Annotated in this window: 104 protein-coding genes, 2 pseudogenes and 2 riboswitches (2 of these 108 only partly in view); of the genes and pseudogenes, 69 read left to right on the top strand and 37 right to left on the bottom strand. The window is 66.6% G+C overall.

Going from position 1 to position 110,451, the window contains the following annotated elements; genetic code table 11:
- The 5 genes from ACSQ3Y_RS23470 to ACSQ3Y_RS23450 all read right to left on the bottom strand — a co-directional run.
- Positions 1-883 carry the 5' portion of an amino acid ABC transporter substrate-binding protein gene (locus tag ACSQ3Y_RS23470; protein WP_436179056.1) on the bottom strand. 26 nt of this gene lie to the left of the window's left edge, so only the first 883 of its 909 coding nucleotides appear in the window; its start codon is at positions 881-883; the stop codon falls past the left edge of the window.
- A 9-nt stretch (positions 884-892) separates the two neighbouring features.
- Entirely contained in the window at positions 893-1,279 is a 387-nt protein-coding gene (locus tag ACSQ3Y_RS23465; protein WP_369819443.1) for a VOC family protein, read from the bottom strand.
- A gap of 221 nt (positions 1,280-1,500) precedes the next feature.
- The gene (locus ACSQ3Y_RS23460; protein ID WP_436179055.1) at positions 1,501-2,598 is read right to left on the bottom strand and encodes a M48 family metalloprotease; all 1,098 of its coding nucleotides are present in this window, start codon (positions 2,596-2,598) and stop codon (positions 1,501-1,503) included.
- Between the two features lie 31 nt (positions 2,599-2,629).
- Complete coding sequence (locus tag ACSQ3Y_RS23455; protein WP_057201099.1) at positions 2,630-3,223, bottom strand: LemA family protein; 594 nt, start codon at positions 3,221-3,223, stop codon at positions 2,630-2,632.
- Between the two features lie 130 nt (positions 3,224-3,353).
- Positions 3,354-4,307, bottom strand: coding sequence for a LysR family transcriptional regulator (locus tag ACSQ3Y_RS23450; protein WP_436179054.1), 954 nt, complete (start codon positions 4,305-4,307; stop codon positions 3,354-3,356).
- 301 nt (positions 4,308-4,608) lie between these two features.
- Between ACSQ3Y_RS23450 and ACSQ3Y_RS23445 the strand changes: the two genes are divergently transcribed.
- Both ACSQ3Y_RS23445 and ACSQ3Y_RS23440 read left to right on the top strand, forming a co-directional pair.
- Positions 4,609-6,216, top strand: coding sequence for a lyase family protein (locus ACSQ3Y_RS23445; protein WP_436179053.1), 1,608 nt, complete (start codon positions 4,609-4,611; stop codon positions 6,214-6,216).
- Positions 6,217-6,294: 78 nt separating this feature from the next.
- Positions 6,295-6,648, top strand: coding sequence for a DUF6172 family protein (locus tag ACSQ3Y_RS23440; RefSeq protein WP_428001654.1), 354 nt, complete (start codon positions 6,295-6,297; stop codon positions 6,646-6,648).
- Positions 6,649-6,744: 96 nt separating this feature from the next.
- On the opposite strand, the gene ACSQ3Y_RS23435 is transcribed toward ACSQ3Y_RS23440, so the two are convergent.
- On the bottom strand, positions 6,745-8,058 hold the full coding sequence (locus tag ACSQ3Y_RS23435; protein ID WP_436179052.1) for a DEAD/DEAH box helicase: 1,314 nt from the start codon (positions 8,056-8,058) through the stop codon (positions 6,745-6,747).
- A 200-nt stretch (positions 8,059-8,258) separates the two neighbouring features.
- On the opposite strand from ACSQ3Y_RS23435, the gene ACSQ3Y_RS23430 reads away from it, so the two are divergent.
- The 3 genes from ACSQ3Y_RS23430 to ACSQ3Y_RS23420 are packed head-to-tail and all read left to right on the top strand — an operon-like array spanning position 8,259 to position 9,380.
- Positions 8,259-8,759: a DUF2721 domain-containing protein gene (locus tag ACSQ3Y_RS23430; RefSeq protein ID WP_057201092.1), complete on the top strand. Its 501-nt coding sequence runs from the start codon at positions 8,259-8,261 to the stop codon at positions 8,757-8,759.
- On the top strand, positions 8,759-9,154 hold the full coding sequence (locus ACSQ3Y_RS23425; protein WP_436179051.1) for a translation initiation factor Sui1: 396 nt from the start codon (positions 8,759-8,761) through the stop codon (positions 9,152-9,154). The genes ACSQ3Y_RS23430 and ACSQ3Y_RS23425 overlap by 1 nt, the downstream gene beginning before the upstream one ends.
- 13 nt (positions 9,155-9,167) lie before the next feature.
- Positions 9,168-9,380, top strand: a complete 213-nt coding sequence (locus ACSQ3Y_RS23420; protein ID WP_057201089.1) for a DUF3820 family protein — start codon at positions 9,168-9,170, stop codon at positions 9,378-9,380.
- 58 nt (positions 9,381-9,438) lie between these two features.
- Here ACSQ3Y_RS23420 and ACSQ3Y_RS23415 read toward each other — a convergent pair whose 3' ends face one another.
- From ACSQ3Y_RS23415 to ACSQ3Y_RS23390, 6 genes are all read right to left on the bottom strand, one after another.
- A complete protein-coding gene (locus ACSQ3Y_RS23415; RefSeq protein WP_428001651.1) occupies positions 9,439-10,161 on the bottom strand; it encodes a hypothetical protein in 723 nt (240 codons plus the stop codon).
- Between the two features lie 107 nt (positions 10,162-10,268).
- Positions 10,269-11,501: a sensor histidine kinase gene (locus ACSQ3Y_RS23410; protein ID WP_436179050.1), complete on the bottom strand. Its 1,233-nt coding sequence runs from the start codon at positions 11,499-11,501 to the stop codon at positions 10,269-10,271.
- 88 nt (positions 11,502-11,589) lie between these two features.
- Complete coding sequence (locus ACSQ3Y_RS23405; protein WP_436179049.1) at positions 11,590-12,255, bottom strand: winged helix-turn-helix domain-containing protein; 666 nt, start codon at positions 12,253-12,255, stop codon at positions 11,590-11,592.
- 15 nt (positions 12,256-12,270) lie between these two features.
- Positions 12,271-12,816, bottom strand: a complete 546-nt coding sequence (locus ACSQ3Y_RS23400) for a cytochrome b/b6 domain-containing protein (RefSeq protein ID WP_436179048.1) — start codon at positions 12,814-12,816, stop codon at positions 12,271-12,273.
- Positions 12,817-12,869: 53 nt separating this feature from the next.
- Positions 12,870-13,127, bottom strand: coding sequence for a PepSY domain-containing protein (locus tag ACSQ3Y_RS23395; RefSeq protein ID WP_436179047.1), 258 nt, complete (start codon positions 13,125-13,127; stop codon positions 12,870-12,872).
- 502 nt (positions 13,128-13,629) lie between these two features.
- Positions 13,630-14,472, bottom strand: coding sequence for a phytanoyl-CoA dioxygenase family protein (locus ACSQ3Y_RS23390; RefSeq protein ID WP_436179046.1), 843 nt, complete (start codon positions 14,470-14,472; stop codon positions 13,630-13,632).
- A 100-nt stretch (positions 14,473-14,572) separates the two neighbouring features.
- Here ACSQ3Y_RS23390 and ACSQ3Y_RS23385 point away from each other — a divergent pair, with 100 nt between their 5' ends.
- A complete protein-coding gene (locus ACSQ3Y_RS23385; protein ID WP_436179045.1) occupies positions 14,573-15,355 on the top strand; it encodes an AraC family transcriptional regulator in 783 nt (260 codons plus the stop codon).
- 10 nt (positions 15,356-15,365) lie between these two features.
- Here the strand turns inward: ACSQ3Y_RS23385 and ACSQ3Y_RS23380 are convergent, their stop codons facing one another.
- Positions 15,366-16,337: a DMT family transporter gene (locus ACSQ3Y_RS23380; RefSeq protein WP_436179044.1), complete on the bottom strand. Its 972-nt coding sequence runs from the start codon at positions 16,335-16,337 to the stop codon at positions 15,366-15,368.
- Between the two features lie 432 nt (positions 16,338-16,769).
- Between ACSQ3Y_RS23380 and ACSQ3Y_RS23375 the strand changes: the two genes are divergently transcribed.
- The 10 genes and pseudogenes from ACSQ3Y_RS23375 to ACSQ3Y_RS23330 all read left to right on the top strand — a co-directional run.
- Complete coding sequence (locus ACSQ3Y_RS23375) at positions 16,770-17,870, top strand: IS5 family transposase (RefSeq protein WP_436179043.1); 1,101 nt, start codon at positions 16,770-16,772, stop codon at positions 17,868-17,870.
- A 217-nt stretch (positions 17,871-18,087) separates the two neighbouring features.
- Complete coding sequence (locus ACSQ3Y_RS23370) at positions 18,088-18,507, top strand: transposase (RefSeq protein ID WP_436179042.1); 420 nt, start codon at positions 18,088-18,090, stop codon at positions 18,505-18,507.
- A complete protein-coding gene (tnpB, locus tag ACSQ3Y_RS23365; RefSeq protein ID WP_055392902.1) occupies positions 18,504-18,842 on the top strand; it encodes an IS66 family insertion sequence element accessory protein TnpB in 339 nt (112 codons plus the stop codon). Before ACSQ3Y_RS23370 ends, tnpB begins: the two co-directional genes overlap by 4 nt.
- 102 nt (positions 18,843-18,944) lie before the next feature.
- A complete protein-coding gene (tnpC, locus tag ACSQ3Y_RS23360; protein ID WP_436179041.1) occupies positions 18,945-20,450 on the top strand; it encodes an IS66 family transposase in 1,506 nt (501 codons plus the stop codon).
- 66 nt (positions 20,451-20,516) lie between these two features.
- The gene (locus ACSQ3Y_RS23355; RefSeq protein ID WP_436179040.1) at positions 20,517-21,746 is read left to right on the top strand and encodes a tyrosine-type recombinase/integrase; all 1,230 of its coding nucleotides are present in this window, start codon (positions 20,517-20,519) and stop codon (positions 21,744-21,746) included.
- Positions 21,743-22,696: a tyrosine-type recombinase/integrase gene (locus tag ACSQ3Y_RS23350; protein ID WP_436179039.1), complete on the top strand. Its 954-nt coding sequence runs from the start codon at positions 21,743-21,745 to the stop codon at positions 22,694-22,696. Before ACSQ3Y_RS23355 ends, ACSQ3Y_RS23350 begins: the two co-directional genes overlap by 4 nt.
- Positions 22,693-23,697: a tyrosine-type recombinase/integrase gene (locus tag ACSQ3Y_RS23345; RefSeq protein ID WP_436179038.1), complete on the top strand. Its 1,005-nt coding sequence runs from the start codon at positions 22,693-22,695 to the stop codon at positions 23,695-23,697. Before ACSQ3Y_RS23350 ends, ACSQ3Y_RS23345 begins: the two co-directional genes overlap by 4 nt.
- Before the next feature lie 123 nt (positions 23,698-23,820).
- Positions 23,821-24,045 (top strand): annotated as a pseudogene (locus ACSQ3Y_RS23340) (transposase domain-containing protein); the annotation flags it as partial.
- Positions 24,032-24,253 carry a hypothetical protein gene (locus ACSQ3Y_RS23335; RefSeq protein ID WP_436176463.1) on the top strand — a complete coding sequence of 74 codons (222 nt, stop codon included), beginning with the start codon at positions 24,032-24,034 and terminating at the stop codon, positions 24,251-24,253. The pseudogene ACSQ3Y_RS23340 and the gene ACSQ3Y_RS23335, both read left to right, overlap by 14 nt.
- Before the next feature lie 40 nt (positions 24,254-24,293).
- Positions 24,294-24,737 (top strand): annotated as a pseudogene (locus ACSQ3Y_RS23330) (IS3 family transposase); the annotation flags it as partial.
- Here the strand turns inward: ACSQ3Y_RS23330 and ACSQ3Y_RS23325 are convergent.
- The 7 genes from ACSQ3Y_RS23325 to ACSQ3Y_RS23295 form a co-directional block, all read right to left on the bottom strand.
- Positions 24,731-24,976 carry a helix-turn-helix domain-containing protein gene (locus ACSQ3Y_RS23325; protein WP_436179037.1) on the bottom strand — a complete coding sequence of 82 codons (246 nt, stop codon included), beginning with the start codon at positions 24,974-24,976 and terminating at the stop codon, positions 24,731-24,733. The pseudogene ACSQ3Y_RS23330 and the gene ACSQ3Y_RS23325 overlap by 7 nt on opposite strands.
- 209 nt (positions 24,977-25,185) lie before the next feature.
- Positions 25,186-28,074, bottom strand: coding sequence for an aminomethyl-transferring glycine dehydrogenase (gcvP, locus tag ACSQ3Y_RS23320; protein ID WP_436179036.1), 2,889 nt, complete (start codon positions 28,072-28,074; stop codon positions 25,186-25,188).
- 30 nt (positions 28,075-28,104) lie between these two features.
- Positions 28,105-28,479, bottom strand: a complete 375-nt coding sequence (gene gcvH / locus ACSQ3Y_RS23315; RefSeq protein ID WP_057269794.1) for a glycine cleavage system protein GcvH — start codon at positions 28,477-28,479, stop codon at positions 28,105-28,107.
- Positions 28,480-28,565: 86 nt separating this feature from the next.
- Positions 28,566-29,708 (bottom strand): glycine cleavage system aminomethyltransferase GcvT, encoded by a 1,143-nt coding sequence (gene gcvT, locus ACSQ3Y_RS23310; protein WP_057269793.1) that lies wholly within the window; start codon positions 29,706-29,708, stop codon positions 28,566-28,568.
- 50 nt (positions 29,709-29,758) lie between these two features.
- Positions 29,759-29,885, bottom strand: a riboswitch (glycine riboswitch).
- A gap of 13 nt (positions 29,886-29,898) precedes the next feature.
- A riboswitch (glycine riboswitch) is annotated at positions 29,899-29,990 on the bottom strand.
- A 6-nt stretch (positions 29,991-29,996) separates the two neighbouring features.
- Entirely contained in the window at positions 29,997-31,274 is a 1,278-nt protein-coding gene (locus ACSQ3Y_RS23305; RefSeq protein WP_057269792.1) for a TRAP transporter large permease, read from the bottom strand.
- Positions 31,271-31,765, bottom strand: a complete 495-nt coding sequence (locus ACSQ3Y_RS23300) for a TRAP transporter small permease (RefSeq protein ID WP_436179035.1) — start codon at positions 31,763-31,765, stop codon at positions 31,271-31,273. Before ACSQ3Y_RS23300 ends, ACSQ3Y_RS23305 begins: the two co-directional genes overlap by 4 nt.
- Positions 31,766-31,873: 108 nt before the next feature.
- Positions 31,874-32,845 (bottom strand): TRAP transporter substrate-binding protein, encoded by a 972-nt coding sequence (locus tag ACSQ3Y_RS23295; RefSeq protein ID WP_436179034.1) that lies wholly within the window; start codon positions 32,843-32,845, stop codon positions 31,874-31,876.
- Positions 32,846-33,277: 432 nt separating this feature from the next.
- Between ACSQ3Y_RS23295 and ACSQ3Y_RS23290 the strand changes: the two genes are divergently transcribed.
- From ACSQ3Y_RS23290 to ACSQ3Y_RS23245, 10 genes are all read left to right on the top strand, one after another.
- A complete protein-coding gene (locus tag ACSQ3Y_RS23290) occupies positions 33,278-33,736 on the top strand; it encodes an Lrp/AsnC family transcriptional regulator (protein WP_007860247.1) in 459 nt (152 codons plus the stop codon).
- Between the two features lie 88 nt (positions 33,737-33,824).
- Entirely contained in the window at positions 33,825-34,733 is a 909-nt protein-coding gene (locus tag ACSQ3Y_RS23285) for a LysR family transcriptional regulator (protein WP_057206101.1), read from the top strand.
- Positions 34,734-35,197: 464 nt separating this feature from the next.
- A complete protein-coding gene (locus ACSQ3Y_RS23280; RefSeq protein WP_436179033.1) occupies positions 35,198-36,022 on the top strand; it encodes a putative hydro-lyase in 825 nt (274 codons plus the stop codon).
- Positions 36,023-36,040: 18 nt separating this feature from the next.
- The gene (locus tag ACSQ3Y_RS23275; RefSeq protein ID WP_057269788.1) at positions 36,041-37,006 is read left to right on the top strand and encodes a TRAP transporter substrate-binding protein; all 966 of its coding nucleotides are present in this window, start codon (positions 36,041-36,043) and stop codon (positions 37,004-37,006) included.
- A 122-nt stretch (positions 37,007-37,128) separates the two neighbouring features.
- Positions 37,129-37,638, top strand: coding sequence for a TRAP transporter small permease (locus ACSQ3Y_RS23270; protein ID WP_082608326.1), 510 nt, complete (start codon positions 37,129-37,131; stop codon positions 37,636-37,638).
- Positions 37,639-37,656: 18 nt separating this feature from the next.
- Positions 37,657-38,955, top strand: coding sequence for a TRAP transporter large permease (locus ACSQ3Y_RS23265; RefSeq protein WP_200964011.1), 1,299 nt, complete (start codon positions 37,657-37,659; stop codon positions 38,953-38,955).
- Between the two features lie 51 nt (positions 38,956-39,006).
- Positions 39,007-39,972 carry a TRAP transporter substrate-binding protein gene (locus tag ACSQ3Y_RS23260; protein WP_436179032.1) on the top strand — a complete coding sequence of 322 codons (966 nt, stop codon included), beginning with the start codon at positions 39,007-39,009 and terminating at the stop codon, positions 39,970-39,972.
- A 31-nt stretch (positions 39,973-40,003) separates the two neighbouring features.
- Complete coding sequence (locus ACSQ3Y_RS23255; protein WP_436179031.1) at positions 40,004-40,552, top strand: hypothetical protein; 549 nt, start codon at positions 40,004-40,006, stop codon at positions 40,550-40,552.
- Positions 40,553-40,590: 38 nt separating this feature from the next.
- Positions 40,591-44,247, top strand: coding sequence for a hydantoinase B/oxoprolinase family protein (locus ACSQ3Y_RS23250; RefSeq protein ID WP_436179030.1), 3,657 nt, complete (start codon positions 40,591-40,593; stop codon positions 44,245-44,247).
- Positions 44,248-44,365: 118 nt separating this feature from the next.
- On the top strand, positions 44,366-46,033 hold the full coding sequence (locus tag ACSQ3Y_RS23245) for a methyl-accepting chemotaxis protein (protein ID WP_436179029.1): 1,668 nt from the start codon (positions 44,366-44,368) through the stop codon (positions 46,031-46,033).
- Positions 46,034-46,199: 166 nt separating this feature from the next.
- Here ACSQ3Y_RS23245 and ACSQ3Y_RS23240 read toward each other — a convergent pair whose 3' ends face one another.
- Positions 46,200-47,897 carry an electron transfer flavoprotein-ubiquinone oxidoreductase gene (locus tag ACSQ3Y_RS23240; RefSeq protein WP_436179028.1) on the bottom strand — a complete coding sequence of 566 codons (1,698 nt, stop codon included), beginning with the start codon at positions 47,895-47,897 and terminating at the stop codon, positions 46,200-46,202.
- A gap of 140 nt (positions 47,898-48,037) precedes the next feature.
- Between ACSQ3Y_RS23240 and ACSQ3Y_RS23235 the strand changes: the two genes are divergently transcribed.
- The 4 genes from ACSQ3Y_RS23235 to ACSQ3Y_RS23220 all read left to right on the top strand — a co-directional run bounded on the left by ACSQ3Y_RS23235 (position 48,038) and on the right by ACSQ3Y_RS23220 (position 53,386).
- Complete coding sequence (locus ACSQ3Y_RS23235) at positions 48,038-48,820, top strand: SDR family oxidoreductase (RefSeq protein WP_057206117.1); 783 nt, start codon at positions 48,038-48,040, stop codon at positions 48,818-48,820.
- A gap of 18 nt (positions 48,821-48,838) precedes the next feature.
- On the top strand, positions 48,839-49,735 hold the full coding sequence (locus ACSQ3Y_RS23230; protein ID WP_436179027.1) for a DMT family transporter: 897 nt from the start codon (positions 48,839-48,841) through the stop codon (positions 49,733-49,735).
- Complete coding sequence (locus ACSQ3Y_RS23225) at positions 49,732-50,154, top strand: acyl-CoA thioesterase (protein ID WP_057269780.1); 423 nt, start codon at positions 49,732-49,734, stop codon at positions 50,152-50,154. The genes ACSQ3Y_RS23230 and ACSQ3Y_RS23225 overlap by 4 nt, the downstream gene beginning before the upstream one ends.
- A gap of 157 nt (positions 50,155-50,311) precedes the next feature.
- Positions 50,312-53,386 (top strand): bifunctional diguanylate cyclase/phosphodiesterase, encoded by a 3,075-nt coding sequence (locus ACSQ3Y_RS23220; protein ID WP_436179026.1) that lies wholly within the window; start codon positions 50,312-50,314, stop codon positions 53,384-53,386.
- Between the two features lie 18 nt (positions 53,387-53,404).
- Here the strand turns inward: ACSQ3Y_RS23220 and ACSQ3Y_RS23215 are convergent, their stop codons facing one another.
- Genes ACSQ3Y_RS23215 through ACSQ3Y_RS23205 form a run of 3 tightly spaced genes read right to left on the bottom strand, consistent with a single transcriptional unit; the run spans position 53,405 to position 55,564 of the window.
- Positions 53,405-54,136 (bottom strand): hypothetical protein, encoded by a 732-nt coding sequence (locus ACSQ3Y_RS23215; RefSeq protein WP_436179025.1) that lies wholly within the window; start codon positions 54,134-54,136, stop codon positions 53,405-53,407.
- Between the two features lie 20 nt (positions 54,137-54,156).
- Positions 54,157-54,738 (bottom strand): peroxidase-related enzyme, encoded by a 582-nt coding sequence (locus tag ACSQ3Y_RS23210; protein ID WP_057206256.1) that lies wholly within the window; start codon positions 54,736-54,738, stop codon positions 54,157-54,159.
- 43 nt (positions 54,739-54,781) lie between these two features.
- Positions 54,782-55,564 carry an IclR family transcriptional regulator gene (locus ACSQ3Y_RS23205; protein WP_428000065.1) on the bottom strand — a complete coding sequence of 261 codons (783 nt, stop codon included), beginning with the start codon at positions 55,562-55,564 and terminating at the stop codon, positions 54,782-54,784.
- Between the two features lie 122 nt (positions 55,565-55,686).
- On the opposite strand from ACSQ3Y_RS23205, the gene ACSQ3Y_RS23200 reads away from it, so the two are divergent.
- From ACSQ3Y_RS23200 to ACSQ3Y_RS23150, 11 genes are all read left to right on the top strand, one after another.
- A complete protein-coding gene (locus ACSQ3Y_RS23200; protein WP_436179024.1) occupies positions 55,687-56,694 on the top strand; it encodes a Bug family tripartite tricarboxylate transporter substrate binding protein in 1,008 nt (335 codons plus the stop codon).
- 44 nt (positions 56,695-56,738) lie between these two features.
- Complete coding sequence (locus ACSQ3Y_RS23195; RefSeq protein ID WP_436179023.1) at positions 56,739-57,692, top strand: amidohydrolase family protein; 954 nt, start codon at positions 56,739-56,741, stop codon at positions 57,690-57,692.
- Complete coding sequence (locus tag ACSQ3Y_RS23190) at positions 57,689-58,672, top strand: Bug family tripartite tricarboxylate transporter substrate binding protein (RefSeq protein ID WP_428000067.1); 984 nt, start codon at positions 57,689-57,691, stop codon at positions 58,670-58,672. Before ACSQ3Y_RS23195 ends, ACSQ3Y_RS23190 begins: the two co-directional genes overlap by 4 nt.
- Before the next feature lie 65 nt (positions 58,673-58,737).
- Positions 58,738-59,424, top strand: a complete 687-nt coding sequence (locus ACSQ3Y_RS23185; RefSeq protein WP_057269776.1) for an RraA family protein — start codon at positions 58,738-58,740, stop codon at positions 59,422-59,424.
- On the top strand, positions 59,421-60,359 hold the full coding sequence (locus ACSQ3Y_RS23180) for an NAD(P)-dependent oxidoreductase (RefSeq protein WP_436179022.1): 939 nt from the start codon (positions 59,421-59,423) through the stop codon (positions 60,357-60,359). Before ACSQ3Y_RS23185 ends, ACSQ3Y_RS23180 begins: the two co-directional genes overlap by 4 nt.
- 109 nt (positions 60,360-60,468) lie before the next feature.
- Positions 60,469-61,401, top strand: coding sequence for a Bug family tripartite tricarboxylate transporter substrate binding protein (locus ACSQ3Y_RS23175; RefSeq protein WP_436180161.1), 933 nt, complete (start codon positions 60,469-60,471; stop codon positions 61,399-61,401).
- Between the two features lie 17 nt (positions 61,402-61,418).
- Positions 61,419-62,375 carry a tripartite tricarboxylate transporter substrate binding protein gene (locus ACSQ3Y_RS23170; protein WP_436179021.1) on the top strand — a complete coding sequence of 319 codons (957 nt, stop codon included), beginning with the start codon at positions 61,419-61,421 and terminating at the stop codon, positions 62,373-62,375.
- Between the two features lie 6 nt (positions 62,376-62,381).
- On the top strand, positions 62,382-63,281 hold the full coding sequence (locus ACSQ3Y_RS23165; protein WP_436179020.1) for an amidohydrolase family protein: 900 nt from the start codon (positions 62,382-62,384) through the stop codon (positions 63,279-63,281).
- A 26-nt stretch (positions 63,282-63,307) separates the two neighbouring features.
- Positions 63,308-64,225 carry an SMP-30/gluconolactonase/LRE family protein gene (locus ACSQ3Y_RS23160; RefSeq protein ID WP_436179019.1) on the top strand — a complete coding sequence of 306 codons (918 nt, stop codon included), beginning with the start codon at positions 63,308-63,310 and terminating at the stop codon, positions 64,223-64,225.
- A 143-nt stretch (positions 64,226-64,368) separates the two neighbouring features.
- The gene (gene katG, locus ACSQ3Y_RS23155) at positions 64,369-66,573 is read left to right on the top strand and encodes a catalase/peroxidase HPI (protein WP_436179018.1); all 2,205 of its coding nucleotides are present in this window, start codon (positions 64,369-64,371) and stop codon (positions 66,571-66,573) included.
- Between the two features lie 114 nt (positions 66,574-66,687).
- Complete coding sequence (locus tag ACSQ3Y_RS23150) at positions 66,688-67,077, top strand: carboxymuconolactone decarboxylase family protein (protein ID WP_436179017.1); 390 nt, start codon at positions 66,688-66,690, stop codon at positions 67,075-67,077.
- Between the two features lie 5 nt (positions 67,078-67,082).
- Here the strand turns inward: ACSQ3Y_RS23150 and ACSQ3Y_RS23145 are convergent, their stop codons facing one another.
- A complete protein-coding gene (locus ACSQ3Y_RS23145) occupies positions 67,083-67,625 on the bottom strand; it encodes a LuxR C-terminal-related transcriptional regulator (RefSeq protein ID WP_436179016.1) in 543 nt (180 codons plus the stop codon).
- Between the two features lie 90 nt (positions 67,626-67,715).
- Here ACSQ3Y_RS23145 and ACSQ3Y_RS23140 point away from each other — a divergent pair, with 90 nt between their 5' ends.
- Positions 67,716-68,423 carry a CoA transferase subunit A gene (locus tag ACSQ3Y_RS23140; RefSeq protein WP_436179015.1) on the top strand — a complete coding sequence of 236 codons (708 nt, stop codon included), beginning with the start codon at positions 67,716-67,718 and terminating at the stop codon, positions 68,421-68,423.
- Between the two features lie 2 nt (positions 68,424-68,425).
- Complete coding sequence (locus ACSQ3Y_RS23135; protein ID WP_428000074.1) at positions 68,426-69,064, top strand: 3-oxoacid CoA-transferase subunit B; 639 nt, start codon at positions 68,426-68,428, stop codon at positions 69,062-69,064.
- 119 nt (positions 69,065-69,183) lie between these two features.
- On the opposite strand, the gene ACSQ3Y_RS23130 is transcribed toward ACSQ3Y_RS23135, so the two are convergent.
- From ACSQ3Y_RS23130 to ACSQ3Y_RS23095, 8 genes are all read right to left on the bottom strand, one after another.
- Positions 69,184-69,477 (bottom strand): hypothetical protein, encoded by a 294-nt coding sequence (locus ACSQ3Y_RS23130; protein ID WP_057206153.1) that lies wholly within the window; start codon positions 69,475-69,477, stop codon positions 69,184-69,186.
- Positions 69,478-69,529: 52 nt separating this feature from the next.
- Positions 69,530-69,823, bottom strand: coding sequence for a DUF4148 domain-containing protein (locus ACSQ3Y_RS23125; protein WP_436179014.1), 294 nt, complete (start codon positions 69,821-69,823; stop codon positions 69,530-69,532).
- A gap of 265 nt (positions 69,824-70,088) precedes the next feature.
- The gene (locus ACSQ3Y_RS23120; protein WP_436179013.1) at positions 70,089-74,768 is read right to left on the bottom strand and encodes an Ig-like domain-containing protein; all 4,680 of its coding nucleotides are present in this window, start codon (positions 74,766-74,768) and stop codon (positions 70,089-70,091) included.
- A 172-nt stretch (positions 74,769-74,940) separates the two neighbouring features.
- Positions 74,941-75,795, bottom strand: coding sequence for a class I fructose-bisphosphate aldolase (locus ACSQ3Y_RS23115; protein WP_436179012.1), 855 nt, complete (start codon positions 75,793-75,795; stop codon positions 74,941-74,943).
- 43 nt (positions 75,796-75,838) lie between these two features.
- Entirely contained in the window at positions 75,839-76,819 is a 981-nt protein-coding gene (locus ACSQ3Y_RS23110; protein ID WP_436179011.1) for an aldo/keto reductase, read from the bottom strand.
- A 20-nt stretch (positions 76,820-76,839) separates the two neighbouring features.
- Positions 76,840-77,874, bottom strand: a complete 1,035-nt coding sequence (locus tag ACSQ3Y_RS23105) for an ABC transporter permease (RefSeq protein WP_436179010.1) — start codon at positions 77,872-77,874, stop codon at positions 76,840-76,842.
- Positions 77,871-79,391 (bottom strand): sugar ABC transporter ATP-binding protein, encoded by a 1,521-nt coding sequence (locus ACSQ3Y_RS23100; RefSeq protein WP_436179009.1) that lies wholly within the window; start codon positions 79,389-79,391, stop codon positions 77,871-77,873. The genes ACSQ3Y_RS23105 and ACSQ3Y_RS23100 overlap by 4 nt, the downstream gene beginning before the upstream one ends.
- Before the next feature lie 11 nt (positions 79,392-79,402).
- Positions 79,403-80,449 carry a substrate-binding domain-containing protein gene (locus tag ACSQ3Y_RS23095; RefSeq protein WP_057206162.1) on the bottom strand — a complete coding sequence of 349 codons (1,047 nt, stop codon included), beginning with the start codon at positions 80,447-80,449 and terminating at the stop codon, positions 79,403-79,405.
- A gap of 181 nt (positions 80,450-80,630) precedes the next feature.
- On the opposite strand from ACSQ3Y_RS23095, the gene ACSQ3Y_RS23090 reads away from it, so the two are divergent.
- From ACSQ3Y_RS23090 to ACSQ3Y_RS23080, 3 genes are read left to right on the top strand one after another with little or no spacing between them, the layout of a single operon-like run.
- Positions 80,631-82,181: an FGGY family carbohydrate kinase gene (locus ACSQ3Y_RS23090; RefSeq protein ID WP_436179008.1), complete on the top strand. Its 1,551-nt coding sequence runs from the start codon at positions 80,631-80,633 to the stop codon at positions 82,179-82,181.
- Complete coding sequence (locus ACSQ3Y_RS23085) at positions 82,178-83,953, top strand: glycerol-3-phosphate dehydrogenase/oxidase (protein WP_436179007.1); 1,776 nt, start codon at positions 82,178-82,180, stop codon at positions 83,951-83,953. The genes ACSQ3Y_RS23090 and ACSQ3Y_RS23085 overlap by 4 nt, the downstream gene beginning before the upstream one ends.
- A gap of 1 nt (position 83,954) precedes the next feature.
- Positions 83,955-84,710 (top strand): GntR family transcriptional regulator, encoded by a 756-nt coding sequence (locus ACSQ3Y_RS23080; protein WP_057206168.1) that lies wholly within the window; start codon positions 83,955-83,957, stop codon positions 84,708-84,710.
- A gap of 152 nt (positions 84,711-84,862) precedes the next feature.
- Here ACSQ3Y_RS23080 and ACSQ3Y_RS23075 read toward each other — a convergent pair whose 3' ends face one another.
- Positions 84,863-85,156 (bottom strand): DUF4148 domain-containing protein, encoded by a 294-nt coding sequence (locus ACSQ3Y_RS23075; protein ID WP_436179006.1) that lies wholly within the window; start codon positions 85,154-85,156, stop codon positions 84,863-84,865.
- A 60-nt stretch (positions 85,157-85,216) separates the two neighbouring features.
- On the bottom strand, positions 85,217-85,510 hold the full coding sequence (locus ACSQ3Y_RS23070) for a DUF4148 domain-containing protein (protein WP_305743727.1): 294 nt from the start codon (positions 85,508-85,510) through the stop codon (positions 85,217-85,219).
- Between the two features lie 423 nt (positions 85,511-85,933).
- On the opposite strand from ACSQ3Y_RS23070, the gene ACSQ3Y_RS23065 reads away from it, so the two are divergent.
- The 5 genes from ACSQ3Y_RS23065 (at position 85,934) to ACSQ3Y_RS23045 (ending at position 89,517) form a co-directional block, all read left to right on the top strand.
- On the top strand, positions 85,934-87,418 hold the full coding sequence (locus ACSQ3Y_RS23065) for a protein adenylyltransferase SelO (RefSeq protein ID WP_436179005.1): 1,485 nt from the start codon (positions 85,934-85,936) through the stop codon (positions 87,416-87,418).
- Positions 87,415-87,828 (top strand): peptide-methionine (R)-S-oxide reductase MsrB, encoded by a 414-nt coding sequence (gene msrB / locus ACSQ3Y_RS23060; protein ID WP_057206171.1) that lies wholly within the window; start codon positions 87,415-87,417, stop codon positions 87,826-87,828. The genes ACSQ3Y_RS23065 and msrB overlap by 4 nt, the downstream gene beginning before the upstream one ends.
- A gap of 9 nt (positions 87,829-87,837) precedes the next feature.
- Positions 87,838-88,377 carry a septation protein A gene (locus ACSQ3Y_RS23055; RefSeq protein ID WP_057206173.1) on the top strand — a complete coding sequence of 180 codons (540 nt, stop codon included), beginning with the start codon at positions 87,838-87,840 and terminating at the stop codon, positions 88,375-88,377.
- 2 nt (positions 88,378-88,379) lie between these two features.
- Complete coding sequence (locus tag ACSQ3Y_RS23050) at positions 88,380-88,664, top strand: BolA family protein (RefSeq protein ID WP_057206263.1); 285 nt, start codon at positions 88,380-88,382, stop codon at positions 88,662-88,664.
- 67 nt (positions 88,665-88,731) lie between these two features.
- Positions 88,732-89,517 carry a peptidylprolyl isomerase gene (locus ACSQ3Y_RS23045; RefSeq protein WP_057206175.1) on the top strand — a complete coding sequence of 262 codons (786 nt, stop codon included), beginning with the start codon at positions 88,732-88,734 and terminating at the stop codon, positions 89,515-89,517.
- A gap of 87 nt (positions 89,518-89,604) precedes the next feature.
- On the opposite strand, the gene ACSQ3Y_RS23040 is transcribed toward ACSQ3Y_RS23045, so the two are convergent.
- Positions 89,605-90,378: a DUF1624 domain-containing protein gene (locus ACSQ3Y_RS23040; RefSeq protein ID WP_436179004.1), complete on the bottom strand. Its 774-nt coding sequence runs from the start codon at positions 90,376-90,378 to the stop codon at positions 89,605-89,607.
- Between the two features lie 986 nt (positions 90,379-91,364).
- Between ACSQ3Y_RS23040 and ACSQ3Y_RS23035 the strand changes: the two genes are divergently transcribed.
- From ACSQ3Y_RS23035 to ACSQ3Y_RS23020, 4 genes are read left to right on the top strand one after another with little or no spacing between them, the layout of a single operon-like run.
- The gene (locus ACSQ3Y_RS23035) at positions 91,365-91,841 is read left to right on the top strand and encodes a Spy/CpxP family protein refolding chaperone (RefSeq protein WP_057269682.1); all 477 of its coding nucleotides are present in this window, start codon (positions 91,365-91,367) and stop codon (positions 91,839-91,841) included.
- Positions 91,842-91,857: 16 nt separating this feature from the next.
- Positions 91,858-92,157, top strand: a complete 300-nt coding sequence (locus tag ACSQ3Y_RS23030) for a hypothetical protein (protein WP_057203830.1) — start codon at positions 91,858-91,860, stop codon at positions 92,155-92,157.
- A gap of 11 nt (positions 92,158-92,168) precedes the next feature.
- The gene (locus ACSQ3Y_RS23025; RefSeq protein WP_428000088.1) at positions 92,169-92,861 is read left to right on the top strand and encodes a response regulator transcription factor; all 693 of its coding nucleotides are present in this window, start codon (positions 92,169-92,171) and stop codon (positions 92,859-92,861) included.
- Positions 92,858-94,357, top strand: a complete 1,500-nt coding sequence (locus ACSQ3Y_RS23020; RefSeq protein WP_436179003.1) for a HAMP domain-containing sensor histidine kinase — start codon at positions 92,858-92,860, stop codon at positions 94,355-94,357. The genes ACSQ3Y_RS23025 and ACSQ3Y_RS23020 overlap by 4 nt, the downstream gene beginning before the upstream one ends.
- A gap of 8 nt (positions 94,358-94,365) precedes the next feature.
- Here ACSQ3Y_RS23020 and ACSQ3Y_RS23015 read toward each other — a convergent pair whose 3' ends face one another.
- Entirely contained in the window at positions 94,366-95,298 is a 933-nt protein-coding gene (locus tag ACSQ3Y_RS23015) for a LysR substrate-binding domain-containing protein (RefSeq protein WP_436179002.1), read from the bottom strand.
- Positions 95,299-95,393: 95 nt separating this feature from the next.
- On the opposite strand from ACSQ3Y_RS23015, the gene ACSQ3Y_RS23010 reads away from it, so the two are divergent.
- The 14 genes from ACSQ3Y_RS23010 to ACSQ3Y_RS22945 form a co-directional block, all read left to right on the top strand.
- Positions 95,394-96,617 (top strand): CaiB/BaiF CoA transferase family protein, encoded by a 1,224-nt coding sequence (locus ACSQ3Y_RS23010; protein ID WP_436179001.1) that lies wholly within the window; start codon positions 95,394-95,396, stop codon positions 96,615-96,617.
- Positions 96,618-96,635: 18 nt separating this feature from the next.
- Positions 96,636-97,784 (top strand): acyl-CoA dehydrogenase family protein, encoded by a 1,149-nt coding sequence (locus ACSQ3Y_RS23005; RefSeq protein ID WP_436179000.1) that lies wholly within the window; start codon positions 96,636-96,638, stop codon positions 97,782-97,784.
- Positions 97,785-98,083: 299 nt separating this feature from the next.
- Positions 98,084-99,049 (top strand): ABC transporter substrate-binding protein, encoded by a 966-nt coding sequence (locus tag ACSQ3Y_RS23000; protein WP_007856930.1) that lies wholly within the window; start codon positions 98,084-98,086, stop codon positions 99,047-99,049.
- Between the two features lie 22 nt (positions 99,050-99,071).
- On the top strand, positions 99,072-99,908 hold the full coding sequence (locus ACSQ3Y_RS22995; RefSeq protein WP_436178999.1) for an ABC transporter permease: 837 nt from the start codon (positions 99,072-99,074) through the stop codon (positions 99,906-99,908).
- Complete coding sequence (locus ACSQ3Y_RS22990; RefSeq protein WP_305743517.1) at positions 99,905-100,687, top strand: ABC transporter ATP-binding protein; 783 nt, start codon at positions 99,905-99,907, stop codon at positions 100,685-100,687. Before ACSQ3Y_RS22995 ends, ACSQ3Y_RS22990 begins: the two co-directional genes overlap by 4 nt.
- 23 nt (positions 100,688-100,710) lie before the next feature.
- Positions 100,711-101,505: a histidine utilization repressor gene (gene hutC / locus ACSQ3Y_RS22985; RefSeq protein WP_436178998.1), complete on the top strand. Its 795-nt coding sequence runs from the start codon at positions 100,711-100,713 to the stop codon at positions 101,503-101,505.
- A gap of 72 nt (positions 101,506-101,577) precedes the next feature.
- The gene (hutH, locus tag ACSQ3Y_RS22980; RefSeq protein ID WP_436178997.1) at positions 101,578-103,161 is read left to right on the top strand and encodes a histidine ammonia-lyase; all 1,584 of its coding nucleotides are present in this window, start codon (positions 101,578-101,580) and stop codon (positions 103,159-103,161) included.
- Positions 103,162-103,211: 50 nt separating this feature from the next.
- The gene (hutU, locus tag ACSQ3Y_RS22975; protein ID WP_436178996.1) at positions 103,212-104,933 is read left to right on the top strand and encodes a urocanate hydratase; all 1,722 of its coding nucleotides are present in this window, start codon (positions 103,212-103,214) and stop codon (positions 104,931-104,933) included.
- A gap of 56 nt (positions 104,934-104,989) precedes the next feature.
- Positions 104,990-105,724 (top strand): IclR family transcriptional regulator, encoded by a 735-nt coding sequence (locus ACSQ3Y_RS22970; protein ID WP_369819478.1) that lies wholly within the window; start codon positions 104,990-104,992, stop codon positions 105,722-105,724.
- 87 nt (positions 105,725-105,811) lie between these two features.
- Positions 105,812-106,387, top strand: a complete 576-nt coding sequence (locus tag ACSQ3Y_RS22965) for a HutD/Ves family protein (protein ID WP_436178995.1) — start codon at positions 105,812-105,814, stop codon at positions 106,385-106,387.
- Between the two features lie 9 nt (positions 106,388-106,396).
- Positions 106,397-107,659 (top strand): imidazolonepropionase, encoded by a 1,263-nt coding sequence (hutI, locus tag ACSQ3Y_RS22960; RefSeq protein WP_436178994.1) that lies wholly within the window; start codon positions 106,397-106,399, stop codon positions 107,657-107,659.
- Positions 107,660-107,663: 4 nt separating this feature from the next.
- A complete protein-coding gene (locus ACSQ3Y_RS22955) occupies positions 107,664-109,055 on the top strand; it encodes an FAD-binding oxidoreductase (RefSeq protein WP_436178993.1) in 1,392 nt (463 codons plus the stop codon).
- Positions 109,052-110,185, top strand: coding sequence for a histidinol-phosphate transaminase (locus tag ACSQ3Y_RS22950; RefSeq protein WP_057203815.1), 1,134 nt, complete (start codon positions 109,052-109,054; stop codon positions 110,183-110,185). Before ACSQ3Y_RS22955 ends, ACSQ3Y_RS22950 begins: the two co-directional genes overlap by 4 nt.
- On the top strand, positions 110,182-110,451 hold the start of the coding sequence (locus ACSQ3Y_RS22945) for a formimidoylglutamate deiminase (RefSeq protein WP_436178992.1). 1,116 nt of this gene lie beyond the right edge of the window; the window shows 270 of its 1,386 coding nt (coding positions 1-270); it begins with the start codon at positions 110,182-110,184; the stop codon falls past the right edge of the window. The genes ACSQ3Y_RS22950 and ACSQ3Y_RS22945 overlap by 4 nt, the downstream gene beginning before the upstream one ends.

Here is a 110,451-nt window from a genome sequence, read left to right as displayed (position 1 = left end):
GCTTGTCGCTGGGGTTGGCCCAGGCGGCCCGGGTCTGGGCATTGGCGGGCAGCCCCACCCTGATGCCCTGGGGCGGTATCGGCTGCATGAACCACTTGTCGTAAAGGCGCGCGACCTCGCCGCTTTTGGCGAGCGCTGCCACGCTCTGGTCCACCACCGCTTTGAAGGCGGGGTCCTTGAGGATCATGATGGGCAGGGGCTCCACGCTCAGCACCGGCTCCAGGATTTTGTACTGCGCGGGCTCCCTGCTGCGCGAGATCAGCGTGGCCAGAATCTGGCCGTCCGCCACGAAGGCGTCGGCACGCCCCGTCTCCAGCAGCAGAAAGCCCTCGCTGTTGTCCTTGCCCAGCACCTCCGTCATCTGGCCGGAGGCCTCGCGCCCCATCTTGCGCACCGCCTGCACGGCGGTGCTGCCGGCCGTGGCCGCCACGGTCTTGCCGCTCAACTGGGCAACGCCTGCCACCGGGGACGATGCCTTCACGGCTAGGCGCACGCCTTCGACGAACAGCGTGGGGGCAAACGCCACCTCCTGCTGGCGCGCGGCATTGTTGGTGGTGGTGCCGCACTCCAGGTGCACGGTGCCATTGCGCACCAGCGAAATCCTGTTCTGTGGGGTCACCAGCTGGTACACCACCTCCAGCTTGTCCAGCCGGGCTGCGGCCTTGATGTCGGACACGATGCGATTGCAGACCTCCACATGGAAGCCCGTGTACTGGCCCGGCCCGAGCGTGAAAGACATGGCGCCCGAGGCATCGCGCACGCCCATGACAAGTTTGCCGCTGTCCCTGATGGCCTTGAGCGTATCGACCTGAGCGCAGGCGCTGCCCAGGGCGAGCGACAGTGCGGCGGCGCACGCCAGCGCGTGAATGCGTGGGAGTTGCATGGCAGCCCCTTACTTGGCGAACAGCGAACCGAGGTCCGCGAACGACTTCATCTCCACCGCGTTGCCCGAGGGGTCCAGGAAGAACATGGTGGCCTGCTCGCCCGGCTCGCCCTTGAACCGGATGTAGGGCTCGATGACGAAGGCCGTGCCGCGCGCCGTGAGCTTGTCCGCCATGGCCTGCCACAGGTCCATGGGCACCACGGCGCCAAAGTGGCGCACCGGCACGGCGTGGCCATCCACCGCACTGTGGCTGCCATGCCCGCATTCTTCGGGCGCCAGGTGGGCCACGATCTGGTGGCCGAAGAAGTTGAAGTCCACCCAGGCGTCGGCGCTGCGCCCCTCGGGGCACCCCAGCAGCTCGCCATAGAAGGCGCGGGCCTCGGCAATGTCGCGCACCGGGAACGCGAGGTGAAAGGGGATGGGGGAGGTGAGGTGGGATGTGGTGGAGAGGATCGTGGAGGTCATGGGGAATGTCTGCTTGCGGGTTGATGACCGTCAAACTTTAGGCAAACTCGTCCTCCATGAAAAACGATAGTTCTGCGTGCTGAGTATCGAAATAATCGATGAGTGCAGGCGGGCCACCATGTCGAGACGCGGCGTGCGCCCTGCCAGTCACTTCAGGTGAACCGTGCGAACGGGTCGACCAGGGATGCAATGGTGGGCGTGCCCGGCACCACGCTGGCCGCGCTGCCGCGCCGCGCAGACTCGGGCTCCACAGTCACGGGGGAGGCGGCCAGGGGCTGCATGGGCCGCCCGTACACGCGCCGCACGCGGTCTTCGAGCGTGGGGTGGGTGTCGAGCCGGCGCTCCAGCCGGCCGCCGCCCTCCACATCCACCAGCAGCATGTGCTGCACCGAGGGCAGGGCCAGGCCCGTGTGGCGGTGGTCCTGGGCATAGCCCGCCGGTGTGTCGCGGCGCTGGCCCATCACCTTGCGCAGCACGCCGCCCAGGCCGTCCTTGCTGCGCGTCCACTGCACGGCGCGGGCATCGGCCAGGTACTCGCGCTGGCGCGAGACGGCGGCCTTGAGCATGCGCCCCGTGAGCCAGCCGGCCAAACCTGCGAGCATGATGGCCGAGCCGAACCACCAGGCCAGGCCGCGCCGCTCGCGCAGCGTGTCGCCAAAGTTGTAGACCAGCTCCAGCCCGTAGACCATTCCGGCCAGCTGCATCTTCAGGCGTGTGTCGCCCTCGTGCAGGTGGCTCAGCTCATGGGCGACCAGGCCCTGCATCTCGTCGCGGTTGAGGTAGTCGAGCGCGCCCTGCGTCACGGCCACCACCGCATCCTTGTCGTCCCAGCCGGCGGCAAAGGCGTTGATGGCATCGACGCGCGGCACCACCATCACCTGCGGGCGGCGCATGTTGGCGGCAATGCACAGCTCGTCGACGATGTTGGCCAGGCGCTGCTCGGCATGCGAGATCGAGGGCCGCAGCTCGCGCGCACCGGCGCGCGTGGCCAGCTTCACGCCGCCTGCGCGCAGGTTCGACGTTTCCACCCACCAGCCGCCCAGCACCAGCATGAGCGACACGCCCACGTTGACGGCCAGAAAGCCGGCAGGGTAGGGCAGGTTGCCCGGCAGCACGGCCGCCATCAGCAGCCAGGCCACCACGAGCGCCCCGTGCACGGCAGCCACCAGCAGCGCCACGGCAATGGCAAAGCCCAGCAGCAGGCGGCGCGTTTCGCTGCGCGCGTTTTCTTGATGGTTCCAGAATTTCATCGAGTCAGTCCCTCGCGGTTACGCGGACTGCTCAGAACTGGACTTTGGGTGCGGTGCGTTCTTCTGCGCTTTGCGTGGATTCGAGCATCGGCGAGCTGACGAAGCCCAAGAGCCGCGCCACGATCAGGTCAGGAAACTGCTGGGCCTTGTCGTTGAACTCCAGCACCTGGTCGTTGTAGGCCTGGCGTGCAAAGCCCAGGCGGTTCTCGGTGCTGGTGAGCTCCTCGCTCAGCGACTTCATGGAGGCATCGGCCTTGAGGTCGGGGTACGCCTCGGCCAGCGCCATCAGCCGGCCCAGGCTGCCGCCGAGCACGCCCTCTGCCGTGGCCAGGGCGCCCAGCGCGCTGGCACTGGCCGGCGCTGCACGGGCTGCGGTGGCGGCGGTCTGCGCATTGCCGCGCGCCTTGATCACCGCTTCAAGCGTGGACGCCTCATGCGCCATGTAGCCGCGCGCCACCTCGATCAGGTTGGGGATCAGGTCGTAGCGCCGCTTGAGCTGCACGTCGATCTGGGCGAAGGCATTGGCAATGCGGTTGCGCAGCTGCACCAGGCGGTTGTAGACCACCACGGCCCATACCAGCAACACCACCACCACGCCGGAGAAAATCCATCCTGCTGTCGACATAGTCCACCTCCTCTGTTGTAAATTTTGATTGAGGTCAATAGTACAGACCGGGTTTTCCGGGGAGGGGGAAAGCTGAAAATTGGTGGGGACTTGGATCGCAGGGCCGTTGTGGCCGCTGGTCAGAGGCGGGTCAGCGGGCCGCAATGTCGTGCCAGGCCAGCAGGCTCTCGGCCAGCCGGGCCGCGGCTGACGGGGCATCGGCGGCCGTTGCTGCACGGCGCAGCATGCCCAGTGGCGGCATGGCCATGTGCGGCACGGCCAGGTGGGTCAGCAGCCGTGCTTCGAGCAGCGGGCGGGCAAAGTGGTGGGGGCTGAGCGCCAGCAGGTCACCGCTGTCCAGCATGGCCTGCGTGAGCAGGGCCGAGCGGCTGGAGACCTGGCAGGTGCGCGGCGCACCGCCCAGACGCACGCACAGCGCGTTGAACTCCGCCGGCGCAATGCCGGTGAGCGGCGGCACCAGCCAGGTGTGTGCGCGCAGGTCGTCGTCGGACACATGGGCCTGCCCTGCCAGCGGGTGGCCGTTGCGGCACAGCACCACGTAGTGGTCGGCCCGCACGGGGGTGAACAGGTGGCCTTCGGGCAAGGGCTGGGGCTCGCGGCACAGCACGATGTCGACCCGGTTGGCCTCGATCATCTGCAGCAACTGGTCGGCCGGCACTTCATGCACCTCCACCGCCACGTCCGGGTGGGTGCGGCTGAACACCGGCAGTGCCTGCGTCAGCCACCCCGCCACGGCCGCGTGGATGGCGCCGATGCGCACCAGACCGGTGGCGCCATGCTGCATGGAGGCTGCCGTTTCCGCGCAGGCGTGCAGCAGCTTGAGCGCATTGCGCACCAGGGGCAGCAGGGCCAGCCCGGCGGGCGAGGGCCGCATGCCCCGCGCGTGCCGCTCGAACAGCGAGGTGCCCAGCAGGGTCTCGAACTCGGCCAGCGCGTGCGTGGCCGCAGGCTGGCTCAGGCCAATGGCCGAGGCGGCCTTCTGCAGGCTTTGCAACTCGGCAATGTGCACGGCCAGTTGCAGGTGCTTCAGGCGCGCACGGCCCAGCAGGCGTGCGAACAACAGGTCTGGGGTGGTGGGTGTCATGGCAGCTTTGTATTCATTGTTTGAATATCTTAGAGCGCCTTTGAATTTGACGGAGAGGACTGCATGGCCAGAATGGCCGCTGAGCCGCCCCAGCAATCCATTCAATTTTTGGATGCTGGGGGCAAGAGCCTTACAGAACAAGAATCTGACGGAGACACCACACCCACCCAACGCACCTGTTTGTACGCGCCTGTACGCACGCCTGCCGGCCCGCATACCCGCGCCCAGTCCCCTGCACCAGCGCCTGGAGACAACCAGGGGACGCCGCATGCCTGTTTCCTTTTTCCTCTTTGAGATGCCCATGAACCGCCATAAAACCAAAATCGCCTTGTGCGTTGCCGCCTTGCTGGCCGCCACCGCTGCTGCGCACGCAGCAGACACGCTCGACACCGCCTGCCGCACCACCGAAGAATGCCGCGCCCAGGTTGCCAAGATCCAGGGCACCTTCAGCGGCGACGCCACCAGCGCGCAGGCCAAGGCGCAGGATGTCTTCTACTGGTTTGGCCGCATCAACATGGCATCGACCGTGATGAACGTGGAAGAAGGCATCATCCCCGCCCCGCTGGCCGGCCCCATCGCACGGGGCGTGGCCCATTCCATCGACCAGGCCACGCAGCCCGGCGGCCGCCGGCCCACCGACGTGCTGCAGGTCGAAAAGATCATCACCGACGCCGCCGGCCCCGACGCCACGCTGATCCATTCGGGCCGCAGCCGCCAGGACATCCACTCCACCCTGAACGCTGCCCAACTGCGCACCGAGGTGCTGGACTTTGCCAGCGCCCTGAGCAGCGCCCGCGCCCGCCTGCTGGAGCTGGCCGCCCAGAACGTGGACACACTGGTGCCCGCCTACACCAACGGCGTGCAGGCCATGCCCGTGAGCTATGCGCACTACCTGCTGGCGTTTGCCGACTCGTTCGAGCGCGATGCCACGCGCATCCGCGAGGCCTATGCCCGCATCAACCGCAGCGCGCTGGGCACTGCCGTGCTGGCCAATTCCAGCTGGCCGCTCAAGCGCGAGCGGCTGGCCGACCTGCTGGGGTTCGACGGGCTCATCGTCAACTCGCTGGACGCCGGGCAGGTCAGCACCTACGACATTCCCATCGAGGCCGTCGGCATCGCCAGCTCCACCGCCATCCGCGTGGGTGCCTTCATGCAGGACGTGCATGTGCAGTACCACCAGACGCGCCCCTGGCTGCTGCTGTCGGCCGGCAAGACCTACACCAGCAGTGCCATGCCGCAAAAGGCCAACCCCGGCATCATCCAGAACACGCGCCTGAAGGCATCGGACGTGGTGGCCTCGGCCCAGGCCGTCACGCTGCGTGCCCACAATGTCACGCCCGGCATGATCGACTACAAGAACGCCTGGAGCGCGCAGGGCGGCGCCCGGACCTTTGTGCTGGGGGTGGAGATGGTCCAGCAGTTCAAGGAGGTGCTCGACGCGCTGCAGGTGGACCCCGTGCGCTCGCTCGAGGAACTGGAGTCGGAATGGACCACCTCCATGGAGCTGGCCGAAACCCTGCAGCGCACCAGCCGCGTGCCGTTTCGCGTGGGGCACCACTTTGCCTCCGAGGTGGTGGTGTACGCGCGCAGCAAGAACCTGCGCCCCAGCGAGTTTCCCTACCAGGAGGCCGTGCGCATCTATGCCGAGGCCGGCAAGAAGTACAGCCTGACCGACCTGCGCCTGCCGCTGGACGAAGCCAGCTTCCGCAAGACGCTCTCGCCCGAGAACATGGTCAAAACCCGCGTCGGCGTGGGCGGCCCCCAGCCAGCCGAGGTGCGCCGCATGCTCGCCAGCGCCCGCGAGTCCCTGGCCAAAGACGACGCCTGGCTGGCCGGCCGCCGCACGAAGCTGACCGAGGCGGATGCCAAACTGAACCGCGCCTTCCTGGACATTGCGCGCAGGCCCTGAGCCTGTTTGCCGGGGCCTGCAAGCCCCGGTTCATGACCCCTTGGTACGGCCCTGGGTCCGCAAGCGGTACCATCGCCCATGAGAAAAATTTTCCAACTACATGTCGAAGGCAAGAATCCGGACCGGGTTCTGGAGTCCGTCAAGCACGATATCCGCAAGTACATCAAGCGCGAACGCCGCCGTGACATCCCCGAAGGCGCGGACTTCTGGGACTTCGATTGCCAGTTCGGCGCCACCAAGGAAGCCGCCACGGTGGTGCACCTGTCGGCCCTCACCGGCCTGATCAACGGCGTGGTGGCCGAGGGCGGCAAGCAGTTCTACGTCGAGATCCTGGCCAAGCCCGGCAAGCGCACGGCGCGGCCTGCAGGTGCGCGTGACGAGGACGCTGCCAACGACGGCATGGGTGCCGAAGACGACGACAGCGAAGACTGACAACCTGGCGGATTCGGGCTTGTGCCCGACCCACCGACCCACCGGCTTGCCTTTCACGGGGCATGCCGGTTTTTTGTTGACCGGCCGGGTCTGCCCTTATTCCGGCTTGGGGGGCTTCTTGCCCACGGGGCGTGCGGCTTCGGCAGCCGCCTCGGCCTCGGCTTCTGCCGCTGCGGCGCGCAGCTTGTCTTTCTTGCTCGGGCGGCGGCCCTTGACGCCGCCGGTGCCGGGCTCGCCGGGGGCTGCCGGGGCGGGGGGCGGAGCCACTTCGGTGGGCTCGAAGCCGGCAATCACCTCCAGCGGCAGCGCCAGGCCCTGGCGCTTTTCGATCAGCCGGAAATGCGCCGTGGCGTCGGGCGTGACGAAGGTCACGGCCACGCCGCTCTCGCCCGCGCGGCCGGTGCGGCCGATGCGGTGCACGTAGTCGTCGGCCGAGCGCGGCAGGTCGTAGTTCACCACCGCAGGCAATTGGGCAATGTCGATGCCGCGCGCAGCCAGGTCGGTGGTCACCACCACCTGCCAGCGCTCGTCCTTGAACTCCTGCAGCACCTGCTTGCGCGCGCCCTGGCTCAGGCCGCCGTGGAAGGGGCTGGCGAAGATGCCGGCCTTGTACAGCTTTTCGGCCACATGCTCGGCCGCGTACTGCGTGGCCACGAAGACCAGCACGCGCGTCCAGCCGTGCTCCTTGAGCAGGTGGCGCAGCAGCTGCGTGCGGCGCTTGTCGTCCACGGCGATGGCGCGCTGCGCAATGTCGGGGGTGTGGTCTGGCGTGGGCGCAATCTCCACCCGCAGCGGCTGGTGCAGCAGGCCATCGGCCAGCGCCTGCACCGGGGCGGCGAAGGTGGCCGAGAAGAACAGGTTCTGCCGCTTGGCCGGCAGCAGGGCCAGCACGCGCTGCAGCTCCTCGGCAAAGCCCAGGTCCAGCAGACGGTCGGCCTCGTCCAGCACCAGATGGGCCACCTTGCCCAGTTGGATGGCGTTGTGCTCCACCAGGTCGAGCAGCCGGCCCGGCGTGGCCACGACGATGTCGGCCCCGCCGCGCAGGCCCATCATCTGCGGGTTGATGGACACGCCGCCGAACACCACCGCCACCTTGGGCGGCTGCTGCAAATGGCCTGCCAGGTCGCGCAGCACCTCGCCCACCTGGGCCGCCAGCTCGCGCGTGGGCACCAGCACCAGGGCGGTGACGTGGCGTGACGCCTGGCCGGTGGCGCCCAGTTGCACTGCCTGCAGCAGCGGCAGCCCGAACGCCGCCGTCTTGCCCGAGCCGGTCTGCGCGATGCCCAGCAGGTCCTGCCCGTTCAGGATGGCGGGGATCGCCTCGGTCTGGATGGGCGTGGGCGCCGTGAAGCCCACGGCCTGGGCGGCATGGGCGAGGGCAGGGGAGAGACCGAGGGCAGCAAAGGGCATGGGCAAGGCGGCCTGTGCACGGGGCACGGCCACGAAATAGAAAGACAAATTGAGTGGGCGCAGCCCGCGCGCGGGCTGTCTGGATCCCCTGATTGTCCTGCATTGGGGTTCTGGCACCGGTCAATGGCTGGTTTGCCGTGCCGCCAGCCCGCACTGTGCGCCGATAATCGGGCGGCCCGCATACACCGCTACTCCCGCTTATGGCCATCCCCACCGATCCCTCCGTCATCACCCACGGCATCCAGCTCGCGGTGGCGCCCGTGTTTTTGCTCACCGCTGTCTCCGGCATGATCGGCGCCGTGGCCGGCCGGCTGGCACGCATCATCGACCGCGCCCGCGTGGTGGAAGACCGTGCCCGCGCCAACAACGACCCCGAGTACACCGCGCGCGCCTATGCCGAGCTCGGTGACCTGCGCCTGCGCGGGCGCCTGGCCAACGGCTGCATTGCACTGCTGACCTTTTGCGCCTTTCTCATCGGCATCACCATCATCCTGCTGTTCCTGGGTGAAACCTTCGACTACCAGGCCAACCGCCTGGCTATCGCCGGCTTCCTCGCCGGGGTGGCCTCGTTCCTGCTGGCGCTGGTGTGCTTTCTGGCAGAGACGGTGATGGCCACGCGCCTGCTCAACTTCCACATGCTGCAAAAGGAAATCGGCGCCAACCCCGCCGATACCCCCCTCATCGTGCGGGAGCCGAAGTAATGGCCCCCGCCCCCAAGAAGTCGCTGGCCGACCTGGGCAGCCTGGGCGGCCTGGTCTATTCCACCGACACCGGCCGCATGTGCCCCGACTGCCGCCAGCCCATCGCCCAGTGCGTGTGCAAGGCGCTGGCCAAGGCGGCCGCCGTGCCTGCCGGCGACGGCATTGTGCGCGTATCGCGCGAGACCAAGGGCCGCGGCGGCAAGGCCGTCACCCTGGTCAAGGGCGTGCCGGTGGATGCCGCCGCGCTCGACCAGTTGGGCAAGCAGCTCAAGGCCGCCTGCGGCAGCGGCGGCACGGTGAAGGACGGAGTCATCGAAATCCAGGGCGACCATGTGGACCGCGTGATGGCCGCGCTGCAAAAGCTCGGCCACAAGGTCAAGCGCGCGGGCGGTTGAGGGAGCGCACCCGATGGATGCCGAAAAGTTGCAGCGTCTGGTCACCACCGAGATGCCCTATGGCAAGCACAAGGGCACCTTGCTCGCCGACCTGCCTGCCAACTACCTCGGCTGGTTTGCGCGCGAGGGATTTCCGAAAGGGGAACTGGGGCAGTTGCTGGCGCTGATGTATGAGATCGACCACAACGGGTTGGCGGATCTGCTGAGGCCGCTGAGGGGGCGGTGAGATATGGTGCGTCGGCGCGGTCCGTACCAGGGTGGATAGACCTCGCGCCTCGCTGCCTTCAGAATTCCCAGGCGACCCCCAACTGGCTGAAGGTTCGGCCATCGCCGTGTCCGAAGGCGGCCGAGGCCTTCACTCCTGCGGTGATCTCGTAACGCACACCGATGGCTTTGTCGGGGCGGGAATTGTGCGCGCCATGCACCTCCATCGTAAGCTGTGCCTTCTGCGTCAGCGGAATCTCGTAGCCGGCAGCCCAGGTCGCTGCAGTGCTGTGGGAGCCTTGAGCCTTGATCCGCCTCCCGCCCGCATTGAGGTGCAGCACATGCAAGTTCACCATCCTGTAGCTGGCCAGTCCGGTGACCGCGAACTCGCTCTCGGTAGAGTGCTCTGGCGTCACATCTTCCCGAAGGCGAGTCCCGCCCATGTCCAGTCGCGCCCCGAGGGACCAGCCCATTTCATTCTGAACGGGAACCCACTTCACCCCAAGAGCACGTCCATGGAATCTGGTGGATGGGCTGGTGTGGGAATCCCTGGATCGGCTTAGAGCCACTTCCATCTCCAGGTCCTTGGCAACGCCTGCGCCGAAGATCAGTTCCACCCCGGTGGTCTTGTCGTCCCTGGATATCACGCTCTCCAGTTTCATTGCGCCCTTGGAGAGGGTTCCCGCATCGTCCGTTGTCATGGGGGCTTCCGCATTCGCGGCAAACGCCGCTGCAATGCCGGAAATGGCGATGCACATACTGGCGATGTGAGATGGCTTTGGGGGAGAGTCAGGAAGTCTCATGAAGGATCTCTTCTTATAGGGGTGAAGTAGTGTGCTGGGCTGCCTGTCTGCCGCGCAGAGTCAGCACACGGAAGCCGCAACTGGCGGACCATTTCTGCAGGTCGGTTTCAAGGCCCAGCTTGCGTGGCTGGCCAGCGAAGCTCAATGCAGAAGCCAGCAGCGCACTCCGGCAACATGGCTCTGCCACCATGGGCGCGAGCGACCAGATCCGCCAGCACCAGGCCCAGGCCTCCCATGGCGCTGCCTTCGCCGTAGGCCTGATGTTGCAGCGAATCCTGCAGACTGGCTCTGTGCTCCGGCGTACAACCATCGCCATCGTCCTGCACCGTCAAAATGAAGTCATTGCCTTGCGTGGAAGCGGTAATCGCCACCTGGCTGGCATGGAAGCGGTGGGCGTTGTCCAGCAGATTCAACAGAGCAGCAGCCAGCAGGTCCGGGTCTGCAGCCACCACCGTGTCCGGGCGGACAGATATCGCCAGATCGTGAAAAGCCAGTGCTTTGATCAGTTGATTCAGGTCGATCGTCTGGCGCTGCGGCTCGATGCCGCTGCGGAACATCATCAGCAATGCCTGCATGACGCGTCCGAGCCGCTTTGTGGCATCCCGGGCACTCACAAGACGCGGACGAACATTGTCTGGCGCCTCTTTGATGGCCATGGCCAGTTGCACATCGATACCTGCCACGGGCGTGCGCAAGGCATGTGCCGCGTGCGCGGTGAATGCGCGTTCGCTGATGATCCTCTGGGCCAGGCGCTGTCCCAGTTCACTGATCGATTGTTCTATTGGCATAAGCTCTTGCCTCGGTTCAGAGCGGGGCGTGGTCTCGGGCCTGAGGGGGTCGTAGCGCTGCACATCCCGGCTCAGTGTGCCGAGCGGACGCAGCTCCTGGCTGATTCGCCAGTTCATCAGCAGTGCAGACAGCAGGCTCATGGACAGGGCCGCCATCAGCGTGTAGAGCACCACCTCGCCGCGCACTTCGTCCCGTTCCTTTTTGCTTTGTGCCACCACCAGAAAATGTGTTGAGGCGTTTCTGAAGTCCGAGGTGTAGGCGCGCCATTGTCTATCTGCCGTCCAAGTAACCCTGTCCTGGGGCGCACGCTGCAAAGCCTGCGCGGGCGCTTTGTGGGAGCGGCTGCGGACTTCGCCTGTTGTGGCGTCCACGACCTGCCAGACCAGATGTTCCTCGTAGGCGAAGTGATTCTTGGCACTCTGATTGCCATAAGTATGGTCCGGTTGATTTACCAGTGCGTGGTGGAATATTTCTGTCGCTTCCCGCAGTTCCTGGTCCATGAATTCGCCCATTTCATGGGCAATCACGAGCCACACGACGGCCGAGGTCATGAGTCCGAACGCCACGGACGTCCAGAGCAGGGACTGGACCAGTCGTGCCCGAATGGATGGCGGCCTTGAAGTGCGAGTGTCCATCGCGTCAGCTGGTTTGGACCGGGTTGGGAATCATGTAGCCCATTCCGCGTACCGTTTGGATCATCTCCTTGCCCAGCTTGCTTCGCAGCTTGAAGATGTGCACCTGCAGTGCATTGCTGGCCAGCTCACTGTCCAGACCCAGTACCAGGGATTCCAGTTCGGTGGCGGACACGGTGCGCCCGGTGCGAAGAATCAGCGCTTCCAAGACCGCCCATTCCCGGGCGGTCAGCTCCACCCGTTGGCCGTCGAGCCATGCATCCTTGTTCGAAAGACTGATTGCGACCCGGCCAAATATCTTGCGCGGAGTGCCTCCGGTGATCCTGCGGGACAGTGCACGCAACCGGGCGCTCAGCTCTTCGGGGGCAAACGGTTTGACGAGAAAATCGTCCGCGCCACTGTCCAGCCCATGGATGCGGTCACTCAGCAAGTCCCGTGCTGTCAGAACCAGGGCAGGTGTTCTGGCACCTCTGGTTCGGAGGCCGCGCAGCCATTCCAGTGCAGATCCATCGGGCAGGTTCCAATCCAGTAGCCAGGCGTCATAGGGCTCGCTGATCAGGCCCTTGGCTTGCGCGAGGGTCGTGCACCAGTCGACCAGGTAGCCGTCGTGTTGCAGAAAATCCCGCAAACCTGCGCCCAGGGTTCGATCATCTTCAAGAAGCAGCAAACGCATACCGGTCGTATTCCATCAAAAGTGCTGCTTGACGCCTGTGACCATGGCCCGCACAAGGTGGACCCGCTCGATGCGTCCCATCGCAATGGCCGCTGCGCCGTGCAGGCCTGCTGAAATCAGCAATCCATTGGCAAGCCATTCATGGAGTTCCATCAGCCATTCCTTGCCGAAGAACGCATCAGTGGTCTGCATCCATCCTGTCGCTCCCAGGGCCAGCACCAGCGCCATCAGTGCCAGCATCATCAGGGCTCCGAAGGGATTGTGCCCCTGGTAGGCCAGATGCTCCCCGCGTTTCAGGGCGCTCACATGCCGCGAGAGCCTGCTGGGCGTGGGGAAAAAGTCGCTGAACCGGGCATGCTTGGTACCGACGAAGCCCCAGATCAGGCGGGCCACAACCAGCGAGCTGGCGATGTAGCCCACCCACTCATGGGCCGTCTTGCCATCTTCCAGGATGAATAGGTTCAAAATGACGCAAGCCACCAGGCTCCAGTGGAACAGGCGAACAAACGGATCCCAGACCTTGATGGCAGTGGATGCATGGGGTGCGGATGCAGCGGTCATGGTCAGCTCATTTCTTTGAGGGGATCGACTGTCAGGACGCGGTAGCCCGTCGTTTACTTTCGCTCCATCTCAGCGCCCGTTGCGGGATCAAAATAGCTCTCGACCTTCTTGCCGGCTTTGTCCATGCCGTAGATCTCGTAGCACTTGCCCTTGCTGACCTTGAAGGTCCTGATCTGGTAGCCCTGCTTCTCCAGACCGGCCTTGAAGTCCGCTTCCTTCATCCATTTGTTTTCGGGAGCATTGCAGGTGGGGCCAGCGAAAGCGGATACGCAGCTGAGGGCCAGAACGAGAGCGGTGATATGCAGTTTCATGGGTTGCCTTCGGGGTTTCATGGGGGTTGATGTGTGGACCGACTGCCCACGAACTGCATTGGAAGCCGCCCACATTAAGTGGGGATGAAGTTCAGGTCCGCTGGTCGCTTTGCCCACAAAGGCCGGACGAGGCTGTGGCGCCGGGCAGTTCGCTGGCGGGTTTTTTCGAGCCGGTGCGCAGGGGCTTCTATCCACTGTTGGATGTGGAAATTCCGAGGCCCGTCAGTTCCTCACAGCTGCCCTGCGCAGTTTTGATGGGCATGCATTTGCGGGACCGTACACTGGATGACCGGCATCGCCGTCGATCAGTCCGGGAGGTACCGTGCTTTGCTGGATGCCGCTGCTGTGGCAGCTTCCGCATCGATCTGGGATTTTTCACTCGTCCTGACGGGGGCTTCGGCCCGAGCAAGGGCCTGGCGTTCACCGCTGTCGTCGGCTACGGGGGCATCGTGTCCCGCGTCTGCTGTTCACCGGCGGGGCGTATGTCCGCGTAGCAATGCGTTCATGTGGTCAACGGCCACAGCACCGGAAACAGCGCATGCTCCATCGCCGCCCCCGCTGGCAACTGTTCCACCAGCCCCGGAAAATCCGGCGAGGTCTTCCAGCGCCGTGGCGCATGCGTGATGTCGTCGCCAATCATGCGCACCGAGAACACGCGGCGCCTGCGCCCGGGCTCCAGGCCGGCCGAGGCGTGCAGGGTCAGCATATTGAAGGCAATCGCGTCGCCGGGCTCCACGGCCCAGCCGCGGATGTCGTAGGCCGCGCGGTCGGCCTCGATGTCGGGCAGGTCGGCCAGGGCGCCTTCGGGGAACCATTTGGCCTCGTTGCTCATGAAGGTGCGCGGCATGAGCCAGGGGCCGCGGTGCGAGCCCGCCACCAGCTCCAGCGTCGAGGCGCGCGAGACAGGGTCGACGGGGATCCAGAAGCTCACGTTCTGGCTGCCTTCGATGTTGTAGTAGGGCTGGTCCTGGTGCCAGGGCGTGCGCTGGCGCGTGCCCGACTCCTTGGTGAGCATGTGGTCGTGGTAGAGCCGTATTTGGCTGCTGCCCGTGAGCTTGGCCGCGATCTCGGGCAGGGCGGATTGCGAGATCACGTCCCAGTACGCGGGTATCTCCTGCCAGTTGCAGAAGTCCTCGATGAAGAAGCCCGGATCGTCGGCGCGGCTGGCCACCTTGGCGCGCGGGCTGGGGGCGGCAAGGTTGGCGTCGATGCCCTCGCGCAGCCGCTCGACCTCGGCGGGGCGCAGCACCCCGCGCAGGCAGACCACGCCGTCGCGGGCAAACTTCTCGGCCATGGCGCTGGCGGAGGATTGTGCGTCGAATTCGCTGGGGTGGTTGGTGGGCATGGTGTTCGTTTCCTGGTCTGGTGCGGGCAGAATCAGTCTAAATTGGCCCGATTCAATCAAATACGCCTGTTCGGACAAGCGATCAGTGAAGCCAGACAAGATGAACCTCCCCAAGGCCGCTCGCAAGCCCCCGTCCCATGCTGCGCCGCCCATGCAGTTCAAGGTGGTGCACCTGCAGCCCGGTGGTGCCGACCCGGCCGATAGCCATGCGGCAGGGCAGTTCGTGCATGCGCTGTCGGGCGTGATCGAGGTGGGCATGGGCGGGCAGGTGTTCCTCGCGCCGCCGCAGTACGGCGTGTGGATACCGCCGCACCTGGAGCATGTGTCGAGCAACCGCCATGCGGCCAGCTACGCCACGGTCTACGTGGCCGAGGCCCTGTGCGCCGCATTGCCGCGCCAGCCCTGCACCATGGTCATCAGCCCGCTGATTCACGCCGTGCTGGACACCCTGCACAGCCGCGGCATCGACGTGCCGCGCAGCGCCCCCGATCAGCGTCTGTTCGAGGTGCTGCTGGACGAGTTGCGCGTGGCGCCCAGCCACGACAGCTACCTGCCCACCTCGCAAGACCCCTTGCTGGGCCGCGTGCTCGGCGCGCTGCAGGCCAGTCCTTGGGACGCCCGCTCGCTGGCCGACTGGGCGGCTTTGGTGCACACCACCGAGCGCACCCTGGCCCGGCGCTGCGAACGCGACCTGCACATGCCCTTTGGCGAATGGCGCCAGCGCCTGAAGGTGGTGCGCGGCATCGCGCTGCTGGAGGCCGGCCGCGCGGTCAAGGACGTGGCGCTGGAGCTGGGCTACAGCGCGCCCTCGGCCTTCATCGCCATGTTCCACAAGCAACTGGGCATGACGCCGCAGGCCTATCTTCGGCAGAAGACAGGTTGATGGAGCGCGCTCAGCTCTTCGCGGTGCTGTCGTTGGCGGCGCGCTTTGACTTCGGCGCGATGAACCCGGTGGACAGCCCCACGCCGCACACAATGACGGCCGCGCAGACCAGCATCCACTGCGTGATGCTTTCATCGAGAAAGACCACCCCGTAAAAGGTGGCGAACACCGGCAGCAAAAACGTGACCGTGAGCGCGCGCGCAGGGCCCGCGCGCTCGATCAGGCGAAAGAACAGGAAGTACGCCACGCCCGTGCACAGCACGCCCAGCGCCAGGATGGCCAGCCAGGCCCGCAGCGAGGGCATGTGCTGGGGCCAGTACACGATGGCCGGCACTGCGAGCAGCAGCGATGCGCCGATCTGGCTGCCGGTTGCAGTGGCCAGGGGCGGCACCCCGGTGAGGTAGCGGCGTGTCGCGCTGGCGGCGATGCCGTAGCACAGGCAGGCCAGCAGACAGGCCCCGATGGCCCAGAGTGCTGCGTTGTTGCCCGCGCCATCGCCATGGCGCAGCCCGGCATTGCCGCTGGCCAGCATGACCACGCCTGTGAAGCCGATGGCCAGCCCCACCAGCCGCCAGTTGTCCGGCCGCTCGCGAAACCACACCCACGCCACCAGGGCACCGAACATCGGGGCCGTGGCATTGAGCACCGCCGCCAGGCTGCTGTTGATGGTGAGCAGCGCAAAGCTGAACAGCGCAAACGGCAGGCCCGAGTTGAAGACGCCGATGCCCATGGTGGCGCGCCAGTGCTGGACCAGCGCCGCCCCTTGGCCGCGCAGCATCATCAGGGGAAATAGGAACAGGGCGCCGATGCTGACCCGGGCCGCAGCGGTGGGCAGCGCCCCGAACTCGGCGGCGCCCATGCGCATGAACAGGAAGGACGCACCCCAGAGCGCCGCCAGCAGCACGAGGTCAATCACCCAGGCCTTGGTGTTGCTGCTGTTGTTGTTTGTCTGTTGCGGGGCCGGGGGCGTTGTTGTGGTCATGGGGGTCGCTCGTTGCGCGGGCTTTGTCTGGAGGGCCTGCATGCGATTGGGCGCCAGATCGGCAGTGTCATTGATGCTGTTTTTTCACCAATGGAGGATGGTTTGTTCATCAATCAACAAGGGCGTGAAGTGTGAAATAGATCACATGCATTCTTTGGGGCCGGGGCTATGATTTATTCGTCGACCCGCTGTGGTCGGCTCCTCCCCCTTGTGCAAGCAAGTTGCCCGCCTTCGTGCGGGCTTTTTTTGTGCCTTGGCGCGCGGTGGTGTGGGTGTTTTATGGCTTTTCGGTGCTGGTTGCTGTGTGCATTTGTGGAGGGCGGGGGCCGGGGTGTGCGCCCGGCGGCGCAGTAACTTTCTCTTGCGTCGCCAAAGAGGGTGTAGAAGAAATAAATTATAATAGCGCCGCATTGACCAAGCAGGAGCAGCGCAATGGCAAAGACAGGCCGACCACCCGTGATCCCCCCTGGCGAGTACGCCACCTTGCGCGAGGTGGTGCGCGACAACCCGCAGGCGACGCTGCCCGAGTTGGCGCTGGCCTGGGCCGATCACATGGGCCGCAGCGCCCCCAGCACGGTGACTCTGCGCGCAGCACTGAAGGCTGCCGGCCTGCAGCGAGCGCGGCCCAAGTCGCAGCTGTCCCGCTCGCAGCCTGGTCAGCCTGGCACGCGCTACGGCTACACCGCCCAGCATCGGCCCGCCAGTCAATCCGGCAACGCCATTGCCGGTGCCCTGACCGATGCCGAATGGGCGCTGGCGCAGGACCTGTTCGAGCCCCAACCGGGCTCGCGTGGCAGACCGGCCACCTACTCGCGGCGCAGCGTTGTCGATGCCTGCTGCTATGTGCTGCGCACCGGCTCGTCCTGGCGCAACCTGCCGGTGCAGATCTATCCGCCCTGGCAGTCCGTGCAGAAGGCCTTCGTCAACTGGGCCCGCCAAGGCAAGTTCGAAGCGCTGCACGAGCGTCTGCGCCAGCAATGGCGCCAACGCCTGGAGCGCGCTGCGCAGCCCAGCGAGGCCATCATCGACTCGCAGTCCAACCGGGGCAGCCCTCAGGGTGGTACCTTGGGCTTCGATGCAGGCAAGAAGGTGCAGGGGCGCAAGCGCCATCTGGTCGTGGACACGCTGGGCCTGCTGCTTGCGGTGGTGATCACCAGTGCAGCCGTGCAGGACCGCGACGCGGCCGCGCAAGCGGTAGCACAGGCGTGCAAGCGCACAGATGGCTCGTTCAAGACGTTGTGGGCCGACAGCGCGTACGCCGGGCAATGCGCCCAGCAGATCGAGAAGGCGCACCACGTACAGGTGCGCATCGTGCGCCACAGTGCCCGCCACCGCTGGGACGATGCCCAGCAGCCGCTGTGGAGCGACGAGCAGCCTGCCCCCATCGCCAAGAAGCGCTGGGTCGTGGAGCGCACCCATGCATGGCTGGAGCGCAACCGCAGGCTTGTGATGCACCACGACCGCAAGCCGTTTTATGCGGCTGCGTGGGTGTGGCTTGCGCAGGCTCGGATGTTGTTGGGTCGGTTGAAATAGATTTCTTTTACACCCTCCAAGAGAAAGTCACCAAAGAGAAGACGCCCCCCAGTCTGCGTCCCCCGTTCACCCTGTCGGGCGAACGGGGGCAACCTGCGATGCTCGGAGCTGGGGTGGTGCCGCAGAACTCGCTGCGTTTGGCCGTTGGCCAAACTCCGTTCAAACGTAAGCGGCCAGCCATGGCATCTTGAAACAATGGCGTACTCGTAGGAGCCTCGTGTCCACCTCAACTCTAGGTGGACACGTGAACACTACTCCTGAACAAAGCGGCGAAGGTCGTCGGCGCCGACGCTTGCACAGTGACGAATTCAAAGCGAACGCAGTGGCGTCATGCATGCAGCCAGGCATCTCGATGGCTGCGGTGGCGATGGCCAATGGGATCAACGCGAACCTTCTGCGCCGCTGGGTGCAGTCTGCCGAGATGCGCCCCGGTAGCGTCGTTCCAGATGCACCGCCGGCGCCCAAGCGCCAGGGGGCAAACACACCTACAGCCTTCGTGCCGATGCAGCTACCCGCCAAGGCTGCTGCGGCTGACATCCGCATTGAACTGCGTCGCGGCAATACCTCGATCTCCATGACATGGCCCATCGATGCCGCCAGCGAGTGCGCGGCCTGGGTGCGCGAGCTGCTTCGATGATGCGCATCGATGCCATGTGGCTCGCAGTGGACCCCGTGGACATGCGTGCCGGCGCCGACCGCCTGATCGCCCGCGTGGTGCAAGTCTTCGGCGCCGCGCAGGCCCACCACGGCTACCTCTTTGCCAATGCGCGCGGCACGCGGATGAAGCTGGTGGTGCATGACGGCTTTGGCGTATGGTGCGCAACGCGCCGGCTCAACCAGGGACGCTTCGCTTGGCCCAGCGATGGGGCGCCGCTGCAGCAACCCGCACTCACGCAGGCCCAGTTCGAAGCCCTGATCGTGGGCCTGCCGTGGCAGCGGCTCGCGCACATGCAGACCATCACGCGCGTGTGATGGTGTGTGACGGATAGCCCCGTGCGCGCCGGTGAGGGTCGCGCCCGGGGCAATTCGAGAATGCCCCGATGACATCCATCGCCAAGCTTCGGACAATGGCGCATGCTCGATGTGAATGCGCTCAAAGCCCAGGACCTCCAAGGTCTGAGCCAGAGCGCCATGGTCGAGTTGGCCACAGAGATGCTGGCCCGGATCGCGGCGATGAACACTCTGCTGCAGGCACGCGACAAGCAGGCAGCCGAGCACGCCCAGGAGATCAAGTTCAAGGACACCAAGCTGGAGCGCATCACGCACGAGCTGGCGCGTCTGAAGGCCTGGAAGTTCGGAGCCAAGACCGAACGCATGAACGCCGGGCAGCGGCAGATGTTCGAAGAGACAGCGGCCGAGGATGAGGCCAGCCTGCAGGCCCAACTGCTGGCCTTGCAGGGCACATCCGAGCCGAGCACCTCGCCTGCGGCAGGCACCAAGCGCCAGCCGCGTCGCCAACCGCTGCCAGAGCACCTGCGCCGCGTCGAGCATCGCCACGAACCCGAGAACACCACATGCACATCGCCTGGGTGCGGTCGGGCAATGGTGCGTATTGGCGAAGACGTGAGCGAGCGGCTGGATATCGTTCCAGCCGAATTCTTCGTGCAGCGCCACGTGCGCGGCAAGTGGGCCTGCAAGTGCTGCCAGCTACTGGTGCAAGAGCCCGTCGAGCCTCAGATCATCGACAAGGGCATGCCGACATCGGGGCTGCTCGCGCACACACTGGTCAGCCGCTTCGTGGACCATCTGCCGTACTACCGGCAAGAACAGATCAATGCCCGCGCTGGCGTGCACACGCCGCGCTCGACGTTGGCTGCGTGGTCTGGAGCTGCTGGGGCCAGCCTGCAGCCGCTGTATGACGCGCATCGTGCGTTCGTGCTGGGAGCGCAGGTACTGCACGCCGATGAAACACCGGTGAGGATGCTCGACCCCGGGGCAGGCAAGACCACCAAGGCCTACATCTGGGCGTATGCCCGAGGCGAGCACAACTGCACTCCTGGCGTGATCTACGACTTCTGCGCAGGTCGGGGTGCAAAGTATCCAATGGCGTTCCTGCAAGGCTGGTGCGGCACCATCACCTGTGACGACTACAAGGCGTACGACGCGGTGTTGCGCACAGAAGGACGCAAAGAGGCTGGGTGCCTGGCGCATGCGCGCCGCAAGTTCGATGAACTGGCCAAAGCTCATGCAAGCCCGGTAGCTGCACAGGCCATCCAGCGCATGGCCGCGCTGTACCGAATCGAGCAGCAAGCGCGGGAGATGACAGCGGCGGATCGGTTGGCACTACGCCAGTTGCACGCACAGCCGCTGTGGGACGAGTTGCACGTGTGGCTGCGGCTGGAGAGAACCCGGGTGGCGGACGGTGGGGGCATCGCCGCTGCTCTGGACTACAGCCTCAAGCGCTGGGAGGCACTGGGGCGCTTCCTGCACGATGGTGATGTCAGTATCGACAACAACCACGTCGAGCGCATGATGCTCCCATGGGCGATGGGGCGCAATAAGGCGAACTCCGGTTTTATGCTCAGTCGACGCCGCGATGTTCAGTCGGTGGCGCTTCCTGCCTTTGCCGCGTCGGTCTGATCACCTGCTGGACTTCGCATAAGAAGTCGCGTCTCCTGGGGGGCCAACCCCCTTCAGGAGATCGCGATGGATGTCTTCGATGCCCTCACGGAACTGGCCGCTGCTCGACTTCGGGTGAGCGCTCTTGCCCCCTTTGTTCAGCCCTTCTGGGATCGGCTGAACGAGCAGCGTTACTCGCCGGGCACGGCTCGCCAGTACATGAACTGCGTTGCCCACTTCGCCCACTGGTTAAGGCGCCGTCGCGTCTCCCTTCAGACTCTCGATCAACACGTCGTTGCCTTCGTTGACGAACACCTGCCGCGCTGCACTTGCGCCGCTCCGGTGCAGCGCAGCCGCAACCAGGTCCGCGCGGCTCTGCATCATCTGTTGGCTGTTGTTTGCGCTTCGGGCGTCCAGCAAGATTCCCGACAGAGCAGTCTGATCGACGAGCAATTGCTGCGCTTTGACGAGCACCTGCTGCACGCGAAGGGACTCGTTGGCAGCACGCGTCTTCGGCGCACGAAGATCATTCATGCGTTGCTGTCTATGACATCGAACTCGACGACGCCGTCGGCCGATGAGTTGCGGCAATTCCTGGCCCAAGAGCTCTCGCGGGTGAGCGCCGCCAGCGGCGGCGTCACCGCGACCGCAGTGCGCAGCTACCTGCACTTCCGCGCCTTCGAAGGCGATCACGTCGAGCACCTACTGCCTGTGGTTGCCGCGCCGGCGCACTGGCGTCTTGCACCCTTGCCACAGACGCTCGCCCCGGACGAGGTCAGTCGGCTGCTGGTTGCCTTCCCGGTGGATCTGCCATCGCGCCTGCGCTGCTACGCCCTCGTGCGCTGCGTCGTTGACCTCGGCTTACGAAGCAGCGAGGCGATCGCGCTGGAACTCGACGACATCGACTGGGTGGCCGGCACCGTGCGCATCGGCACAAGCAAATCGCGACGCGCTGATGTGCTGCCGCTACCACAACTCACCGGTGCCGCCATTGCTGACTACGTACGATCGGAACGACCCCAGACCACAAGCCACCGGGTCTTCGTTCGGCATGTGGCGCCTGTAGATGAACCAGTGACCGCCGACGTCGTCAGGCGTGCCGTGCGCCAGGCCTATCGGCGCGCCGGGTTGCAATACACCCGGGTGCACATTCTTCGGCATACGCTGGCCAGCCGGCTCCTGAACACCGGCGGCACGCTCAAGGAAGTCGCCGATGTGCTTCGCCATCGCGAACTAGACACTTCACTCATCTATGCCAAGGTCGACTTCACTCGGCTGGGTGCGGTGGCCATGCCCTGGCCCGGGAGCCGGCCATGAGTGCGGCAACAACAATGCAAGCCGCAGTGGAGCGCTATCTCGAGGATCGCCGCCGCCTGGGTTTTGCGCTGACGGCACCGGCCACCGAGCTCGCCCGATTTGCCCGGTACGCCGATGCACGAGAGCACCGAGGCCCGCTCACGCAGGAGTTGATGCTCGGCTGGGCACGGGAGCATGTGCATCGAACCAGCGATGTGACTGCGGCACGCCGGCTGGAGATCCTGCTTCCATTCGCCGCGCACTACCGGCAGTTCGAACCGGCCACGGAGATTCCCCCGAGGGGGATTCTGGGTCGTGGTCATCGGCGCTTGGCGCCACACATTTACACGGACCAGGAGATCATCCAACTGCTGGACGCTGCCGGCGGACTGACCTTGACTTGGCCTCTTCGAGCGCTGACCTACCGCAGCCTGTTCGGGCTGATCGCAGCGGCTGGCCTCAGGCTGTCTGAAGCGCTGATGCTCACGATGGGCGACGTCGACCTACAGGCAGCCGCGCTCACCGTGCGCCAGACCAAGTTCCACAAGTCCCGCTGCCTGCCGCTTCATCCGAGCACAGTGCAAGAACTCAGGCGGTACCGGCAAGCCCGTGACCGATGCCGGAGCACCGACGATAGCGCCCCGTTCTTCGCCTCGCACGATGGTGGGCATCTTCCCAAACGCACAGTAGAGAACGTCTTCCGGCGCCTGCAGCCAAGACTCGGCTGGCGTGCCCGGGGGGATCATCCATACCCCCGGATCCACGATCTGAGGCACACGATGGCGGTCCGGCGCTTGCAGTGCTGGCGCGAGTCTGGTCAGTCGATCGACCAAGCGATGTTCTGGCTGTGCACCTATCTGGGCCACGCCAAGATATCCGACACCTACTGGTACCTGTCCGGCATCCCCGAGCTGATGGACACCATCAGCGCGAGGTTCGAGCGCTTCGTCGCGCAGGGGGACGAACAATGAGCAGTCAGACCACACCGACGTTCGCCGGTCTTGTGCAGGAATTCTTCACCGACTACATGGTGCAGCAGCGCGGCTTGAGCTCGCGCACGGTGGCGTCATATCGGGACACCTTCGTGCTGTTGCTGCGCTTCGCTGAAGACAAGCGACATCTGCCGGCGCACGGGATGACGATGGCCGACCTGAATGCCCGGTTCCTGGCCGACTTCCTGGATCACCTGGAGGTCCATCGGCACAACTGCGTGCGAAGTCGCAATGTTCGATTGGCCGCGGTACGGGCGTTCCTGAAGTTCGCCGCCAGGCGTGACCTGGCCAACCTGGGGGTGATCGAGAACGCGTTGGCCGTGCCGATGAAGCGCTTCGAGCGCAAGATGGTCGGCTTCGTGCCACACGAGCAGATGCTGGCGGTGATCGACGTGGCGATCGACACCTGGATCGGGCAGCGTGACCGACTGATGCTGACTCTCATGTTCAACACGGGCGCTCGCGTCTCCGAGATCATCGGCGTGCGAGTGGCCGACGTCGTGCTCGGGCCGAGCAACAGCATCCGACTGCACGGCAAGGGGCGCAAGCAGCGCTCGCTGCCGTTGTGGAAGAGTTCGGCGCGGGCCGTGCGCGAATGGCTGCATTTGAATCCGCAGTTACACGAGGATTCGCCGCTGCTGCCTACACGAGACGGACGGGCGATGACCAGGGCCAACATCGCCCAGCGGCTGAAGCTGGCCGTTGACGTGGCATCGGTCAAACACACGCAGCTCAAGACGATGTCGGTGTCGCCGCATGTCGTGCGGCACTCGACTGCAATGAGCCTGCTGCAGTCCGGGGTCGACCCTTGCGAGATCGCGCTCTGGCTGGGGCACGAGAGTCCGTCGACAACTCACATGTACGTCGAGGCAGACCTGGCCATGAAGGAGCGCGCGTTGGCGCGTCTGAAGCAGCCTGAGGTCAAGCAAACGCGGTACCAGGCGCCGAAAGCCCTGTTGGCATTCCTGCAAGGGTTGTGATTATGCGAAGCGGTATCGGTGCCTTGGGCCGGCCTGGCCCTGGTCGCCGACACCACAGCGCCGAGCCGACTGCGCATAAAACCGGAGTTCGCCTTATTGCGCTTATGCGTAGCTGCGCATAAGCGCAAAGCGTGGCTCTTCTGTGGCAGCGAACTGGCTGGTCAGCGGGCCGCCATGGTGATGAGCCTCGTGCAGTCAGCCAAGCTGCATGGGCACGATCCCTGGGGTTACGTCAAGGACGTGCTGGAGCGGCTGCAAGCGCACCCGAACCACCGGATTGATGAGTTGCTGCCGCATCGCTGGAGCCCTGCGGAAGACGGCAAAATGCCGTCGCATGAAGAACATTGAAGCACTCATCGACGACGGCGGCGACATCACCCTTGGTGCGATCTACCCGATCAAATGCGCAGCCACAGCTGCTGACGGCCACAACAGTGTGGCCATGCTGGTTCGCCGGGAAGGTGAGACGCTGAACGCGTTGCTCAAGAGGCTGGACAAAGCCATCGGTAAGTTCTACGACGGCGGGGACGCGGTTGACGAGATCAACGGCTACTGAGGCGATCAGCGTCGCCGTCAAGGTGGCATGGCTGGCCGCTTACCTCTATCTGGCCGTGGTGCTGGATCTGTTCTCTCGCAAGGTGGTGGGCTGGGCCATGGCCCCGAGCATGCCAGCGCAACTGGTGTGTGAGGCGCTGCGCATGGCCATTGCAAGCCGCCGTCCCCAGCCGGGCTTGCTGGTGCATTCCGACCGAGGCAGCCAGTACGCCAGCCAACCGCACATGGGGCTGCTGCAGCGCCACGGGCTGGTGTGCAGCATGAGCCGCAAAGGCAACTGCTGGGACAACGCAGTGATGGAGCGATTCTTCCTGAATCTGAAGATGGAGCGTCTGTGGCAGCGTGACTATGCAAACCATGCCGAGGCCAAGGCGGACATCGCGGATTACATCGTGGGCTTCTACAACCCCACCAGGCTGCACTCCACGCTGGGATACCAGTCACCCAACAACTACGAGCTGCAGCAGGAGGCGGCAACTTACTGAACTTGAACATCCCCTATCGGAATGTCCGAAAAAACTTGACCATGACACTCAGGAGAACAAATGGCAGGGCTGTTCAAGGGCCTGCGTGAGCGATCCAGCAGTCCTTGATCGCCATGCTGCTCAAAGCGGTGCAGCCACTTGTATGCAGTCGTAGGACTGATGCAAAAGCGCCGGCACAGATCGCGCAGGTTGGCGCCTTCTTGCCGTGCCAGCTCAACAAATTCGTGTTTCAGAGTCATGGTGTTGCAAGCCTTCCATGGCATAGGGACCTCCGGCAAAGTTTGCCGAAAGTGTTCACCATGTCCCCGCACACCTGTTCACCATGTCTCCGGTCTATACAGCGAAGCAAAGAACAAGTACCTCGGCCGCCGGGCCGGGACCCGGCCTCCGCCGTTAGCAAAAGAACGGAAGCAACCATAGCCCCCGATGCACAAAGCGATTCAGCAGCTCAGGCGTAATCGCTGACCGGAATGCAACTGCACGCCAGATTGCGATCCCCCCACACATTGTCCACCCGCCCCACAGGCGACCAGTATTTCGCACTGCGCAGAGCAGCCACAGGATAGGCCGCCGTCTCACGCGAGTACGGACGTGTCCACTCGCCAATGAGCAGGCTCTCTGCCGTATGCGGTGCATTCTTCAGCGGGTTGTTGTCCTGCGGCCAGGCGCCGGCCTCGATCTGGCGGATCTCCTCGCGGATGGCGATCATCGCGTCGATGAAGCGGTCGATCTCGAACAGCGTCTCGCTCTCGGTGGGCTCGACCATCAGCGTGTTGGGCACGGGGAAGCTCAGCGTGGGCGCGTGAAAGCCGTAGTCGATCAGGCGCTTGGCGACATCCTCGGCCATCACGCCGCTGGTGTCCTTCAACTGGCGCAGGTCCAGGATGCACTCGTGCGCCACATGGCCATTGGCGCTCGCGTACAGCGTGGGGTAGTGGTCCTTCAGGCGCGCGCTGATGTAGTTGGCCGAGAGGATGGCGGTCTCGGTCGCGGCCTGCAGGCCTTCGGCGCCCATCATGCGGCAGTACATCCAGCTGATGGGCAGCACGGCCGCATTGCCCAGGGGCGCGGCCGAGACGGCGCCTACGCCGCCAGGCACACCGCCCGTGGCATGGCCGGGCAGGTAGGGCACGAGGTCGGCCACTACGCACACGGGGCCCACGCCGGGGCCGCCACCGCCGTGGGGGATGCAGAAGGTCTTGTGCAGGTTCAGGTGGCTCACGTCGCCGCCGAACTCGCCGGGGGCGGCCACGCCCACCAGGGCGTTCATGTTGGCACCGTCCACGTAGACCCGGCCGCCATGCTGGTGCACCAGGGCGCACAGCTCCTTGACCTGGGTCTCGAACACGCCGTGCGTGCTGGGGTAGGTGATCATCACGGCGGCCAGGTTGCCGCTGTGCTGCTCGCACTTGGCCTGCAGGTCCGCCATGTCCACGTTGCCGTTGGCGTCACAGGCGGTCACCACCACCTGCATGCCCACCATCTGCGCGCTGGCGGGGTTGGTGCCGTGCGCGCTGCTGGGGATCAGGCAGATGTTGCGGTGGCCATGGCCCTGGGCCTCATGGTAGGCCTTGATGGCCAGCAGGCCCGCGTACTCGCCCTGCGAGCCGGCATTGGGCTGCAGGCTGATGCCGGCGTAGCCCGTGGCCTGGCACAGCCAGGCGCGCAGTTGCTCGTCGAGCTCGCGGTAGCCTTCGAGCTGATTGGCGGGGGCGAAGGGGTGTACCTGGGCGAACTCGGGCCAGGTGATGGGGATCATCTCGCTCGTGGCATTGAGCTTCATGGTGCAACTGCCCAGCGGGATCATGCTGCGGTCCAGCGCCAGGTCCTTGTCCGACAGCTGGCGGATGTAGCGCAGCATGCCGGTCTCACTGTGGTGGGTGTTGAACACCGGGTGCGTGAGGTAGCTGCTGGTACGGCGCAGCTCGGCGGGGATCAGCGGCTCCACGCCCTTCTCGAACGCATCGAAGGTGGGCAGGGCCTGGCCGTCCTTGGCGAAGACCTTCCACAACAGGGCGATGTCGGCACGGGTGGTGGTCTCGTCGAGCGAGATGCACAGGTAGTGCTCGAAGTACACGCGCAGGTTGGCACCCAGTTGCACGGCGCGCGCTGCGATGGCGGCGGTGGCGCCATCGGTCTTGAGGCTCAGGGTGTCGAACGTGGCCTGCGGGCGCACGGGGGCGCCCAGTTGCTCCAGGCCCTTGGCCAGGATGGCGGTATAGCTGGCCACGCGCTGGGCAATGCGCTTCAAGCCCTCGGGGCCGTGGTACACGGCGTACATGCTGGCCACCACGGCCGGCAGCACCTGGGCGGTGCAGATGTTGGAGGTGGCCTTCTCGCGGCGGATGTGCTGCTCGCGCGTCTGCAGTGCCAGGCGGTAGGCGGGCTTGCCGTGCACGTCCACGCTCACGCCGACCAGGCGGCCGGGCAGGGAGCGCTTGAACTCGTCGCGGCAGGCCATGTAGGCGGCGTGCGGGCCGCCCGCGCCCATGGGCATGCCAAAGCGCTGCGTGGTACCCACGACGATGTCGGCGCCCCATTCGCCGGGCGGGGTGATGAGGGTCAGCGCCAGCAGGTCGGCTGCGGCGATGAATGCGGCCTGCTTGGCGTGGGCCTTCTCCACGTCGGCACGCAGGTCGTCGATGCGGCCGCTGGTGGCGGGGTACTGGGCCAGCACGGCGAAGTAGTCGCCGTCCAGAGCGGCGTGCCACTCGGGCGCGGAATTGGCCAGCACCACCTCGATGTTCAGCGGCCTGGCGCGGGTCTGGATGACCTCGATGGTCTGCGGGTGCGCGTCACCGGCCACGATGAAGCGGTTGCTCTTGCTCTTGACAGAGCGCTTGGCCAGCGTCATGGCCTCGGCCGCGGCCGTGGCCTCGTCGAGCATGGAGGCGTTGGCGATCGGCATGCCGGTCAGGTCGCAGACCATGGTCTGGAAGTTGACCAGCGCCTCCATGCGGCCCTGCGAGATCTCGGCCTGGTAGGGCGTGTAGGCCGTGTACCAGGCCGGGTTCTCGAGGACGTTGCGCAAGATCACGCCCGGCGTGTGCGTGCCGTAGTAGCCCTGCCCGATGAAGCTCCTCAGGACCTGGTTCTTGCCTGCCATGGCCTTGAGCTCTGCCAGGGCCGCCGCTTCCGTCACAGGCAGCGGCAGGTCCATGGCCGTGCTGCGCGCAATCGAGCGCGGCACGATGCTCTCGATGAGGGCGCGGCGCGAGGCCTCGCCGATCACCGACAGCATGTGCGCCTCGTCGGCCGCATCGATGCCGATATGGCGGGGCAGGAATTCGGTGGTGTTTTCGAGCGCGCCGAGCGGCAGGGCGGATTGCATCAACATGGGGCAGGTCTCAGGCAGGGGCGGTTGCAGTTATGCGTTTTTCGCGAACTCGGTGTAGTCGGTCTCGCTCAGGAGGGCGTCGAGCTGGCCGGCATCGCTGAGCTTGACCTTGAAGAACCAGCCGGCGTTCAGGGGATCGGAATTGGCCAGCGAGGGGTCGGCGCGCAGGGCTTCGTTGACCTCGACGATCTCGCCCGAGACGGGCATGTACACGTCAGCTGCGGCCTTGACAGACTCGACCACGCCGGCGACTTCGCCCTGGGCAAAGGTCTTGCCGACTTCGGGGAGGTCCACGAACACCACGTCACCCAGGGCGTCCTGGGCATGCACGGTGATGCCCACGACAGCGGCAGCCGCGTCGGCGGCGTTGATCCATTCGTGGTCTTTGGAGAATTTGACGGTCATGGGGAAGCTCCTGTGGCTCTTGAAAAATGAAGGAATCTGCAATGTAAGCGGCATCGGCCCACGCAGGGGCCGTGCCAGGGCGGGCTTCAGCCCCGGAAATAGTTGGCGGGCACGAAGGGCATGGCGCGCACTTCCATGGGAATGGCCTTGCCGCGCACGATGGCGTTCACCCGGGTGCCGATGGCGGCAAATGCGGGCGTGACGTAGCCCATGGCCACGGGCTCGTTCACCGTGGGCCCGAGCAGGCCGCTGGTGACCTCGCCGATGGCCTGGCCGTCGGTGCTCTGCAGGGGCGTGTGCTCGCGCACGGGCACACGCTCCAGCGCCACCAGGCCCACGCGCTTGCGCGCCAGGCTGGCGGGGTTGTCGATCTGCGCCAGCACCTTGTCGGCACCAGGAAAGCCACCCGCGCGCGCACCGCCGGTGCGGCGCACCTTCTGGATCGCCCAGTTGAGCGCCGCCTCGGGCGGGGTGGTGGTAGTGTCGATGTCGTTGCCGTACAGGCACAGGCCGGCTTCCAGGCGCAGCGAGTTGCGCGCGCCCAGGCCGATGGGCTTGACCTCGGGCTGCGCCAGCAGGGCGCGGGCCAGGGTGTCGGCCTGGGCGGCCGGCACCGATATCTCGAAGCCGTCTTCGCCCGTGTAGCCGCTGCGCGTCACGAAACAGTCGCAGCCGGCAATGGTGTAGCTGCCACCGGTCATGAACACCAGTTTTTCGATGCCCGGCGCCAGGCGGGCCAGGGCGGTCACGGCCTGCGGGCCCTGCAGCGCCAGCAGGGCGTGGTCGGGCATGGGTGCAACTTCGCAGCGCTGGCCGATGCGCGCCTGGATATGCGCGATGTCTTCCACCTTGCAGGCACCATTGACGATCACGAACAGCGTATCGTTGCCCTGGTTGAAGAACATCAGGTCGTCGATGATGGTGCCTTCATCCGTCAACAGCAGGCCGTAGCGCTGCTTGCCCACCGGCAGGTCGATCACGTCCACGGGCACCAGGGTCTCGAAGGCGGCTGCGGCATCCGGGCCGATGAGTTGGAGCTGGCCCATGTGCGAGACGTCGAACAGGCCGGCGGCCTGGCGTGTGTGCAGGTGCTCCGCCATTAGTCCGGCGGGGTACTGCACGGGCATGGAGTAGCCGGCAAACGGCACCATGCGGGCGCCCAGCTCCAGGTGCAGGGCGTTCAGGGGCGTGGTGAGCAGGGGGGCAGCGTTGGCGGCAGGGGCAGACATGGGGCGGACTCCGGGCAAATAGGGGCCGCGACCCTCAATGAGGTCGCGGGATTTGCCCTGCTGTCCGCTTTACCTGAGAGATTCACCGCACCGCCCTGGCTGGCGGCTGCGGCTTGCTCCTTCGGTGGATGGCCTGCGCGCTGTGCTGCGCGGCCACCTCTCTCCAGCAAGGGAACGCCTGCATCCCTGCAGGCGGTTGCCAGTCCTTTTGCCTGAGCGTTCGGGGTGTCCCTGCGCCTTCGGCGGCCTTCTCGAAGGAAGGCTCTCTCCTGACCGGGTGAATTCTAACTACTTTGAATACACCAGATCGCGCAGCGCGAGCGAAATGCCTGGGATATAGGTGATGAGCATCAGGCACACCAGGATCACGCCGACGAAGGGCAGCAGGTGCTTGATGATCCGGTCCAGCGAGATGCGCGCTACCGTGCAGGCCGCAAACAGGTTCACGCCAAAGGGCGGGGTGATCATGCCCAGCGCCAGGTTCACCACCATGATGAGACCGAAGTGCACGGGATCCACGCCGAAGTGCATGGCCACTGGCGCGAGGATGGGGGCCAGCACGATGATGGCGGCGCTGGTTTCGATGAACATGCCGATCACGAACAGGGCCGCGTTCACGCCCAGCAGGAAGAGGGTGGGCGATTGCAGCACCGACTCCAGCCAGCGGCCGATTGCATCGGGCACGCCCGCGCGGGTGATCAGGAAGGCGAACAGCCCCGCGTTGGCGATGATGAACATGATCACCGCCGAGGAGATGACCGATTTGCGCAGGATGGCGAACAAGTTCTGGATCTTGATTTCGCGGTAGATCACGACGCCCACGACGAGGGCGTAGAACACTGCCACGGCCGATGCCTCGGTGGGGGTGAACACGCCGCCATAGATGCCGCCCAGGATGATCACCGGCATCAGCAGCGCCCAGCCGGCCTGCAGCGTGGCCTTGCCGAAGGGCATGCGGCCTTCGCCATCGGTCTTGCCCCAGCCCTTCCACTTGCAGTACGCCCAGACGAAGAGCATCAGCGCACAGCTGATCAGCAGCCCGGGGCCAAAGCCGGCGATGAACAGCTCGCCAATCGACACCTCGGCGCTCACGCCGTAGAGGATCATCGGGATGGAGGGCGGAATGATCACGCCCAGTTCGGCGCTGGTGGCCTGCAGCGCTGCGGCATAGCTCGTGGGGTAGCCGTGCTTGATGAGGGCCGGGATCAGGATGGCGCCGATGGCGAAGGTGGTGGCCACCGAGGACCCCGACACCGCCGCGAAGATCATGCAGGTCAGCACGCAGGTCATGGGCAGGCCGCCCTGCACGCCGCCCACGATGCTCTTGGCAAACTCGACCAGGCGGCGCGAGATCCCGCCGGTTTCCATCAGGTTGCCCGCCAGGATGAAGAAGGGGATGGCCGCCAGCGGAAACTTGTTGATCGAGGCGAACATCTCCTTGACGGAAATGAGCATGTTGGCATTGGAGGCCTGGATGCCGAGGATGGACGCCAGGCCGATGGAAACCGCTACCGAGATGGTGAGTGCAAAGCACAGCACCATCGTTGAAATCATGACCAGGCTCATTGGGCCGTCTCCAGTTCCATGCGCAGGGGATCGATCAGGTTGCCGATGATGCCGACCACGCAGAACAGGCCGCCGACAGGCATGGCCAGGTAGGCCCAGAACATCGACACCGACTCCAGCCCGGCCATGCTCTGCACGCCTCCGCGCACCGAATAGTCCCAACCCCACCAGATGATCACGCCGATCAGCGCCAACGCGGCGAGCGACACCACCCAGTCGAGCATGCGCCGCATTTTGGGCGGGCTCCAGCGGTACAGCACGTCCACACTCACCATCGCCCCCTGGCGAAAGGCGGCAGGGATGGCCAGAAACACCATCCAGATCAGGCTGAAGCGGATCAGTACCTCGGTCCATTCGGCAGGCTGCTCCAGCACGAACCGGGTCACGATCTGGAACATGCCGAGCGACGAGGCCACGGCCAGCATGGCGCAGGCGGCCAGCATCGCGATGGAGGTCGTCCAGCGCTCAAAAGTCAGAAAAGCATTTTTCATGGGGCAGGGCCAACCACAGGAAATAGTGGGTCGGTAAAAGGCAAGAACCAAACGCCCGGTAGCAAGGGTGCTACGGGCGTTTGGTTCCGGGGTGCGCAGCGCGCAGGATTACTTCACGTCGCGGATCTTGTCGAGCGTGGCCTTGCCAAACTGCTTTTCGAACTCGGCATTCACCGGGGCCAGTGCGGCGACGAACTTGGCCTTGTCCACATTGTCGATCACCGTCATGCCCTTGGCACGCAGGTCGGCCACACCCTTGGCATCGTCTTCATCGACGCGGGCGCGGTTGGCCTTGGTGCCTTCCTTGGCGGCGTCGAGGAAGGCCTGCTTGTCGGCAGCGCTGAGCTTGTCGAACGAGGCCTTGTTCATCACGAAGATGCAGGGCGAGTAGACGTGGCCCGTCAGCGTCAGGTGCTTTTGCACCTGGTCGAACTTGGCCGAGATGATGACCGGCAGCGGGTTCTCCTGGCCATCCACGGTGCCCTGTTGCAGGGCCGTGAAGACTTCCGGGAAGGCCATGGGCGTGGTGATGATGCCAAAGCCCTTGTAGGCGGCGATGTGCACGGGGTTCTCCATGGTGCGCATCTTCAGGCCCTTGAGGTCGCCGGGCTCCTTCACATCGCGCTTGCTGTTGGTCATGTGGCGAAAGCCGTTCTCTGCCCAGGCCAGGGCCTTGAAGCCCTTGCTGTCGAACTTGGTCAGCATCTCCTGGCCGATGGGACCATCGAGCACGGCGCGGGCATGGGACTTGTCGCGGAACAGGAAGGGCACGTCCAGGATCTTGGTTTCGGGCACGAAATTCGGAATGGGGCCGGTGGAGCTGAAGGCCAGCTCCTGCGTGCCCAATTGCACCGCCTCGATCGACTCGCGCTCGCCGCCCAGTGCACCGTTGTAGAAGGTCTGCACCTTGTAGCGGCCGCCCGTGCGCTTTTCGACTTCCTTGGCAAACGTGTCGATGGCCACGCCCTGGTGGGAGTTCTGCGCCGTCGAAATGCTGATGCGCATGGTGGTCTGCGCAGCAGCGGTGGCCACAAAGCCGAGCGCGAGGCTCAGGCCGACGACGAGTCTGGTCAATTGCATGGTGTCTCCTGTTGATTTTTGGGCTGGCTGCCGGGGTGCCATGTCCCCTCGCAAGCAATGGAGCGTTCGCTCCACGCCAGTGCCAAATTATGGCGTTGCAGCATGGCTGGGGGCATCGGGGTTTGTGCTGGTAAGTGTGCGTACGAACAGACAATGCCCGTGTCTGGTCGCCAGGGCGACAGGGAGTGACAAAGGGTGCGCAAAAGGGGCGGGGTGCAGGGGGTGCGGGGCTGGTTGCGCCCCTACTTGTCAAGTGCCCCGGTCTGGCGGTAACCAGTCCGGGGCCCTGTCAGTTTGTGCGCTCCGGTAAGAGCGCCTTGATGTCCAAAGTATGCGCTGCGAGGCGCAGCAGTTCTTTCTGAATTTTGCAGTGAATTGATGGATTGAAGAAAAATTTTCTGCAAATGGCGAATTGCATGAATAATTGCAGCCATGGATCGCCTCGACAGAAAAATTCTCGCTGTGCTGCAGGGTGATGCGCGCGCCAGCCTGCAGGAAATCGGCCAGGCGGTGGGCCTGAGCCCCTCGCCGTGCTGGGGCCGCATCAAGAAGATGGAGGAGGCTGGGGTCATCCAGGGCTACACCGTGCGGCTCAATCCGCAGGCTCTGGGCCTTTCCGACACGGTGCTGGTGCAGGTCACGCTCGACAGCCATTCGGACAACACGCTCGAGAAGTTCGGCGAGACGCTGGCCAGCATTCCCGAGGTGATCGAGGCGCACCTGGTCTCGGGCGACTACGACTACCTGCTGCGCGTGGTGGTCAAGGACACGCGCGACTACGAGCGCCTGCTGCGCGAGAAGCTCTACAAGATCAAGGGCATACGCCACAGCCGTTCGAGCTTCGTGCTGCGCACGCTCAAGAAGGCCGACCTGCCGTTGTTCGCTGAATAGGGCCGGCCGCAGCGCCACTGGCACGTTCGGTGCTCCGCAGCTCGCTGGCAGGCGCACAATCCTGGCGCTGCCGCCCCACGGAAAAACCATGAACCTGCGTTTCGTCGAAGCCTTCTACTGGGTAGCCTCCCTGCGCAGCGTGACGCGCGCGGCCGAAAAGCTGTTCCTCACCCAGTCGGCCATGTCCAGCCGCGTGGCCGCGTTGGAGGAGGAGCTCGGCGTGCTGCTGCTCGACCGCAGCGACAAGCGCTTCAAGCTCACGGTGGCGGGCACGCGCTTTCTCACCTACGCCAAGCGCATGCTCGAACTGCAGCGCCAGCTCAAGGCCGAGATGGGGTCGGGTGGGCCCATGGAGGTCTCGATCCGCCTGGGTGCCATCGAATCGGTACTGCACTCCTGGCTGATCCCGTGGATCGAGCAACTGCGCAAGGACAACCCGCTGTTGGAGCTTGAACTCACGGTGGAGACGACCCCCGTGCTGCTCGACCAGATCCGCCGCGGCGCGCTGGACACCGTGTTCGCCGCGCTGCCCGCGTCGGCCGAGGGCATACGCACCCAGGCGCTCACGCCGATGGAGATGGTCTTCGTGGGCAACAGCACCCTGCACCGCAAGCGGCGCTATGCGCTCGCGGATTTCGCCGAGACGGACATCCTGACCTTTCAGCGCGGCTCGCAGCCGCACGTGACCCTGCTGGATGTGCTGCGCCAGGCGCAGGTGGAGCCACGCTGCGTGCACACCATCTCCTCCATCTCGGCCATGGTGCAACTGGTGCAGGGCGGCTTTGGCGTGGCCACGCTGCCGCGCCAGGCCGTGCAGCGGCTGCTGGCCTTTCCCGACCTGCGCCCGCTGGCCTGCGAGGCCGAGCTGCGGCCGCTGCCCATCCACCTGAGCTACCGCGAAGACCCTTCCTCGCCCGCTGTGGACGGTGTCGTGCGCTCGGCGCTGGCCTTCGTCGAGCTGCAGGCCGAGCGCACCAAGGGCCGCGCCAAAAGCTGAAATCTGGCTGACGGAGTGTGCCGGGCGCTGCGCCTTTGCAGGCCTGTATGGCTGCTGCGTGGCAGTTGGCCACCCATTTGCAGGCGTCAGACAGGCCCCCGGCAGCCGCTGCGGTCCGGGCATGCCTGTTGTTGGTGCAGCCCGGCCACCGCATGCAAGCCTGCGGACCTGCGCCATGGAGGTGCGAAAGCGCATCCGCGCGCCCGTCGCTGTTCCCCTCCATCCCCGCTGTGGAGCGCTGTCTGCACGTGGCGTTTTCTCGTGCCGACGTGGCCGAATGGCTGGTCTTCTCAATCCCTAGGGTTTCCACTTAGCACCAAGTTGGGTGAAGTGTGCTCCAGCGTAGTGCATCGAAAAAATCGATGAACTGAGAGAAATTTTTTGAATTTGCCAGTGGCAGTGGACCGCCAACACAATCCATCCATCGTCATGCATCTGACATTTCGCAACGCAAGGAAGCCACGGTGGACTCCACACACAACAACACTCCCGAGGTCTTTGGTTCAGCAGGCAGCAGTAACGCCGCGCATGTACGCAGCGTGATTCGCCAGGGCCTGTGGACCTCGCACACCAGCGGCCTGGCCGATGGCCATGTGCAGGGCAATCTGGTCATCCTGCCCGAGGTGCAGGCGGGCGACTTCCTGCGCTTTTGCCAGCGCAACCCCAAGCCCTGCCCGGTGCTGGCAGTGAGCGAGCCCGGCCAGTTCACGCTGCCCTCCCTGGGCGAGGGCATCGACATCCGCAGCGACGTGCCGCTGTACCGCGTGTGGCGCCATGGTGAGTTGGCCGATGAGGTGACGGACATTGCTGCGTTCTGGCGCCCCGACCTCGTGACCTTCATCCTGGGCTGCTCGTTCTCGTTTGAATCCGCACTGATCGAGGCCGGCATCCGGCTGCGGCACATCGACGAGGGCAAGAACGTCGCCATGTTCCGCACCAATGTGCAGACCGAAACGGCCGGCCCCTTTGGCGGGCCTATGGTGGTGACCATGCGCCCCATGCCCGCGGCCGACGTGATCCGCGCCGTGCAGGTGACCTCGCGTTTCCCCAATGTGCACGGTGCACCGGTGCACATCGGCGATCCCTCCCTGATCGGCATTGCCGACCTGGACAAGCCCGACTACGGCGACGCCGTGGCGCTGATGCCCGGCGAGATCCCCGTCTTCTGGGCCTGCGGTGTCACGCCCCAGTCCGCCATCCTGCACGCCCAGCCGGCGTTCTGCATCACGCATGCCCCGGGCTGCATGCTGATTTCCGACCTCTTGAACCACCAACTCGCCAGCTTTTAACCTCAAGGAGCCTCCACCATGAAACGCATCGCCATCGCCCTCGCCGCCATCACCGTCTGTGCTGCAGGTGCCCATGCGCAAGTCAAATGGGACCTGCCAACCGGCTACAGCGCCAACACCTTCCAGACGGTCAACGTCCAGCAGTTTGCCAAGGAGGTGGATGAGCTGACCGCTGGCAAGCTGAAGATCACGCTGCACCCCGGCGGATCGCTCTACAAGGCCAACGAACTCAAGCGCGCCGTGCAAACCGGGCAGGTGCCTTCAGCGGAGTTCATCCTTTCGGGTGCGGCCAACGAAAACCCCTTGTACGGGGTCGACTCTATCCCCTTCCTGACCAAGTCGTACGCCGAGTCCCTGAAGCTGTACCAGGTGGCCAAGCCCGCGCAGGAAAAGCTGCTGGCTTCGCAGGGCATGAAGCTGCTGTTCAGTGTGCCATGGCCTGGGCAGTCGCTGTACTCCACCAAGCCGGTGCAGAGCCCTGCCGATCTGGCCGGTACGAAGATGCGTTCCTTCAGCCCGGCAACGACGCGCATCGCGCAATTGCTCAAGGCCCAGCCGGTCACCATCCAGCTCACGGAACTCGGCCAGGCGCTGGCCACCAACACGGTGAACAACTTCCTCACCTCCACGGCCAGCGGTGTCGAGAGCAAGCTGTATGAGCAGGTCAAGTACTTCTACCCCGTGGCCGCATGGCAGCCGCGCAATGCCACGGTGGTCAACCAGAAGGCCTTTGACAGCCTGGACAAGGCCACCCAGGACGCCGTGCTCAAGGCCGCTGCTGCGGCAGAAAAGCGCGGCTGGGAAGCCAGCGAGCGCCTGGATAAGGAGTTCCTCAAGGAACTGGGCGCCAAGGGCATGACGATTGCCGAGCCATCGGATGCCCTCAAGAAGGAGTTCGCCTCGATCGGGAACACGATGACGGAAGAATGGATCAAGTCCGCCGGGCCTGAAGGCAAGGCCATCATCGACGCCTACCGCAAGTAAGGCGCGCTCGCGCAACTGCCCGCGAGGCCACTCGCGGGCGGTTACCAGGGTGCCGACCCCTGCGGCCCGGCCACCACCCTGCCATCCCCTTCTTTTTTGTCAGCGACCTCCGGGAGATCGCCATGGACCAGTTCGTCCGAAATTTCTACCGCTTGCTTACCGGCCTTTCCTGCGTATCGATGGTGGCTGCGTTCCTCATCGTGATGCTGGGCGTTCTGTCACGCCAGGTGTCGTTCATCGAGATCCAGGGCCTGGACGCCTATGCGGGCTACGCGATTGCCGCAGCCTTGTTCTTTGCACTGCCCGGCACCTTGCAAAACGGCGACCACATCCGTGTCACCTTGCTGCTCGACCGCCTGCCAGCGCGCTGGCGTTCGGCCTTTGAATGGTTCTGCCTGATTGCCGCGCTCGTGCTGACGGTCTATGTGGCCTGGTATGCAGCCCGTTCTGTCTGGATTTCCTACGCTACGCACGATATTTCCCCCGCAGCTGACGCCTCGCCGCTGTGGATTCCCCAGATCAGCATGGCCGTGGGCAGCATCGGCTTTGCCGTCGCATTCGCCCATGCCCTCATCCTTAGGGCCCGCGGCGAGAACCTCATCGCAGTGAGCGAGACCGCTCGGTCCGAATAACCATCAAAGTAGAAAATCATGGATGTCATCATTGCATTCGGACTGATCGTGGTGCTGTTCGCAGTGCTTGGATCAGGTCTGTGGATCGGGCTGTCACTGCTGGCGGTGGCGCTGCTGGGCATGGAGTTCTTCACGAGCCGCCCCGTGGGCGACAGCATGATGCTGACCATCTGGGGCTCGACCTCCAGCTGGACGCTGACCGCGTTGCCGCTCTTTCTGTGGATGGGCGAGATCCTGTTTCGCAGCAAGCTGTCCAGCGACATGTTCAAGGGCCTGGCTCCCTGGCTGGAGCGACTGCCGGGCCGCCTGTTGCACGTGAACGTGGTGGGCTGCACCATCTTCGCCGCCATCTCCGGGTCGTCCGCAGCCACTTGCGCCACCATCGGCAAGATGACGCTGCCCGAGCTCAAGAAGCGGGGCTACCCCGACGACATCTCGGTGGGCACCCTGGCCGGTGCGGGTACGCTGGGGCTGCTGATTCCTCCTTCGATCATCATGATCGTGTATGGAGTCGCTGCCAACGTGTCCATCTCCAAGCTGTTCCTGGCCGGCGTGATTCCGGGGCTGATGCTGGCGGCGCTGTTCATGGGCTACATCATCGTCTGGGGCCTGCTCAACAAGGACAAGGTTCCCGCGCCCGACGTGAAGATGAGTTTCCCGCAGATGGTGTACGCCTCGCGCCACCTGATTCCGGTGGTCTCCCTGATCGCCCTGGTGCTGGGTGCAATCTACAGCGGCATCGCCACCGCCACTGAGGCTGCGGCATTGGGAGTGGGCGGAGCACTGCTCCTGGCCCGGATCGAGGGTTCGCTGAACTGGACGCTGTTCAAGGAAGGTCTGGTGGCCGCCTGCCGCGTGTACTGCATGATCGGCCTGATCCTCGCCGGCGCCGCGTTCCTCACGCTGGCGATGGGCTTCATCGGCCTGCCTCGGCACCTGGCGGAGTTCATCGGGTCGCTGCACCTGGCTCCGTTCTCGCTGATGCTGCTGCTCATCGTGTTCTTCATCGCACTGGGCTGCTTCCTGGATGGCATCTCGATGGTGGTGCTGACCATCGCCGTGCTGCTGCCCACGGTGGAGGCTGCGGGCTTCGATCTGATCTGGTTCGGCATCTTCATCGTGCTGGTGGTGGAGATGGCGCAGATCACGCCGCCAGTGGGCTTCAACCTGTTCGTCATACAGGGGCTCACACGGCGGGAAATCATGTGGATCGCCCGCACGGCCTTGCCGCTGTTCATGCTGATGATCGCGGCGGTCATTGCCACGTATTTCGTGCCTGACATCGTCCTTTGGCTGCCCAACCGAATGCAGGGTTGAAGCGCACGAGCCTGCAACGCCTGTCGTCCATTTCCCTTGCTGGAGCAGATCATGATCAGAGCTTTCTTGCTGGCTGCGTTCACCGTGGCCCCGATGGTGCACGCCCAGACGCAGTGGAAACTGGCCACCGGCTACCGCGCCGAGTCGTTCCACACACGCAACGTGGTGCAGTTTGCGCAGGACGTGGAGCGTGCCTCCTCGGGCGCCCTGCGCATCGAGGTGCATGCCAACAACGCCCTGTTCAAGCTCGGCGACATTCCCCAGGCGGTGCAGGAGGGCAAGGCCCAGGCGGGCGAGACCATCATGACCAGCATGGTGAAGGGCATGCCGATCGCCGGTGCCGACGCGATCCCGTTCGTGGTGCGCAGCTACGCGGACGCACGGCGAATGTGGGACCTGCAGCGCCCCCTGATCGAAGGGCACTTCGCACGCAAGGGGCTCAAGGCCCTGTATGCAGTGCCCTGGCCGCCGCAGGGGCTGTTCTCGATCGCACCCGTGCGCTCGTCGGCCGATTTCAAGGGCACGCGCATGCGCACCTACAACCCGGCCACCGTGCGCATTGCCGAGATGCTGGGCGCCGCCACGGTGGACGTGCCCATGGTCGAGGTCAACAAGGCCCTGTCTGCGGGCCAGCTCGACTCCATGATCACCTCGGCCCTCACGGGGGTCGAGAACCAGGTCTGGGGCCAGATCCGGTACTACTACGGCATCAACGCCTGGTTCCCGAAGAACATCGTGTTCGTGAACCTGCAGGCTTTCGAGGCGCTGCCGCCGGCGGTGCGCCAGGCAGTGACGAAGGCCGCAGGCGACGCCGAGGCGCGCGGCTGGGCCATGAGCCAGGCCGTGGCCGACGAGTCGGTGGGCGAGCTGCAGCGCAAGGGCATCAAGGTGGACCGCGCCTCCGCCGAGCTGGACACCGAGCTCAAGCGCCTGGGTGAGCGCTTCTCGCGCGAGTGGGTGCGCTCCGTAGGGGGCGAGGCCAACCAGATCTTCATCCCTTACTACACACAGCGCTGAGCTTTCCCAACCCCATTCCAGGAGAAGCACCATGCACACCCCCACCGACACCATCGAGATGTACCTGCGCGCCAAGGACGGTAACCGCCCGCACCTGATCGCCCAGGCCTTTGCCGGCGGCGCGCTGCTGCAGATGGAGATGCGCCAAGGCGGCATGGTCTTCCCGCCCTCGGCCCAGGGGCGCGAGGCGATTGCCGAGACCCTGGTGCGCAACTTCGCACGCAGCTACGAAAACGTCTACACCTTCTGCCTGGCCGATCCACCTCCGCCGGACTGTGCCGACTTCCATTGCGACTGGCTCGTGCTCATGACCGAGAAGGACAGCCGCGCCGTGCGCGTGGGCTGCGGCCAGTACCACTGGCGCTTTGCGCCCGGCAACCGGCTGGCGCAGGAGCTGCGCATCGTGATCGAAGCCATGCACACCCTTCCTCCCGCCGACATCCTGCCCGTGATGGCCTGGGCCACGGCGCTCGGCGGGCCCTGGTGCCCCCTGGACCAGGCCTTGGCAACCGTACCCCCCATTCCGGCCCTGCGCCAGGTGATGCAGCGCCTGGCCCCTGCCAGCGCAGCGTTGGCCTGACGCGGATTTCACCCCATTTCTATCCCATCGAAACCACCATGACCTCAATGACACCCCAAGTACAGATTCCCCGCTGGCAGTTCTGGATCGACCGGGGCGGCACCTTCACCGACATCGTCGGCAAGCGCCCCGACGGCACGCTGGTCACGCACAAGCTCCTTTCCGAGAACCCCGAGCAGTACAAGGATGCGGCCGTGGCCGGCATCCGCCACCTGCTGGGCCTGGCACCCGGTGAAGCGGTGACGCCGGCCCTGGTGGAATGCGTGAAGATGGGCACCACAGTGGCCACCAATGCGCTGCTCGAACGCAAGGGCGAGCCCACGCTGCTGGTCACCACGCGCGGCTTTCGCGATGCGCTGCGCATCGCCTACCAAAACCGTCCACGCTTGTTCGACCGCCACATCGTGCTGCCCGAGCTGCTGTACACCGAGGTGATCGAAGCCCGCGAGCGTACCGGTGCGCACGGCAACGTGATGCAGCCGCTGGACGAAGCCACCCTGCGCGGCGACTTGCTGGCGGCTTGGGGGCGCGGCCTGCGCAGCGTGGCCATCGTCTTCATGCACGGTTACCGCTACACGGAGCACGAGCAGGCGGCCCAGCGCATCGCGAAGGAGGTGGGCTTCACGCAGATCAGCACCTCGCACGAGACCAGCCCCATGATGAAGTTCGTGAGCCGGGGCGACACCACGGTGGTGGACGCCTACCTCTCGCCCATCCTGCGCCGCTATGTGGAGCAGGTGGCCAGCGAGATGCCCGGGGTCAAGCTGTTCTTCATGCAGTCCTCGGGCGGCCTCACCGATGCCAACACCTTCCAGGGCAAGGACGCCATCCTGTCCGGGCCAGCCGGCGGCATTGTGGGCATGGCGCGCACGGCCGGCCTGGCCGGGCAGGAGCGCGTGATCGGCTTCGACATGGGTGGCACGTCCACCGACGTGAGCCACTACGCCGGTGCATTCGAGCGCGAGTTCGAGACCCACGTGGCCGGCGTGCGCATGCGCGCCCCGATGATGAGCATCCACACCGTGGCCGCTGGCGGCGGCTCGGTGCTGAGCTATGACGGTGCGCGCTTCCGCGTGGGGCCGGAGAGCGCTGGCGCCAACCCGGGCCCGGTGAGCTACCGCCGCGGCGGCCCGCTGGCCGTGACCGATGCCAACGTGATGGTCGGCAAGGTGCAGCCGGGCTACTTCCCCAGCGTGTTCGGCCCTGCGGCCAACGAGACGCTGGACGCGCAGGCCGTGCGTGCGCGCTTTGGGGAACTGGCGTTGCAGACGAATCGCCAGCCCGAGGAGGTGGCCGAGGGCTTCATCCAGATCGCCGTGCAGCAGATGGCCAATGCCATCAAGAAGATCTCGGTGGCGCGCGGCTACGACGTGACGCGCTACACCCTGCAGTGCTTTGGCGGCGCAGGCGGCCAGCATGCCTGCCTGGTGGCCGATGCCCTGGGCATGACGCGCGTGTTCGTGCACCCGCTGGCCGGTGTGCTCAGCGCCTACGGCATGGGCCTGGCCGACCAGACCGTGATCCGAGAGCAGGCGGTGGAGCTGCCGCTGGCCGAGGCCTCGCTGCCCCTGATCGCCGAGCGCCTGGACGCGCTGGGTGCCGCAGCCCAGGCCGAACTGGAGCGCCAGCAGGTCAGCCAGCACCCGGTGCAGGTGCGCTACAACGTGCACGTTCGCTACGAGGGCACGGACTCGGCCCTCGTGGTGCCTTTCGGCGACATGGCGGCCGTGCAGACGGCCTTCGAGGCCGCGTACCGCCAGCGCTTCGCCTTCCTGATGGTGGGCAAATCGCTGGTGGTCGAGGCGGTATCGGTCGAGGCCGTGATCGCCGGTGACGCACCGGACGAGCCGCGTCTGCCGCTGCATGCCGAGCGCGTGCATCCACGGCGCGACACCGTGCGCATGTACTCGGGCAGCCAGTGGCACGATGCCGCCCTGGTGGTGCGCGAAGACCTGCAACCCGGCGACGTGATCCCCGGCCCTGCCATCATCGCCGAGAAGAACACCACCACCGTGGTCGAACCCGGCTGGCTGGCCCGCCTGACCGACCTGGACCACCTGGTGCTCGACCGTGTCACGGCGCGCAGCGTGCAGTACGCCGCCGGCACCACGGTGGACCCGGTGCTGCTGGAGGTTTTCAACAACCTGTTCATGAACATCGCCGAGCAGATGGGCCTGCAGCTGCAGAACACGGCCTACTCGGTCAACATCAAGGAGCGCCTGGATTTCAGCTGCGCGCTGTTCGATGCCACCGGCAACCTGATCGCCAATGCGCCGCACATGCCGGTGCACCTCGGGTCCATGGGCGAGAGCATCAAGACCGTGATCCGCGAAAACACCGGCAGCATGCAGCCGGGCGACGTGTACATGCTCAACGACCCCTACCACGGTGGCACCCACCTGCCGGACGTCACCGTGATCACACCGGTGTACGTGGCGGGCGGCAAGGAGCCCACCTTCTACGTGGGTTCGCGCGGCCACCATGCCGACATCGGCGGCACCACGCCAGGGTCGATGCCCCCGTTCTCGACGCGCATCGAGGAAGAGGGTGTGCAGATCAACAACGTCAAGCTGGTGGACCGCGGTGTGTTGCAGGAGGAGTCCGTGCGCCACCTGCTGGCCACCGGTGGCGGCACCACGCCGTACCCGAGCCGCAACCCGCACCAGAACCTGGCCGACCTGCGCGCGCAGATCGCCGCCAACGAGAAGGGCGTGCAGGAGCTCTCGAAGATGGTGGAGCAGTTCGGGCTCGATGTCGTACAGGCCTACATGCGCCATGTGCAGGACAACGCCGAGGAATCGGTGCGCCGCGTCATCACGCACCTCAAGGACGGCCAGTTCACGCTGCCGCTGGACAACGGCGCGCAGATCAGCGTCGCGGTCAAGGTCAACGTGGCCGAGCGCAGCGCGGTGATCGACTTTGCCGGCACCAGTGCGCAGCAGGTCAACAACTTCAATGCCCCGCGTGCGGTGTGCATGGCGGCGGTGCTCTACGTGTTCCGCACCCTGGTGGACGACGACATCCCGCTCAATGCCGGGTGCTTGAAGCCCCTGCAGGTCATCATCCCGCAGGGCTCCATGCTCAATCCCAACCCGCCGGCCTCGGTGGTAGCGGGCAATGTGGAGACCTCCACCTGCATCACCAATGCGCTGTTCGGTGCGCTCGGTGTCATGGCAGGCAGCCAGCCGACGATGAACAACTTCACCTTCGGCAATGCCCAGTACCAGTACTACGAGACCATCGCGGGCGGCAGTGGTGCGGGTGCGGTGCTCGATGGGGAGGGTCGGGTGGTGCGCGGCTTCGACGGCACGAGCGTGGTGCAGACGCACATGACCAACTCGCGCCTGACGGACCCCGAGATCCTGGAGTTCCGCTTCCCCGTGGTGCTCGACAGCTACGAGATCCGCGAGGGCTCGGGCGGTAGCGGCCGCTGGGCCGGGGGCAATGGCGGCGTGCGCCGCGTGCGCTTTCTGGAGCAGATGACGGCGAGCATTCTGTCCAACGGGCGCGTCAAGCCCGCCTTCGGCATGGCCGGCGGGCAGGCCGGGCGCACCGGGCTCAACCGCGTGCTGCGTGCCAACGGCCAGGTGGAAGACCTGGCGCACATCGGCGCGGCGCTCATGGAGCCGGGCGACGTGTTCGAGATTTCCACGCCCGGCGGCGGGGGCTTTGGCGAATGCGTGGCTGCAGGCTGAGCCTCACCTGACGTTTGCGGTGCAGTCCCCGCGTTTTGGCACAGGGATTGCATTGCAAGGGCATACCTACCCATCGCGCCCGATGGGTCGAAAGACACGCAACACCACGGAGAAAGCCATGAACTACCTTCCCGCCACGGCCGGTGCCACCCGCACCCCTGCCGTCACGGCCTTTCCTGCTGCTGCACCCCTGGCGGCATCCCACCCGTCTTCGTCGCCGTCCCCGCGCGGCAAGCGCACCCTGACCGTGGGCCAGAAACTGGCAGCGGCCTTTGGCCTGCTGGGCGTGGCAGTGGCGCTGCTGGGCTCCACCACCTGGCTCACCGGCCAGGACACGACGCGCCAGGCCACGCTGCTTACGGCGGAGCAGTTGCCCATCGAGCGCTCGGTGCGCGAGTGGAAGACCCAGTCGGTGCACATCGGCCAGATCGCCCTGCGCGCCACCAGCTCGACCGACGTGTTCCCCCTGGTGGCCGAGATGCGCACCCAACTGGCCGCCGAGGAGGGCATGCGCAAGCGCATCGACACGGCGCTGGCCACCTCGGCTGCGGCTGCAAGCACCGTGCCCGCGTGGAAGCAGACCCAGGTGCAGCGCCAGCAGTACGCAGCCCTGCGCGACACCCTGGTGCAGAACGCACTCGAATCCAAGGTCATCAGCCAGAAGGAGCTGCAGGAGCATGCCGCAGCGCTGGCCCAGTACCTCCAAACCATCGACCAGTTGCTGGCCGAATCCGAAAAGTCCTCGGTGGCGGCCGCCGATGCGATGATTGCCGATGCCTCGCGTGCCCAGTGGGTCAGCGCGCTGGCCGTGGCCTTCGTGGTGGGCCTGTCGGCGCTGTTCGGCTGGCTGCTGCGCCGCTCCATCGTGCTGCCGCTGCGCCAGGCGTCGGACGCGGCAGCCCTGGTGGCGCAGGGCGACCTCACGGTGCGCATGGCCACGGACCGCACCGACGAGATCGGCGAGCTGCTCACCGCGCTCAACAGCATGGTGGAATCGCTGCACTACGTGGTGACCGAGGTGCGCGATTCGGGTGAATCCATCCACGTCGCCAGCTCCGAGGTCGCGGCCGGCAACACCGACCTGAGCGCACGCACCGAGCACACGGCCAGCAGCCTGCAGCAGACGGCTGCCAGCATTGCCCAACTGGCGCAGACCGTGGCCGCCAATGCTGACAGCACCCGCCAGGCCAACACCCTGGCCCACAGCGCCGCCCAGGTGGCGAAGAAGGGCGGCGAGGTGGTCGGCCAGGTGGTCAAGACCATGGACGAGATCAACGCCAGCAGCAAGAAGATCGCCGACATCGTGGGCATCATCGACGGCATTGCCTTCCAGACCAATATCCTGGCACTCAATGCCGCGGTGGAGGCCGCCCGTGCGGGCGAGCAGGGCCGGGGCTTTGCCGTGGTGGCCAGCGAGGTGCGCAACCTGGCGGGCCGCAGCGCCAACGCCGCCAAGGAGATCAAGGCCCTGATCGCCACCAGTGTCGACAAGGTGAGTGACGGTGCGCGCCTGGTGGTCACCGCCGGCTCGACCATGCAGGACATCGTCACCAGCGTGCAGCAGGTCACCACGCTGATGTCCGAGATCAACGCCGCCAGCAGCGAGCAGAGCAGCCAGATCGGCCAGGTGAGCCAGGCCGTGGACCAGCTCGACCACATGACCCAGCAGAACGCCGCGCTGGTGGAAGAAGGCGCCGCTGCGGCCCAGAGCCTCAAGGACCAGGCCAACCGCCTGGCGGGTGCGATGGGGCAGTTCCAGTTGACGGCAGGCGCCGCGATGGCGTGACTACGATCCGCTGCGCCATGAAAAAGGGCCTGCAATGCAGGCCCCCCGTGCTTGGAGCGGATAACAAAACTCAGCGAAGTGGTTCTGGCTAGGCGCTGCGTCGCAGGCAGTACGAGTAGTACGACAAGACGCGGCAACGACGCCAGAAGAGTTTTGTTGGCCGCTCTTACATGCCCGAGTAGTTCGGGCCGCCGCCGCCTTCTGGCGTCACCCAGACGATGTTCTGCGTGGGGTCCTTGATGTCGCAGGTCTTGCAGTGCACGCAGTTCTGCGCGTTGATCTGCAGCTTGTCCTCGCCTGCATCGGTCTTGATGAACTCGTACACCGCGGCCGGGCAGTAGCGCGCCTCGGGGCCGGCGTACTTGGCCAGGTTGATGCTGACCGGCACGCTCGCGTCCTTGAGCGTCAGGTGGGCCGGCTGGTTCTCGGCGTGGTTGGTGTTGCTGATGAACACGCTGGAGAGGCGGTCAAACGTCAGCTTGCCATCGGGCTTGGGGTAGATGATGGGCTTGCACTCGGACGCGGGTTTGAGGTGCACGTGGTCGGGCTTGTCGCGGTGCAGCGTCCAGGGGATGTTGCCCTTGAGCACGAACTGCTCCAGGCCGTTCATGATGGTGGCGGTGACCAGGCCCTTCTTGAACCAGTTCTTGAAGTTGCGGTCCTTGTTGAGCTCGGTGTGCAGCCAGCTCTTCTCGAAGGCCTCGGGGTAGGCGCTCAGCTCATCGTGCTGGCGCCCGGCCACCACGGCGTCGTAGGCGGCTTCGGCGGCCAGCATGCCGGACTTGATGGCGGCGTGGCTGCCCTTGATGCGGCCCACGTTGAGATAGCCGGCGTCGCAGCCGATCAGCGCGCCGCCGGGGAAGATGGTCTTGGGCAGGCTCAGCAGGCCGCCGGCCGTGATGGCGCGCGCGCCGTAGCTGATGCGCTTGGCCGGCTTGATGCCCTTGGACTCGTCGCCCTCCAGGTACCAGCGGATGTTGGCGTGCGTCTTCCAGCGCTGGAATTCCTCGAACGGGCTCAGGTAGGGGTTGGAGTAGCCCAGGCCGGTGATGAAGCCCAGGGTCACCTTGTTGTCGTCCAGGTGGTACAGGAAAGCGCCACCGTAGGTGTCGTTCTCCATCGGCCAGCCAGCGGTGTGCATGACAAAGCCGGGCTGGTGGCGCTGCGGGTCGATCTCCCACAGCTCCTTGATGCCGATGGCGTAGCTTTGCGGGTCGGAATGCGCGTCGAGCTTGAAGCGCGAGATCAACTGCTTGCCCAGGTGGCCGCGCGAGCCCTCGGCGAAGATGGTGTACTTGGCGTGCAATTCCATGCCCAGCTGGAAGTCGGCCGTGGGCTCGCCTTCCTTGCTGATGCCCATGTTGCCGGTGGCCACGCCCTTGACGGAGCCGTTGTCGTTGTAGAGCACTTCGGCGGCCGGAAAGCCCGGGAAGATCTCCACGCCCAGGGCCTCGGCCTGCTCGCCCATCCACTTGACCACGTTGCCCAGGCGCACCACGTAGTTGCCGTGGTTCTGGAAGTTGTGCGGCAAAAACACGTTGGGCACGCGAAAGGACGATTTCTCGCCCAGGAAGACCATCGCGTCGTCGGTCACCGGCTGGTTCAGCGGGGCGCCCTTGGCCTTCCAGTCGGGGATCAGCTCGGTCAGGGCCTTGGGGTCCATGATGGCGCCCGAGAGGATGTGCGCGCCGGGTTCGGAGCCTTTTTCAAGCACCACGACGGAGATGTCCTTGCCATTGATGGCAGCCATCTGCTTGAGCCGGATGGCAGTGGCCATGCCGCCGGGGCCGCCGCCCACGACGACCACGTCGTATTCCATTGCTTCACGGGGACCATACTGGGCGAGGATTTCTTCGTTCGTCATGGGTTTCTCGTCGGGCGTTTGATATCGTGTGGATTGTCTTCGGACAGGACCCTGGTTCCTGTCTGCCTGGAGACTGATTGTATTCATGGATTTCGGACAATCGAACGACCGTTCTTTTTTCTGCAGTGGAGGCTCTCTAAATGGCATACAGCATCGATCTATCCGGCCGCGTGGCGTTCATCACCGGAGCGTCCAGCGGGCTGGGCGCCCAGTTCGCGCGGACCCTTGCGCGCGCAGGAGCCGGGGTGGTGCTGGCCAGCCGCCGCGTCGAAAAGCTCAAGGAGCTGCGTGCCCGCATCGAGGGGGAGGGCGGTGACGCCCACGTGATCGAACTGGACGTGACCGACCACATGTCGATCAAGGCGGCGGTGGCCCATGCCGAGACCGAGATGGGCTCCATCGACATCCTGGTGAACAACTCGGGCGTGAGCACCACCCAGCGCCTGCAGGATGTGACGCCCCAGGACTATGACTTCATCTTCGACACCAACGTCAAGGGCGCCTTCTTCGTCGCACAGGAGGTGGGCAAGCGCATGCTGGCGCGCTCGCGCGGGGCGGCGCCGGGCAGCTTCACCGGTGGGCGCATCATCAACATCGCCTCCATGGCCGGGCTCAAGGTGCTGCCGCAGATCGGTGCCTACTGCATGAGCAAGGCCGCCGTGGTGCAGATGACCAAGGCCATGGCCATGGAATGGGGCCGATTCGGCATCAACACCAATGCCATCTGCCCGGGCTACATCGACACCGAGATCAACCACCGCCACTGGCAGACCGAACAGGGCCGCAAGCTCATCGACATGCTGCCGCGCAAGCGCGTGGGCAGCCCCGAGGACCTTGATGCGCTGATCATCATGCTGGCCAGCGACCAGAGCCATTTCATCAACGGTGCCGTGATTGCGGCAGACGATGGCTTTGCGGTGTAGCCCGCGCCGCTTGCCCTGATGCTGACCGGAATCCTGGCCGGTCTCGCTGCAGGCGCGCTCTGGGGGCTGGTGTTCGTGGCGCCCTACATGGCGGGCACGTGTGCCTCGGTGGACCTGACGGCGGGCCGCTTCGTGGCCTACGGCGCAGTGGCCGTGAGCATGCTGCTGTGGGGCCTCAAGGGCAAGCCGCGCCGACCCACCCTTGCCCAGGCCTGGGCGGCGCTGTGGCTGTCCGTGCTGGGCTTCACGGGCTACTACCTGCTGCTGGTCTGGGCGATCCGCGATGCGGGGGCCGAGATGCCGGCGCTGATCATCGGCACCATTCCGGTCTGGGTCATGCTGCTGGGCAAGCCCCAGGGCCTGCGCTGGGCCGCACTGGTGCCCGGGCTGGTGCTCACCGTGGCCGGCCTCGCGCTGATGGCCGAGGTTCCGCACGGCGATGCAGCGGCATCCGGCGCCGGCAGCTACTGGCGCGGCATCGCCATCGCGCTGGTGGCGCTGGTGTTCTGGACGGCCTTCGCCATCCTCAATTCCGCATGGCTCAAGCGCCACCCCGAGGTGCGCGCCACCGACTGGGCCAACTGGCTGGGCGTGGCCACGGGGCTGGGCGGCCTGCTGCTGTGGCTGGTGGGCGGCTCCAGCCTGCCCGCCCTGGCGGCGCAACCGGCGTTCGGCGTCTTCGTGGCCGTGTGCCTGGCGCTCGGTTTTGGTTCGAGCTGGCTGGCCACCATCTTGTGGAACATCGCCAGCCAGCGGTTGTCCGCCAGCCTGTGCGGGCAGCTCATCGTGAGCGAAACTTTGTTCGCTCTCGTATATTCGTTCGCGTGGGATGGGCGCTGGCCCTCGCCTGCCCAGTGGGCGGCCGTGGTGCTGTTCACTCTGGGCATCCTCGCTTCCATCAAGGCACACCGATGAAGATTGAAATCCCCGAAAAGAAGAAGCTGGTGCACGAGATGCGCTTTCCCGTACGCTGGGGCGACATGGACGCCATGGGCCATGTGAACAACACCGTGTATTTTCGGTATCTAGAGACGGCGCGCATCGACTGGCTGGTGTCCGTGGGCTGCAACCCCGACCCCACAGGCCAGGGGCCGGTCATCGTCAACGCCTTTTGCAACTTCTACCAACAGCTCGAGTACCCGGCCGACGTGCTGCTCAAGCTCTATGTGAGCGACCCGGGCCGCACCACCTTCGAGACCTGGGGCACCATGGAGCGGGTGGACCGGCCGGGCGTGGTTTATGCCGCTGGCGGTGCCACCACGATCTGGGTCGATTTTCCGCAGAAGAAGGCGGTTGCCCTGCCGGAATGGATGCTGGCCATCGTTCAGGACTGATTTTGCGGCGCTTGACACCTCTGGGTGAATCGGACTAAATGGGCCGATCACAGGGCTCGGGCGGCTGATGGGGGTCGCACGGGTTCATTGAAGAAATGGGGGAAGGCTGGCGACGTCCTGGCCACGCCGCTTTTCCCGGTCACGAGGGTTTTCGGCCATGGCCACAGAGAGCAGTCCCGCGCGCGATGGTGCGCAACCTGGCGCCTGGCTGCCTGGCTGGGCGGTGCCATTGGCCTTTGCGGCCTTTGTGGCTGGCGTCATTGCGCTGGGGATTGCCCTGCATTTGCAGGGCCGGCGGGCTGCCGAACAGATTGCATCCGAGACCCTGCGGGTCACCTCCGAACTGTCGGCCCATTCGCTGGACACCTGGCTCACGGAGCGCTCTGGCGATGCCGAGGCCATCGGCTCCAATCCCCTGCTGGTCAAGGAGCTAGACCACTGGTGGCAGGGCGAAGCGCAACGCGCCGAGTACACCCCCTTCATCCAGCAGCATCTCGAAGGCATCCGGCGCGTCTACGGCTACCGGAGCATTGCGGTCGTCGATGTGGGTACGGACAAGGCGGTGTTCAGCAGCGGAGCCCCTCTGGACGCGCAGCAACGCAGCCGCGTGGCGCAGGCTGGAACGGGTGCGTACCCGCGGTGGATCGAGCTGCCTGCGGAGAATGGCGCAGGGCTGCGCCTGGCCCTGGCGCGCAGCATTGCCGACACCACCCGGGGAACGGGCCATGTGCTTTACATGGAAATGGACCTCCAGTGGCTGGTGGATACGCTGGCCAAGGCCAAGCTGCCGAACTGGGGTGGCGAGACCATCCTGGTGCACCGCGATGCACGGGGCCTGCAGATCCTTGCACCGGCCAGCGGGTCCGGGCTGCAGCCCCTTGGCGGGCCCGGGCCCGTGGTGGAGTCTCTGCTGACAGAACCCGGTGTTTCCGTGGTGCAGGGGCCCAACCGCCATGGTGTGGCGGTGATGGCGCGGCGCGAGAACGTCCTGCTGCCGTCGTGGATGGTGCTCAGCCTGATGCCTGACAAGGCGGTGTATGCGGCGGTGCAGGACCGCAGCAAGCTCCTGGTTCTCGGGGTGGCGGTTCTCCTCCTCCTCGGCTCGCTGCTCTACGCAGCCTGGCGCCGGGGCGACCACCACCGCCACGCTGCGCGCGAGGCCGGGCTTCGCCGGCACTATGAGCAGGTGATGCGTGGCTCGACGGACATCTTTTTCCTGACCGACAACGACGGCATCATCCTCGATGTGAGCCAGGCGGGCGTCGACGTGTATGGCTACCCGCGCGAGCAGCTCATCGGCATGAATGCGCAGCGCCTGCGGCCGCCGGAGCAGGCGGCGGAGCAGGCCGAGATCCTGGAGGCCATGCAGCCTGGCGAGTCGCGACAGGTGCGCATTCCCCGGCTGCGCGCCGATGGCAGCACCTTCCTGTTGGAGGGCACCGTCGGCTGCTTCGAATCGGAGGGCATGCGCTACTACGTGGGCATGGGCCGCGACATCACTCGCCAAGCCGAAGTGGAAACGCAGCTGCGTGTGGCCGCGAGCTTCTTCGACCGCTCCGCTGCTGCCATCGTGGTCGGCGACCGTGACAAGCGCGTCGTCTCGATCAACCCCCACCTCACCAAGATCACCGGCTACACGCTCGAGGATCTGCAGGGGCAGCCCACGGTGCTGCTCAATGCCGGGCTCGACCCCGCAGGGGTCGAGCGTGCGCGCGCCATCCTCAAGGCCGAGGGCTTCTGGGAGGGCGAGATGCATATCCGCCGCAAGGACGGCACGGTCTTCCCGGCGCGCCTGCTGGTCTGCGCGCACCGCGGTGCCGATGGCCAGGTGGAGCAGCATGTGGATCTGTTCACGGACCTGACCCGCCTCAAACAGGCCGAAAGCCAGGCCGAGTACCTGGCGGTGCACGACCCCGTGACCAGGCTGCCCAATCGCGCCAGGCTTGAGCAGGACCTGCCGCAGTACATCGCTGCGCTGACTGTCCAGAGTGCAGCGCCCCACAACAGCCTGTCGCTGGCCCTGGTCAATCTGGACCGGTTCAAGAGCGTCAACGAATCGTTTGGCTACGCGCAGGGCGATGTTTTCCTGGTCGAGGTGGCCGAGCGCCTGCGGGGGCTCAGCGCGGACCTCAAGGGCCTGTACCGCTATGGGGGCGATGAATTCATGCTGGTGCTGGCGGGCAACCCCGTCACCCATGCACTGCTGATCAGCCAGGTGCGTGCGCTGCTGGCACCGCCCATCCGCCTTGGCGCGCAGGAGCACCCGGTGTCCCCCACTGCCAGCATTGGCATTGCGAGCAGCCCCGAGCATGCGCGCACTGCGGAGGAACTGCTGCACAACGTCGAAGCCGCCATGCGCATCGCCAAGGCCCAGGGGCGCAACACCTGGCGCCTGTATGCGCCCGAGATGAACGCCTCGGCCTACGATGACATGCTGCTCGCGGTGGACCTGCGCCAGGCCATCGATGTCGGTGACCTCGAGCTGCACCTGCAGCCCCAGTTCACGCTGGCGCATGGCCAGCCCGTGGGCATGGAGGCCTTGCTGCGCTGGACGCACCGGACGCGGGGCCCGGTGTCCCCGGCGCGCTTCATCCCGATTGCCGAATCCTCGGGGATGATCGCGGAAATCGGCGCCTGGGTGCTGCGCGAGGCGGCGCGCATCTGGTCACGCTGGCGCGGCGAGGGGCTGGTGCCCCTGCCCATTGCCGTGAACCTCTCGGCGGTGCAGTTCCAGGCGCCTGACTTCCTGCACGAGGTGGGCCGTGTCCTTTCGGAGTTCGACCTGCCCGCCGGTGCGCTGGAGATGGAACTGACGGAAGGCACGCTGATGGCCAACATGGACGCAGCGGTGGATATCCTGCGCCAACTGGTGGACATGGGCATCCAGATCGCCATCGACGACTTCGGCACGGGCTACTCCAGCCTGAGCTACCTGCGCCGCTTCCCGGTGAGCAAGCTCAAGATCGACCGCTCCTTCATCCTGGATCTGGGCAGGCACGGCAACGAGGAAGCCGAGGCCATCGCCTCGGCCGTCATCGCCATGGCCAAGAGCCTGAAGCTGCGCGTGATCGCCGAAGGCGTGGAAACCCCCGAGCAGCGCGATTTCCTCAAGGACCATGGCTGCGATGAGGTGCAGGGCTATCTGTATGCCCGGCCGATGCCCGTGGAGGCTGCGACGGCGCTGCTCGTGCAGCGCACAAGCCCCACCGAAACGCAAGGCAACTTCGCCTGAGCGCTGCCGCGGCTTGGTTCAGCCCGGTGGCAGGGCGATGCAGCGACCCTGCGGGCCTTCCGGGCCATTGCCCAGCCCAAGCAACAGCACCCGCTGCAACTGCGGCAGGTAGCGGATAGCCGTCTGCGGCGCGCTGTACCCGGCCGAGTCCTGCAGTGCCTCGTCCATGCGCCAATTGCGGCCGGAGGACATGTGCTCGATGGTGAGTGTGCGCACGCCGGTGTAGAAGGTGCTGGTGATCTGCCCTTCGGTACCGAAGAAGCCGCCGCCCGTGCGCGCCGTGCGCCGGGTTCCCAGGAACGCGGTGCCCACGCGCAAGCGCTGGTCACGGCTGGTGCAGCTGCCCTCGAACGCTGCGGCGCAGTGCAGGGGCAGGGCGTTCTGCTGCACGGTGACGGGCTGCACGGCCGGCTGCTTGACCTCGTCGAGTGCCACGGGCACCAGGCGGGCGCAGTCGGCATCGGGCTCCACGCGCCAGGCGCCGGCACCGGGCAGGTCGGCAATGCCGTAGCGCGGCACACCCAGGCCCACCGCCAGGTAGTACGTCGGTCCGGTGACATCCTGGCGCAGCAGCAACAGGGACGGCTGGGTGCTCGACAGGGGCGAGAGCGTGCCCGACGGGACTTGTACTGCCAGGGGTTGTGCATCCAGCGTGCCGTTGCCCGGTGCGAAGCCGCTGGCAACGGCGTGGGTGCCAGCCAGGTAAACCAATGCCGCACACCACCATGCTGCCATCGAACGATTGGACATGCCCGTGTGCATGGCGTGCTTCAAGCCGAAGGTTTTGCCTTGGGCACGCGGCCCATCAGGTAGAACTCGGGGTTGGGCTGCATGCCGGCAAAGCTGGCCATGCGGTTGCTGAGCCCGAAGAAGGCGGTGATGGCCGCGATGTCCCAGATGTCCTCATCGTCGAAGCCGTGCGCATGCAGCGCAATGAAGTCGGCATCTTCGATCTCGTGCGAGTGCTCGCAGACCTTCATCGCAAAGTCGAGCATGGCGCGCTGGCGCGGGCTGATCTCGGCCTTGCGGTAGTTCACCGCCACCTGGTCGGCCACGAGCGGCTTTTTCTCGTAGATGCGCAGGATGGCGCCGTGCGCCACCACGCAGTACAGACACTGGTTGGCCGCGCTGGTGGTGGTGACGATCATCTCGCGCTCGCCCTTGGTCAGGCTGCCTTCCTCCTTGAGCATCAGGGCGTCGTGGTAGGCGAAGAATGCGCGCCATTCGGCCGGGCGGCGGGCAAAGCCCAGGAACACATTGGGCACGAAGCCGGCCTTTTCCTGCACTTCGAGGATGCGGGCGCGGATGTCATCGGGCAGGCTGTCGAGCGATGGGGCGGGGTAGCGGGTCACGTCGGTCTCCTTGTTTTTTCTGATGGGCACCAGTATCGGGGATTCAAGGATGCCAATGGGTGGCGCGTACCGGACTGTGCGAGGGCGCTGCGGTGTTGCCCGCTAGCGCATAGGACAGCTGTGTGGCGGCGGCCATCACGGTCTGCGCGAGGGCTTCGAGCTTTTCTGCCGGCAGGCGCGAAGCCGGGCCCGAGATGCACACCGAGCCCATCAGCCGCCAGTGCATGCCGAACACCGGCGCCGACACTGTCGCCACGCCCTGTTCGCGCTCGCCGATGGACCAGTGGTAGCCCTTTTGGCGGATGGCTTCGTAGGCCTTTCCCGGCTCGCCCGAGAAGGCCAGGATCACGCGCCCCGGCGAGCCCTTGTCCAGCGGCAGGCCTTCGCCCATGCGCGCATGGTGGCGCAGTGCCTGCGGCCCCTCCACGCGCACGAGGCAGGTGCGCACCTGGCCTTCGCGCACGTAGAAGGCGGCGCTCTCGCCCGTGGCATGGGTGAGCTCGCGCAGCGCGGGCTCCAGCACGTTCTGCACGTCAAAGCCCGCCTGGTAACGTGCGCCCAGCCAGCCGGCAGCAGGGCCCAGGCGCCAGTCGCCATCTTCGCGCTGCACCATGAAGCCCGACTGCGCCAGCGTGCGCGCCAGGCGCAGCACCGTCGTTTTGTGCAGGCCGCAGCGCCGGCTCAGCTCGGCCAGGGGCAGGCTCGATTCGCCCAGCGCAAACGCCTCCAGCACCTGCAGGGCGCGGGTGACGGCGATGACTCCGCCGGTGGTGTCGGCGGCCAGCGGTGCGGCAGGGGCCAGGGGCTTTTCAGGGGTGTTGCTCATGGCGCAATTCGTTTCATGGTGTGCAACTCCATTGTATGGGTTGAAACGTCTGCGTAAAGTCGCATCCACGGCGCCGGGCCATGCAGGCCGGCGTGACGAACCACCACAACGGAGACAAATCCATGCCAGTGCTTTCATCGCTTTCGCGTTCTGCCGGTGCACACCTGTGCGCTGCCTTCCTCGGGCTCGCCGCCGCTGCCATGCCGGCCGGCACGGTTTTCGCGCAGGCAGCCTATCCCAGCAAGCCGATCCGCCTGATCGTGCCCTTCCCGCCCGGCGGCGGCACAGACATGATCGCCCGCACCGTGGCCCAGAAGCTCACCGACCAGAACAAGTGGAACGTGATCGTGGACAACCGCCCCGGTGCGGGCGGCAACCTGGGCGTGGATGCCGCAGCCAAGTCCGCACCAGACGGCTACACGCTGGTCATGGGCCAGACCAGCAACCTGGCCATCAACCCCACGCTCTACCCCAAGCTGCCCTACGACCCGCTCAAGGACCTGGTGCCCGTGGCGCTGGTGTCGTCCTCGCCCATCGTGATGGCCGCGCCCGTCAACTCGCCCTACAAGAGCTTTGCCGACGTGGTGGCTGCCGCCAAGGGCAAGCCCGATGCGCTCACCCTGGGTTACTCAGGCAACGGCACCGTCGCCCACCTGGCCGGCGAGTTGGCCGAGAACGCTGCCGGCATCCAGCTGCGCCACATCCCCTACAAGGGCGCGGCCCAGGCCATGACCGACCTGGTGGGCGGGCAGATCGACCTGTACATGTCCTCCGTGCCCACGCTGCTGGGCCAGGTGCGCAACGGCAAGCTCAAGTTCATCGCCATCACCTCGGCCAAGCGCGCCAGCCAGCTGCCCGACGTGCCCACGCTGGCCGAGTCGGGCTACAAGGGCTTCGACGCCGTGACCTGGTTCGGCATCCTTGCGCCGGCCGGCACACCCGCGCCCATCGTGGCCCAGCTCAACAAGGCCATCAACCAGGCCCTGCAGCAGCCCGACGTGGCCGACAAGCTGCGCAGCGAAGGCGGCGACGTGATTGGCGGCACGTCCGAGCAGTTCGGCCAGTTGCTGCGCACCGAGGTGCCGCGCTGGGGAAAGATCGTCAAGGACTCGGGCGCGAGCCTCGACTGAGCCTGCAGACCCCCAGCTGAGCCCACGCCCACCGGACCATCGCCATGACCCGCGATTGCCTTGCCACGCCCGTACCTTTCTCGGCCGGCACCGAAAAGCCCGCAGTGGCCGTACCCGCCGGGGCCTGCGACTGCCATGTGCATGTCTACGACAGCCGCTTTGCCCCGGCCCCCGGTGCCCGGCTGCTGCCGCCCGATGCCTCGGCCAGCGACTATGGGCCATTGCAGCGGCGCATCGGCACTACGTGCACCGTGCTGGTCACGCCATCGACCTATGGCACTGACAACCGCTGCATGCTCGAAGGGCTTGCCGCACTGGGTGAGCAGGCGCGTGGGGTCGCGGTGATCGACGGCAGCGAGAGCGACGAAGCCTTGCAGCAACTCCGTATCCAGGGTGTGCGCGGTGTGCGCCTGAACCTCTCGCTGGGCGTATCGGGCAGCGCCGATCTGCTGGAGCCGCTGGCCGCGCGCATCGCGCCGCTGGGCTGGCACCTGCAACTGCTGATGGCGCCCGACCTGCTGGCGTCGCTGGGCCCTGTGCTGCGGCGCCTGCCGGTGCCACTGGTGTTCGACCACTTCGGGCGCATCGCACCTGCGCAAGCCGGCACGCATGCCGCCCACGCATTGCTGCTGCAGCTCCTGGCAGACGGCAAGGCCTGGATCAAGCTCTCCGGCGGCTACATCGTCAGCCCGCTGCGCACGGTGGACGACCCCGCCCTCGACGCGCTGGCCCAGGGCTACCTGCGCTGTGCGCCCGACCGCGTGCTCTGGGGCAGCGACTGGCCCCATGCCACCGCTACCGCTGGTGTGCAGCCCCTGCCCGATGACGCGCGCCAGATGGACCGCCTGGCGCAATGGATCGACCAGGCGCCGAACAGCGGCGCGACCCTGCGCGGCGTGCTGGTGGACAACCCGCAGGCGCTCTACGGCTTCGCTGCGCCCGCAGCCACTCCTGCATCCCCCCTTTCTGACGACGACCTGAAGAGGCCCATGCCATGACCATTTCCACTTCCCGCCGCAGCGTTCTTGCGGCCCTGGCTGCCACGCTGGCCACAGGCTCTGCGTTCGCGCAGGGCGACTGGCCCGCCGGCAAGCTCATCACCTGGGTCGTGCCGTACCCGCCCGGCGGCAGCACCGACGTGCTGGGCCGCAACCTTGCGCTGCGCGTGGCGTCCTCGCTGGGCACCAACGTCATCGTCGACAACAAGGCCGGCGCCACGGGCACCATCGGTGCCGCCTTCGTGGCCAAGGCCGCGCCCGATGGCTACACCCTGCTGGGCACGTCCATCGGCCCGCAGGCGATTGCGCCTCACCTCATGGGCAAGCTGCCCTACGACCCCATCGCGGGCTTCGAGCCCGTGATCACCATCGGCACCATTCCGCACATCCTGGTGGTCGGGGCCAAACAGCCATTCCAGTCGGTCGCCGACCTGTTGGCGGCGGCCCGTGCCCAGCCGGGCAAGCTCGCCTTCGCCTCGGGCGGCAACGGCACCATCCTGCAGATGCAGGGCGAGCTGCTGCAGCAGCAAAGCGGCGCGCGCTTCATCCACGTGCCCTATAAGGGCGACACCCCGGCGCTGCAGGACACGCTGGCCGAGCAGGTGCAGTTCATGTTCGCACCGGCCGCCGCCGCGCTGCCCCATGTGCAGTCGGGCAAGCTGCGCGCGCTGGCGGTCACCTCGGCCCAGCGCCTGAAGGCCCTGCCCAGCGTGCCCACCATGGGCGAGGCCGGGCTCAAGGACTTCGTCGTCGAGCAGTGGCAGGCCGTGTTCGCGCCTGCCAGGACACCCGCTGCCGTCGTGCAGCGCCTGAACGAAGAGATCGGCAAGGCGCTCAAGGACCCCGCCGTTGTCGCCCTGGCCGACAAGCTCGGCGTGACCCTGGTGGGCGGCACGCCGCGCCAGCTCGGTGACCTGCAGAAGGCCGACTCCGCCAAGTGGGCCAAGGTCATCAAGGACGGAAACATCACCGCCGAGTGATCCCTCGGCCCTAAACAGGCACCACACCTCTTCTCCGCATACCGAAACAAGACAAGGACCGCACCATGAGCCAGCTTCCCGAAATCATCCGTGGCATCGAACGCGTCAGCGCCGACGTCGTCCAGAAAGCCGCCACCTTCCAGGCGGCCATCCTCGCCGATGTGGCGGGCCGCCGCGGCACCATGCACGGCCGTGTGGCGCCCGTGCACCAAGACATGAAAGTGGCAGGCCCGGCCTTCACCGTCGAGGTGCGCCCCGGCGACAACCTCATGATCCATGCTGCCATCGCCCTGGCCCAACCTGGCGACGTGCTGGTGATCGACGGCAAGGGCGACCAGACCGCCGCGCTGATGGGTACGCTGATGCTCAGCGCCTGCAAGAAACTGGGGCTGGCCGGCGTGATTGTCGACGGCGCGATCCGTGACAAGCTCGAATTGCTGGACCTGGGCTTCCCGGTGTTCAGCGCGGGCTTCAACCCCGCTGGCCCCACCAAGTACGTGCCCGGCCGCATCAACCACCCCATCTCGGCCGGCGGCGCCACAGTCCACCCGGGCGACCTGGTGGTGGGCGATGCCGATGGCGTGGTGGTGATCGAGCGCGAAAAGGCCCCCGCCATGATGGCCCTGGCCGACAAGAAGGTGGCCGACGAGGCTGCCCGCATCGAAGCCATTGCCCGCGGCGACACGGCATCCAAGTGGCTGCCCGCCGCCTTGCGCGCAGCCGGCGTTCTCAAGGAAGGGGAATCGCTGTGAGCCGCCCGAGCATCATCGTGACGGGCGCCGACCTGGCCGGGGAGGCCCTGGCGCTGCTCGACGACTTCGAGGTCGTCTATGCCGGCAAGGCGCCCACCGAGGACGACCTGGTGGCCCTGTGCCGCACGCACGACCCCGTGGCCATCATCGTGCGCTACGGCAAGGTCAGTGCGGCGGTGATGGACGCCGCGCCCTCGCTCAAGGTCATCTCCAAGCATGGCAGCGGCACCGAAACCATCGACAAGGTTGCTGCCAAGGCGCGCGGCATCGAGGTGGTGGCCGCCGTGGGCGCCAATGCCGCGGCCGTGGCCGAGCAGGCGCTGGCCTTGCTGCTGGCCTGCGCCAAGTCGGTGGTGCCGCTCGATGCGCGCATGCATGCCGGCCACTGGGACAAGGCCACGCACAAGAGCCTGGAGCTCGGCGGCCGCACCGTGGGCGTGGTGGGCCTGGGCGCCATCGGCCTGCGCTTTGCGAAGATGGCCGACGCGCTGGGCATGCGCGTGATCGGCTTCGACCCCTTCGCCAGGAACCTGCCGGCCTATATCGAGAGCGTGGACCTGGCGACCATCTGGCGCGATTCCGATGCCATCTCGCTGCACTGCCCGCTGACCGAAGAGAACCGCGGCATGCTCGGCACAGCGACACTCGCACAGTGCAGGCGCGGTGTGATCGTGGTGAACACCGCGCGCGGTGGCCTCATCGACGAAGCAGCGCTCCTGGCGGCCGTGCGCAGCGGCCAGGTGATGGCCGCGGGGCTGGACAGCTTCGCCGTGGAGCCCATGGTGGCCGGCCACCCCTTCCAGGGCGAGGCGAACTTCATCCTCTCGCCGCACATCGGTGGCGTGACCAGCGATGCCTACGTGAACATGGGCGTGAGCGCGGCGAAGAACCTGCTGCAGGTCCTGGCGCGCACCCCTGCTCCAACGGCCGCGTGAATGGGCGGGGACGGTACCTCCGGAGGATCACGATGAGGAGACACAAACAATGAACCGGCACACACGATTTTCAGCGCTCGCAAGCAAGGCGCTGCTGGCCCCCTTGTCCATGGCATGCGCCGCCTGTTTCGCACAGGCCGCCGACTTTCCGACCAAGCCGGTGAAGCTGGTGGTGGGCTTTGCGGCGGGCGGCCCTACCGACGTGGTGGCACGCGCCTTTGCCGACCACGCCAGCCGCGCGCTGGGCCCGCCCTTCGTCATCGACAACCGACCGGGCGCCAACACCATCCTGGCCGCGCAGGCGGTGGCCAGCGCGCCCGCCGACGGCTACACGCTGCTGTTCGGCGCCACCAACCACACGATGATCCCGGGGCTCTACCGCAACCGGGTGAAGTTCGATGCGGTGCGCTCGTTCAAACCGCTGTGCACGGTGGCCACCAGCCCCACGGTGCTGGTGGTGGGCCCGGGCCTGCCTGTGAAGTCGCTGGCCGACTACATGGCACGTGCGCGCAAGGAGCCGGGCCGCACCACCGCCGGCACGGCCGGCGTGGGCAGCTCGGGGCATTTCGCCACCGAGGTGTTCGCGCGCGCCAACGGCCTTGAGCTCAACCACGTGCCCTACAAGGGCGCTGCGCCGGTGGTGACGGACCTGATGGGCGGCCAGCTCGACAGCTCGTTCGCGACCCTGGGCTCGGTGCTGCCGCAGATTCGCAGCGGCAAGCTCACGGCACTGGCCGTGGCATCGCCCAAGCGCTCTTCGCTGCTGCCCGATGTGGCGACGTTTGCCGAAGCCGGCGGCGGCAAGTACTCGGCCGATGCCTGGTACGGCCTGCTGGCGCCCGCCGGCGTACCAGAAACCGTGGTCCGGCAACTGGAGCGCGTGGCGGTGGATTTTGCGAAAAGCGCTGCTGCAGCGGAGAAGCTGCGCGGCCTGGGGCTGGATGCGGACTCCACCTGCGGCAGGGCCTTTGCCACGCAGGTCGAGCGCGAGGTCGCCACCTACACGCAGATCGCCAAGGACCTGGACCTGAAAGCTGAATAATTGATTGGAGACATGACATGTTGCGTTTTCTCAAACCCCTGATCGCCGCCTGCGCCCTGGCCGCCGGCATGGCCCATGCTGCCTACCCCGACCGCCCGATCACCATCGTCGTGCCCTATGCGCCAGGCGGCGCCGCCGACGCCGTGGCCCGCGTACTGGCCACGCGCCTGGGCGTCAGGCTGGGCGCCAGCGTGATCGTGGACAACAAGGCCGGTGCCAGCGGCACCATCGGCGCCAGCTATGTCGCCAAGGCCAGTGCCGATGGCTACACCCTGCTGTACGACGCCACGCCGTACTCCATCAACCCGCACCTGTTCCCCAAGATGCCGTATGCGGCCAACGCGCTGCAGCCGCTGTCGCTGGTGCTGCTGGCACCCAACGTGATGATCGTGAAGGCGGATTCGCCGCTCAAGGACATCAACGACCTGGTCGCCAAGGCCAAGGCCGCGCCGGGCAAGCTCAACTTCGCCTCGGGCGGCAGCGGCACGGTGCAGCGGCTGGCGGCGGAGCTCATGCGCCAGCAGCTCAGCCTGGACATGGTGCACGTACCCTACAAGAGCGGCGGCCCGGCCATCACCGATGTGATGGCCGGCCAGGTGGACTTCATGTTCGGCACCGTGGCCGCGACCTACCCCCACATAGCGGGCGGCAAGCTGCGCGCACTGGCCGTGTCCGCGCCCGAGCGCTCCAAACGCCTGCCCGATGTGCCCACGGTCGCCGAGACGGTGATCCCCGGCTACGAGGCCTTTGAATGGAATGGCCTGTTCCTGCCCGCGGGTACGCCCGAGCCCATTGCCGCCAGGCTGCGCCAGGCGGTGCAGGACGTGATGAAGGAGGACGAGGTGAGACAGCGCCTGGCCGACATGGGCGCCCAGGCCCTCGGCTCCACACCCGCAGAGTTCACCACCTTCCTGAAGAAGGAAGATGCCAAGTGGGGCGAGGTGGTGCGCAAGGGCAGCATCAAGCTCGATTGATCGCCCATGGGCCTGCCACCACTTCTGGAGAATGTGCCGCATTCGGTGGGCCTGAACCGCCCGAAGCGCGCGCTGCCCGCCCTGGCGTGTGACAGCCACATGCACATCTTCGACGCGCGCTTTGCGCCGTCGCCGCACTGGCCGCACACACCGCCCGAGGCACCCGTGGCCGCCTACCGGCAGCTGCAGCAGCGCCTGGGCACCGCGCGCACGGTCGTGGTCACGCCCTCCACCTACGGCATCGACAACGCTTGCACGCTGGATGCACTGGACCAACTGGGCGACAGCGCACGCGGCGTGGCCGTGGTGGACCAGCAGGTCAGCGATGTGGAGCTGGGCCGCCTGGCCGCACGGCGCGTGCGCGGGCTGCGTGTGAACTTCGTCTCGCCCCAATCCTGGGGCATGACCACAGAAGAGATGCTGACCACCCTGGCGGGCAAGCTGGCGCGCCATGCGGACTGCGGCGGCTGGCACATCCAGGTGTTCGCGCACCCGGAGCAGATCGTGGCGCTCGAAGCGGTGCTGCAGGCCTTGCCGGTGCCGCTGGTGATCGACCACCTGGGCCGCATCGACCCGGCCGAGGGGCCATCGGCCCCGGCCTGGGCTACGCTGCAACGCCTGCTTGACGGGGGCAACACCTGGGTCAAACTCTCCGGCGCCTACATGCGCTCCACGGTGCAGGTTCCGGGTTACGCCGATACGCTGCCCCTGGGCCGCGCGCTGGTGCAGGCCGCTCCCGAGCGCCTGGTGTGGGGCAGCGACTGGCCGCACACCACCGAGCCGCCCGGCACCGTGAACGATGCCGATCTGGTGGACCTGCTGCAGGCCTGGGTCGTGACGGATGCTGCGATGGACCGCATCCTGGTGGACAACCCTGCGCGGCTGTACGGATTTCCTGCCGCGTGAAGATCAGAGCCAACGAAAGCCATCCCATGTTTCTGCTGCAAGCCCCCCAAGTGCGCGACCTCGAACTCTTCACCGCCATGCCCGAGTCGCTGCGCCGGCGCGAGCGCAGCGCCTGGGCCGATGCCAACCGCGCAGGGGCCATCACCGACTCCTTCCTCGAAGGCCCGGTGTTCGACGCTGCCGGCAATCTCTACGTGACCGACATCCCCTGGGGCCGCATCCTGCGCGTCGACCCCGCAGGTTCCTGGACACTCGTTGCCGAATACGACGGCGAGCCCAACGGCATGAAGTTCCTCGATGCCGGCACTTTGTTGATCACCGACTACAAGAACGGCCTCATGCGACTGGACGTGGCGAGCGGGCGGGTCACCCCGTACCTGGAGCGGCGCAACAGCGAGCGCTTCAAGGGCGTGAACGACCTGGTCTTCGACGCCGAGGGCAATCTCTACTTTACCGACCAGGGCCAGAGCGGGCTGCACGATCCAAGCGGGCGCCTGTACCGCCTGCGCCCCAATGGCCAGCTCGATCTGCTGCTGGCCAATGTGCCCAGCCCCAATGGCGTGGCCTTGTCGCCCGACGGGCGCGTGCTCTACCTGGCCGTCACGCGCGGCAACTGCGTCTGGCGCGTACCGCTGCTGCCCGATGGCAGCGTGGCCAAGGTGGGACAGTTCTTCACCTCCTACGGGCCGAGCGGCCCGGACGGGCTGGCCGTGGACGCCCAAGGCCGGCTGCTCGTGGCCAATCCTGGCCTGGGCTATGTGTGGGTGCTCAACCACCGGGCCGAGCCCGAGCTGGTGCTGCGCGGGCCAGCGGGCGCGTCGACGACCAACCTGGCCTTTGGCGGGGAGTGCAGGCAGACGGTGTTTGTCACCGATTCGACCCACGGGCACATCCTGCGGGCGCAGCTCGACGCGCCAGGCCTGCCGCTGGCGCGCGGTCTCTGAGTTAGCACGCTGTTTGACAATGGCTGTGGCATTTCGATAAATATTGACTATCGGGGAAATTCAATCGATTCAATTTACGCGCCATGGATTGTTTCCTACCATGGGTCTTGCCAAGTGCCTGAACCACTTACAAGGAGAGACCCATGACAACAGAAGCCAAGTGCCCCTTCGACCACAGCAAGGCTGCCGCGCCCAAGGGCCGCGGCAACGCCGACTGGTGGCCCAACCAGCTCAACCTGCGCCCCCTCAACCAAAGCTCGCCACTGGTCGACCCCATGGGCGACGGGTTCAACTACGCCGAGGAGTTCAAGAGCCTCGATCTCGCCGCCGTGAAGGCCGACCTGCATGCGTTGATGACCGACTCGCAGGACTGGTGGCCGGCCGACTTCGGCCATTACGGCCCGCTGTTCATCCGCATGGCCTGGCACAGCGCCGGCACCTACCGCCTGGCCGATGGCCGGGGCGGTGCGGGGGCCGGGCAGCAGCGCTTTGCGCCCCTGAACAGCTGGCCCGACAACGCCAACCTGGACAAGGCGCGCCGCCTGCTGTGGCCCATCAAGCAGAAGTACGGCCGCAAGATTTCCTGGGCCGACCTGATGATCCTCACCGGCAACGTGGCGCTCGAATCCATGGGCTTCAAGACCTTCGGCTTTGCCGGTGGCCGCCCCGACGTGTGGGAACCCGATGAAAACGTGTACTGGGGCGCAGAGACCACCTGGCTGGGTGGCGACAAGCGCTACAGCGGCGAGCGCGACCTGGCCAAGCCCCTGGCCGCCGTGCAGATGGGCCTGATCTACGTGAACCCCGAGGGTCCCAACGGCAACCCCGACCCCATCGCCGCGGCGCGCGACATTCGCGACACCTTTGCGCGCATGGCCATGGACGACGAGGAAACCGTGGCGCTGATCGCCGGCGGCCACACCTTCGGCAAGACGCACGGCGCGGGCGACGCGGCCCTGGTGGGCAAGGAGCCCGAGGGCGGCGGCATCGAGGACCAGGGCTTTGGCTGGATCAGCAAGCATGGCAGCGGCTTTGGCGGCGACGCCATCACCAGCGGCCTGGAAGTGACCTGGACCACCACGCCCACGCAATGGAGCAACAACTTCTTCGAGAACCTGTTCGGCTTTGAATGGGAGCTGACCAAGAGCCCGGCCGGCGCCCACCAGTGGACCGCCAAGGGTGCCGAGGCGACCATCCCCGATGCGCACGACCCGTCGAAGAAGCGTGTGCCCACCATGCTCACCACCGACCTCTCGCTGCGCCAGGATCCGGCCTACGAGAAGATCTCGCGCCGCTTTTTGGAGCACCCCGAACAGTTCGCCGACGCCTTTGCGCGCGCCTGGTTCAAGCTCACGCACCGCGACATGGGGCCGCGCGTGCGCTACCTGGGCCCCGAGGTGCCGGCCGAAGTGCTGATCTGGCAGGACCCGATCCCCGAAGTGGACCATGCCTTGGTGGATGATCAGGACGTGACGGTGCTCAAGGCGAAGATCCTGGCCTCGGGCCTGTCGGTGTCCGAGCTGGTGTCGACGGCCTGGGCCTCGGCCTCTACCTACCGCGGTGGCGACAAGCGCGGCGGCGCCAACGGTGCCCGCATCCGCCTGGCGCCGCAAAAGGACTGGGAAGTGAACCAGCCGGCGCAACTGAACAAGGTGCTGGGCAAGCTCGAAACAATTCAGCAGGACTTCAATGCGGCGCAGACCGGCGGCAAGAAGATCTCCATCGCCGACCTCATCGTGCTGGGCGGCGCTGCGGCCGTCGAGTCCGCTGCCCGCAGCGCCGGCCAGGAGGTCAGCGTACCCTTCGCCCCGGGCCGCATGGACGCCTCGCAAGAGCAGACCGACGTGCCCTCGTTCGAGGTCATGGAGCCGCTGGCCGATGGCTTTCGCAACTATGTGCGCCCCGGCCTGGAGGAAGCCGTGGCCGAGCTGCTGATCGATCGCGCCAACCAGCTCACCCTGACGGGCCCCGAGATGACGGTGCTGGTGGGCGGCTTGCGCGTCCTGGGCGCCAATGCGGGCCAGGGCTCGCATGGCGTGTTCACCCAGCAGCCCGGCGCGCTCACGAATGACTTTTTCGTGAACCTGCTGGACATGCGCACGCGGTGGCAGAAATCCGGCTCGGCTGCCGGTGTCATTGAAGGGGTGGACCGCACTACCGGTGCAGCGAAGTGGACGGGCACCGTGGCCGACCTGGTGTTCGGCTCCAACTCGCAGCTGCGTGCGCTGGCCGAGGTATATGGCAGCAGCGATGCGCAGGCGGTGTTCGTGCAGGATTTCGTGAAGGCCTGGACCAAGGTCATGAACCTGGACCGTTTTGACCTCGCTGGCGCAACCGCCGACGCCTGAGTGAGCTGACAACGCCACCGTCCTTTCCCTTCGCGGGGCAGGGCCGGTGGCGTTCTGCTTTCCGCAGGGGCGAGCCGGCTAACATGGCGGCCCCAACCGTATTGGAGCGCCCGCATGACCCAACCCCCATCCTCCAAAGACTTCGACAAAGGCCTGGCCACGCGCAAGCAGGTCATGGGCGAGGACTTCGTGGCCAATGCCTTCGGCAACGCCACCGAGTTCACCCAGCCCATCCAGGAGTTCATCACCCGCAATGCCTGGGGCGATGTCTGGCAGCGCCCGGGGCTGGACCTGAAGACGCGCAGCCTGGTCACCGTGGCCTTTCTCACCGCGCTTGGCAAGCAGCACGAGCTCAAGGGCCATGTGCGCGGCGCGCTCAACAACGGCGCCACGGCGGCCGAGATCCAGGAAGTGCTGCTGCACGCCAGCATCTACTGCGGCCTTCCCGCAGCAGTCGATGCCTTTCGCACGGCCGCCGAGGTGATCGACGGGCCGAAAAAATAGGGCTGTCAGCCCGCCAGCAGCTTGTGCACCAGGTCGGCGGCTGTGGACGCGTTGTACTTGCGCATGAGCCGCGCGCGGTAGATCTCCACCGTGCGGTGGCTGATGTCCAGGGTGCGCCCGATCTCCTTGGAGGTCAGGCCCTCCAGCAGCCGCGCGGCCACTTCGCGTTCGCGGCCGGTCAGCTCGGCCTTCACGGGGCGCTGCGAGCTCAGGTCCTCGAAGCTCCAGATGCCCGAGGCGTGGGGGTCTTCGCGGTTCAGGGCGCGGCCTGACACATGGCACCAGAACACCTCGCCGTTGGCACGCTTCATGATGCGGTTGTCGGCGTAGTGGCCCTTGGCGTTGAGGATGGGCTCCATGTGCGCGCCCAGGCGCTCGTACTCGTCGGCGCTCGGATAGAGTACCTGGAACGACTGGCCGATCAGCAGCTCGTGCGAGGCGCCGAACATCTCGCAGACCTGCCGGTTGCAGTCCACCATGGTGCGGTTGCGCGAGAGCACCAATCCCACGGGGGCCATGTCAAACGCGAGTTTGTAATCAACGTCCATCGGTGGCGTCCATAGTGCAAATCTTTACGGGGTACTACTTATGTCTGTACGTAGTATCGTAGCGCATCCAACATTCGCAAGGAGATCGTGGTGAACAAGATATTTCCCTCCGCAGCCAAAGCGCTGGAAGGCGTGGTTGCAGATGGCCAGTTGATGGCTGTCGGCGGTTTCGGGCTGTGCGGTATCCCTGAGGCCCTGATCGACGCGCTGCGTGATTCGGCCGTGAAGAACCTCACCGTGATCTCCAACAATGCGGGCGTCGATGGCTTCGGCCTGGGCAAGCTGCTCGAGACGCGCCAGATCAAGAAGATGATCTCGTCCTACGTGGGCGAGAACAAGGAGTTCGAGCGCCAGTACCTGGCGGGCGAGCTGGAGCTCGAATTCACGCCCCAGGGCACGTTGGCCGAGAAGCTGCGTGCCGGCGGCGCGGGCATCCCGGCCTTCTTCACCAAGACCGGTGTGGGCACCATCGTGGCCGAGGGCAAGGAGTTGCGCGAGTTCGACGGCGAAACCTATGTGATGGAGCGCTCTCTGGTGCCCGACGTGTCGCTGGTCAAGGCCTGGCGTGCCGACCAATCCGGCAACCTGCAGTTCCGCCTCACGGCGCGCAACTTCAACCCTGCGGCCGCGACGGCCGGCAAGGTCTGCATCGTCGAAGTGGAAGAGATCGTGGAAACCGGTGCCATGGAGCCCGACCAGGTCCACCTGCCCGGCATCTACGTGCACCGCATCGTGCACAACGCCAACCCCGAGAAACGCATCGAAAAACGCACCATCACAGAGAAAGCAGGAGCCTGACCATGCCGTGGACCCAAGACCAGATGGCCGCACGTGCGGCGCAAGAACTCGAAGACGGTTTCTACGTGAACCTGGGCATCGGCATCCCCACGCTGGTGGCCAATTTCACGGGTGACAAGGAAGTGTGGCTGCAGTCCGAAAATGGCATGCTGGGCATCGGCCCCTTCCCGACCGAAGACGCGGTGGACGCCGACCTGATCAATGCCGGCAAGCAGACCGTGACCACGATCAAAGGCTCGTCCATCTTCGGCAGCGACCAGTCGTTCGCCATGATCCGCGGCGGCAAGATCAACCTGTCCATCCTGGGCGCCATGCAGGTCAGCGAAAAGGGCGACCTGGCCAACTGGATGATCCCGGGCAAGATGGTCAAGGGCATGGGCGGCGCGATGGACCTGGTGGCCGGCGTCAAGCGCGTGATCGTGCTCATGGAGCATGTGGCGAAGAAGAAGGACGGCACCGAAGACCTCAAGATCCTGCCCCAGTGCACGCTGCCCCTCACGGGCGTGGGCGTGGTCGACCGCATCATCACCGACCTGGCCGTGCTGGACGTGACGCCCGAAGGCCTGAAGCTCATCGAGCTGGCCCCTGGCGTGAGCTTCGAGACCCTGCAGGCCAAGACCGGCGTGACCGTGCTGCAATAAGGCAAGGCACATGCCGTGGCCCCATGGGCCACACGAAAAAGGCCGGGGCCCCGCGAGGGGCACCGGCCTTTTTTGCATGCTGGCCGCAGTTGCGGTCTGCAGCCTTGCACTGGTGCGGATTACAGAACGCCGATCTCGCCCGAAGGGATCTGGCCGGTGCGCACGGCTTCGGCAGCAGCGGCACGCACGGCGGCGCGGTCGGCCTTCGATTGGTAGGTCACCACGCGGGAGCCGGCAGGCTCCATGCTGTGCGTGCGGGCCTCCACGGCAGCTTCGGCAGCCACTTCGGCGCGGGTGCGGTTGGTTTCGAACTTGAGGGCGAACTGCGAGCTGTCGGCTTCATCGGCGTAGGCACCGAACGATGCGAAAGCGGCAACGGCAGCGATGGACAGGAAACGTGCGGTGTTGTTCATGGTGATTCTCCGATCAAATGGGGGTAGTGGGCTCGCTGCAGGGCGGTGCGGATTACAGGTAACCAGCTTCGCCCGACGAGATCTGGCCGGTGCGCAGGGCTTGTGCAGCTTCGGCGCGCACGGCGGCACGGTCGGCCGTCGATTGGTAGGTCACCACGCGGGAACCAGCGGGTTCCATGCTGTGCGTGCGGGCCGTCACGGCCGCTTCGGCAGCGACTTCGGCGCGGGTGCGATTGGTTTCGAACTTGAGGGCGAATTGCGAGCCATCGGCTTCGTCGGCATAGGCGCCGAACGATGCAAAAGCGGCAACAGCGGCGATGGAGAGAAAGCGTGCAGTCGTGTTCATAATGAAAATCCTTGAAAGATAAAAAGCGTCTCGAAAACCGGTACGAAACTGTTTCGGGCCGGGTTCGGTGAGTCGCCTTGCGGGTTCGGCTCATCGATGGGTTGAACTGTACGCCTGGCGTGTTCAGAGAAAAACCACCCAGTCGCGAACTGACTGTTCCAGTTTTGAAAACAGTTGCACGAGCGGCAGGCATGAAAAAAGCCCGCAGCTGCATTGCAGCCGCGGGCCGAAGAAGAACCGCTTAGGGGCTCAGGTTCTCAGCCTCTCAGGGCAACTGGCTCCAGTTCTGGTTGTTGCCGCCGTTGCAGGTCCAGGTGAGCAGGGGCGTGTCCTGCACCGTCGAGTTGTTGGGTACGTCGATGCAGGCGCCCGATGCCCGGTTGCGGATGGTCGAGCCCACAAGGCTCCACTGCGCCGTGTTGCCGGTGTTGCAGGCCAGTTGCACCACACCGGCGCCGCTGGCTGCAGCGCTGTCCTGCGCCAGGCACAGGTTGCTGTGTTTGGCGACCAGTTGCACATAGCCTCCGGTGATGTTGCGCAAGGTGAAGGTCTCGTTGTCCGCGTTGCCGCAGGGCCACTGGATGGCCACGGCCCCGCTGGCCGCCGAGGCCCCCCGGATGTTGATGCACATCGTGCTCTGGTTGGAGCGCAGCCGTGCCGTGATGTCCGAGCCCGTGTCCAGCGAGCGCACGTAGTCGGCCAGCGCCAGCCGGTCAGCTGCCGGCAGGCCTGCGGCATTGCCGTGGCCACCCGCGATCACGTCCAGCACGCTGGCCTTCTGGCCGTTGTGCAGGTAGGCCTTGGCGGCCCAGCTGCCGATCAGCGTGGGCGTGTCGAAGCCCACGCCGGCTTGCGGCTGGTTGGCGCCCTTGCCAGAGGATGCCTGGATGCTGCCCACGTCGTGCCGCAGGCCGTCCTGGAAGGTGCCGCCCGCATGGCAACTGGCGCAGTTGGCGTTGGCGAACAGGGTCTGCCCGCGCGCGGCCTCCACGGTAAGGCTGCCGTCGGCGGCGCGCGCCGGGCTGCGCATGTACTTGTTCAGCGAGGCGAGGTAGGCCGCCAGGTCGTCGAGCTGCGCATTGCGGCCGGCCTTGGGCGTGCCCAGCGGGTCGGCCGTGGCGGCAAAGTCCGCGTCGCTCAGGAAGCCCGTGCCGCCGAAAGCGCTGCGCATGTCGTTTTCGAAGTCCTGTACCTCGTCGAAGTTGGCGCTCCAGTGCAGCTTGCCGTGGCCCGTGCCGCGCCGGCCCTGCAGGCTGATGGTGCGGCGCAGGCCCTCGCCGCGCTGGGTGAAGTCCCAGACCATGCCGTCGTCGCCGCCATCGGCGTGGCAACTGGCGCAGGACATGTAGTTGTCCTTGCTCATGCGCCGATCGGCCGCGTTGTAGAACACCAGCTTGCCGCGCAGAGCCGCAGCGGCCATGGGCTCCTGCGCCACCGTGGCCACGTTCTGCAGGAAGACTGCCGCCGCGCTGCGCGAGGCCAGCACATCGGCCACATCGTGCACGGTGACCGAGCGCGCGAGGAAGTTGTTGACGTACAGCCGCTTGCGCGCTGCGTCCAGGTACAGGCCGTGGGGCGCGCTGCTGGCGTTGATCTCGCCGCGCACGGCACGGGTGTAGGCATCGACGATGGCGACGTTGTTGCCCTCCATCTGCGCCACGAACAGGTAGTCGCCCGCAGGGGAGAAGAGGGCGGCGCGCGCCGGCGCCCGGTCGTCGAAGTCGATCTGCTCGGGCAGCAGGTGCGTGGCCTGCGCCAGGTCGACCTGCGAGAGGATGGAGCGCACCGTTTGGTCGTGCAGCAGGTCGCCACCGTCACGGAAGCGCCCGCGCACGATGTTGTCCTTCTTGCCCGGCAGCACCGCGCGGCTGCCGTCGGGCGAGATCACCACCTGGCTCAGGTAGTTGGCCACGCCGCGTGCGCTGTTCTCGGTGTCCACCGTGCTCGTGTCCACCGGCAGGGCGATGGTGGACAACAGGCCCATGGAACTGAGGCCCACCTTGTGCAGTTGCCCGCCCGTCATCTTCGACTTGAAGCGCGTGACGTAGACCGTCTGCGAGTCGGCTGCCACCGCGATGCCGCGCAGGTCGCCCTCCAGCGCCAGGGTGCCCGTGGTGCTGCCATTGGCCGGGTCGAAGGCGATCAGCGTGGACTTGCTCTCCAGCGTCAAGAGGCCCTTGCTGCCGTTGGGCGTGAAGGCCACGCCGTAGGGCCCGCTGCCGTAGGGCAGGGCCACCGTGGCCGAGATGCTGCCATCGGCCGGGTTCAGCGCCACCAGCTTGTCCTCGCCCTGCACGGTGACCCAGATGCGGCCATCGGGGGCACGCGCCAGGGTCTTGGGTTCGTCGCCCACGCGCGTCTCCCAGCGCTTGGTCAGGGCCAGCGCATCGATGGCCGCGACCGTGCCGCTGTCCGGGTTCACGGCATAGATGCTGTTGGCATCGCCGACGATGTTGCTCGAATGCGTGGGCGCCGTGGCCGTTGTCGGGAAGATCACGGTCACGTTGTAGGTGTAGAAGGTCTCCTGGCCCGCCGCGTTGCGCACCGTCAGGGTCACCGTGTAGTGGCCGGGGCGGTTGTAGCTGTAGGTGGTGTTGGCCTGGGCCGAGAAGGCGGTCTGCGTGCCGTTGCCGAAGTTCCAGCGGTAGGTGACGCCGCTGCCACCGCCCAGGCGGGTCGGGTCGAAGCTCAACTGCCCGTTCACCAGCTGCGGCCCGCCGCTCACGCCGGCATCGCCGATGATGGCCTGCGACCTCAGTTGCGTGACGTCTGAATCGCTGAGCACGCGCCCGTAGACGCGCACGTCGGCCAGGCTGCCGCGAAAGAAGTCGGTGTTGCCCTGGATCTGCCCCAGCAGCGCGAACTTGTTCGACAGGCCCTTGGTCCCCGTGAGCCCGGTGGAGCTGGTCTTGGTGCCGTCGATGTACAGCGTCTGCGCCCCCGAGGCTGCGTCGCGTGTCATCACCACGTGGTGCCAGTTGCCGTCGTTCACGGCGGCGGTGGAGCGGGTGCCGGGGTTGTTGGCCGCCACATTGCCCACCGAGAGGTTGAGCCGCCCGGTGTTGTCGATCCAGCCCCAGAACACGTCGTCCGCACCGCCCGACTGGTCGCGCCCGAAGAGGCCGGGCGCCGTCCAGGCGTTGGCCGAGCCGGCCTGCGTGGTCTTCATGTAGAAGGCCAGCGAGGCCGTGCCGCCCAGCGCGGTGGCCACGCTGTCGTTCTTGAGCGGCACGCCGCCCGTGCGCTGCGCGAAGTTCAGGCCGATGCTGCTGAACTGGTCGGCCGCCGAGGCCGTGCCGTTGTTGGCGCCGATCTCGTCGGTGAGGGTGCTCGACAGCGGCCAGTGGTTCATGAGGCTGATATCGGTGGCATTGCCGGTGTGGAACACGGCCTTGTACTCCGCCGCGATGCCGTTGCCCGCATAGTCCTTCACGCCGCCGGCGGTGAGCACGATCTCATAGCTGGTGCCGGCCGCCAATGGCTGTGTGGGGTGGAAGTTGATGATGCCCAGCTGCACGCTGTAGGTGCCGGCCAGCGCGTTGCCGTTGACCGGGCGCACGATGAAGGTGCTGGCGCTCACGCTCTCGGGCCGGATGCTGTCGGTGAGGCCCACGCCGATGCGCGATGTCAGCGCCTGCTGCCTGGCGCCGTTGGTGGGCGAGGTCTGCTTGACGGCCGGTGGCGTGGTGTCGGGCGCGGTCTGGTGCACGATGAAGCCGCTGCCCGAGCCGTGGTCGTTGCCGATGAACAGCAGGTTGCCCATGGGCGCCACCTGGCCATGGTCGGAGTGTGTGTACTCGGGGTCGCTGATGGCGAACAGGCTGCCCTGGCCCACCTCGACGTGGTTGAGCGGATTGCTCACGTCCACCTTGTGCACCTTGAACTGCGCGCCCTGGAACACGTAGTGGTCCTGCGTGCCGCAGTACAGTTGCTCATCGATGACCAGCCGGTTATCTTCCGCAACGAACTGGGTGCGGTCCGCGAGGTCGTAGCTGTACATGCGGGCACCACCGCCGCGCGCCGAGGCGTGCAGGTTCCTGCCGTCGAAGCAGGTGGCATAGTAGTTGGGGTTGGAGCCCACGGTGTCCAGCACCTTGGGGTTGAGCGGGTCGGAGATATCGAGGCTGGCAAAGCCATCGGTGTTGTCCATCGAGGAGAGCACCATGTGGTTGCCCATGGTGAAGATGGGCCCGACGCGAAAGCCCCCGAGCTCGCCGGTGGGCACGGGGTTGGGCTTGCCCACACCGCGGTTGGCGATCACGGCATTGGCCGGGTCGCTCGCATCCACGATGTAGACACCGTCGTTGGCCGAAGCCACGTAGACATAAGGGGCCTGCCACCACAGCTGCCAGGCCACGTTGGCATAGTCGCCGCCATTGACGGTGGGCAGCGCCAGTTTCTTGACCTGCTGGATGTTGTTGATGTCGGTGAAGTCCCAGAACTCGATGCCCTTGATGCTGGGCACCACCACATACTGCTTGCCGCCGATCTTCGCGGTACCGAAGGCGTGGGCCTCGCGGAACTCCTTGGTGCGCCCCTCGGGCTCGTAGATCTTCTTGGCGAGCACGATGGCGCGCGGGTTGGACACGTCGTACAGCAGAAAGCCGCCGGGGCCCAGGCCGCTGTCGGGCGCGAACGAGGTCAGGAAATAGCCGTTGAGCATGATGCCCACGTTCAGCCCGTAGTCCTTGCGGCCAGGGTAGGTGGCCGGCACGTCGCCCGAGGCGCGTGTGATCATGGAGACCGGCTTGAACAGCTCGGCCGAGGTGTAGGTGAGGTTGCCCAGGCCCGGCCCCTGCAGCGGGAGCGGGACCTCGGCGGCCTGCGTGACTGCGGCCGCCATGGTGGTAAGGGTGGTCATCGGGTTGACCCCCGTGATCGCTGCATGCGTCAGCAGTGTGACGAACGGCAGCAGGAGCGCCATCAGGTAATACCGGATTTTCATCGTCGCCTCCAGGTTGTTTGAAGTTCTCGGAAAACTCTCTTCTTCGATCCATCCGACGGCGCTGCCACAGGCGCGCGCAGGCGCGCCGGCCGGTGGCACAGCTGCCACCGGCCGCAGGGCTCGTTTTCTCCTTCTCCCCTCTCTCTTCTTGTCCTCTGCAGCGTCGGCGGGATCAGGCCTGCGCTTGCGCGGTCGCGTAGATGTCCCAGGCCGCCGCAGCGCTGGCGCCGCGGTGGATCATGGCCATCAGCGCATCGACCACCGCCGAAGGGTTGGCGTGCTGGTACACGTTGCGCCCGTAGACCATGCCCACGGCCCCCTGGTCGAGCAGAACGCGCGAGCGCGCGAACACCTGCTGCAGGTCCTCGCGGCCTCCGCCGCGCACCAACACCGGGCAGCGCGCGGCCTGCACCACACGATGGAAGTCGGTGGGGTCGGTGGTCGGGTCGGCCTTCACGATGTCGGCCCCCATCTCGCGCGCCAGGCGCACCAGGGTGACGATCTTCTCGGCGTCTCCATCGACCATGTAGCCGCCCTGTTCGCTGTGCGGGCGCATCACCAGCGGCTCGATCATCAGCGGCATGCCGTAGCGGTCGCAGTCGGCGCGCACGCGTGCGATGTTCTGCACGCACTGGCGGAACAGGTCGGGTTCATTGGGCAGCATGAACAGGTTGACCACCACACAGGCCGCATCGCGCTGCACGGCCGGCAGCACCGGGTCGTGCTCGTTCTGCAGCAGGGCCCACATCACGCGGTGGGCGGTGGCGTTGTAGGGGTTGCCCATGTCGATGCGCATCACCAGCGCCGGCTTGCTGCGGCCCGCACGGTCCTGCAGCAGGTCGGCCTGGCCGTAGTTGAGCTGGATGGCATCGGGCGCGGCGGCCACGAGCCTGTCCATCACGCCGGGCATGTCCTCCAGCCCGTTGAGGAACGAGGGTTCGTTGCACACACCGTGGTCGAGTGCGATGTCCAGGCAGCGCCCGTTGGTGAGCAGGCGGTTCAGGCGTGCGGTCTTGTCCTTCGACATACGAAGAGGTCCTTGGTTGGGGGGGTGAAGTGGGGGAGGAGGGTCAGGCCAGGGCCTGCAGGTGGCGGGCTGCGGCCTCGTCGATGCGCTGTACGGCCTCTTCGGGCAGGTCCAAGGCCCCGGCCGTGGCGTTCTCGATGGCTTGCACGCGCACGCGCGCGCCGCACAGCGCCACCGACACATTGCCGCTGGCCAGCGTCCAGGCAATCATCAGTTGGCCGAAGGAGCAGCCGAGCTGCCGGCGCACCGGTTCGAGCTCGTCGAAGAAGGCCTTGAGCCTGGCGCGGTTGGCGGTGCCGAAGCGCGGGTTGCTGGCACGCTGGTCGTCGCCCGTGAACTCGCGCGCCGGGTCGATGGGGCCGGCCAGCAGGCCCAGCGCCAACGAGGAGTAGCCGAGCATGGCCACGTTGTGGCGGGTGCACAGGGGTACCAGCGTCTGCTCGATCTCGCGGTCGATCAGGCTGTAGCGCTCCTGCGCCGCGTCCACGGGGCCGTACTGCAGGTACTCGGCCAGCGTCTCGGGGCTCGCGTTGCTCACACCGATGGCGCGGATCTTGCCCTGCTGCTTGAGCGTGAGCAGGGCATCCATGGTCTCCTCGACCGGCGTGGTGCTGTCCTGCCAGTGGGTGATGTACAGGTCGATGTAGTCGGTCTGCAGGCGCTTGAGGCTTTCCTCCGCTTCATGGAAGATCGATTCGCGGCCCAGGTAGCGGTACACCGGGTGGCCGTCTTCGTCGAAGAAGTGCGTGCCCTTTTGCGTGTGCCACACCAGCCCGCATTTGGTGGCGACCACCGCCTCGTGGCGGCGGCCCTTGAGGGCGGCGCCGACGATGCTCTCGGAGGCGCCCAGGCCATAGGCCGGCGCGGTGTCGATCAGCGTCACCCCGGCGTCGAGCGAGGCGGCAATGGCGTCGGTGGCGGCGGCGCTATCCTGGCCGCCCCACATCCAGCCGCCCATGGCCCAGGTACCGAGGCCAATGGCCGAGCACTCGATGCCCGAGGGGCCGAGGGTGGTGGTCTTCATGGCTGCATTCATCACGGCATTCATCGCTTGGTCTTTCGGGTGTTCATGAGGTGGTCGATGGTCACGGCCGCGAGCAGGATCAGGCCCTTGATCACGTCTTGCCAGTAAGGCGATACGTCCAGCAGGATCAGCGAGCTGGTCACCACCGAGAGCAGGGCCAGGCCGAGTACGGCGCCGAGCACCGTGCCCGAGCCGCCCTTGAGGCTGGCGCCGCCGATCACGGCGGCGGCAATCACGTTGAGCTCCATGCCCACGCCGAAGGTCGGCGTGGCCGCACCGAAGCGCGCGGTGTAGATCACCCCGGCCAGGCCGGCGGAGGCGGCGCACAGCACGGTTACCCAGAACTTCACGTGGCCCACGCGGATGCCCGAGTACAGCGCCGCCTTCTCGTTGCTGCCGGTGTAGAACACACGGCGCAGCAGGCTCGCGCGGCGCAGCACGAAGTCGCTGACCACCACGATGGTCAGGAAGATCAGGATCACCGCCGGGATGCCGAACAGGGTGCCCTGGCCGATGAACTTGAACGAGGCCGGCAGCGAGAACAGCGACTGCGGCGTGCCCTGCGTGAGCGCCAGGCACAGCCCGCGCACGATGACCATGAAGGCCAGCGAGGCGATGAAGTGGTTCAGCCCGATGCGCACCACGCAGCCGCCGATCATGGCCCCGATCAGCGCGCTGGCAGCAATCGCGATGAGCCCGGCCGTCCAGGGATCGAAGCCCAGCAGGAACAGCTTGCCCGTGACCACCATGGCAAAGCACACCACCGAGCCCACCGACAGGTCGATGCCGCCCACGATGAGCAAGATGGTCATGCCCACCACCACGATGCCCTCGATGGAGAACGACAGCAGCATGGCGCGGATGTTGTCCCAGGTCAGGAAGTAGGGCGATGCGAAGCTCATGCCCACGCAGAGCACCAGGATGATGGCCAGCAGGCCCATCTCGCGCATGCTGGTGAGCTTGGTGCCGCCGGGTTTGCCCGGCCCTCCCGGCGCCGGGCGCGGGGGCTGCAGGCCGGCCACGCTGCCGGCGTTCAGTTGTGCGGGGTGATTCATGCCGTCTCCTCTTGTCGTCGTTCCAGTCCCGAGGCCAGCCGCAGCAGGGCCTCTTCCGTCATGTCCTTGCCTTGCACCTCGCCCGCGACACGCCCATCGCGAATGACGAGGGCCCGGTCGCACAGCCCGATGATCTCGGGCAGCTCCGAGGAGATCACCACCACGCCCACGCCCTGGCAGGCCAGGTCGCGCAGGATGTGGTGGATCTCCGACTTGGCGCCCACGTCCACGCCGCGCGTAGGCTCATCCATCAGCAGCACTGCCGGGTTGGTGGCCAGCAGCTTGGCAATGGCCACCTTCTGCTGGTTGCCGCCCGACAGGCTGGCCACCTCGATCTGCACGCCGTCGGACTTGAGCTTCAGGCGAGCGCCCAGCTCCTGCGCCAGCCGGTGCTCGGCTGCACGCTGCAGCAGGCCGAAGCGCGAACTCACGCGTGCCAGCGCCATGGAGGCGATGTTCTGCGCAATGGGCAGGTCCAGGTACACGCCTGCGGCCTTGCGGTCTTCGCTGAGGTAGGCGATGCCTTCGCGCAGCGCATCGCTGTACTTGCGGATCGAGAGCGGCTTGCCGTTGAGGCGCACGCTACCGCCGGTGGCGGGGCGCAGGCCGCACAGGGTCTGCGCCAGTTCGCTGCGCCCCGCGCCCATGAGCCCGGCAATGCCCAGGATCTCGCCGCGCTGCACGGTGAACGAGACACCATGCACGCGCTCGCCATCGGCCAGGTCGCTCACTTCGAGCACATGCTCGCCGCGGTCTGCGTCCTGCTGTTTGGGCGGGTAGTAGTTGCCCAGGTCGCGGCCGACCATGCAGCGCACCAGGGAGTCGGCGTTCAGATCGGCCAGCGGGCCCGAGTGCACGTTGCGCCCGTCGCGCAGCACGGTCACGCGCGTGCAGTGCGCAAAGATCTCGGCCATGCGGTGGCTGATGTAGATGATGCCGATGCCCTGGTCCTTGAGGTCGTGCAGCACCCGGAAGAGGGCTGTCGACTCGATGTCGGTGAGCGCGGCGGTCGGCTCGTCCAGGATCAGCACCTTGCAGTCGAGCGTGAGTGCCTTGGCGATCTCTATCAGCTGCTGGCTGGAGATGGAAAGCTCGCCCACGCAGGCCGCGGGGTCGATTTCCTGCCCCAGCCGCTGGAGCACCTTGGCGGCGCGCGCGTTGATGTCGGCGTAGTCCATAAAGGTCTGCCGGCCCGCGTTGATCTCCGGCATGAAGATGTTCTCGGCCACGGTGGCGTCGGCGCACAGCGCGATCTCCTGGTGCACCAGGCCGATGCCCAGGCGCATGGCCTGGGCCGGACCATCGATGGCCACCGGGCGGCCGTCGAGCACTATCTCGCCCGCGTCCGGCTGGTGGATGCCATCGATGATGTTCATCAGCGTGGACTTGCCCGCGCCGTTCTCGCCGCACAGGGCGTGGATCTCGCCCGCCTGCAGCGAGAAGTCCACGCCCGAGAGCGCATGCGAAGCGCCGAAGCGCTTGCTGATGCCGCGCAGCGCGAGCAAGGTGGGGCCCATGGCGCTGCTGCTCACTCGCTGATGCCCTTGGTACCGCGGCGCGCGAGGTACTTGTCCCAGTAGAAGTCGTCGGCGTTGGCCTTGCTGACCACGGCCAGGCCGTTGTCCAGGAAGGGCACGGCCATGGGGTTGGTGCCGTTGCGCTTGGCGTCGTTCATCGGGTCGATGAGGCCGGGGTTCTTGGCCAGGAACAGCATCATCATGCCCATGTAGCCTTGCATGCCCTGGTTGGGGTTGATGGCGCCGAACACATCGCCGGACTTGATCATGTCCAGGATCTTGGCGTTCACGTCGCAGCACATCACCTTGATGTTCTTCTTGGTCTCGACCTTGGCCTGCGCCGCGCCCAGGGCCGAGTTGGCCTCGGGCATGAACAGGGCGCCCAGGTTGGGGTTTGCCTGCGCCAGGCTCTGCACCGCCTGGTAGGCCTTGTTCGGGTCCTGGTTGCTGGCGGCACGGCCCACCAGCTTCATGCCGGGGTGCTTGGTCTTCATGCGGTTGATGAAGGCGGCGATGCGGCGGTCGTGGTTGTCCTGGCCGGGGTTCTCCAGCACGGCGAATTCGCCCTTGCCGTTCAGCGATGCGGCAATGGCGTCGGCCGCCTGCGCGCCTTCACGCTCGTTGTCCGAGGTGATGAACGAGGTGCGCTTGGAGTTGGGCGAATCGGCCGCGAAGGTGACCACCGGGATCCCCATGGCCGCTGCGCGGTTGATGGGCTCGATGAACGGGTCGGGGTTCATGGGGTGCAGCAGGATGCCGGCGGGCTTGCGTGCCAGCTCCTGCTCGAACGAGGCCAGCTGCTTGTTCACGTCGTACTCCGGCGTGCCGGTGTAGCGGGTGCGCACGCCCAGGGTGCGGCCCAACTGCTTCATCATCTCGTAGACCGGAAACCAGTATTCCACGCCCGACACCATCACGTTCATCACGTAGACGTCGTTCTGGTTGCCGCGCAGGCCGCCTGCGGCGGCGGGGGCTGCTGCGGGTTGCTGCGCGAATGCGCTGGTGCCGGCCAGGCCGATACCGGCGGCTGCTGCGGACTTCAGGAAATTACGCCTCATTTTTTGTCTCCTCTTGTTGAACGGTGCAGCATGGGGTGCTGCTTTCTCCAGGGCTGCGATGGGGTGCTTTTTGTCACGACAGTTGTTATGACAGGTAGAATGTAATCTTGGATCGAATCGCCAGATAGTTAGGGGAAACACTACTGGATATGCCGTCTGGTTCGGCGGAAGCTGTTATGACATGAAGACCCAACTACTGATCGGCATCGACCTCGGGTCGAGCAGCCTCAAAGCCCTGGCCCTGGAGGCCGCGAGCGGCCGCACCGTGGCCCTGTCCCGCCTGCCCCTGCAGCACGACCGCTTGCCCGGTGGCGGCTGCGAGGTGGGCGCATCCATGATCCGCTTGGCCCTGTCCACCGTGCTGCGCGACGTGGCGCACCAGCTTGGCAACCGGGTGGCCGATGTCCGTGCCATCGGCTGCACCGGGCACGGTGCGGGCCTGTATGCGCTGGATGCCCGCAATGAACTGGCCGGAGGCCGCGCCGTGGCCTCGACCGACCAGCGCGCTGGCGCGCGGGCAGAGTCCCTGGCAAAGAGCCATGGCCCGCAATTGCGCGCCGACGTCGGCTGCCAGCCCTGGCCGGGCCAGCCCACCGTGATCGCGGCCGAACTGCTGGGCAGCGGTGCGGTGCACAGCGGTGCCTTGCAGCGCCTGATGTTCGCCAAGGACTACGTGGGCTTTCTGCTCACGGGGGAGATCGCCACCGACCCCAGCGATGCCAGCACGGCGGGCCTGCTCTCGGTGGCTACGGGCATCTGGTCGCCGCTGGCCTTTGCGGCCTCGGGCATCGCCGGCCTGTCGCCGCAGGCCTTTGGGCCGCTGGTGCCCAGTGGCGAGGTGATCGGCAGGCTGCAGCCCTCGGCTGCCGAGGCGCACGGCCTGCCCGCAGGCATCCCGGTGGCCATGGGCGCCATCGACCTGCTGGCGTCGATGACGGCCATCCGCGCCGAAGAGCGTGGCCGCGCGGTGTCGGTGCTGGGCACCTGGTGCGTGAATGCCGTCATCGGCCCGGCGGTGGAGCCCCGTCCCGACGTGGTGGCGGTCGTCAATTTCGGCCCGCGCGAGCGGCGCCTGTACATGGAGAACAGCCCTTCGTCGATGGCCAACATCGCCTGGCTGGCCGGCGTGCTGGGCCTGCCCGATGCGCGGGCGGTGGTTGACCTGGCGATGTCGGTGCCGTTCGGTGCCGGGGGCCTGCGCTTTTTGCCGTTCGTGAATGGCGGCGCTGGCGTGTCGGCTGGCTTTGTCGGCCTCCAAAGCCACCACACACGCGGCGACATGGCGCGTGCCGTGGTCGATGCGGTGGCTGCATTGCATGCGCGCCATACGGCCCGCCTGGCGGCTGGCGGGCTGCCGGTGTCGGCCTCCACCGTGCTGGGCGGCGGTGCCAGCGACTCGCGCCTGGTGCGCCTGCTCGCGGGCCTGCTCGGGCATCCGGTGGAGCGCTGCGCCGATGACGAGACCGGTGCGCGCGGTGCGGCGATCTACGCCGCGATGTCGCAGGGCATCGATACCCACCCCTTGCGCGCGCCCTGCGACACGGTCGAACCCGACGCCAGCCAGGCGCGGGCCCATGCGGACTTCAACGCCGCCTTCAACGAACTGATAGCCACCATGTCCCCTGTCTTCGGCCATCTGGCGGGCACATCGCCAGACACTGCCCCGCCACTGCCAGCGCTTGCCTGCACCCCTGCCACCACACCCGCGCAGAGCGTGGAGGCCTTGCCATGAGCCCGCTTTCCCCATTGCCTTTCGTGCGCCCGGCCGCGGTGGCAGGCCGCCATTTCTCCACCGTGATCGTGGGTGCCGGCATCAACGGCGTGGGCGTCTTCCGCGACCTTGCGCTGCAGGGCGTGGACTGCCTCATCGTGGACAAGGGCGACTTCAGCGCCGGTGCCAGCAGCGCGCCCTCGCGCATGATCCACGGGGGCCTGCGCTACCTGGAGAGCGGCAGCTTCTCGCTTGTGGCCGAGGCCACGCGCGAGCGCAACCTGCTGTTGCGCAACGCAGCGCACCTGGTGCAGCCGCTCAAGACCGTGGTGCCGCTGTCGAGCTTCTTCGGCGGGCTGATGAGCAGCGCGCTCAAGTTCCTGGGCCGCACGCCGCCCCAGCGCACGCGCGGCCTGCTGGCCGTGGCGGCGGGGCTGCGCCTGTACGACCTGCTGGGACGGCGCCAGCGCGTGATGCCCAACCACCACATCAGCCGCGTGCAGCCGGCCGACCGGCTGCTGTTCCGTGCGGCCGTGCGCTGGACGGCGACCTTCTTCGACGCCTGGATCAGCCACCCCGAGTGGCTGGTGCTGGAGCTGGTGCGCGATGCCTGCCGCGACCAGCCCCGCTCGGCGGCCAGCAACCACTGCCGCGTGATGGGCTGTGCGGGCAAGACCCTCACGCTGCGCGACGAAGTCACGGGCGAAGTGGTGCAGGTGACGGCCGATGCCGTGGTCAATGCCAGCGGTGCCTGGCTGGACCGCAGCACCGAGCTTCTGGGCGGCGCGGGGCCGCGCGTGATGGGCACCAAGGGCTCGCACCTGGTGCTCGACCACCCCCTGCTGCGCGATGCGCTGGGCGGGCGCATGGCTTACTTCGAGGCGCTGGACGGGCGCGTGTGCATTGTCTACCCGTTCCTGGACCGGGTGCTGGTGGGCTCCACCGACATCCCTGTGGACGACCCCGACCAGATCGCCACCGAGCCGGCCGAGGTGGACTACCTGCTGGATGTGCTGGGCGAGGTGTTCCCCAACCTGGCCTTCGACCGGCGTGACGTGGTCTACACCTACGTGGGGGTGCGGCCGCTGGCTCGCTCGGACGCCGACAAGCCGGGGCAGATCTCGCGCGACCATTCGGTGGTGGTCGATGCGCCCTCGCCATCGCGCGATATCCCGGTGGTGGGGCTGGTGGGCGGCAAATGGACCACCTTCCGCGCCCTGGCCGAAGAGGCCACCGACGAGGTGCTGCGCCTGTTGAGGCGAGCGCGCACCGCCTCGACCCGGCAATTGCCCATCGGCGGCGGCACCGACATGCCGCAGGGTGCGCAGGCGACCGAGCGCTTCATCGACCGCATCGCCCAGGACGCCGGCCTGGCCCGCACGCGCGCCCAGGCGCTGCTGCGCCGCTACGGCTCCCAGGCCCTGCGCATGGCGCAGCATTTCAAGGTGGCGGGTGACGAGCCGCTGCAGCATGCGCCCGATTACTCGGTGGCGGAGGTGGCCTGGCTGTGCACCGAAACCGGCGTGATCCACCTCGACGACCTGGTGATCCGCCGCACGCTGCTGGCCATCCGTGGCCTCATCACGGACGCGGCGCTGGTCGAAATGGCCGGCATAGCCGGGCAGGCATTGGGCTGGGATGCAGGGCGCGAACGGCAGGAGTTGCACAATTGCGCCAGCGCGCTGCGCGAACGCCATGGTGTGCGCCTGGCCACGGCAGCGCCCGATACCGATGCGGCAGCGCCGGCCTTCCATGCACCATTGACCATCCATCCGGCCCTGAGCCCGTCCTGACGTGAATTCACCGACCGAACTCCAGCCCCTGCTCGACCGCAACTCCGAATCGCCCCTGTGGGCGCAGTTTCGCGATGCCCTGCGCCTGCAGATACTGCAGGGCGAACTGGCCATTGGCGCCAAGCTGCCTTCCGAGGCCGAGCTCGGCGAGCAGTTCGGCATCTCGCGCATCGTGGTGCGCGAGGCGCTGGCCGACCTGGTGCGCAACAACCTGATCTACAAGATCAAGGGCCGTGGTGCCTTCGTCGCGGCGCGCGAGCGCGACGAGGATTTTGTCTCCACCGTGCTCGGCTTCTCCGACGAGATGGAGCGCAAGGGCCGCTCGGTGCGAACCCAGGTCCTTGTGCAGCAGCTGCGTGACCCCACGCCGCAGGAGATCAGTGCGCTGGGGCTCACGGACGACACCCAGGTGGTGGCCTTGAAGCGGCTGCGCAGCGTGGACGGCGAGCTGCGCCTGCTGGTGGAAACCGTGGTGCCAGCAGACCTGGCGCCCGGCCTGCACCGCATGCGCCTCGATGACCGTTCGCTGTATGACGTGCTGCGCCGCCAGTACGGCGTGCGCCTGGTGCGCGCCGAGCGCTGGATCGACGCCGTGCTGCCCGACGCCGAGACCTGCGAACTGCTGCAACTGGCAACGCCCGAGCCGCTCTTGCGCATCGAGTCCATCGCCTACGGTGCCAATGGCCGGCGCCTGGAGTACTACAGCGCCTTGCACCGCTGCAAGTCGAGCCGCCTGCACGTGCAAACCACGACGTGAAGCCCCCAGGGGCCGACCCCAAAGGAAAAAGGGCTCCTGCACAGGAGCCCTTTTCAATGTCGCCCGTTTCCGGGCAGAGAGGGGAAACACTTCCACATGGTGGCGGTACCCACGACCGTGAGATACCACCACCATGGGAAGGCCCGCAACTTTTACATCGAGCTGATTTCGCCCGAAGGGATCTGGCCCAGGCGCACAGCTTCTGCGGCTGCTGCACGCACAGCAGCACGGTCAGCCGTCGACTTGTAGGTCACGACGCGCGAACCAGCGGGTTCGGTGCTGCGGGTCTGTGCCACGGTGGCAGCTTCAGCAGCCACTTCGGCACGGGTGCGTTGGGTTTCGAACTTGGTGGCGAACTGCGAAGCGTCGGCTTCGTCAGCCTGGGCACCGAAGGAAACGAAAGCGGCAACAGCGGCCAGGGAGAGGAAACGTGCAGTCTTGTTCATGGTGATCTCGATTCTTTGTTGGGTTGGATAGGAGGTCAGGTCAGTTCAATCCGGGGCGGCTTACAGAGCGCCGATTTCGCCGGAAGAGATCTGGCCGGTGCGCACGGCATCGGCAGCCTGGGCACGCACGGCAGCGCGGTCGGCGGTGGACTTGTAGGTCACCACACGCGAACCAGCGGGCTCGATGCTGCGGGTCTGTGCCACGGTAGCGGCTTCAGCGGCCACTTCGGCGCGGGTGCGGTTGGTGTCGAACTTGGTGGCGAATTGCGAAGCATCAGCTTCGTCGGCTTGGGCACCGAAGGAAGCGAAAGCGGCAACAGCGGCGATGGAGAGGAAGCGTGCGGTCGTGTTCATGATGAAATCCTTGGAAGAAAAAAGTGACTCAAAAAAACCGGAGCAAAAACACTCTGAACCGGGTTCGGTGAGTCGCCTTGCGGGTTCGGCTCATCGATGGGTTGAACTGTACGCCGCAGGTGATCAAAGAAAAACCATCCAGTCGCGAACTAACTGTTCCAGTTTTAGAAATAATAAATGGGGTAAGAGGACTGGGTTTACCCGTATTCCATATGGCTGCAATTGTTCAAAAAAGATAGCAAAAAAGTCTTTACTGTTATAGAAATAATGGCAATTTTCAATGCCGTGAAGCCGGGATGAGGCTGCCTGCCGATCAGGCTGCATCATTGCAACGATTGAAACGACTGGTCACAAAGCAGGTGACTGGCCGAGCGGCATGCCCCGCCTGCCAGCGGGGCATCACCCCTGGGAGACAATCCGTGCATGAACATGTCTTCCGACAGCGAGGCGGTCGCCGCATCCGGACTGGCCTGGCAGCAGGGCTTTGCCGCCCTGGGCCCGGCTTTCTTCACCGAACTGCAGCCCACGCCGTTGCCTGACCCCCATTGGGTGGGTACGAGCGCCAGCGTGGCGCGCTTGGTGGGGGTCGATGGGGCCTGGCTGCGCAGCGATGCGGCGTTGCAGGCCTTCACGGGCAATGCCTTGCTCCCGGGCTCGCGCCCCTTGGCTAGCGTGTACAGCGGGCACCAGTTCGGTATCTGGGCGGGCCAACTGGGCGATGGCCGGGCCATTCTGCTTGGCGAGACCGCTGCAGGGCTCGAAATCCAGCTCAAGGGCGCGGGCCGCACGCCGTATTCGCGCATGGGCGATGGCCGGGCGGTGCTGCGCTCGAGCATCCGCGAGTTCCTGTGCAGCGAGGCCATGCAGGGCCTGGGCGTGCCGACCACGCGTGCGCTGTGCATTACCGGTTCACCTGCGTCCGTGCGCCGCGAGGAGATCGAGACGGCAGCCGTGGTGACGCGTGTGGCGCCGAGCTTCCTGCGCTTCGGCCATTTCGAGCATTTCTCGGCCAACGACATGGACGCGGAACTCAAGGACTTGGCCGACTACGTGATCGACCGCTACTACCCGGAATGCCGGGGGTCGGCCCAATTCGGTGGCAACCCCTATGCCGCGCTGCTGCAGGTGGTGAGCGAGCGCACGGCAGTGCTCATGGCGCAGTGGCAGGCCGTGGGCTTTTGCCACGGCGTGATGAACACCGACAACATGAGCATCCTGGGGCTGACCATCGATTACGGGCCGTTTCAGTTCCTCGATTCCTTCGTGCCTGGCCATGTCTGCAACCACAGCGACACCCAGGGCCGCTACGCCTACAACCGCCAGCCCAACGTGGCCTATTGGAATGTGTTCTGCCTGGCGCAGGCGCTGCTGCCGCTGATCGGCGAGCAGGAACTGGCCATGGCCGCGCTGGAGTCGTACAAGACTGTCTTTCCCGCCGAGTTCATGGCCCGCATGCGCGCCAAGCTGGGTTTGGGCCAGGAAGCCGAGGAGGGCGATGCCGAGCTGATCGATGGCCTGCTGGTGCTGCTGGCCAAGGGCGGGGTGGACTACCCGATCTTCTGGCGCCGCCTGTCCCACGCCGTGGGCACGGGCGAATTCGAGCCCGTGCGCGGCATGGTGCCCGACCAGGCCGCCTGGGACGAATGGCTTGAAAAATACCTGGCGCAGCCCCGGCTGGCGGATCGCGCGCGTGCGTCCGAGGCCATGCTGGCCACCAACCCCAAGTTCGTGCTGCGCAACCATTTGTGCGAAGAAGCCATCCGCGCAGCGAAACTTGGCGACTTCGGGCCACTCCAAACCTTGCAGCAGCTGCTCGAGAGCCCATTTGAGGAGCATCCCGGGCACGAGTCCTACGCTGCCTTCCCGCCCGCATGGGCTTCTTCCATCGAGATCAGCTGTTCATCATGACCTATCCCGTCCACAAGACCGATGCCCAATGGCAGGCCGTGCTGCAGGAGAAAGGGGCCGAGCCCGGTGCCCTGCAGGTGACGCGCTTTGCCGCCACCGAGCGCCCCTTCACCGGCAAGTACGAGGCCCATTGGGCCGATGGCAGCTACCACTGCATCTGCTGCGGTGCCAAGCTGTTCGACTCGCACACCAAGTTCGACGCGGGCTGCGGCTGGCCCAGCTTCTCTGAAGCCGTGCCCGGCGCCATCCAGGAAATCGTGGACCACAGCCATGGCATGTCGCGCACCGAGACAGTGTGTGCACAATGCGGGGCCCACCTGGGCCATGTGTTCGAAGATGGCCCCCAGCCCACCGGCCTGCGCTACTGCATGAATTCGGCCTCGCTCGACTTCGACGACAAGGCCCCCTGACCCCGCCCCATGAAAATCCTGCTCGATTTCCTTCCCATCGTCCTGTTCGTCGCCGCCTACAAGTTCTACAACATCTATGTGGCCACCGGCGTGCTGATGGCGGCCACGGTGGTGCAGATGGCCCTGGTCTACCTGATCGACCGGCGTCTGCAGACCATGCAGAAGGTGACGCTGGCGCTGATCCTGCTGTTCGGCACGCTCACGCTGGTGCTGCAGGATGACCGTTTTATCAAGTGGAAGCCGACAGTGCTCTATGGGGCCATGGCCATTGCGCTCGCCGTGGCGCTGTGGATCTTGAAGAAGAACTACCTCAAGCTGCTGCTGGGCAGCCAGATGGAGCTGCCCGATGGCGTGTGGATGCGCCTGAACGTGGCCTGGGTGATCTACTGCGCCTTCATGTCGGCCATCAACGCCTACGTGGTGCTCAATTTCAGCACCGAGGCCTGGGTGGAGTTCAAGCTCTGGGGCTATGCATTCCCGCTGGTCTTCCTGGTGGCGCAGGGCATCTACATCGCCCCCCACCTCAAGAACGACGAGCCTGCCGCATGACCATGGACACGACCGATGCGACCACGGTGCCCAGCCTGGCCCGGCAGATGCACGAGCGCCTGGCCGAACGTCTGGCGCCCACAGCGCTCGAAGTGATCGACGAAAGCGCCGACCACGCCGGGCATGTGGGGGCCAATGGCACGGGCTTTGGCACCCATTTTCGGGTGCGGATTGCCTCACCTTTGCTTACAGGCAAGAGCCGGGTGGCGCGCCATCGCCTTGTGTATGATGCGCTGCAGGAATTTTTGGATGCGGGCGTCCACGCCCTCGCTATTGAAATCCTCTGAACCGGCCCCATTGTCCTCATCTGCCGGATTTCAGCTGGCAATTACTTTCTCATTTTTTGGATTCCGCATGAAGAAACAGCTCCTGTCCGGCCTCGTGGCCGCTGCCGTGCTGGGCACGATGGCCCTCCCCGTTTCCGCCCAGAACATCGCCATCGTCAATGGCAAGGCCATTCCGAAGGAACGTGCTGAAGTGCTCAAGCAGCAACTGGTGCGTTCGGGCCGTCCCCTGACGCCAGAAGTCGAAGGCCAGATCAAGGACGAGTTGGTCACCCGCGAAGTGTTCATGCAGGAAGCCCAGAAGCGCGGCCTGGAAACCTCCGGTGACTTCAAGGTCCAGATGGAACTGGCGCGCCAGACCATCCTGATCCGTGAACTGTTCATGGATTTCCAGAAGAACAACCCCGTGACGGACGAGGAAGTCAAGGCCGAGTACGACAAGTTCGTCGCCGCCAACAGCGGCAAGGAATACAAGGCCAGCCACATCCTGATCGAAAAGGAAGCCGACGCCAAGGCTGCCATTGCCGCCATCAACAAGGGCGCCAAGTTCGAAGAGATCGCCAAGAAGCAATCCAAGGATCCAGGCTCCGGCGCCAATGGCGGCGCCATGGACTGGGCCAATCCTTCGAGCTACGTTTCGGAATTCACCGAAGCCATGATCAAGCTCGAAAAGGGCAAGATGACGCAGACGCCCGTCAAGAGCCAGTTCGGCTACCACATCATCCGCCTGGACGACGTGCGCCAGGCCGAGCTGCCCAAGCTCGAAGACGTGAAGCCCCAGGTGGCCCAGCAACTGCAACAGCAAAAGCTGGCCAAGTACCAGGAAGAGCTGCGCTCCAAGGCCAAGGTCGAGTAATCGGCTTTGTGACGGCACGCCATTGCGCGTGCCTGCCAGCAAAAACGCGGCCTCGGCCGCGTTTTTTCATGGTGGGGTCTGGTCGGATCAGGGTTTGAACATCCAGGCCAAGGCCATCACCACTGCGATCAGCACCGGCTGGTGCACCATGTAGAAACTCAGGGAACAGCGGCCCAGCACGGCCATGGGTTGGAGGGCGGTCGGCAGGCGCACCTGCAGCAGCTGCGGCCCACTTGGCCGGTGCAGGGCCCACTGGCCAGCGGCCAGCCCCCACCAGAGCACGCCCAGCCAGGGAAAGAGCGGCACATAGTCCTCGGTGAAGGGCTTGCGCCCCACCAGCCCCAGCCAGTTGAGCGTGCGGGCGTTGAAGGCCGGCGCAAGCTCGCTGAAGGCCCCTGTCAGCAGGTGGGTGGCCGCCACGGGCAGTGCCAGTGCCACCAGGCCGCACAGCCACAGCCATGCGCCCCAGCCGGCCGTGAAGCGGGCGATCAACAGCATCACCGCCATGCCGTGCAGCACGCCGAAGTAGATGAAGCTGCGCGGGAACATGAAGAACGAGCCCAGGCTCACCAGCAGGGCGCAGCCGGCAATCTGCAGCCAGCGGCGTGCGAAGCGCTCCAGGCTTTGCCCCTGGTGCAGCGCGATGGCCTGGCCCAGGCCCGCGCAGAACAGGAACAGGCTCAGGATCAGGGTGCGTTGCGTGGTCCAGACCGGGTCGGTGCGGAAGTCCTGGGGCCACAGGCCGAAGTGGGCCAGGTCGAAGCAGAAGTGGAAGGCGGCCATCCAGACCATGGCCAGCGCACGAAGGGCGTCGACGGCTTCGTAGCGAGGGGCGGTGGATGGGTTTGAGAGTGGGTTCATTCGGGGCGAATGCGCTGTAGATCGCTGGGGTGTCAGTGGGTGGATCGTAGCGCGACTGGGGTTCACTGCTGCTGGTGGCTGTAGGGGTGTCTGTTGTGTTCAAAGGGCGGGAGCCGGGATGTGCGCCCGGCGGCGCACCCACCTTCTTTTGCGTCGCCAAAAGAAGGTGGGCCAAGAAAAGGCGACCCCCAGTCTGCGTCCCTTCGCTTCGCTGCGGGCAACCTGCGATGCTCGGTCCTGGGGTGGTGCCGCAGAACTCGCTGCGTTCTTCGAACTCCGCTCAAACAGCTGCGGCAAGCCAGATCACGAAGTGCGTGTGTCCTTCGGCACACGCACCCACCCCAGGCCCTGCGCTTCTCGGCGCAGCCAGCAGGGGTGGGGAGCGGTTACCACACGGCTGCTGCTTTAGCAGCTGCGCCTGGGGTCGGGTACGCGCTGCGCGCTGCCGACGTCCTGGACGCAGTCGCCCTGGCGAGCCGAGCGCAGCGAAGGACCACAGGCCGAGCGAGGCGATGGCCCGAGTGGAGCCCGCTCCCACCCCCTTCTGACCGTGCCGAGAAGCGCAGGGCCTGGGGTGAGCGCGTGCCGAAGGACACGCGCATCGTCATCTGGCTCGCCGAAGCTGTTTGACCGGAGCTGCCTCGCAGAGGCAGCGCAGGGAGTTCTTCGGCGTCACCCCAGGACCGAGCATCGCAGGCTGCCCCCTCGTACGCAGTGCGAGGGGGACACGGGCAGCGGGGTCGTCTTTTCTTGGCCTACCTTCTTTTGACGAAGCAAAAGAAGGTAGGTGCGCCGCCGGGCGCACACCCCGGCCTCCGCCCTCTGCAAAAGCAAGCCGTCTGCATAGACCCCAATGCGTCAACGATTCCCTGCAACCTCTCGTAGATACATTCCGAAATAAACCGAAACTGCCCCGAGACCCCCAAAAAGCCGTCCAGGCGCACCATAGGACCCATGTTCAACACCGTCCATGAAAGGACTGCACCATGAAACCCTGGATCAAGAAAACCCTGGCCGGCGTGTTCGGCGCTACCATCGTCCTGGGCGGTTTGACCGCTTGTGCAGGCGGCCACCGCCATGGCGAGATGGGCCCCGAGAAGATCGCCGAAATCCGTGGCAAGGTCGTCAACCGCGTGAGCAGCAAGCTGGACCTCAATGACGCGCAGAAGCTCAAGCTCAACGCCCTGGCCGACACCCTGCAGGCCCAGCGTGCTGCGTTCAAGGGCAAGACCCCCGACCCGCGCGCCGAGGTGCAGGCCATCGTCGCAGGCGCCACCTTCGACCGTGCCCGCGCCCAGGCCCTGATGGAAGAGAAGACCCGTGCCGTGCAGACCGCCAGCCCCGAGGTGATCGCCGCCATGGCCGACTTCTACGACAGCCTGAACCCCGCGCAGCAGCAGAAGGTGCGCGACATGATGGACAGGCGCGGCCGCCACGGCGGCGGCTGGATGTCCCACGGCTGAGCGCAGGGAGCCACGCATGTCACCCACGCTGGAACCCATCCACACGCTCACCCAGCGTATGCGCATGCATGGCCCCCGCCTCCTGGCGGGCGTGCCGGACCCCCATGACGAGCTGATGTCGCTGGTCTGGGGCCCGCGCTTCGACCGCGAGCACGCCATGGGCCTGGTGGCCCGCCAACCCGAGCATGCCGCCCTGACGCTGCCTGCGCTGCTGGACGCGGCCGACCGCTTCGACGCCCTGCACACGGGCGCCAAGCACCGCCTGCGCCAATTGATCGTTCGGCACCGTGCCCTGGGCGAATCGCTGTCAATGTAAGAATCGGCCCCATGCACCGGATCCTGCTCATCGATGACGACGCACAGCTTGGCCCCCCGCTGGCGATCTATTTCCAGCGCTTCGAGCTGGAGCTCACGCATGCGCTCAGGCCCAGCGAGGGGCTGGCGCAGCTCGCGGCGGGCGGCTTTGATGCCGCCATCCTCGACGTGATGCTCCCCGAGATGGATGGCTTCGAGCTGTGCCGCACCATCCGCAAGCAGGGTGATCTGCCGATCGTCATGCTCACCGCGCGCGGCGACGTGATGGACCGGGTGGTGGGGCTGGAGCTGGGGGCCGACGATTACCTGCCCAAGCCGTTTGAACCGCGCGAATTGGTCGCGCGCTTGCAGACGGTGCTGCGCCGGCGGCGCAGCGATGGGCCGGGCAACGGGCAGGCCCATGGGCCGCTGGAATTCGAAGGCCTGCACATCGATGCCGCCCGCCGCAGCGTGCTGCGCCAGGGCGAGCCGGTGGAGCTGACCGGTACCGAGTTCGACCTCCTGCACCTGCTGGCACGCGAGCCGGGCCGGGTGTTCAGCCGCGACGACATCCTGAACCAGTTGCGTGGCCACGAGGCCGAGCTCTACACCCGTGCGGTGGACATCGTGGTCAGCCGCCTGCGCAAGAAGCTCGAGCCGCTGGACTGCATCAAGACGCTGCGCAATGCCGGCTACTCGCTGGCGCTGCGAAAGGCAGCACCATGAGGCGCTGGGGCCGCAGCGCAGCGGCACAGCTCCCCGGGGGGGCGCCGCAAACTGAGCGGCGCGGCTGGTGGCGCCACCACCATCGCCATGGCGAGGATGGCCAGCCCTGCCCGTGGCACCGGCGCGCGCGCGATGCCGTCGGGCACTCGCTGCGCATCCGCCTGGTGCTGCTGTTCCTGGTGCTGGCCTGCATGACCACCATCACCTTCGTGGGGGGCGTGCAGAAGGCCTTGTCGGTCGGCTGGCGCGAGGCGGCGCGGCCGCTGCTGATGGACTATGTGGACCGCCTTGCCGGCGAGATCGGCACCCCGCCCAGCGTGGAGCGTGCGCAGGCCATCGTGCAGCGCCTGCCCATCCACCTGCGCATCCAGGGGCCGGTGGTCAACTGGGTATCGCACCCCGATATTCCGCGCCCCGACTGGATGCGCGACCGCCTGGGCCGTGACAAGGACAAGGATCGGGCCGAACGGCACTGGCTGGGCGACAGCGATGATGGCCATCGCCTGCTGCAGCGCACCACGGCCGATGGCCATTCCATCGAGTTCGGCCTCAATGCGATGACGTGGGAGCAAAAGCCGCGCGTGGCCTGGGTCACGCTGTCGGTGCTGCTGCTGCTCACAGGCCTGTCGTATGTCTACGTGCGCCACCTGCTGCGCCCGCTCGACGACATCCGCCGTGGCGCCCGGCGCTTTGGCGAGGGCGACTTTGGCGAACCCATCCCGGTGCGCCATGCCCACCGGCCCGATGAGCTGGGCCAGCTGGCCGTGACCATCAACACCATGGGCGAGGACATCCACCAGATGCTGGAGGCCAAGCGCGCCCTGCTGCTGGCCATGAGCCACGAGCTGCGCAGCCCGCTGACCCGTGCGCGCCTGAACACCGAGCTGTTGCCCGAAGGCCCAGAAGTGGGGCCCCAGCGCGAGGCGCTGATGCGCGACCTTGGCGAGATGGCCCACCTGATCTCCGACCTGCTGGAGAGCGAGCGCCTGGCTGGCCGGCATGCGGCCCTGCACCGCGAGCCCACCAACCTGCCCGAGCTGGCGCGCGAGGTAATCGCCGAGCTGGAGGTGCGGCACGATTGCGCCCACGACATCGTGGTCATCGCCGACCCCGCCTTGCCCGTGCTGGCGCTGGACCGCGGGCGCCTGCGCCTGGTGCTGCGCAACCTGCTGGACAACAGCCTGCGCCACTGCGAGCCCACGGCATCACCGCCCGAGCTGCACCTGCGCAGCACCCCCACGGGTGTGGAGCTGGAGGTGCGCGACCACGGCCCCGGCGTGCCGCCCGAGCACCTGGCGCGCATGGCCCAGGCTTTCTACCGCCCCGACGTCGCACGCCAGCGCGCCACCGGTGGTGTGGGGCTGGGGCTGTACCTGTGCCGCCTGGTGGCGCAGGCCCATGGCGGGCAGTTCGAGCTGCGCAATGCCTCACCGGGCCTGTCGGTGCGTATCACGCTGCCAGGCGAGCCCGCGCAGGTGACGCCCACCAAGGGCTGAGGCCGCCGTTACCGCTGGCCTGGCGCGGGAGTGGTCATCGCGTCGCGTTGCTGCGCGAAGGCCGCCTTGGCCATGCGCGCGAACAGCGCCGAGCGCGGGTTCTCGGGGCCCTGCTGCCCCGGGGTGGCCAGTACCACGGACTGGGCCGCGAGCGGCCCGCGCAGGCGCCGGCAGGCCAGGCGCTTGCCGTCATAGCTCCAATCGCGTACCGGCCGCGTGGTGAGTACGGACACCCCCAGGCCGTTGGCCACCAGCGAGCGCACCATCTCGATCGAGGGCGTCTGATGCGCGATGCGCGGCGTGACGCCCGCCTGCCGGAACAGCGAGAGAAAATACTCGCGGCTGTGCGGCAGGTTGATCAGGATGAAGGGCTCCTGCGCCAGCGTGGACAACTGAAGGCTGCTGCGGGTGGCGAGCGCATGGCCGGCCGGCAGCAGCGCATAGGGCGCGAAGGAGGTCACTGCTTCCAGCCGCACGGCGCGCGCCAAGCCCAGGTCGTAGAGCAGGGCGGTGTCGAGCGCGCCGCGCTCGAGCATCTGCACCAGGGTTTCGGTGTCGGCCTCATGCATCTCGATCTCCACCTGCGGGTGCTTCGCGCGCATGCGCACCAGGATTTCCGGCAGATAGCGGGGTGCCAGCGTGGACAGGCAGCCCACGCGCAGCAGCCCTGCCTCTTCCTCACGCCGCGGCCCTTCGAGGGCGCGGGCCTTCTCCAGCAGCACCTGTGCCTCGCGCTGGCGCAGACGGCCTGCCGCCGTCAGGTCCAGGCCGCGCGCGTGGCGGCGCACGAACAGGGCTTCGTTCCACAGCGCCTCCAGGTCGGCGATCGCCTTGGAGATGGAGGGCTGCGAGACGCTCAGCGCGTGCGCGGCACGCGCCGCGCCGCCATGCTGGGCTGCGGCCACAAAGTATTCGAGCTGTCGCAGGCTGAGATTGATCAAGATAGTTGATCCATTGCATCAAGATTGAATATTTTATTTTGATGCAGGAATGGGCAAACATGGCACTTCCTTTCCATTGCCTGGAGATTCCCGCCATGACCCCAACCACCCGCCCGCTCGATGGCGTGCGCATCCTCGACTTCAGCCGCGTGCTCGCGGGCCCGCTGTCCACGGCCTTGCTGGCCGACCTGGGTGCCGAAGTCATCAAGGTCGAGCCGCCCACGGGCGACGACTACCGCCACATCGGCCCCATGCGCGAAGGCATGAGCAGCCTGTTCACGGCGCTCAACCGCAACAAGAAGAGCCTGGTGCTGGACCTCAAGCACCCCGGTGCCGCGCAGACCATCGCGGCCCTGACCGCCACGGCCGATGTGGTGGTCGAGAATTTCCGTCCCGGCGTGGCCGAGCGCCTGGGCGTGGGCCCCGTAGCCTTGCGCGGCGTAAACCCGAAGCTGGTCTACGTGAGCGTTTCGGGCTTCGGCCAGACTGGCCCACTGGCGCACCTGCCGGCCTACGACATCATCGTGCAGGCCATGAGCGGACTGATGGAATCCACGGGCGACCCCGAAGGCGCGCCCACCATGGTCGGCGAGGCCGTGTCCGATGTGATCGCCGGCCTGTTCGCCTCCTGGGCCACGCTGGCGGCACTGCTGCAGCAGCGGCGCACGGGCGAGGGCCAGCATGTGGACGTGGCCATGTTCGATGCCACCTTGAGCTTTCTCGTCACGGGCGTGGGGCGCTACCTGTTCACCGGCCAGAGCCCGCAGCGCAGCGGCAACCGGCATGCGTTCTCGGCCCCCTTTGGCGTGTACCGGGCCAGGGACGGGCATTTTGCGCTGGCCGTGCTCAACCACAAGCTGTTCGCATCGCTCGCGGTCCTCATTGGCGAACCCGGCTTTACCACTGAGGCACGCTTTGCCAGCGACGAGCTGCGCCATGCCAACGAGCCGGTGCTTGCTGCCGCCATCGAGGCCTGGGCCGGTCAACTGCTGGTGTCCGAGGTGGTGGCCGCACTGGAGGCAGCCGGCGTGCCCGGGGGCCCGCTGTGGACCACGGCCCAGGCGCTCGAATCCGAACAGGGCAGGGCGCGCGGCCTGTTGCGCGAGGTACACGACCCGCGTTTGCCCGGCCTGCGCGTGCCCACACAGCCGGTCAAGTTCGGTGGCGCCGCGCCCAACCGCGCCGAGCCTGCACCGGCGCTGGGTGAGCACACCGACGAACTCATGGCCGCGCTGCTGCACTGCAGCGGCGAGCGGCTCGCGGCGCTGCGCGAGGCCGGGCTCTTCGGCCCGGCGCAGGCTGCCGCCACCTCCCATTGACACCGCAAGGAGCTTTTTATGACCACGATGAACCGACTGGGTGTGACCCCCGATGACCAGGGCATTGCCGACGCCGTTGCCCGTTTCGCCGCCGAGGTGCTGGCGCCGCGCGCGCGCGAAATCGACGAGCAGGCCTTGTCCGTCACCTGCCACGTGCCGCAACTCGCCGCCCTGGGCGTGATGGGCATGAACCTGCCCGAGCACCTGGGCGGTGCGGGCGTTACGCCCGCGGCCATGCTGCTGTCGCTGGTGGAAATCTCGCGCGCCTGCGCGGCCACCTCGTCGATGATAGGCGCGCACTACCTGGGGACCGATGCGGTCCTCATCGGCGGCAGCCCCGAGCAGCACCAGGGTTTCCTGCCGCGCGCAGCCAGCGGCGAATGGCTGGCGGGCTTTGCGCTCACGGAGCCGCGCGGCGGATCGCACCCCGCGGACCTGCGCACCCGCGCCGTGCGCGAGGGCGACGGCTACCGCATCGATGGCGTCAAGCACTTCATCTCCAACGCGCGCGAGGCGCAGTTCCTCGTGGTCTTCGCCAAGACCGACCCGGATGCCGGTGCGCGCGGCGTCAGCGCCTTCATCGTGGAGATGGACAGCCCTGGCATCCGCATCTCCTCGCCCGAGAAACTCATGGGCATCCAGGGCGCGCATGCCTTCGAGGTCGCGTTCGATGGCGTGCGCGTGCCGGCCAGCCACCGCCTCGGGGCCGAGGGTTCGGGCTTCAAGACGGCGATGAAGGTGCTGGACAACAGCCGCCTGGACGTGGCGGCCACGGCCCTGGGCATTGCCGAGGCGGCGCTGGAAAGCACCACGCACTGGATGAAGGAGCGCCTGGTGGGCGGCGAGCCCCTTGCCGGCAAGCAGGGCCTGCAGTGGATGCTGGCCGACATGAAACTGCGCCTGGAGGCCTCCTGGGGCCTGACCCTGCAAGCGCTTGTACTGCGCCAGGCCGGCCAGCCCTTCACGCTGCAATCGGCCATGGCCAAGCTGCATGCCTCGGAGATGGTCGGGGTCGTGGCCGATGCGGCGCTGCAGATCCACGGCGGCTATGGCTACACGCGCGAAATGCCGCTGGAGCGCTATGTGCGCGATGCCCGCATCCTGCGCATCTACGAGGGCTCCTCCGAAGTGCAGCGCAACATCATTGCGCGCACGCTGCTGGGCTGAGTGCGGGTGGTTGCACCTTTCTGGTGCAATCAGGGCGCCTGGCACTGGCCCGCAATTTGCTAAATCGCTGTGCCGGTAAAGCACCGGCCAGCGCCCCGAGCGGGCCCGACCATGGGATGGCTCGAAAGGCGGTCCCAAGAGACGGGAAGCGGGGCGGTTTCTTGGGGCCGAGGGCCGGGTTTCCTAGCGTTTACCCTGTATAGACAGGTACGATAGAACCTCCATCATCGGACCCAGGAAGCAAGGCCTGCTTTCCTCCGGATGCATAAAAGTACTTTTTTCCCCTACAGGAGCTGATGATGAGCCGAATGGTTGTGAAGATGGCGTCGCTGGCAGCGGCGGTTGCGTGTGTGGTGGGGCTGGCCGCACCGGCCCAGGCCCAGGAGACCAAGGTGGTTCTGGGCATGTCCGGCTGGACGGGCTTCGCCCCGCTGACGCTGGCGGACAAGGCCGGCATCTTCAAGAAGAACGGCCTGGACGTGGAACTGAAGATGATCCCCCAGAAGGACCGCCACCTGGCCCTGGCCTCCAAAGCCATCCAGTGCGCGGCCACCACGGTGGAGACCCATGTCGCCTGGAACACCAACGGTGTGCCCATCGTGCAGATCTTCCAGCTCGACAAGTCCTACGGCGCCGACGGCCTGGCCGTGCGCAACGACGTCAAAAGCTTTGCCGACCTCAAGGGCAAGACCATCGGCGTGAGCGCACCGGGCACCGCCCCGTACTTCGGCCTGGCCTGGATGCTGTCCAAGAACGGCATGAGCCTCAAGGACGTGAAGATCGTCTCGCTGGAGCCCCAGCCTGCTGCGCAAGCCTTCGTGTCGGGCCAGAACGACGCTGCGATGACCTATGAGCCCTACCTGTCCACCGTGCGCGCCAACCCCGCAGCCGGCAAGATCCTGGCCACCACCATCGAATACCCGATGGTGATGGACACCGTGGGTTGCGACCCCGTGTGGCTCAAGGCCAACCCCAAGGCCGCACAGGCGCTGGCCAATTCGTACTTCGACGCGCTCGAGATGATCAAGGCCGACCCGACCAAGTCCAACGAGATCATGGGCGCCGCCGTCAAGCAGACGGGCGAGGCCTTCGCCAAGTCCTCGGCCTTCCTGCGCTGGCAGGACAAGGCCGCGAACCAGAAGTTCTTCGCGGGTGAGCTCACGTCCTTCATGAAGGATGCCGGCGCGATCCTGCTCGAAGCCGGCGTGATCCGCAAGGCGCCCGAGAACTTCCCTGCGATGTTCGACGACAGCTTCATCAAGTAAGCAACCACCAAAGGATAGAACCATGAGTCGCGTGATGGGTGTTGCACCTGCGCTGGAGCCAGAGCGGCCTCGCCGCCGGGCCCTGGCCCCGCTAGAACCTGTGAGCACCCGCACGCGGCTGGTCCTGGGAGTGGCGTTTTTCATTCTGTTCTTCGCCGCCTGGTCGGTGTTCACGCTGGGGGGCTTCGTGTCGCCCACGTTCCTGGCCAGCCCGGTCACCATGGCCAGGGAAGGCTGGCTGCTGTTCACCGAGTTCGGCTTCCTGCACGACATCGGCATGACCGTGTGGCGCGTTCTCGGCGGCTTCATCCTGGCTGCCATCGTGGCGGTGCCCCTGGGCATCGCGATGGGCGCGCACAAGGGGGTGGAGGCGTTCCTGGAGCCGTTCGTATCGTTCTGCCGCTACCTGCCGGCCTCGGCCTTCATTCCCCTCTTGATCCTGTGGGCAGGCCTGGGCGAAATGCAGAAACTGCTGGTGATCTTCATCGGCTCGGTGTTCCAGATCATCCTGATGGTGGCCGTGATCGTCGGCAATGCCCGCAAGGACCTGGTGGAGGCGGCCTACACGCTGGGCTCCACGCCCACCGGCATCGTGCGCCGTGTTCTCATCCCGGGTGCCGCACCCGACATCGCCGAGACCCTGCGCCTGGTGCTGGGCTGGGCCTGGACCTATGTGATCGTGGCCGAGCTGATCGGCTCGTCTTCGGGCATCGGCCACATGATTACCGACAGCCAGGCGCTGCTCAACACCGGCCAGATCATCTTCGGCATCATCGTTATCGGCCTCATCGGGCTGGTGTCGGATTCCTTCTTCAAGTTTGTCAACCGCCGTCTGTTTGCATGGAGCGCCCTGCGATGAACCCGCTGCTGTCCATCCAAGGTGTCTCGCGCACCTTCGTCAGCCCCAAGGGGCAGGTGACCCAGGCCCTGCTGCCCGTGGATTTCGACGTCGAAGAAAACGATTTCGTGACCATCCTCGGTCCCTCGGGCTGCGGCAAGTCGACCATGCTGCGCATCGTGGCTGGGCTGGACCACCCCACCTCGGGCCGTGTGCTGCTGGGCGGCCGCCCCGTGGAAGGCCCCGGCGCCGACCGCGGCATGGTGTTCCAGAGCTACACGCTGTTTCCCTGGCTCACCATCGAGCAGAACATCCGCTTCGGCCTGCGCGAGCGCGGCATGCCCGAGGCGCAGCAAAAGGAGCGTGCCGACTACTTCATCGCCAAGGTCGGCCTGCGCGGCTTCGAGCAGCATTTCCCCAAGCAGCTCTCGGGCGGCATGCAGCAGCGCACGGCCATTGCCCGCGCGCTGGCCAACGACCCCAAGATCCTGCTGATGGACGAGCCCTTCGGTGCGCTCGACAACCAGACCCGCGTGCTCATGCAGGAGCTGCTGCTGGGCATCTGGGAGGCCGAGCGCAAGACCGTGATGTTCGTGACCCACGACATCGACGAGGCCATCTTCATGGCCAACCGCGTGGCGGTTTTCAGCGCCCGGCCCGGCCGCATCAAGACCGAGCTGGCCGTGGACCTGCCGCACCCGCGGCACTACACGATCAAGACCTCGCCCGAGTTCATGGACCTCAAGGCGCGCCTGACCGAAGAGATCCGCGCCGAATCCATGGCGGCGGACGCGCATTGAGCTGCCAGGGCTGACCCTTCGCCATGCCAGCCGCCTTCACCGCCCGCGCACTGCGCCCCAAGGCCACGCCGCAGCCCGCTGCGCAGCCCGAGGTGTCTGCGCTGGCCCTGTACCAGCAGATCAAGGACCACATCGCGCGCAAGATCCAGGACGGCTCCTGGAAGGCCGGCGACCGCCTGCCGTCCGAGAACGACCTGGTGACCCAGTTCGGCATGTCGCGCATGACGGTGAACCGCGCCCTGCGCGAGCTTGCCGAGCAGGGCCGCATCGTGCGCGTGGCCGGCGTGGGCAGCTTCGTCGCCGAGGACAAGCCCCAGTCCACCTTGCTGCAGATCGCCAACCTGGCCAGCGAGATCCGCCAGCGCGGGCACGACTACCGCTGCAAGGTGCTGACCGTGGAGCGCGTCTCGGCCACCATGGAGGTGGCGGCGGCGCTGGACATGCGCACCGGCGAATCGGTGTTCCACGCCGTCTGCGTGCACCTGGAGGATGGCCTGCCCGTGCAGCTCGAAGACCGCTACGTGAACCCGCGCGTCGTGCCCCAGTTCGCGCAGCAGGATTTCACGCTGCTGCAGCCTTCTGAATTCCTGGTGCGCAACGTGCCTTTCGACCAGGTCGAGCATGTGGTGGACGCCGTGCTGCCCACGGCCGACCAGGCCCTGCTGCTCGAAATGGACCCGGCCCAGCCCTGCCTGCTGCTCACGCGGCGCACCTGGAGCCGGGGTGTACCCGTGACCATGGTGCGCTGCCTGCACCCGTCATCGCGCTACCGGCTGGGGAGCCGCTTCAGGGCGGACGGCAACCCGGTTTTTGAATAGATTTCCTGGGGTTTGCCTGCTGCGAGCCTCCATTTTTTCGCTTGTGCCAACTTGTATATACAGGACTAACCAATGACCACTGCAACCTCTGTATCCCCAAGCACCCTGCTGCTGCGCCCCGGACAGGTGAGCCTGGCCGAACTGCGCCGCGTGAGCGCCGGCGGCGTGTGCCTGTCCCTGGACCCTGCGGCCCTGGCCGGCATGCAGGCCTCAGAAGCCACGGTGCAGCGCATCGTGGACGAAGACCAGGTGGTCTACGGCATCAACACCGGCTTCGGCAAGCTCGCCAGCACCAAGATCGCCCATGACCGCCTGGCCGAGTTGCAGCGCAACCTCGTGCTCTCGCACAGCGTGGGCACGGGCGAGTCGCTGCCCGACCCGGTGGTGCGCATGGTGCTGGCCACCAAGGCCGTGAGCCTGGCGCGCGGTCACTCGGGCGTGCGCCCGGCACTGGTCGATGCGTTGCTGGCGCTGGCCAATGCCGACGTGCTGCCCGTGATTCCGGCCAAGGGCTCGGTCGGCGCCTCGGGCGACCTGGCGCCGCTGGCCCACATGGCCTGCGTGCTCATCGGCGAAGGCCAGGCCAAGGTCAATGGCCAGGTGGTTTCCGGCCGCGAAGCCATGGCCGCCGTGGGCCTGGATCCCTTCGTGCTGGGCCCCAAGGAAGGCCTGGCGCTGCTCAACGGCACGCAGGTGTCCACCGCGCTGGCGCTGGCCGGCCTGTTCGGGGCCGAGAGTGTGTTGGCCGGCGGCCTGGTGTCGGGCGCACTGTCGCTCGAAGCCATCAAGGGCTCGGTCAAGCCCTTCGATGCGCGCATCCACGAGGCGCGTGGCCAGGCCGGGCAGATCGCCGTGGCGGCCGCCGTGCGCGGGCTGCTCGACGGCAGCGAGATCGATCCCTCGCACCCCAACTGCGGCCGGGTGCAAGACCCGTACTCCATCCGCTGCGTGCCCCAGGTCATGGGCGCCTGCCTCGATAACCTCACCCACGCCGCGCGCGTGCTGCGCATCGAGGCGAATGCGGCGTCCGACAACCCGCTGGTCTTCACCGACACGGGCGAAGTGATCTCGGGCGGCAACTTCCACGCCGAGCCGGTGGCCTTCGCGGCAGACATCATCGCCCTGGCTGTGTCGGAGATCGGTGCCATCTCCGAGCGCCGCATGGCGCTGCTTCTGGACACCGGCCTGTCCGGCCTGCCGGCCTTTTTGATCCGCGACAGCGGCGTGAACTCGGGCTTCATGATTGCCCAGGTCACCGCCGCGGCGCTCGCGGCCGAGAACCAGTGCCTGGCCCACCCGAGCAGCGTGACCAGCCTGCCCACCTCGGCCAACCAGGAAGACCATGTCTCCATGGCCACCTACGGCGCACGCCGCCTGGGCGAGATGGTGCGCAACACCGCCGTCATTGTCGGCATCGAGGCCATGGCCGCCGCGCAGGGCATCGATTTCGAGCGCGTGCCAGCACCGGGCGCCGCCGCAACCCCCTGGCTCAAGAGCTCCGCGCTCATCGAGGCGCAGCTGGCCGCCATCCGCCAGCGTGTGGCCTTCCTGGAGCAGGACCGCTACCTGGCACCCGACATCGAGGCCATGCGCCTGTGGGCGCTCGAATCCGCCTGGCCTGCGCCCCTGACCCAGTGCCTGCCCAGCCACGCCTGAGCTTGTCCATTCACCCGTTTCTTCGCACCCACGTTGACCAGGAGATCACCATGAACGCCAACGACGCCATCCTGTCCGCTACCTCCGCCGACCCCCGCCACGATCCCACGCGCGTGATCCGCGCGCCGCGCGGCACCGAACTCACCTGCAAGAACTGGCTCATCGAGGCGGCCTACCGCATGATCCAGAACAACCTGGACCCCGAGGTGGCCGAGCGCCCGCAGGACCTGGTGGTCTACGGCGGCATCGGCCGTGCGGCCCGCAACTGGGAGTGCTTCGACCAGATCCTGGCCTCGCTCAAGGACCTGAACGATGACGAAACCCTGCTCGTGCAGTCGGGCAAGCCCGTGGGCGTGTTCAAGACCCATGCCAACGCGCCGCGCGTGCTGCTGGCCAACTCCAACCTGGTGCCCAAGTGGGCCACCTGGGAGCATTTCAGCGAACTCGACCAGAAGGGCCTGTTCATGTACGGCCAGATGACCGCCGGCAGCTGGATCTACATCGGCAGCCAGGGCATCGTGCAGGGCACGTTCGAGACCTTCGTCGAGGCCGGCCGCCAGCACTACGGCAACAGCCTGGCGGGCAAGTGGATCCTCACGGCCGGCCTGGGCGGCATGGGTGGCGCACAGCCGCTGGCCGCCACGCTGGCCGGTGCCGTGTCGCTCAACATCGAGTGCCAGCAAAGCAGTATCGACTTTCGCCTGCGCACCCGCTACGTGGACAAGCAGGCCAAGGACATCGACGACGCCATCGCCCTCATCCAGCACCACACGGAGCGCAAGGAAGCCGTCTCCATCGCGCTGCTGGGCAATGCCGCCGACGTGCTGCCCGAACTGGTGCGCCGCGCCCAGGCCGGCGGCATCAAGCCCGACCTGGTGACCGACCAGACCTCGGCCCACGACCTGGTCAACGGCTACCTGCCCAGCGGCTGGACCGTGCCCGAGTGGCAGGCCGCCATGAAGGACCCTGCGCGCCACGCGGCCCTCACGGCCGCTGCCGCCAAGAGCTGCGCCGTGCACGTGCAGGCCATGCTCGACTTCCAGGCCATGGGTGTGCCCACGGTGGACTACGGCAACAACATCCGCCAGGTGGCGTTCGACCAAGGCGTGGAGAACGCCTTCGACTTTCCGGGCTTCGTGCCGGCCTACATTCGCCCCCTGTTCTGCGAAGGCAAGGGTCCGTTCCGCTGGGTCGCACTCTCGGGTGACCCCGAGGACATCTACAAGACCGACGCCAAGATCAAGGAGCTGTTCCCGAACAACACCCACACCCACCGCTGGCTGGACATGGCGCGCGAGCGCATCAGCTTCCAGGGCCTGCCGGCGCGCATCTGCTGGCTGGGCCTGGGCGAGCGCCATATCGCCGGCCTGGCCTTCAACGAGATGGTGAAGAACGGCGAGCTCAAGGCCCCCATCGTGATCGGCCGCGACCACCTCGATACCGGCTCGGTGGCCAGCCCCAACCGCGAGACCGAGAGCATGAAGGACGGCACCGACGCCGTGAGCGACTGGCCGCTGCTCAACGCGCTGCTCAACACTGCGGGCGGTGCCACCTGGGTCAGCCTGCACCACGGCGGTGGCGTGGGCATGGGCTACTCGCAGCATTCGGGCATGGTGATCGTCGCCGACGGCACCGATGCTGCGGCCGAGCGCCTGGCGCGCGTGCTGGTCAACGACAGCGGCAGCGGCGTGATGCGCCACGCCGATGCCGGCTACGACCTGGCCGTGGCCACTGCCAAGAAGCAGGGCCTCAAATTGCCCATGGTGCGCTGAGCGCAGGCCATACAGCATCCGCACCAAGGCCCTGAGACATGCCCAAGGACGCGCCAATGCTTCCCGCCGTGCCCACGGCCGACCGGGTGCTGCAGGTGCTGGCCGTGCTGGCCCAGCAGGGCAAGTCCATGCCTGCAGCCGAGCTCATGGAGCGCACGGGCCTGGCGCGCAGCACGCTGTACCGCCAGCTCGCGCGGCTCAAGCGCTGGGGCTTCGTGCTCGAAAGCGATGGCTGCTATGCCCCCGGCCCGCTGAGCCTGCAGCTGGCGCTGGGCTTCGATCTGGCCTCGCACCTGGTGCGCCAGGCCCGGCCCGACATGGTGGACCTGGCCCAGCAGTCGCAGGAAAGCGTGGGCCTGATCGTCGCCGTGAACGACCAGGCCATCTGCCTGGACATGGTGGAGAGCCAGCATTCGCTGCGCTGCTCTTTCGAGAAGGGGCGCAGCGTGCCCTTGCGCGCAGGGGCCTCGGCCAAGTGCGTATTGGCCCACCTGCCCGAGGCGGTGCGCGCTGCCGTGCTCGACAGCCAATGGGGCGCAGGCACGCCCGAGCGCGATGCCGCGCAGCGCGAGAGCGATGCCATCCGCAAGGCGGGCTTTGCCATGACCGCCGGCGAGGTGGACCCCGGCGTCTGGGGCTGCAGCGTGCCCCTGTTCGGCGCCTCGCGCCAGTCTGTGGGTGCCATCACGCTGATGGCACCCATCGTGCGTGCCAGCGGCCAGGAAGAAGCCCTGATCCGTATGGCCGTGGTGGCCGCCGCGCGCATCTCGCGCCAACTGGTTCTGCATTGACTGACAACGACGACAAGTGATTTTTCCGATGACCGCCTCACTCCCCGTAGCCTTGCTGTTCCCCATCCCTGGGCAGGAGGCCTGAACATGGTCCAGTTCTTCGACCTGGCCTCCACCCCCAGCGTGCCCTGGAAGAACGGTGGCGGCAGCACCCGCGAGCTGGCCTGCTGGCCGCAGGGCGCGGGCATGGATGGCTTCGAGTGGCGCGTGAGCGTGGCCACGATTGCCGCAGCGGGCCCGTTCTCGGCCTTTCCGGGGGTGGACCGGCAGATCATGCTGCTCGACGGCGACGGGGTGCACCTGCGCTCGAACGACGGCCAGCTGGACCATGACCTCGACCAGCCCTGGCAGCCGCTGGCCTTCAAGGGCGACGTCGCCGTGGACTGCGACATGCTGGGCGGACCGTCGACTGATTTCAACCTCATGGTGCGCCGGGGCCGCTGGCATGGCGGCTTGCAGGTGACCCGCCATGCGCGTGTGGCAGGGCGCACGCGCGCCGGCCTGTGCATGGTGCTGCGCGGGCGCTGGCGTTGCGGTGAAGAGGTGCTGGAGCCCGGCCAGGGGCTGTGGTGGAGCGATGGCACCGCAGAAAATGCGCTGGAGCCTTTGGATGCCGATCCCGCATTGGCCTGGATCGACCTGGATATGGAACCCTCCGACTGACTTTTGCCCATGACACCCACCACCATCCCCACCCCTCAAAGCCATCCTTCGGCCGATGGCATCTGGATCGGCATGCGCCCGGCCCCCGACCTGTGCATAGCCGATGTGCCTGTTCCCCAGGGTGCCACCACCTGCGTGGTGGTGCAGGGCGGAACCGTGCAATGGGTGGGGCCGCAGGACGCATGGCCCGCCGCCTGGAATGCCCTGCCGCGCTTTGACGCGCGGGGCGCCCTGGCCACACCAGGCCTGGTGGATTGCCATACCCACCTGGTCTATGGCGGCCAGCGTGCCAACGAATTCGCCATGCGCCTGGCGGGCGCCACCTACGAAGAGGTGGCCCGGGCCGGCGGCGGCATCGTCTCGTCGGTGCGCGCCACCCGCGAGGCCAGCGAGGATGAACTTTTCGCCCTGGCCTTGCCGCGCCTGCAGGCGCTGCTGGACGAGGGTGTCTGCGCCATCGAGATCAAGTCGGGCTACGGCCTGGCACTGGAGCACGAGCGCAAGCAGCTGCGCGTGGCGCGCCGCCTGGGCGAGGCGCTGGGCGTGGCCGTGCGCACCACCTTCCTGGGCGCGCATGCGCTGCCGCCCGAGTACGCGGGCCGCAGCCAGGACTACACCGACCTGGTCTGCAACGAGATGCTGCCCGCGCTGGCCGCCGAGGGCCTGGTGGACGCGGTGGACGTGTTCTGCGAACGCATCGCCTTCACGCTGGCCGAGACGGAGCAGGTCTTTCAGGCCGCGCGCGCGCTGGGCATTCCGGTCAAGCTGCACGCCGAGCAGCTCTCGGACATGGGCGGGGCCGCGCTGGCCGCGCGCTACGGTGCGCTCTCGTGCGATCACATCGAGCACCTCTCGCAGGCAGGGATCGATGCCATGAAACAGGCGGGCACCGTGGCCGTGCTGCTGCCCGGCGCGTACTACACCCTGCGCGACACGCACCTGCCGCCCGTCGCCGCGCTGCGCGAGGCCGGCGTGCCCATGGCCGTGTCCACCGACCACAACCCCGGCACCTCGCCCGCGCTGAGCCTGCTGCTCATGGCCAACATGGCCTGCACGCTGTTCCGCCTGACGGTGCCCGAGGCGCTGGCCGGCATCACCACCCATGGTGCGCGCGCGCTGGGCCTGCAGGACACGCATGGCCTCATCGCATCGGGCCGTCCGGCCAATTTCGTGCTCTGGCCGTTTGCCGATGCGGCGGAGCTGGCCTACTGGTTCGGTCACAAGCCCGCGCGCACCATCGTGCGCCAGGGGCGCATCGTGAAAGGGGCCTGAGCCCATGGCTACCCACAGCGAATTCCTGGCAGCGCTGGTCGATGCGCTCGGCGCCGACCGCGTGCAGGTGGGCGCTGCCGTGCCCCCGCGCCACCACACCGACTGGAGCGGCACCGCCCCCGTGCCACCGCTGGCGCTGGTGCGCCCGCGCAGCACAGAGGAGGTCTCGGCCCTGCTGCGCCTGTGCCATGCCCACCGCGTGCCCGTGGTGCCGCAGGGCGGCCTCACGGGGCTGGCCGGGGCGGCCGTGCCCTGTGCGGGCGGGGTGGCGCTGTCGCTGGACCGCATGAACGCCATCGAGGTGGTGGATGCACGCTCTGCCACGCTCACCGTGCAGGCCGGCGCCACCGTGCAGGCGGTGCAGGAGGCCGCGCTCGCCGTGGGCCTGCAGTTCGGCGTGGACTTCGGTGCGCGCGGTTCGGCCCAGGTGGGCGGGGCCGTGTCCACCAATGCTGGCGGCAACGGCGTGCTGCAGCACGGCATGGTGCGCGAGCAGGTGCTGGGCCTGGAGGTGGTGCTGGCCGACGGCACGCTGCTGCCCATGCTGCGGCCCATGCTCAAGAACAACACGGGCTACGACCTCAAGCAGTGGTTCATCGGCGCCGAGGGCACGCTGGGCGTGGTCACGCGCGCGCTGCTGCGCCTGCGGCCGCTGCCGCGCGCCAAGGCGACCGCGCTGGTGGCCTTGTCTGATTTCGATGCGGCGCTGGCGCTGCTGGCCCGGCTGCAGGGGCGCTTTCCGGGTGCGCTGTCGGCCTTCGAGCTCATGTGGCGCGATTTCGTCGAGGCCTCGCTGCGCTGGCAGACGCTGCGCGAGCCGTTCGAGGCGCCGCACCCGTTTGCTGCGCTCATCGACGTCGGCGGCCAGGACGAAGCCGGCCTGCGCGACGCGCTGGAAGAAGTGTTGGGCGAGGCCATGGAGGCCGGTGAGGCCATCGATGCCGCCATCGCCCAGTCGCAGTCCCAGGCGCAAGCCTTGTGGAAGATCCGCGAGGCCACGGCAGAGCTGCCCGCGCACATGCACCCCCCGATCAACTTCGACGTGAGCCTGCCGCAGGCCGACATCGGCCGGTTTGCGCAGGAATGCCGCACCGCGCTGTCTGCACGCTGGCCCGGGCATCTCACGGTGTTCTTCGGCCATATCGGCGATGGCAACCTGCACCTGTCCACCGACGCCTCCACCGTGGGCGGTGACGAGGCTGCGGTCGAGGCACTGGTGTACGCCCAGGTGGCGGCCTTTGGCGGCAGCGTCTCGGCCGAGCATGGCATCGGCCTGCACAAGAAGCCCTACCTCCACGCCAGCCGCACCCCGGCGGAGCTGGCCGCCATGCGCGCCATCAAGCAGGCGCTGGACCCCCTCCATCTCATGAACCCCGGCAAGGTATTCGACCTATGAACGCTGCTGCATCTGCCACCCTGGCCTTGGCCCGCCCCGAGGTGCCCCCGCTGCCCGCCTACAACGCCGGCCTGTCGTCCGATGCCGTGCGCCAGCGCTACGGCGTGACCGAGATCGCGCGCCTGGCCAGCAACGAGAACCCCTTTGGCGCCAGCCCCGCCGTGGCGCGCGCGCTGGTGGGCCTGGCGGCGCGCGTGGGCACCTACCCCGATGCGAACTGCACGGCGCTGCGCGCCGCCATCGCGGCGCGCAGGGGTGTGGCGCCCGAGGGCATCGTCGTCGGCAATGGCTCCGAAGACATTCTGCAGATGCTGTGCCAGGCCTTTCTGTCGCAGGGTGATCACGTGCTCACCCAACGCCCGGCCTTCGGCCTGCACGAGATATACCCGCGCATGATGGGTGCGCAGGTCGAGCTGCTGGCGCTCACGCCCGAACTCGGCTTCGACGTGGATGCCTGGTGCGAAGCGCTGGCGCGCGGCCCCAAGATCGCCATGCTGGCCAACCCCTCCAACCCCGTGGGCTGCATGTTCACGGCGCAGGAATTCGAGCGCCTGCTGGCGTCCACGCCCGCGCACACCCTGCTCGTGGTGGACGAGGCGTACTACGAGTACGCCTGCCATGCGCCCGACTACCCCGATGTACTCGCCTTGCTGCGCACCCGCGCTGCGCCGTGGATCCTGCTGCGCACCTTCTCCAAGGCCTGGGGCCTGGCGGGTCTGCGCGTGGGCTATGGCCTGGCCAGCGACGCGGCCCTGGTGCAATTGCTCGACCGCGTGCGCACCCCGTTCAACGTGAACCATGCGGCCCAGGCTGCGGCACTGGCCGCCTGGGGCGACGAGGCCTTCATGCGCCAGAGCGTGGCCGAGACCGTGCGCCTGCGCGGAGTGTTGCTGGGGCGCCTGCAGGCCTTGGCGGGCGTTCGCATTGCGCCTTCGGCCACCAACTTCCTGTTCCTGGACATCGGCCGGCCCAATGGCCCGGTGAACGAGGCTCTGCTGGCCCGGGGCCTCATCGTCAAGCCCTGGAAGGAGCCGGGTTTCGAGACATTCATCCGCGTCTCGGTGGGCACCGAGGCCGAGAACGAGCGCTTTGCGCAGGCGCTGGCAGACATTTTGGGGGCGGCTGCATGAGCACTAATACGCTGTTTGTCGAACACGCACTGCTGCCCGGCGGCTGGGCCCGCGACGTGCTGCTGCAGTGGGACGCCACGGGCCGGCTGCAGTCCGTGACACCGGGCAGTGCGGCCGGCGCCGCACCGCGTGCGCTGGGGCCTGTGGTGCCAGGCATGCCCAACCTGCATTCGCACGCCTTCCAGCGCGCCTTCGCGGGCCTCACCGAGTACCGCGGAGAAAGCCAGGACAGCTTCTGGAGCTGGCGCAACCTGATGTACCGCTTT

Source organism: Acidovorax sp. LjRoot66, from assembly GCF_964253305.1.
Classification (GTDB): Bacteria; Pseudomonadota; Gammaproteobacteria; order Burkholderiales; family Burkholderiaceae_C; genus Acidovorax.
This window is presented reverse-complemented; position numbering and strand designations above follow the sequence as displayed.

Bases quoted from the DNA above. Each gene is read 5' to 3' on its own strand.
- ACSQ3Y_RS23460 (WP_436179055.1), bottom strand. From the start codon at position 2,598: ATGAAATTCTGGAACCATCAAGAAAACGCGCGCAGCGAAACGCGCCGC.
- ACSQ3Y_RS23455 (WP_057201099.1), bottom strand. From the start codon at position 3,223: ATGTCGACAGCAGGATGGATTTTCTCCGGCGTGGTGGTGGTGTTGCTG.
- ACSQ3Y_RS23450 (WP_436179054.1), bottom strand. From the start codon at position 4,307: ATGACACCCACCACCCCAGACCTGTTGTTCGCACGCCTGCTGGGCCGT.
- ACSQ3Y_RS23445 (WP_436179053.1), top strand. From the start codon at position 4,609: ATGAACCGCCATAAAACCAAAATCGCCTTGTGCGTTGCCGCCTTGCTG.
- ACSQ3Y_RS23440 (WP_428001654.1), top strand. From the start codon at position 6,295: ATGAGAAAAATTTTCCAACTACATGTCGAAGGCAAGAATCCGGACCGG.
- ACSQ3Y_RS23435 (WP_436179052.1), bottom strand. From the start codon at position 8,058: ATGCCCTTTGCTGCCCTCGGTCTCTCCCCTGCCCTCGCCCATGCCGCC.
- ACSQ3Y_RS23430 (WP_057201092.1), top strand. From the start codon at position 8,259: ATGGCCATCCCCACCGATCCCTCCGTCATCACCCACGGCATCCAGCTC.
- ACSQ3Y_RS23425 (WP_436179051.1), top strand. From the start codon at position 8,759: ATGGCCCCCGCCCCCAAGAAGTCGCTGGCCGACCTGGGCAGCCTGGGC.
- ACSQ3Y_RS23420 (WP_057201089.1), top strand. From the start codon at position 9,168: ATGGATGCCGAAAAGTTGCAGCGTCTGGTCACCACCGAGATGCCCTAT.
- ACSQ3Y_RS23415 (WP_428001651.1), bottom strand. From the start codon at position 10,161: ATGAGACTTCCTGACTCTCCCCCAAAGCCATCTCACATCGCCAGTATG.
- ACSQ3Y_RS23410 (WP_436179050.1), bottom strand. From the start codon at position 11,501: ATGACCTCGGCCGTCGTGTGGCTCGTGATTGCCCATGAAATGGGCGAA.
- ACSQ3Y_RS23405 (WP_436179049.1), bottom strand. From the start codon at position 12,255: ATGCGTTTGCTGCTTCTTGAAGATGATCGAACCCTGGGCGCAGGTTTG.
- ACSQ3Y_RS23400 (WP_436179048.1), bottom strand. From the start codon at position 12,816: ATGACCGCTGCATCCGCACCCCATGCATCCACTGCCATCAAGGTCTGG.
- ACSQ3Y_RS23395 (WP_436179047.1), bottom strand. From the start codon at position 13,127: ATGAAACTGCATATCACCGCTCTCGTTCTGGCCCTCAGCTGCGTATCC.
- ACSQ3Y_RS23390 (WP_436179046.1), bottom strand. From the start codon at position 14,472: ATGCCCACCAACCACCCCAGCGAATTCGACGCACAATCCTCCGCCAGC.
- ACSQ3Y_RS23385 (WP_436179045.1), top strand. From the start codon at position 14,573: ATGAACCTCCCCAAGGCCGCTCGCAAGCCCCCGTCCCATGCTGCGCCG.
- ACSQ3Y_RS23380 (WP_436179044.1), bottom strand. From the start codon at position 16,337: ATGACCACAACAACGCCCCCGGCCCCGCAACAGACAAACAACAACAGC.
- ACSQ3Y_RS23375 (WP_436179043.1), top strand. From the start codon at position 16,770: ATGGCAAAGACAGGCCGACCACCCGTGATCCCCCCTGGCGAGTACGCC.
- tnpB (WP_055392902.1), top strand. From the start codon at position 18,504: ATGATGCGCATCGATGCCATGTGGCTCGCAGTGGACCCCGTGGACATG.
- tnpC (WP_436179041.1), top strand. From the start codon at position 18,945: ATGCTCGATGTGAATGCGCTCAAAGCCCAGGACCTCCAAGGTCTGAGC.
- ACSQ3Y_RS23355 (WP_436179040.1), top strand. From the start codon at position 20,517: ATGGATGTCTTCGATGCCCTCACGGAACTGGCCGCTGCTCGACTTCGG.
- ACSQ3Y_RS23350 (WP_436179039.1), top strand. From the start codon at position 21,743: ATGAGTGCGGCAACAACAATGCAAGCCGCAGTGGAGCGCTATCTCGAG.
- ACSQ3Y_RS23345 (WP_436179038.1), top strand. From the start codon at position 22,693: ATGAGCAGTCAGACCACACCGACGTTCGCCGGTCTTGTGCAGGAATTC.
- ACSQ3Y_RS23335 (WP_436176463.1), top strand. From the start codon at position 24,032: ATGAAGAACATTGAAGCACTCATCGACGACGGCGGCGACATCACCCTT.
- ACSQ3Y_RS23325 (WP_436179037.1), bottom strand. From the start codon at position 24,976: ATGACTCTGAAACACGAATTTGTTGAGCTGGCACGGCAAGAAGGCGCC.
- gcvP (WP_436179036.1), bottom strand. From the start codon at position 28,074: ATGTTGATGCAATCCGCCCTGCCGCTCGGCGCGCTCGAAAACACCACC.
- gcvH (WP_057269794.1), bottom strand. From the start codon at position 28,479: ATGACCGTCAAATTCTCCAAAGACCACGAATGGATCAACGCCGCCGAC.
- gcvT (WP_057269793.1), bottom strand. From the start codon at position 29,708: ATGTCTGCCCCTGCCGCCAACGCTGCCCCCCTGCTCACCACGCCCCTG.
- ACSQ3Y_RS23305 (WP_057269792.1), bottom strand. From the start codon at position 31,274: ATGAGCCTGGTCATGATTTCAACGATGGTGCTGTGCTTTGCACTCACC.
- ACSQ3Y_RS23300 (WP_436179035.1), bottom strand. From the start codon at position 31,765: ATGAAAAATGCTTTTCTGACTTTTGAGCGCTGGACGACCTCCATCGCG.
- ACSQ3Y_RS23295 (WP_436179034.1), bottom strand. From the start codon at position 32,845: ATGCAATTGACCAGACTCGTCGTCGGCCTGAGCCTCGCGCTCGGCTTT.
- ACSQ3Y_RS23290 (WP_007860247.1), top strand. From the start codon at position 33,278: ATGGATCGCCTCGACAGAAAAATTCTCGCTGTGCTGCAGGGTGATGCG.
- ACSQ3Y_RS23285 (WP_057206101.1), top strand. From the start codon at position 33,825: ATGAACCTGCGTTTCGTCGAAGCCTTCTACTGGGTAGCCTCCCTGCGC.
- ACSQ3Y_RS23275 (WP_057269788.1), top strand. From the start codon at position 36,041: ATGAAACGCATCGCCATCGCCCTCGCCGCCATCACCGTCTGTGCTGCA.
- ACSQ3Y_RS23270 (WP_082608326.1), top strand. From the start codon at position 37,129: ATGGACCAGTTCGTCCGAAATTTCTACCGCTTGCTTACCGGCCTTTCC.
- ACSQ3Y_RS23265 (WP_200964011.1), top strand. From the start codon at position 37,657: ATGGATGTCATCATTGCATTCGGACTGATCGTGGTGCTGTTCGCAGTG.
- ACSQ3Y_RS23260 (WP_436179032.1), top strand. From the start codon at position 39,007: ATGATCAGAGCTTTCTTGCTGGCTGCGTTCACCGTGGCCCCGATGGTG.
- ACSQ3Y_RS23255 (WP_436179031.1), top strand. From the start codon at position 40,004: ATGCACACCCCCACCGACACCATCGAGATGTACCTGCGCGCCAAGGAC.
- ACSQ3Y_RS23250 (WP_436179030.1), top strand. From the start codon at position 40,591: ATGACCTCAATGACACCCCAAGTACAGATTCCCCGCTGGCAGTTCTGG.
- ACSQ3Y_RS23245 (WP_436179029.1), top strand. From the start codon at position 44,366: ATGAACTACCTTCCCGCCACGGCCGGTGCCACCCGCACCCCTGCCGTC.
- ACSQ3Y_RS23240 (WP_436179028.1), bottom strand. From the start codon at position 47,897: ATGACGAACGAAGAAATCCTCGCCCAGTATGGTCCCCGTGAAGCAATG.
- ACSQ3Y_RS23235 (WP_057206117.1), top strand. From the start codon at position 48,038: ATGGCATACAGCATCGATCTATCCGGCCGCGTGGCGTTCATCACCGGA.
- ACSQ3Y_RS23230 (WP_436179027.1), top strand. From the start codon at position 48,839: ATGCTGACCGGAATCCTGGCCGGTCTCGCTGCAGGCGCGCTCTGGGGG.
- ACSQ3Y_RS23225 (WP_057269780.1), top strand. From the start codon at position 49,732: ATGAAGATTGAAATCCCCGAAAAGAAGAAGCTGGTGCACGAGATGCGC.
- ACSQ3Y_RS23220 (WP_436179026.1), top strand. From the start codon at position 50,312: ATGGCCACAGAGAGCAGTCCCGCGCGCGATGGTGCGCAACCTGGCGCC.
- ACSQ3Y_RS23215 (WP_436179025.1), bottom strand. From the start codon at position 54,136: ATGTCCAATCGTTCGATGGCAGCATGGTGGTGTGCGGCATTGGTTTAC.
- ACSQ3Y_RS23205 (WP_428000065.1), bottom strand. From the start codon at position 55,564: ATGAGCAACACCCCTGAAAAGCCCCTGGCCCCTGCCGCACCGCTGGCC.
- ACSQ3Y_RS23200 (WP_436179024.1), top strand. From the start codon at position 55,687: ATGCCAGTGCTTTCATCGCTTTCGCGTTCTGCCGGTGCACACCTGTGC.
- ACSQ3Y_RS23195 (WP_436179023.1), top strand. From the start codon at position 56,739: ATGACCCGCGATTGCCTTGCCACGCCCGTACCTTTCTCGGCCGGCACC.
- ACSQ3Y_RS23190 (WP_428000067.1), top strand. From the start codon at position 57,689: ATGACCATTTCCACTTCCCGCCGCAGCGTTCTTGCGGCCCTGGCTGCC.
- ACSQ3Y_RS23185 (WP_057269776.1), top strand. From the start codon at position 58,738: ATGAGCCAGCTTCCCGAAATCATCCGTGGCATCGAACGCGTCAGCGCC.
- ACSQ3Y_RS23175 (WP_436180161.1), top strand. From the start codon at position 60,469: ATGGCATGCGCCGCCTGTTTCGCACAGGCCGCCGACTTTCCGACCAAG.
- ACSQ3Y_RS23170 (WP_436179021.1), top strand. From the start codon at position 61,419: ATGTTGCGTTTTCTCAAACCCCTGATCGCCGCCTGCGCCCTGGCCGCC.
- ACSQ3Y_RS23165 (WP_436179020.1), top strand. From the start codon at position 62,382: ATGGGCCTGCCACCACTTCTGGAGAATGTGCCGCATTCGGTGGGCCTG.
- ACSQ3Y_RS23160 (WP_436179019.1), top strand. From the start codon at position 63,308: ATGTTTCTGCTGCAAGCCCCCCAAGTGCGCGACCTCGAACTCTTCACC.
- katG (WP_436179018.1), top strand. From the start codon at position 64,369: ATGACAACAGAAGCCAAGTGCCCCTTCGACCACAGCAAGGCTGCCGCG.
- ACSQ3Y_RS23150 (WP_436179017.1), top strand. From the start codon at position 66,688: ATGACCCAACCCCCATCCTCCAAAGACTTCGACAAAGGCCTGGCCACG.
- ACSQ3Y_RS23145 (WP_436179016.1), bottom strand. From the start codon at position 67,625: ATGGACGTTGATTACAAACTCGCGTTTGACATGGCCCCCGTGGGATTG.
- ACSQ3Y_RS23135 (WP_428000074.1), top strand. From the start codon at position 68,426: ATGCCGTGGACCCAAGACCAGATGGCCGCACGTGCGGCGCAAGAACTC.
- ACSQ3Y_RS23130 (WP_057206153.1), bottom strand. From the start codon at position 69,477: ATGAACAACACCGCACGTTTCCTGTCCATCGCTGCCGTTGCCGCTTTC.
- ACSQ3Y_RS23125 (WP_436179014.1), bottom strand. From the start codon at position 69,823: ATGAACACGACTGCACGCTTTCTCTCCATCGCCGCTGTTGCCGCTTTT.
- ACSQ3Y_RS23120 (WP_436179013.1), bottom strand. From the start codon at position 74,768: ATGAAAATCCGGTATTACCTGATGGCGCTCCTGCTGCCGTTCGTCACA.
- ACSQ3Y_RS23115 (WP_436179012.1), bottom strand. From the start codon at position 75,795: ATGTCGAAGGACAAGACCGCACGCCTGAACCGCCTGCTCACCAACGGG.
- ACSQ3Y_RS23110 (WP_436179011.1), bottom strand. From the start codon at position 76,819: ATGAAGACCACCACCCTCGGCCCCTCGGGCATCGAGTGCTCGGCCATT.
- ACSQ3Y_RS23105 (WP_436179010.1), bottom strand. From the start codon at position 77,874: ATGAATCACCCCGCACAACTGAACGCCGGCAGCGTGGCCGGCCTGCAG.
- ACSQ3Y_RS23100 (WP_436179009.1), bottom strand. From the start codon at position 79,391: ATGGGCCCCACCTTGCTCGCGCTGCGCGGCATCAGCAAGCGCTTCGGC.
- ACSQ3Y_RS23095 (WP_057206162.1), bottom strand. From the start codon at position 80,449: ATGAGGCGTAATTTCCTGAAGTCCGCAGCAGCCGCCGGTATCGGCCTG.
- ACSQ3Y_RS23090 (WP_436179008.1), top strand. From the start codon at position 80,631: ATGAAGACCCAACTACTGATCGGCATCGACCTCGGGTCGAGCAGCCTC.
- ACSQ3Y_RS23085 (WP_436179007.1), top strand. From the start codon at position 82,178: ATGAGCCCGCTTTCCCCATTGCCTTTCGTGCGCCCGGCCGCGGTGGCA.
- ACSQ3Y_RS23075 (WP_436179006.1), bottom strand. From the start codon at position 85,156: ATGAACAAGACTGCACGTTTCCTCTCCCTGGCCGCTGTTGCCGCTTTC.
- ACSQ3Y_RS23070 (WP_305743727.1), bottom strand. From the start codon at position 85,510: ATGAACACGACCGCACGCTTCCTCTCCATCGCCGCTGTTGCCGCTTTC.
- ACSQ3Y_RS23065 (WP_436179005.1), top strand. From the start codon at position 85,934: ATGAACATGTCTTCCGACAGCGAGGCGGTCGCCGCATCCGGACTGGCC.
- msrB (WP_057206171.1), top strand. From the start codon at position 87,415: ATGACCTATCCCGTCCACAAGACCGATGCCCAATGGCAGGCCGTGCTG.
- ACSQ3Y_RS23055 (WP_057206173.1), top strand. From the start codon at position 87,838: ATGAAAATCCTGCTCGATTTCCTTCCCATCGTCCTGTTCGTCGCCGCC.
- ACSQ3Y_RS23050 (WP_057206263.1), top strand. From the start codon at position 88,380: ATGGACACGACCGATGCGACCACGGTGCCCAGCCTGGCCCGGCAGATG.
- ACSQ3Y_RS23045 (WP_057206175.1), top strand. From the start codon at position 88,732: ATGAAGAAACAGCTCCTGTCCGGCCTCGTGGCCGCTGCCGTGCTGGGC.
- ACSQ3Y_RS23040 (WP_436179004.1), bottom strand. From the start codon at position 90,378: ATGAACCCACTCTCAAACCCATCCACCGCCCCTCGCTACGAAGCCGTC.
- ACSQ3Y_RS23035 (WP_057269682.1), top strand. From the start codon at position 91,365: ATGAAACCCTGGATCAAGAAAACCCTGGCCGGCGTGTTCGGCGCTACC.
- ACSQ3Y_RS23030 (WP_057203830.1), top strand. From the start codon at position 91,858: ATGTCACCCACGCTGGAACCCATCCACACGCTCACCCAGCGTATGCGC.
- ACSQ3Y_RS23025 (WP_428000088.1), top strand. From the start codon at position 92,169: ATGCACCGGATCCTGCTCATCGATGACGACGCACAGCTTGGCCCCCCG.
- ACSQ3Y_RS23020 (WP_436179003.1), top strand. From the start codon at position 92,858: ATGAGGCGCTGGGGCCGCAGCGCAGCGGCACAGCTCCCCGGGGGGGCG.
- ACSQ3Y_RS23010 (WP_436179001.1), top strand. From the start codon at position 95,394: ATGACCCCAACCACCCGCCCGCTCGATGGCGTGCGCATCCTCGACTTC.
- ACSQ3Y_RS23005 (WP_436179000.1), top strand. From the start codon at position 96,636: ATGACCACGATGAACCGACTGGGTGTGACCCCCGATGACCAGGGCATT.
- ACSQ3Y_RS23000 (WP_007856930.1), top strand. From the start codon at position 98,084: ATGAGCCGAATGGTTGTGAAGATGGCGTCGCTGGCAGCGGCGGTTGCG.
- ACSQ3Y_RS22995 (WP_436178999.1), top strand. From the start codon at position 99,072: ATGAGTCGCGTGATGGGTGTTGCACCTGCGCTGGAGCCAGAGCGGCCT.
- ACSQ3Y_RS22990 (WP_305743517.1), top strand. From the start codon at position 99,905: ATGAACCCGCTGCTGTCCATCCAAGGTGTCTCGCGCACCTTCGTCAGC.
- hutC (WP_436178998.1), top strand. From the start codon at position 100,711: ATGCCAGCCGCCTTCACCGCCCGCGCACTGCGCCCCAAGGCCACGCCG.
- hutH (WP_436178997.1), top strand. From the start codon at position 101,578: ATGACCACTGCAACCTCTGTATCCCCAAGCACCCTGCTGCTGCGCCCC.
- hutU (WP_436178996.1), top strand. From the start codon at position 103,212: ATGAACGCCAACGACGCCATCCTGTCCGCTACCTCCGCCGACCCCCGC.
- ACSQ3Y_RS22970 (WP_369819478.1), top strand. From the start codon at position 104,990: ATGCTTCCCGCCGTGCCCACGGCCGACCGGGTGCTGCAGGTGCTGGCC.
- ACSQ3Y_RS22965 (WP_436178995.1), top strand. From the start codon at position 105,812: ATGGTCCAGTTCTTCGACCTGGCCTCCACCCCCAGCGTGCCCTGGAAG.
- hutI (WP_436178994.1), top strand. From the start codon at position 106,397: ATGACACCCACCACCATCCCCACCCCTCAAAGCCATCCTTCGGCCGAT.
- ACSQ3Y_RS22955 (WP_436178993.1), top strand. From the start codon at position 107,664: ATGGCTACCCACAGCGAATTCCTGGCAGCGCTGGTCGATGCGCTCGGC.
- ACSQ3Y_RS22950 (WP_057203815.1), top strand. From the start codon at position 109,052: ATGAACGCTGCTGCATCTGCCACCCTGGCCTTGGCCCGCCCCGAGGTG.